The sequence below is a fragment of the Rhodopirellula islandica genome (assembly GCF_001027925.1).
Taxonomy (GTDB): domain Bacteria; phylum Planctomycetota; class Planctomycetia; order Pirellulales; family Pirellulaceae; genus Rhodopirellula; species Rhodopirellula islandica.
The window spans coordinates 1-115,343 of the sequence record NZ_LECT01000030.1; the positions used below are offsets into that span (position 1 = coordinate 1).

Consider the following 115,343-nt stretch of genomic DNA (forward strand, 5'->3'; position numbering starts at 1 on the left):
GGAGGTAACGGGTTCCCCGATCAGGACTTTCACCTGACAATTCAATCGCCTTTGCAGGCGCACTAGAACAGTTGTCCCCAACTGTTCCGTCGGGCAACCCTCAGCCGCCAAGCCCCGTCGCCTCATCAAGTTCACTGCCAGGCGTTCGCGTCACGCTGCTCGACGAATCCACCCTGGCACGCAAACAGTTGAGGACAACTGTTCTACTCTGCCCGAGCTTCGCTCGTGGGATTCAGGCCGCCAGCGATCAACCTCGATTTTTGGGAACCACGCAGGACGCGAAGAGCACGAACGGGTGTTGCCGTCGCGGTGTAGGCCGGACCCAGCGAAGCGCCGTTCCGGCAATCCAAAGTTGTTTCTCGCCGCATCGCTCGCGCGTTGCCGGTCCGGCATTCCATGACATCAGAGTAGAACAGTTGTCCCCAACTGTTCCGTCGGGCAATTCTCAGCCGCCAAGCCCGGTTGCCTCATCAAGTCCACTGCCAGGCGTTCGCGTCACGCTGCTCGACGAATCCACCCTGGCACGCAAACAGTTGAGGACAACTGTTCTACTCTGTCCCGAGCTTCGCTCGTGGGATACAGGCAGCCAGCGGTCGGGCAGGAATTTGTCCAGGCATCCAGCTTGGATGCCTGGCGCTCAAGACCATACAGCTAGCCAATCAGGTTGAGCGCATGCGCAGCACCCGCGTTCACCTGCTGCCAGCTTCTTGGCATGAGACAAAACTGATCCGGCCCAGTGGTCAATCTCGTGAGACTGGCACTGACGTTCAAACAGGTTGCGAAGTTCGGCCAGTCGCCGTTGCATCTCGGACGTGCCCACATCCCTGATGTTGCCGACGCTGAATCGTTTGTCGCCGACTTCCGGTCGCAAGTTGCCTCGGCGGTCTGGATTGGAAAGACGTCCTCGGTTGGTTCGCTTGGTCGTCTGTGCAGGCTCCTCAGAGAGTTTTGAGAGTTGGTTATTGGCCTGCGTAGTGGGTGTCCGTTCGATGGAGCGAAATCCGACACTCCACTCCATCACCACATTTGGGCCGAAAGCGTAAAACGCCGTGAATCGTTGGTGTGAACGAAGATCGGCGCACGAAAAAAGCCGCTTGTGAAATCACAAGCGGCTTTTGAGTGGAGGATAACGGACTTGAACCGATGACCTACGCGCTGCCAGCGCGTCGCTCTCCCAACTGAGCTAATCCCCCGGGTGAAGACGCAGATTATCGACTTGATTCGCGTTGCGTCAAGCCCGTCAGAACCTGGTTTCGACGATTCTTTGCAGTTCTTTGGGAGGCCGACGCCCCCCACTGCTGCCAGGCACGGGGATCTCGCTGAGAAGCGATCCCTCCGCCTGCTCGCCTCACAGCGACGGCCAAATCAACACGCTCGCCAAATTGTGATGCTGGTCCGTCCACAAGGGAGCGGACTCCACCACCGATGAATCGGGCTTCTGAGCCACCGACAGAAAATCGGATTCCCAGAATGATTCGCCGCGGTCCGCGGCGATGACCCAACGCGATGGCCGCGTGTAAACCTGGTCTCGATGATTGTTTTGAATCAACCGGCTTGGCAACCCAATCGCTTGGGTCAATCGATGCGTCAACGGCACCAAGTCCAAGTGATTGTTCGACACGTGGACGGCCAACACGCCGTTCTCCGCCAAGCGTTCGCGGTAGAGCTGCATCGCTTCCAGCGTCAACAGGTGAGCCGGGATCGCGTCGCTGCTGAATGCATCCAGGATCAGCAAATCGAACTGCTTGTCAGTGTGCCTTTCCAACAACAATCGCCCGTCGCCCAAGTGATGCTCAATCGTGGCAGGGCAATCGCTGAGGAATGTGAAGTGTTCTTCGGCGATCGCCAAGACATCGGGATTGATTTCGTACATGTCCATCGAGTCGCCTTCTCGCCCGTAGGCCGCCAGCACGCCGCATCCCAAACCAATCACCCCAATTCGCATCTCGGGCGACTCGGCCTGCATCGCGTGGATCAGTCGCCCCACACCGCTACTGTGACCAAAGTAGGATGTCGGTGTCATCCGCTCGGGACCGTGCAACTGAATGCCGTGAACCGTGTTGCCATGGACCAACTGAATGCGTTCGGCATCATTTTCAACCCGGAGCACGCCAAAGAAGTTGCGACGCTGGTCGATCGTATCCGTGCGGTTGGTCATGGTCGTGACCACTGCGGTGAAACCAATGATCGCCACGATCAACCCGGTGATTCCCTTGGACATCTTCCAGTCGCAGGTCATGGTCAACCAAGAGCGAGAGGCCAAGAACGTGATCGCAACCACACCAATCGACAACGACATGGCGATCGGAAGTTCGCGGTAGTCTTGAAAGACCAGCGGACAAATCAGAGCCACCAAGATCCCGCCCATGGCACCGCCAAGCGAGATCAAAGCGTAATACTGCGTCAATCGCTGGGTGGCAGGTTTCCGAGCAGCGGTCTCACCGTGGCACAGCAGGCAAACGCCGAACAAAACCACCAAGTAAGAAAGTGCTTCCACGGGCATTTGCCATCCGCCGGGGAACCAACCTTTCAGTTGGATCGCGACAAACGCCAGACCGGTGAACGCTGAAATGAGCTTGGGTCGGTACCAGGTCGGAGAATCAAAGCTGATGATGAAACTCAGCAAATACAAGCTCAGTGGCAACACCCACAAAAATGGCATCACCGCGATGTCTTGGCAAACGTGACTCGTCACCACCAACAACATCACCGAAGCAAGAGCAGGCAATCCGACCCAGACACTCCAATCCGCCAAACGCAGTTTGGCAGAGACCGATTCAGTCGCGACCACGGTTTCGTTGGACGCTTCCGAGTGACTTTTCCGTCGGCGAAGCAGACTGATCGCCAACCAACCGTCCACGATGACAAACGCGTAGAACGCCAGCGACCAAAAAACGGATTGCTGTTCGATCGACAACAGCGGCTCAACGACAAAGGGATAGCTCAGCAACGCCACCAACGACCCAGCGTTGGACAGGGCGTAAAGCCGATAGACGGAATTGGATTGATTCTCGTAGCTCAACCACGCTTGAACCAACGGCCCGGTACTGGAAAGGACGAAGTACGGCAACGCAACGTGTGCGGTCAGCAGCCACAGCAAGGCCCACGTGGGGTCTTCCGTTCCGACGGGTTTCCAAGCGTCCGAAGGTGCAATCGGCAACGACCATGCCGCTGCACACAACAGCACCAGGTGCACGACACCTTGCATCGCCGGAGGAAGAAATCGTCTCAAACAGTGAGCGTATAAATATCCGGCGAACAACAAGACTTGGAAGAACAACAAACACGTTGTCCAAACCGCGGGTGTGCCACCGAACCATGGCAACACACATTTGCTGATCACAGGCTGAACCTGGAAGACCAAGAAAGCCCCCAACAACGTCGCTCCCGCAAAGACGAACCACGACGTGGTTTGCTTGGAAACGGTGGCTGAAGAAGAGGTGGAACCCGAAACATCCGAGGTGCACGACGGCATGCGTTCATCTCATCAAAGTACTCGCAATGCGGCCTCGCCCCCGCGACGTGGTTCCGCCCAAAAGGTTACCCCATGTTGCGTGACCAGGCGTCAGAGAGAACGCAATCGGTGCCCCCTTCCGAGTTTCCGTGAGCGGTCCACCAAGGAAATCCGCTACAAACGAAACAGCCGGCACTCGGGTCCCCTCTCAGACACGCAAAACGCCTCCCAGGTCAAAACCCAGGAGGCGTCAGCGAATTCCATTGTGAGCGTTTCCGTCTTGCCAGTGATCAGTTCAAGCCTGGATTGGCATCCCGGACGGCGTGATCCATGACTTCGATCGCTGCGTCGGTGTAGCGTTCGTACTCGTTCCAGAAATGATCCATCGCGGCTTCATCAGCGAAGAAGAACATCCGTTGGTGCACAGGGTCTTTCATTCCGAACTGACGCTTGCCAGGAACAATCACGCGTTCTTCAAAGAAACGAACCACATCGATTTCGTTCAGAACCGGTGTGTAGGGAACCGGGTCCGCCAAAAAGGTCTTCATCTTGGCTTCGCTTGCAAACAAGTACAGCTTGCCCAGGTGAACGACACCAAACTTTGGATTGCCTTCAATCCATTCATCTTCATTGATGACCGTCACGGAGCAGAAACCTTCCATGGCCAGTTTGGGTTGTTCGGTTCCAAACGCAGGCGTCTTTGTCTCGGTTTTGGTCATCGTCTGAGCCGGCATTCCAAGCGACATGCCATCGGTGCGAGCGCCAGCCAATTGAGCGGTCGCGCCGCTGGCAAATTGGCTATTCGGTGATGGCAATTCGCTGCCGGATGCCACATGCGGATTCTGCTGAGTGCGAGGGGGTATGCTCGCGACCGCAGTTTTTGCTTGAGCCGGCGCGGTTGCCGATGGCTGAGCATTGGATGCCAACATCGTTTGCGGTGCATTGGCCGCTGGCGAGACGGGCGCGGCAGGCATTTTGCTGGACGCTTGACCCAGCATTGCAACGTAACGCGTTGGATCTTGCGGGCTGACCGAACTGCCCAAGTGCTTGCCGGTTGGCGTGATCATCACGTCCGTCGGGAACTTGGTGACGCCAAACATCTTGGCCAGTTCCGGTGATTTGCCAGCATGAATTTTGACGGGCACAAACTGTTGCTCGACCGCGGAACCGACCTGAGGGCTCTGAAACGCCCCCGCTTCCAAGCGATCGCACCAGACACAATTGTCGCTGGTGAAGTGCAGTAGCAAAGCTTTGCCGGACTGCTGAGCTTCCGCTTGAGCCGTGGTCAGATCTTTTCGCCAAGCGATCTCTGCCTGAGCCATCCCGGAGAAGATCGTGGTCAACCCGAGCAAGCCCATCGCTGGCAAAACCCGCGTCCATCGCGAGGTCGCAGTCGAAGAACAAATTCGCGGTGGTTTGGAGGACAAACGCATCGGACAAAATCCTTTTTGTCTTTCTCAAAGAGAGCCAGAATCAGCTCAGGTGTGCCGGTATCGGTGGTATCGGTCGCGCCAACCTTGACGCTTGAGCGGAACCTACGAAGTTTTCCGCGGTCGCCGCCACACCAATGGAGGGTGTTTCGCAATCAGCCAGTTGCTCTTCCAGCGAGCAGTTTCACGCTGCGAAGGAAGCCCTGCCTGATCGAGTCCCGGCAATGAACAGGGAAACAGGGTTCCCGCGGAACGCCTTGCATTCCCGGGAGAGAACAGGATGACGATGTCGACAATCGATCCGCCATCCCCGTCAGCAAAGGCTTCACCCTGCCCAGGTCCTGATCCGGCAGGCAGGAGTCATTTTGCCATTTGAAATACGATGGCGAACGCCACTGTTCCCACGTGCGACCGGGGCGAATGCCCAAACGGCTCACATGGCCATTCCCGATCGTTCCTTAGAGCTTTGGCACGGGCCGCTTGGGCGCTCTTTTGATCATCCGCTTTTGATCGTCGCGTGGCGGTGGATTGTTGTTCCCGTTGTTGCCACCATTGCGACGCGGCGGAGCCAAATCAGTGAACGTTTCGGTCCACATCCAGCCAATTGGAACCTCCAGTTCTTTTTCAGCCAGCATGGCCCAGGGCGTGCCTTCGTGCTCCGCAGCCACACGTTCCAAGAACTCCCGCGCGGTTTCCGCCTCGCGTTGCCACTTGCTCCCCACCGAGATCTCATCGGCAGGCTTCAACACCCAGGTGTTGTTCTTGGGATCATCGAAAGGCATCCCGCGTTTCGCCTTGGCGAGAATCGCGTTGTAAGTTTCGGTGCGGACCTTTTGAGCCAACACTCGGCCATAAGCCAAGTCAAAACCAGCCCTCCAACGAAGACTTTCTTCTTTGTCCCGATCCTTGACGCCTTGTTCCAAAGTGGCGGCCAACTGGATCAACACCGGTTCCAACTTCGCAGCGTCTTGCTGCGCAGTCGTCAACGCTTGGGCCAGTCCCGCTTCGTCGCGTTTCACGAACCGGGTTTGTGGGCGTTGGATCCCACTGACATTTTTAATTTGTGCGGCCGCGATCAATGCCTGACGGAGCGGGCTTCGCTTGACCGCTTTGACATAGTCCTGCGGCGACAAGTAATCGGGGCGATAACGAGCCATCGCGGTCGGATCAAAGAACGCACGCAGATCCGCGGTGAACGCGTCGATCTCGCCCCGTCGAACCTCTCGCGAAACATTGCGATTGGGGTGAACGGTGAAGTAAATCCCACCCGTCTCGTAACACAGACGCGTCAAACCATAGGGTCCAAAACCACTGTCAATCACCGGTTCCTGCTCGAAGTCCCCCGTGAAGCTCAACTGAACTCGTTCCGGCAGAAAGGTTTCTGGCCCTTGATCGACTTGCGCCCACTGAGGCGTTTGGTCGTAATCAGGATCCGGGTCAACGTACTTGACCAAGGTGTGTTCGCGACCAAATGGAGCGGGCACACCGACCACGTAGACGGGGATGCCCCACTTTCGACACGACGTGATGGAAGATTCCAGCAAGTGGGCGTCATCTCCACGCTCATCCGTGACCACCACAAACATCACATTGCGTTGTGGACCACGAGTCCCCGCGTTGCGGCGCAGCGAACTGTATTGCTTGGCGGCAGATTCGATGGCCGTGAAGACCCGTTCCGTTCCCGAGTTATCAACCGGAATGTCAGCAACGGTCTGCTTGATCAACTCCAAGTCGGCAGTGGGTTCCTCGGTGAACAGTTGCACCTTTTCACCAAACCCTATGATGGACGTGAGCACACGGGATCCGGATGAATCATTGGGGTCTTCGCCAGCAGTCTTGGAATCCAATTGCTCGCGAAGCATGCCGAGCTCTTCATAAATCCGATCGAACCGGTCGCGAATGTCTTGGCGTTGTCGAGTCAGCGACCCACTTTGGTCGAACAACCAAACGATCAGCGTCGGGCGTTCTTCCGCGGCCTGCATGACCTCGAACGTGATTTGGTCCACGGCTCCGGAGGCCCCCGCGGTCCCTTGTCCGACACGACCTTTCTGGTCGACCAACCGATCTTGGGGCGCCACCGGTTGGCTGAACATTTTGTTGACCATGATTTCGCCCAAATCGGTGGGCTCCAAGTCGACTGGGCTGACCATGTTGGCGATTTGGGCGAAGGTCGCTGCCGACGCCTCTGCCATGTCAAACTCAGCCAGAGCGTCCGAACCGATCTCGACCTGAGGTTGATCGCTGACCACGATTTCCTCGATCAAGTCCACCGTCTCTTCGTATTCAGGCGGCGGTGCGATCATCACCACGGCCTCGTCGTCGACTGGATTTTGCAACTGGACCAACGCCAACGACAAAATCACGATCAGGTGCACCAGCATGGTGCCGACCATCGCAACCGTCTCGTCTGCATCCCAGAACGATTCCTCTTCCCATTGGTCAAGCGAATCCCCCGTCTCGTAGGGGTGAACCGCACTGGCCTCCTCCGTCGCGGCGTGAGACCGCGAGCTCGTGGGCAATGCTTTCTTGATCGATTGAAGAAACGATGAGTCGCTCATGAAATCCGATTTTCAGAGGTTTGCGTTCACAAAGCCGGGCGATGGGGATTGCAAACCAGCGATCATGGGCGAAGATTTGCGATTCCAGATTGCTCCGGATACTCTTTCAAACGTTTTTTGCGACGATTTGAACCCTTTGATTGTAATCGAAAGTCCGATTCACATTCTTCCCTGTGCAATTCGAAACGTCGTTGACTTGAGGATCAGGCCGATTGAATGGAACAAACAAACGAATCATCAGGACGCCTGATCGCCATCGGAGACATCCACGGCTGCAACGCCGCTTTGCAAGCGGTCCTGGCCGCGATCAATCCTCAACCCAATGACATTTTAGTCACCCTTGGTGACGTCGTTGACCGCGGCCCCGACTCCAAAGGGGCGGTCGACACCCTCCTGCAGTGCGGCCAACAAACCCAGCTGGTTGCTCTGCAAGGCAATCACGAGGAAATGATGCTGAATGTGCTTCGCGGCAGCGAATCGCACCACAGTTGGTTGCGGTACGGTGGGGTCGAGACGCTGGACAGCTACGGATTCGACGGGGGGTTGGACTTCCTTCCCGAAGCTCACCGAGCCTTCTTTGAGTCGTTGGGCGATTACTTCGTCTACGAAGATTATTTCTTCACGCATGCGGCGTACGATCCCGCACTGCCGCTCGAAGAGCAGACCGTCGAAATGCTTCGCTGGCACTCGCTGCGACAAGGTGTTCCGGAACCACACCACAGCGGCAAAACAGCCTTTGTGGGTCACACAGCCAACCACGAAGGTCAAATCCTCGATGTCGGCCACTTGGTGTGCCTCGACACTCACTGCTACGGCGGTGGTTGCTTGACCGCGATGGATGTCCGAACGCGACAAACCTGGCAAGCCAATCAGGACGGCGTCCTCCTGTCCTGACGGTCTGCTTGGAAATTTCTCGTCGAGCCTAAAACGCAGAAGGCGCCACGACCGCTGGTGCGGGAGTCGATGGCTGCGGAGCTGGCGCGACGCTAGGGACCGAAGTCGTCAGACTGGCCGCTGGCACGGTCGCCCCTGGGTACATGTACACCTGCAGCGACACCGTTTGGTTGGCGACGTCCATCACCGGTGGTGCCATCCATGCGTCAGGAAACGACGTGGTTCCGAGCTCAGTGTCCAAACTCGCGACCGGCAAAGCTCCGTTGGCGCGCGCCAAGGCGACATTGCGATGGATCAACCCTTCCGCCACCAAGCGACCTTCCACTTGCTGACGAACATTGGCAGAACGCACGTTGGATCGGCGATGCGATCGGACAATGCTGATCGCGGCGAGCGACAGAACCGCCATCGCGAGAAAGCTCAAAACCACCGCCGACCCACTGCGAGGCAGGCCAGGACGAGACTCATGAGCGACGCAAGACTTTCGAATCGCTCCCCGCTTCCGCGGTTGGTTGGAATGCAATGCTGTGTTCATAGTTGCGGCGACAAACAAAGGACAGTGGTCATCTCGGCAGTGCGGTGATCAGGACGCAGTTCCGCAGCACGGTCGTCAGAGGCTTGCAATTGCATCGACAACTGAATCCCAGCCAGTCGACCATCCACAAGGATTTCGTTCATGGCAAAGGAACCAACCGAACTTTCCAAGCAAACAGTCTCGCCTAGCAAAGGGTCGACCATCACCAAGGAACGGTTCTCGCCATCCGGCGCCCGCCGAACTTCAAAACGAATCCGTCGTGTGTTCAGTCCGTCGCTGACGACGACATCACTTGAGCGAACCGACGTGATGGTCTGGCCCGAATTGGACATGTCTCTCAACCGTCCCGACACAAAACGCAACGCTTTGCGCCCCTGAGCTGAGACGCCCTCATGGCCGAGTGAAATGGCGGTGACACGCGCCGAACCACGCATCATGCCAACCATACTGGTCGCCAGGGTACCAACGATCACGACACAGGCGATCGTTTCGATCAGGCTCACGCCCTTTCGACGCGAACGCGTTTTGGATGAAGAAAAACGGCGGTGCCTGTTCATGGTTGACTCCACTGTGTCCGCAATGACTGGCTCAGTTCGCCCGCGTCGAGGGAACTGTTGTTGTTCCCATCTTCCCAGACCACCACATTGAGCGTGACCAAATTCAGCACCAAGGAATCTTGGATCGAAACCTGCGATCGCATCGATCTGGTTTCATTGCCCGTCACGATTGCCTCCAAGGTGCCTCGTGTGCTGGCAAATTGAGTGGGGTCACAAAGATCAACCTTGGTTTGTTCCATCAAACGCTCGGCCTCGAACAACAATTGGTCCTGCCGATCCATACGCTGGAGCAATTGACTGGACTGCCCCATCAAACTCAACGCCGGGATCAAAACCAACGAGAGCAAAGCGGCTCCCACGGCAACATCGATCAACGTCGCTCCACGTCGAAGCGTTCTACAACGGCTTCGAGGCGATGTCGTCAGCGAAGTAGTCAAACCGCTCATGGTGATGCATTTTGATAGATGTTTCCGGACGCCGCCTGGACATAGACGTCGATGGATTCGGAGTCCCGATAAACCTTCAGTTCCAAATCACGATTTGCAATTCCAGTGGGATCAAAGACGATGCTGGATGCATTCGCCCGAACACTGACATCCGGATGCAATTCGATGGGGTCCGTCATCCAAGTGGATGCGCCCGGCAAAGCCGCGGGCCCGAAAGCGTCCGCCCCGTCGCTGTAAATTCCTGGTGTGGCCACCATGTCGACCACGGTTCGCGTCTCACCATCTTCGTTTCGCACGGATTTCCATCGAACCGTCACGGAACATCGACGAGCCAAAGCGGTCTCCCGAGCGAGTCGCAAGGAACGCAACACGACATCGGAGTCCTGACGCACCGTCGTACGCTGCGAAAACAACTGGCCAACACGCGGTGCCGCCAGCATCGAAGCACTCAAAACCATCAGCACCAACAACGCTTCGACCAAAGTCACGGCAGCACGACGTCGAGCGTCCCGCCTGGTGCACGATGGACAGAAGCGAGGTGGAGAATGAATCATGATGGAACTAGTTCGTCACAGTCTTGCTGAACGTTCCAGTTGCGGCGTCATAAGGATACTGACGCAACTTGTTGTAACGAGCCTTCGAGGCAGTGTCGTCGGATTTGATATAGTTTTCGCGAACCAAGTAGTCGATGCTACGTGGGTACGAACCAATTTCGAGGTAATAAGTTTGGGCCATCGCGTTGAGCGATGCGATGTCTTGTTCAGCCAACTTGTCTTCACTCTTCGCACGCATCGGAGCAACGGTGGCAACCGTGGCTGCAGCAACGACGGCGAGAATCACAACAGCAGCGATCACTTCCAACAACGAGAAGCCAGATTTTTTAGTATGTTTCATTTCGAGAGACTTGGTCTGAATGAGGAGAATTGGAAGACGGATGTCCTCACGGACAGAACCCGAGAAATGATCCGAGAGTCGTGATCACCTCCACTCAAACCTAGGTCAGAAATCAGGTAGTGGACGGAAATCGACCGAAAAGATGCCCCGATTCTTTCTACTGCCCTGATTTGCGGCTCGAAATCGAGTCGTGACGTCGCACACGTTGGACGTCGCCGCTGTTGCAAGCCAGCAACCCGTCGTCAGTGCGAAGCAAAAGGCTGCCATCCGCCTGCAGGCCTTCGCAAACACCCTGGACGAATTTCCCGGCAATGCGGCATGCAACGGTTGTGCCGCGCAATACATTGCGGTCTTCGAAACGCTGCAACAGATCCTGCGGCTGACGCTTCGCCTCCTCGATCACTTCCACCAGATGAGGAGCGAGGGTATCCAAGAATTGATCCTTGGAGATCAATCGGCCGGTCGCCTCCGCAATCGAAGTCGGCAAAACCGCACCTTCTTCGACTTGCTCCAACGTGGGGTGCTGCCGCAGATTGCACCCGATCCCGATCGCAAACCAAGACTCTTCATCACCCGCCGGATCGCCATGCCGTTCAATCAGAATCCCGGCGACCTTGCGTTCATTCATCCAAGCGTCGTTGGGCCACTTCAACTGAACCGATGTCGGGCCAGCCACCATCTCGATCGCCTCGGCCAAAGCGACGCCGACCGCGAGAGACAACAACTCCGGTGAGGCTTTTGCAATCAACGTGCATGCCAGCCCATCCTCCGCAGCGAACCAGGACTTCCCATGGCGACCACGTCCGGCCGTCTGCTGCTCCGCAACCACCAACTTGGGCAGCTCTTGCTGAAGTTGCAACGCGTTCGCCTGACGCAGCCAATTCAATGCCCACGAGTTCGTCGAATCAACGGTTGGCAAACGAACAATCGACGAAATCACTGAATCGCTTCGGCCAACAACTGCCTCTTCTTTTCAACTTCGCTGAGTTCGCCGGCCACAGCCGCGTAGGACTGCTCCGCCTGCTCAGCAGAAACTCGGGCGGCCTGAACCATCTTTTCCGTCTCCGCTCGCTTCGCCTGCATCCCAGCCAGTTCGCCTTGCTGAGCTTTCAGAGTTTCGGCCAGCGCCGCTTCGTCCTGCTTGGTTTGCACGACCAATCGACGCTGCTGGGCAATCGCAGTGAGCTGTGCGGCCAGCGACGCTTCCAAATCAGCCGCTTGAACCAATGCGGCGTCGTCGGGTGCGTCGCCTAAACCGACCCGTGATGCAATGACCGAATCGTGTGCATCACGCGACTTGGAAACCAACGCGGGCAACCCCATGATCGCCTGCTCTCGCTGCGTCTTCTTCTGGGCGATGGCCGTTTGGCTCTGGGCGATCGCTTCATTCTGCTGCTTGATCTTGGCATCCATCTCCACCAAGGACTTTTGAGCGGCTTGCAAGCTGGCCGTCATCGCATCCCGTTTCGCTTGCAATGGTGTCAACTTGACTTGAATCGACGCCAGAGTCTGCTCGACGGCACCGATGCGATCTTTCGCCGGGGGTGGATTGGCCGCCAACTCTTCGATCTGCTTCGGGTCTGCGACGGCCGACATCCGGACCATTCCAGTCCAATCACCGTAAATCATCTTGGAGCTGTCATGCGTGATCGCAACCTCCAAAACCGCTTCCGAGGTGGCGGGGGTTTCCGCGATCTGTTTGCCACTGGCATCCCACAGACGCACTTTGCGATCCTTGCTGGCAGTGACGAGTTGCCCCTTGTGGTCAAACTGAACTGCCGTCACCCCGCCGCTTCCCGCATTGATGGAGCGAATGGCTTTTCCTGAGTTCATATCCCACAACTTGACCGTGCCGTCTTCACTCGCACTGGCCAAGACATTGGAATCATCCCGCCACGCGATCGCGCGAATGGCTCCTTTGTGCCCTGCCAAATCGAGATACTGCCGGCCCGTGTCGGCTTCCCAGACAATCAGGCCACCGCTTCGGTCCCCCGACGCGATCAGGACGCCGTCCGGACTGTAGGCGACCGAATAGATCCAATCGGTGTGTTTCTTGATGTCAAACAACTGGGTGCCATCGGTCGCGTCGTAGATCCGCAGCATTCGCTGTGGCCCCCCCAGCGCGATTCGCGTCATGGTGTCGTTCACGTCGGCATCAAACACGGTGTCCAATTCATCGCCCACTTGAGCGACACGTTCGCCCGTTTTGATGCTGTAGACAGCAGCGATTCCTTGGACGCTGTGCTCTCCACCGCCAGCGATCAAATATTGACCATCGCGACTGAACCGAATCGATTGTGGAATGCCTTCCTCAAAAGGCAGCACACCCAACAATTCAGCCGTCTCCGTGTGATACAGCGAAATTTGCTTTTGACCGGCGAGAGCCACCAAGGGTGCCCAAGGACTGGCGCCAATCGCAGTGGTCGCTGCGGCCCGCTGCGTCACCACGGGAACGCGTTGCGGCAAAGCCTCCGGCATGGGCGGAGGACCTTCCGGACGTCCGCTCGTGGAGGCCACAAATGCCAACGCGTTTTTCTTCTTTGCTTTCGCCTTGGACCCAGAATTTTCCAGAATGCCGCCTTCGATCCATGACCGGATCACCTGCAATTGCTCAGCAGGAAGTTTCGGTTGGCTGGGAGGCATCACCGGGGTGTCATCGTGATTGACCAATTGCCAAAGCCGGCTGGTTTCGGCATCGCCATCGTCATAGACAATCTCCCCGCTGCCGCCGCCTTCCATCATTGCACCGTAAGAATCCATCGCCAAACCACCGCGTTTATCGCTTTGGCTGTGACAGTTCAAACAGTGCTGACGAAGGATCGGTTTGACATGGTCTTCGAAGGTCACCTTCGCTGGTTCGTCGGTTGACTTGGCATCTGCCGCGAACACGCCAGCAGACGAACCAACCCATAGAACACTTGCCAGCGACAAGGCCACGTTTCCGAACCGTGTTGAACGCGTTCGCTTCATTGGAAGATGCAACATCATGAGATTGACTGATTGGGAATGAAAGCGGGATCAGTGGTTGAAGACGAATTCGCGGCCGTTCAAGACCGCCCAAAAAACGTCTTCCATGACCGCCTGAGGCTTCGCCCCTTCTTCGGCGAGCAACGTCTTGACCGATTCGCGTTCCTCTGGCGATGGATCGCGACTGAGAGCTCGGCGATAGATGCGATCAAGGACCGCAATCGGTTCCAGCTTCTCATCGTTCATCCAACGTTTGATCAGTCCACCACCCACAATTTTATTGTGCACGGAACTGCCGTTGAGCAGGTGCAATGCCTGCGACAACGATGGATCGGTCGTGGCTTCGCAATCACACACGGTTGCTCGAGCCGAACGGCCAAAGGTCGTCAAGAAGTAGTTCGAGGTGGCACCATCCGAGATTTGCACCGCACGACTTCCGAGCGGCAAACCGCTGAACTTCTCAGGGCTTTCGGTCACCTGACAGATGCAATCCAACAGGCTCTCCGCAGGCACACGGCGAATCGTTGCGTGGGCGTAATTTCGCGAATCGTGACCATTGGACTCGTTCGTTTTCGCACTGCGTCCATAAGCACGGCTGGTGCAAATGTCCCGCACAAGTTTGCGAAAGTCGTAGTTGTACTCGACCAATTTCTCGCCCATCTCGTCGAACAACTCCGGGTTGCTCGGCGGGTTGCTGACCCGAATGTCATCGACCGGATCGACCAAGCCTGACCCCATGAAGTGGGCCCACACTCGGTTGGCGATGCTGGTCGAGAAAAACGGGTTGTCGCCAGCGACCAACCAATCCGCCAAGACTTCACGGCGGTCTTTTCCCTTCGTGTCCGGTGCGTCACCGCCCAGGAACTTGGGAGCGACGTTTTGATTCGTCACCGGATGCTTGGTTTCGCCGCTGAACCGGTTGTAAACGATCCGTTCACGGTAATCCTCGGCTTGCTTGCGTCCGACTTGACTGAAGAAAGCCGTGAACCCGTAGTAGTCGTCCATCGTCCAACGGTCGAATGGATGGTTGTGACACTGGGCACACTGAGTGCGAATCCCCATGAAGACCTGAGCCACGTTTTCGGCTGTCTTCAGTGTGTCGCGTTCGATCTCGTAAAAGTTCGTCGCAGGTTCCCCAAACGTCCCACCGGTGCTGGTGAGCAGATCATGAACCATCTCGTTGACTGGCACATTGCGAGCAAATTGATCCGTCAACCAGCTGGCATACAGCATGGCTGATTTCTTGCTGACTTGGTTGGTGCTCTTGATCATCAGCAACTGAGCAAATTTCATCGCCCAAATTTCGCTGAACTCTTTTCGCTCCAACAAGCGATCAATCAACGCCTCCCGTTTGTCCGGAGCCACATCGTTGACAAACAAGTTCAACTCTTCTTCCGTGGGCAACAATCCGGTGATATCGATCGTTGCACGTCGAATGAATTCCGCGTCCGTGCATTGACCACTCGGCACCAAACGCAATTGCTGCAACTTTTTGTCGACCAACTCATCCACGTAGCTGCTTGGCTGAGGTTCCGGCACGGTGTATTGCAAATCCGTTGGCAGAGTCAGGATCTGCGACCCAACGGTGTGCGTGTCGAAACGAGCCATCACAAAGGCTTCGCCCCTGGCACCTGCGGTCGCCAAACCATTCTGGTCCATCGCAGCAACCGAGGCGTCGTTGGTTGAAAAAGTTGCCAAACGACTCAAATCACGAGTGTTTCCATCGGCGTAAGTGGCAACCGCGACGAAACGCTGAGTCGCCCCCGTTCCTTCCAAAACCGCTTGCGGAGGATAAATCGAAACGGAGGTGACCGCGGGTGGCAACGCATCGGCGGGATCACTGGGTGCGCCAGCTTCCAACCAACGGTGAAGGGTCTCGTAATAGTCCGAGTCAACGTCGAACAACTTCCCGCCGGTGTGCGGGACTGAGCCGACGGACTTCTTCAACAGAAGACTTTCCGACGGCACTGCCAAGTTGATTCGGCGGACGCCAATTTCACGAGTGATTCGTTGGTAGTCACCGTTGGGATCAAAACCAAACAGACTGAGATTGAAACCGTCTTTCCCACGGGCAGCTCCGTGGCACGAGCCGGTGTTGCAACCTGAACGCGTCAATGTCGGCATCACGTCCTTGATGAAACTCACGGGTGACCGGGTGGCCGCCTGAGCAACCTTGACCTTGATGTCAACGCTGGTGCCGCTGAACCGTCCACTCAAGGTGGTTTCGCCATCGGCGAGCGGACGCAGCAGATGCCCGTCGATCTTCGCGAGTTTGTCATCCCCCAACGTCCAACGGACTTTGTCGGTGATGTCTTCCGTCACTCCATCTTCGCGACGCATGACCGCGACGAAGGACTGAAAATCACCAGCCGTGGTCAACGAGATCTCAGGCGGATAGACCGCCAGATCCACCTTGGGCAACTCACCCGGCTTTGTCTTGATCGCTTCGGGGGAAGCGGCAGAGACCGAACTGACCGAGACCACCGCGATCGCAATCGCAGCCAGCCCCAATGAGTGAACAGTCAATCGATGGAAGGACCGGTTCATTTCGACTCCTTTTGCTGGCGTAGTTGCTCCAAGCGACTGAGTGGCTTGGCGGCGGGCTTCGGTTTGGGTTTCGCTTCGGGCTTCTTTTCAGCGGGCGGATCCTGTTTGACCGGCAAAGGTTTGTCGATCCGAATTTCGCCCGTGCCGTCCGTTTGCATCATCGTTTCGCCTTCGCGAGTGATCAGTGTCTGAACGACCATTGTCTTGTGGGTGCCCGGCTTTGCATCCGGTGCAACTTTCAGCAGAAACTGAACCGACTCCGATCCAAGCTCCACCTTCTTCTGTGGTTCGTCGCAAGTGACCCCGTTCGGGATCCCGACCAAGCGAACTTCGATGTCGCCCTCAATGTCCCGGCGCTTGGTCATTCCAATCGCAAGAATCGCTTCCGCTCCTTGCTCAGCCGCAGACTTGGGAAACGCAAAGTCGAACACGGGCTCTTCGACGTCCAGCATAATCGGCGCGGTCGACATCGTTGCCGTTCCGCGATTGGTTCCGTAGCTGACCTGCATCACCATCGGCCAAGATCCGATGGCCGCACTCCCGTTGGCCGTGATTGGAATGATCACTTCACTCTGGCCCTTTTCAATCCGCTTGCTGTTGTTCACACCAATCCCAGGCGGGTTGTAAAGCGTTCGGAACGAAACCGTTCCTTCAAAGCCTTCATCACGTTTGATTCGAACCAACAAATCTTTGCTGCCACGGCGAAGAATGGGAGTCTTCGGTTGCACCACTTCCACACTGAATGGCATCGCTTCGCAAACCGCCAAAGCAGCCTTTTCGGTTTCGTAACCGAGCATCTCACGACGGTTTTGGCCCAACACAACCTTGTGGTGTTGTTGGAAATCGCCCCGAATCTCGCGATCGCCCAGTTTGCCGACTCCTCCGACTTCAAAGAACGCTCCGCCGAGTGCAGCCTCTTTCGAAGCGTGAAACACCACGGGGATCTCAACACGACCGGCTGGCATAGGGAAGGTTTGAGCGGTCACGCCTTCAGGCAATCCTTCGACGATCGCGTCAAACTGTTCATTGAATTGATTTCGCTGTGCGGTCAACACCATCGCACTGTGACCGCCGACCGGCACCGGCACTACCATCGCTTCATCACGCCGCAGCTCCTTCAGCGTCAGCCCCAGCGAGGGCTCGCGACGACTGAGCTCAATGACGTAATTGTGATTCGGGCTGCCACTGCGCAAGTGGTCGTAGACCCGTACAAAGTGATTCCCATCAACCGCCGCATCGAAGTCGACCGAGCCATCCGGGTTGGGACCAATGTCATCGCTGCCTTTGAGCGTTTTTCCGTCGGGACCAAAGACGTGAATGACACCATCAAGCGGTGAGCGAAGCGTCTTGCGAGCGTGCAGTTGAACTTGCACGCGATCGCCCTTCTTGCACTCAAACGAGAACCAATCGTAACCATCGCCCTCTTCGATCACGCCGCAAAGCAAGGCGGGAAACTGTCCCGGCGTGGCTTGCGATTGACCTTCATTGGGTTCCGTCTCGGTCACGATTGGAGCATCACTGACTCGGATCCAGTTGGGTGACGGGGAGATTCCACGATCGTCCTGGTGAGTCACGGGCCATTTCTCAACAGGCTCGCTGGGAAGCTGCACACTGGATTCTGTCACGGTGCCATCGACATCAATCAACTTCGCCTGCAGAACTTCTCCTTTGACTCCGCCCGACGGGATCACCGTCACAGGTCGTGGAAACGACCCCACGTGCAATCGATACCCACAAACGTTGGCAGCTCCTAAGAACGAACTTTCACGCACCACGATCGTGTAGTCGCCCGCTTCTTCGGGCGTGAACGAGCACAGACTGTCTTGCTGAAGCAGCGAGGAATCATCGCTGACAGCAACTTCAAAACGATCCGAATTCAAAATCGCGATCGCGGGATCGAAGATGTTGCGGTTGTTGAGCTGTTGGACCAATCGAATGCCCTCGATTTCAACGGTCAGCTTTTGTCCCGCCTCCAAGTGAACTTTGAAACAATCCACATCCTCACGGTCGATGTTGCCTTCGATCGTGCGATCCATCTCAATCGCCTGAGTTTCCTCAAACGAATTGTTGGGCTCGACCTCGTTGACGATGGGCATCGTTCCGACGCCGATCAAACGCAAGTCAGTGATTCCTGACTTGGTGACCAAGCGGACTGGATAAAGTCCCGGAGCAAGCTTTTCATCCGCCTTCAACTTCACCGTCACCGACTTTTCATCAACCGGTTTGACTTCCAAAATTTCCAACCCCGGCAAATCCGTCAGGACCTCCGTCGCATCACCAAGAGCACTGCCGTGAAGCGTGATCGTTGACTCCTCGCCACGAACGACGCCAAGCGGTCGGATATAAGAAATCTTGGGAAAGGCCGCCGAAACGGAACTGGCCGCGAGCGATGCACTGATGACCGCAACCATGCCCAGCAACAGCCTGTTGGCCGTTGGAAAAGCAGAGTTTGAAACCAGAGAAGCCAGGGACCTTTTGGCTTGGCAAGTCAACCGGAGATGCGGTCGGTCTGCGCAAGCAGGGAGATTGTCGTGTGACATCACAACAAACCTTCGGTGGGAAAGAGGCGGGGCGGGATAGGTGGGATTGGACCGGCCGTGGCGGAAAGCCAGGCTTAGGTCAAAATCTTCTCGACGACGTTTCCGCCATCAACAATTTCAATGGGCCGATCGCCAGGTGCCATCAGCTCTTTGTCAGCCACAATGCCAAGCAAACGATACATGGTCGTTGCCAAGTCAGCGGGAGAGACGGGATCCAACTCAGGTTCTGAGGAGGTCGAATCCGATGCACCGTGAATCATTCCGCCCTGAACGCCACCACCAGCCAGCATCACGCTGAAGACCTTGGGCCAGTGATCTCGCCCGGCGTCCGCATTGATCTTTGGTGTGCGGCCAAATTCAGTGGTCACCATGACCAAGGTTTCGTCCAACAAACCACGTTCGCTGAGATCGTCCAAGAGAACCGCCAAGCCTTGATCAAACGAAGGCATTTGGCTGCGGATACCAGCGGTGATCGATGCGTGCTGATCCCACGAACCGTATGTCATGGTGACCAAACGCGATCCCGCTTCGATCAAGCGACGGCACATCAACATTCGCGAACCGGCTTGATTGCGACCGTAGCGATCACGAGTCTTGTCGTCTTCTTTCGACAGATCAAATGCCGCCTTCGCTTCCGGCGTGTCGAGCAAATCGTAGGCACGCTCGTAGAACGTGTTCATCGCCCCCACATTGTCAGCCGACGTCCCCGTTGCAAAACGCTGGTTGACCATTTCGAGAGCGCGTTTGCGACGCATGAAACGAGCTTCATCCACGCCACCCGCCAAGTTCAAATCACGAACTTGGAAATCACTCCGAGCAGGATCTGCTCCCAGAGCAAACCCGCCATAGGAACTGGGCAGGTAGCCGGTTCCCGCGTACTCGTTGGGGACGTTGGGCACGCAGATGTAGGCTGGCAAATTGTTGCGAGGCCCGTACTCGTGACTGACCACCGCACCAAAACTGGGGTAACTCAGGGCAGGGCTGGGTTTGTAACCCGTGAACATGTTGTGCGTGCCACGCTCGTGAGCCGCTTCGCCGTGCGACATCGACCGAATGACACAGTACTTGTCGGCTCGCTTGGCCAACTGCGGCATCGCGCTGCCAATGACTTCGCCCGTGTTGGTTTTGATCGTGCCCAAGTCACCACGATATTCCATCGGGCTGTAGGGCTTGGGATCAAAGGATTCCTGCTGAGCCAACCCGCCCGGCAGAAAAATGTGAATGACGCTCTTCGCTTTCGGCTTCACGAAGTCGTACTGTTTGATCTCTGCTGATGCTTCTCGCATCAACAATTGAGGCAAACTCAGTCCAAGACCGCTGGCTGCTCCCGCAACCAAAAATCCTCGGCGATCAAACATGCCGGGCTGCGTCAGTGGGTTTCCGTGACAACGCATGTCTCTGATGCTCCTCAATTGAAGCGGGAAGTGGGGCCACCGCAACAATCGCCTGCACGGCGTGCCACGGATAAAACCCAAAAGGGCGGGACCAACCTTGATCAGGGCGACCAAGTTCGGTGAAAGGTGGGATCCAACGTTTGTGGAGGTTTCTGTCGACTCTTCTTGCTTTGAGTTCGAAACTCCTCGCAACTCGAACGTTGGCGAGCTCGATTCGTACCCTCAAAACATTCGCATCGTAACAAAAACACTCCTTGTGTCAATTAATACACAGCCTCCAGGGGGGACGGGGACGACCGCACCCACCCCCTGAACAAGCAAACAGGATCACCCAACAGGGCCGTTTCCACGCACAATTTCCAGCAACTCGATGGCTGGTCGGTGATCACAGCGAATCAAAGCGGTTCGCCCATAAACCACGTCACCAACCTCGAGATCCAGGTATCCAGCCAAGCGTTCGCCCGCGGTGACCTTCCAAAGACGACACAACTGGACTTGGCGAAGCACGTTGTTCTCGATCAACACCCTGCCAAGTGGAATCTCCCCGCTGGCAATCTGATGCCACACCGAACGTGACAGTGCAGAGGGGTCCAGACGAACGATTCCATGCTGAACCACCCGTTGAGTGTCTCGCGTGACCAAGGTGATCTCGCGCGTGTAGGCCACCGTCGCGTCCAACTCGTCCGGATTGGCTGGGTCGACCGCCTGAGCCACGTGACCGTCGCGAAAACGATTGCGACGGCGATGCACCACCACCTCGACCGGCTCCCCGTGATAGTGCTCGACGGTCACCGTCATGTGGGACTGGTGATTCAGCAACGTGTCGAATGGCTCGGGAATGTCGGTCGCTAGTTCAAACTCCGCAAGCTCACCAAATTCGCTGTAGAACTCTTTCACCAACGACTTCAAATCAACTTGTTCGGCGGACTCACTCAACGTTTCGATATCCGAGGACGGTGAACCAGGAGGCATGAGCAACTTTCAAACGGAGTCCACGTGAGGTGATCTTCAGTTCGTTCGACCAAGAACACACGGGAGCGAGGTTCAATCACGGAACAAACTATCGAGCGACAACACCAATCTTCACGACCGCGGGCGAACTCGACGGCTGAGATTCCTCACCAGAGCCCGATGCCTCAGGACGTTCCAACACGGTGTCGACCAAAAAATACAGCAGTCGTCGTAGATTTTCCTTTTCGATCTCGTCGGCAACCTGCTCCGCGCGGGCCTGATGCTTGTCGATCAGCTGCAAGCTCATCTCAAACACGTTGGCCTTCTCGTACAGCTCACGTGCCGTGCTCAATCGTTCACGATCGGACAAATCGCAACCAGGTTCCGCCAGCCCGAGCAAGCGTTCTTTGTCGTCAGCATCAAGGTGCTGGAGCGCCAACGCCCACAACAATGTCGGGCGTCCACCGATCACATCCGCCCCAGCCGTCAACTTGTTCGAATCGTCCCCCGCCCAGTCATTCAGGTCGTTGATGATCTGAAATGCCACACCAAGATTGCGGCTGAACTTGCGAATCGGATCGACCAGCGCCGACGCATCCCCCGCCATCCGCACGCCGCTGTAAAGCGCCGCTTCAAACGCAGGCGAAGTCTTGAGTGCATAAATTTTGAGCGCGTCCAAGGGCGTCAGTCGGCGATCCTTGGCATCACGCCAAAGCAATTCCGCTCCTTGTCCCTCGGACAATCTCACGTGGGCCGCCGCCAATGAATCCAGTAAGTCAACGCGTGTTTCCGCGTCCACTTCGTCGCCCATCACGTTGCGGCTGAGCAAACGGTACCCCAGTCCGATCAAGTAATCGCCCACATTGATCGCGGTGGCGGTTCCAAATCGCTGGTGCACCGCGGGCTGACCGTACCGAAATGCGTCCCCGTCTTCGATGTCGTCGTGAACCAAACTGGCTTTGTGAAACGTCTCGATGCTCAAAGCCGCCCGCCGCACCGCATCCGGCACGCGGTTGAGCACGTCTTCGCCGTCCGCTCCCGTGCCATCCCCACCCTTCATCGCATCGTACGCGGCCAAGGTGATGAACGGACGCGAATGTTTTCCACCGCGGACCAAGAAATCCAGGGCAATGGATTCCGTGGCGGCAATCGGGTCGACACCCTCCAGTTGCTCCGCCGTCACTGCGGGTCGCGATCCGGTCTCGGACGGGGTCGTTTCCAACATGCGAGTGCCGGGCGAATAAGCGTTGGCTCCCTCGCCACCCAAACGGCTTTCGCGTTGCCGCGGTGCCAGTCGTTCAAACAAAGTGTCTTCGAACAGCAATCCTGCCGCTCGCATCAGGTGAACGTAGCTCTTTGTTTTCGCGGCTGCCGGTTTGTAAGGCGTGCGAATCATCTGTTCCACCCAAGGCTCATCGACCTTGGTGTTTCGGCAATCGCTGGACAGCAGGGGCACCGCCATGCAGGGAATTCCCGCCAGCAAAACCTTGTCGATGGCTTTTTCCAGCACATTCAAACAAGCCACGCCGACCACCGCGTCGACGTATCCACCGACGATGATCTTCATCACGACCGGTGAACCTTCGGCCACCAACACTCGGTAGCCCATGTCTTCGGCGACCGAGCGGAAATCGGCGATGCTGCAGGCACCACATTCTTTGCAATTCATGCCGAATTGGTCGTATTCGGCGGGACAACCCTCGGCGTGCTTCAAACAGTGAGGGAGCAAAAACAACCGACGTTCGGGAGGAACCGATGCCAAGGCATCCGCCCAAAACTCGCTGCTGATCATCACCATCACCCAACCCAGATAGCTCTCAGGCAAATCAGCCTCTTCGAGCATTCGGCGGGAGATCTGTTCCATCTCATCCTTGGTCATCGGATGAGAACGATCCAGCTTGGCCGCGACTTGCGCGCAGCGATCTCGCAGACTCTCCCGCATGGCCAAGGTTTCAGGCACCTCCTTCAAATGGCTCGTCTTGCGACGTCGCCCTGAGGAGGCTCCCGGGACAGACACATCACTCGATGCGTTTTCACTTGGCGGGACAGATGCAGGAAGGGAGGAGGATCCGGTCGACAAGCCAATCACCTAAGTAGTTCGTCGCGTTGCATAACCCGGCCCAGTGCCGCAGTCGTGAAGACCAGCGGATAAAGCCGCTCGTAGTACCAAAGTTTGGCAAAATAAAACCCGATCGGCCAAGCCACCTGGTGACGCTCGTGCTGCACGGCGTCGATCAGCCAGCGGGTGCCCGAAAGTATAGCCGCTCTCAGCGAGGAACGCATCGACGGATCCCAAAGGCTTCCACTGAGAATGTCGTTTGGCCCTGCCTGCCCGCCCTCGTCGCCCGGAATCCGGGCCCACCAACTCACCAGAGCCTCCACCGCCAGCGCCGTTTCTTCCACCGTGCTGATGGAACCCTCGGGCAAAGCAAAAGTTTCGCGAACCGAAGGGCCGCCTCCCCACCCCCCATCTCCATTCTGATTCTCGATCAAATACCCCAGCCCGCGAAGTATCGCGTCGTGCCCCAACTCTGGACTGGCGTCCACCAACACTCGCGACGTCCCGTAAACCGGATTGTCCTCCTCCGCCCGGTCCTGATTCCCAAACCACAGCGGCAACCACGATCCATCGGACTGCTGGTTTTTCCGTAAGAATTTGAGCCCACGCCGAATCGCCGGCTCCCGTTTCGCCGAATCGCGTTGGGGCAAACAAGCGATCGCTCGCAACGCATGGGCCGTCAAATCATTGCTGCTCCGGTCGAACGGCAACTTGCCCCAACCGCGGCAAAACGTCGGCCAGCCCCCATCGCGGTTCTGCAATCCCAACAACCAATCGACTCCGCGATCACATGCCTGCGACGCCGGCCACGGTTGTGAATCATCGCCCCCCAGCAAGCTCGGTTTGGTGGTCGCCTGCATTCGCAACGAGATGATTGCACCGGGAGTGTCGTCGGCGTCCGGCACCGAACCTGTCAGATCGGTCCACCCCCAGCCACCCGGGGCAGCTCCCGTGAACGGATGCCGCTCCTGATACTGACAACCTCGCTGCCACTGAACCAATGCCTCCGTCGACCAAGACCGATCGTCCTCCGGATCCATTGCCAGCGCCGTCGTTGCCAGTGACGTCACCCAGTTCGCGAGGTTCGTGTCGATCGGCCAACTCCCATCGGGCAACATCGACTCTCGCAAAAAACGCAGCCCATTTTGAGTCACTTCATGCGACGCACGTCCACTCGCCGAAAGCGACATCACCACAAACGCAGTCAGCGGCGTGGCTTCGAGGTAACCGCCGCTGGAGGGCTGCATCGATTGCAGCACCTTCATCGATGGCTCGATCGCGGCTCGCCGAACCAGCGACCAAGGCGGCAGACAACCGCCGCCTTCGAGGAACTTGACCTGCCCAATCGCAACCAGCGCCGGGATGGCGTAGCTGACCACGGGCATCCCCACGAATCGATACAACGATTGAGGGACAACCGCCGCCTCAAATGGCAACGCGGAAACCCGTTTCCAAGGCACCAACCCCGCAATGGCCATGTTGGTCAGAATCGGCACGACAAACGTCTTGTCTTTGCCATAGCGTTCGCGCAGCCCGTCGAGTTCGCCGGCCGCCTCAATCCAACCCTTCAATCGCGCCACCGCACCGGCGTCCGTCGCTTCACCAATGACTTGGTCCGACAACGCCCAGGCCGCCAACACCAAGTAACTGGTCGCAATGTTGCTGTGACTGCGATCGGTGTCGCCAAAGCCACCATCGTCGTTCTGCTGCGCTGCCAGCCAACTTCGTCCGCATTGAATCTGCTTCAGCAGGGCCGCCTGTTCCGCATCCGGCAACTCGCCCGAGCGAACCGCCGCACTCATCGCGCTGACCGCCGTCGCGGTCGACAATGCCGAAGCCGACAACTCGCCCAACCAATGCCCCTCCTCCGTTCGCTGCGCCAGCAACTCGCCACGCAATCGATCCAACGTCGAGCGTAATTCGCGTCGGCACACCAACTCATCAACAGTATTTTCAGCGACAGACATCTTCGTCCAAACAGGAAGCGTTCAATCCAAACCAACCTCTATTCGAACACACCTCGAGCAGTCGCCGAAACCACCCCTGCCGAAGGTGCCCTGCAACGGACGGATGCGCAACCAACCGACCAGTGGGTTAGATGCCTGCCCGGGATTGCAACGCTTGGCCGACGAAGAAGCGGCATTCCCCCTGGTGCGTGCTCGCCCTGTTTCTTTGTCAGGGTGGAATGATTCGAAAGAGCGATCCGGAGTGTGATTGGAGCAAACCGACTGCCGGCCAACAGCAACGGTTCATCTTTTCCAACGCGTAGCCTCGTCATAACCCGCAAAGCCTTTGCAGAGCGTTCTTTTTTACAGGATCACGTTGCGTTTTCGCAGCATGCGCACCGTTTAGGTCGTAGGGTTGGGTGAGTCATTTCAGGCACTCTGTACGGGTGCCCGACACACCGTCAAGGAAACCAGAATCATGCGACAAGCAGCGCCTCCCCAACGTCCCGAAGCGAATCGCCAGGAACAATTCGAGCAAATCAAACGCCGGATCCACGGCAAGCTCGTCGACAAATTGGATCTTTCGCGTGTTGGTGACCTCCAAGGCGACACGCTCAAACGTGAAATCCGCATGGTGGTGGAACACCTTTGCGATGCCGAAGACACGCTGCTGAATCGACAAGAGCGTGAGCGAATTGTCGACGAAGTGCTGGACGAAACCTTTGGACTGGGTCCCTTGGAATTGATCCTGAAGGACCCCAAGGTCAGCGACATTCTGATCAACGGTCCCAAGAACATTTATGTCGAAAAGAACGGCCAAATGCAGAAGACCGACGTGGAATTCCGCGACGGCAAACACCTTCTGCAAATCATCGACCGAATCGTCAGTAAAGTTGGCCGCCGCGTCGACGAAACCTGCCCGATGGTCGACGCTCGACTGGACGACGGCTCGCGGGTCAACGCCATCATTCCTCCATTGGCACTCGACGGTGCCGCCGTTTCGATTCGTCGTTTCGGTAGCAACCCTCTGCGTCTGGAAGACCTGCTCAACTACCGGGCCTTCACACCTGAGATGGTGATGTTGCTCGAAGGCTGCATCAAAGCACGCCTGAACATGATCATCGCCGGTGGTACGGGTTCTGGTAAAACGACGCTCCTGAACACACTTTCATCGTTCATCGGTCATGAAGACCGAATCGTGACGATCGAAGATGCAGCGGAGCTTCAATTGCAACAAGACCATGTTGTGCGACTGGAAACTCGACCGCCTAACATTGAAGGCAGTGGAGCGGTCACCGCAACGGACTTGGTCAAGAATGCTTTGCGGATGCGTCCCGAACGAATCATCATCGGCGAATGCCGGGGTGGTGAAACGTTGGACATGCTGCAAGCCATGAACACGGGTCACGATGGATCGCTCACCACGATTCACGCCAACACCCCCCGTGACGCAATCGCTCGTCTGGAGACGCTGGTCATGATGTCCGGATTTGATTTGCCGGTCAAAGCCATTCGCCAACAGGTCAGCGGAGCAGTCGACGTTTTGATCCAGGCCAACCGTTTGCAAGGTGGACCTCGTCGAGTCACCGCGATCACCGAAGTGGTCGGAATGGAACAAGACACGATCATCCTGCAAGACATCTACCGATTCAATCAAACAGGCATCAACGCCGAAGGCAAAGCCCACGGGCAATTTGTCTGCAGCGGTGTTCGCCCAAGCTTCATGGACAAACTCGAATCCGCCGGCGTGCGCCTGCCCGCCAGTGCCTTCCGTGAACGAGTCATGATGGACGCCTGATCCCAGGCGAACAGCCAGTCGTGACGCCAATTTGATCGCGTCACGACTGCTGAAGCGACCTTGTAGTTCTCTTCGCAAACTTACGCTCGACTCTCCTCTTCTATCAACACTCCCATGTCATCCATCATCATCATCGTCGCCGCCGGGGTCTTTGTTGCCTCGATCATCGCGTTCGGTGCATCTGTCTTGATGCCTTCGGAAGAAACGACCGCGACGGAAGATCGCTTGACTCAATTGGCCCACGGGAAACGTGGAGCAGAATCTGAGAGCAACTCACAGTCGTTCTTGCTGAACGACCTGGACGACACCACCGGCATCTTGAAGATCATCATGGACCGCATTCCCGCGGTCCATAAGATCCTTGAACAAGCGGACATTGACCTGACCGTCACCAAGTTCACCATGATTTGTGGGGCTTGCTTTGCCTTTGGGCTCGTGCTGTGCATCGTCACTCCCATCCCGATCCTGCTTGGTCCCATTGTCGGTGCCATGTTCGTTGGCGGACCAGTGTTCTACGTGATGTTCAAACGCAAACGACGCTTGAAGCGATTCGGGGAACAAATTCCTGAAGCGCTGGAGCTGCTCGGCCGTTCCCTTCGTGCCGGCCACTCGCTCAACGCGGGATTTGGTCTGGTGGGTGAAGAAATGGAAGCTCCTTTGGCGACCGAATTCCGCCGCTGCTTCGAAGAACAAAAGTTTGGCATCCCACTGGATGAATCGATCGAAGACATGGCGGAGCGAGTCCCCAACATGGACCTTCGATTCTTCGCGACCGCTGTGATTCTGCAGCGACAAACCGGGGGTGACTTGAGCGAAATCCTCCACAAGATCGGACACTTGGTCCGCGAACGCCTGCAAATCCTGGGAACAATCCAGGCCCTCACCGGGGAAGGTCGGATGAGCGGTGCTGTGCTGCTCGCTCTACCACCGGTTTTGTTCCTGGTCATGCTGAAAATCAACGCCGAATACGTGTTGATGCTCTTTTCGGACGAACTCGGACGATACGCCCTGGGAATGGCCTTGGTCACTCAGGTGCTAGGAGCCTTGGCGATCAAGAAGATCATCACGATCAAAGTCTAGATCCCACCGCCGCTCGCTTCGCATTCCCCATTCTTTCGCTCATTGCACTTCGCACAACTCAGTCCCATGTTCACACACTCAATCGCTTCCGAACTCATCGGCTTCGTCAGCCCGTTGACTCTGACCACCATCGCGATTTTTGCTTCGGTGACATCGTTCGCTTGGTTCGTTCTCAGCAAAGTGGGCGGGGACGACCAAGCACCTGCCGAATCACGCCTCGAGCGGATGAAGGATGCCAAACGCGGGATCCGCGACATCGCCGCCGATGACAAACAACGGACCAAGAACGAAGCCCTGACCGAAGCGTTGGAAAAAGCAGCGACGCCCATCGCCAGTTCCGTGTCGGGTAACGAAGCCGAGATGGGAAAACTGCGTGAGAAACTGGTCAACGCTGGCTTCCGTCGCGAAAGCGCGCCGGTCATTTTCAAACTGATTCAACTGGTCTGCACCGGCATTGGACTGATGCTGGGTGGTGTCACCGGAGCGGTTCTCGATGGACTGACTCAGGGAATGATCATCAAGCTGCTGCTCGGGATGATCTTTGGCTTCATGCTTCCCACCTTGGTTTTGGGTTACCTCGCCGGCAAACGCCGCGAAAAGATCTTCCTAGGACTGCCCGATGCGTTGGACCTGATGGTCGTCTGCGTGGAAGCCGGCCTGGGGCTTGACCAAGCCCTTCGGAAAGTGGCCGAGGAAATGCAAAAGAGCCACAAAGCGATCGGTGAAGAATTCTCGATCTCCAACCAACAATTGCAACTCGGTCGCCCACGTAGCGAAGTGCTATCAGGACTGGGCTATCGAAGCGGAGTGGACGACTTGAAGCAATTGGCATCGATTCTGATCCAAGCGGACAAATTCGGTTCGAGCATCGCCCAAGCACTTCGCGTGCAAAGCGATTCCATGCGAACCAAACGACGCCAAATCGCGGAAGAGAAAGCCGCCAAGACAGCCGTGAAGATGATCTTCCCATTGGTGCTGTTCATCTTCCCAGGCATCTTCGTGGTGCTGGTTGGCCCCGCCGCGATCAACATGTATCGCCAAATGCTTCAGTGAGCCCCAAAGGACTCGGCGACACAACCCAACACGCGAACTATTTCAGCAATCGTTCCACCGCTTCCAGCAATTTTTCGATCGCGAATGGTTTGCGAATGTACTCGCTGACGCCCAGCAATTCCGCGTACGCTTGATGCCGACTGCCTTCGTTGCCCGTGATCATGATCACAGGAACCGGCAACTCGTTTTCGCGCCGCATCTTCTCCAGAACCAAGAATCCACTTCGCTTGGGCATCATCATGTCCAAGATCATCAGCTGTGGATTTTCGCATTCCGCCAACGCAAGGGCCTGGTTGCCATCGCGGGCAACCACCACTTGGTAGCCATTGGATTCCAAAGCGTACGAAACCGCCTCGATGATTTCCGCATCGTCATCCACAACAAGGATTTTCGCGGTGGAGGTGGCACTGACTGACTGGGCAGGGGTGTTCATCAAGTGGCGATCAATTGGCGGAGAAATCGATCGGTGACAATCCCTCGCTGGGACGAACCGTCGAATTTTCCGCGGTGGACTCGGAACGTGGTTGGATGATGTTATCAAAACACCACTGATCCATGTCACGCAACGCCACCGCGTTCATGACATCATCGCCTCGGTACTGGCGAATTTCAACACGCGCTCGGATGGATTCCGCAGCCAGGATGCCACGCTTCAATTGTTCGGGGCAATCATCGACGCCATTGATGGCTTGCTGCCACAAAATCGGCAGACGTCGTTCCCGAAGTCGATGGTACTCCCTCATCACTGATTGACTGGTGGGAAATTGCCCTCCCATCATTGCCACCCCGGCAAATCGCTCGGGTTCCATCAACGCGATTCGGCAGGCCATCGTGGCGCCACTGCCATAGCCCGCGATCAAAACTCGCTTGGAATGAATCGACATTTCCGCCTGGGTGTGCTCAATCGCCTCCACCACGGATTCGCGAGCGGAGGCGATGGAGGACTTTCCTTCGGCCCAATCAAACCCCCAACCGCGGACATCGGTGGCCTGATTCCCTCGGACTCCGACACCGACATAGTTCCGGACGCTGACGTGCGGCAGAACCTGTTCGACCTGCAATTCATTGTGGCCGCTGTGGTGAAGCCAAACCACCAACGGGTACTCGTAGGACGGCGTGTAGTGCAGCGGCGAGACGATCGACAGGGGACGACGCCGCTGTTCAGACCTTGCCGCAGCAGGCTCGGGAGAGGGATACGAGCGCATTCGGCTTGCAAACGGGTCGCTCATCTTTTGTCCTGAATCGGTCAGTGGGTAGTCCGCGGAAGACGACGGTGGGAAACTAGTTTCACGCCGCCTTCAATGTCAACGTCGAAAAGTCATCTGGCTTCGGATCTCACTCCGAACGAGGACAAACCAACACCTTCATTTGCTCCGCGTCACCGGCGTGCAAGCGGTCAAACCACTTCGGACCATCCGCCAAAGAAATTTTGGCGGTGATCAGTGGCTCGACGTTGATCACGCCGCGATTCATCAAATCGATGCACTGCGGGTACTCGCCGTTGCAGCCACAGGTGCCCTGCAGACGAATTTCTCGTGTCACCACCGACTGCAAAGGCAATTCGATTGTCGGCGCCACGTTGCCCACCAAGGTCACCGAGCCTCCTTTGCGGACTGATTCGATGGCTGTTTTGATCGTGGGCGTGGCTCCGACGACTTCCAATGCCACATCCGCCCCCCGTCCACCCGTCAATTCGCGAACTTTTTCTGGCACGTCGACTTGGTCGGCTCGTAGCAACACGTCGGCGCCCAACGCCCCGGCTGTTTCCAAGCGTTTGTCATTCAAATCCACGGCGATGACTTGTGTCGCACCGGCTGCTCGCACAGCCTGAACCGCCAACAGACCGATCATTCCGGCCCCGACCACCACGGCGGTGTCCCCCAACCGAATCGGGGTGAGTTCTGCCGCGTGCACCGCGACGCTGACCGCCTCGACCAAGGCGGCGTGTTCAAACGGCAGGGTGTCAGGCAATCGATAGACAATCCGGCGTGGCACTGAAATCCGCTCGGCAAACGCACCGTGACGTCGATAGTCGCCACACGAGACCCCGAGAACCATTCGGTTGTCGCACAGGTTTCCGTGCCCTTCTCGGCAGAAATCACAATTTCCGCACGACACCATCGAATCAAACGTGACGCGTGCCCCCAGTTCCAAATCGGTGACGTTCTCGCCGACCTGAACCACCACACCAGCCGCCTCATGCCCCATCACCAAGGGCGGGATGCGACGCCCAGTGCTGCCGTCGTAGCCATGAATGTCACTGCCGCAAATCCCACACGCTTCGACCTGGACCAAAACATCGTCCGGCCCCACCTCGGGCTCGTCCACGTCCGTCACTTGCATGTTTTTGTACTCGGTCAGCAACAATGCCTTCATGGTGCAACGCTTCTGTGGGTGGGGAGAGGAGGAAGGGACGGCTCGGAATTCTATGCCAAATCAGTGGGCAATGAAACGATGCCCGCGAGAAAGAAACGGACCGATGGCAAGCCCGATTCAAATTCATCGGCACAACGAAGTAAACTGCGTGCCTCGCCATTCGTTTCGCACATCTTCGGAACAGTCGGGAAAGAAGTGTCAGGCACCTTTTGCCGTGACAGCCCCTCAAACGCTGCGCACAAACGGTCCCCAATACTTTTTTCCCGCTTCCTGCGAAGCGACTGTTGAGACGCAATGGAGCATTGGATGCAGGAGCCTTGGCGGAACTTCGATTCTGATCCCAATTGATTTGCGAATCCCCTTTGACCGAGTCCATCCAACCCAATCCAGAACGGTTTGTTCCCAATGAGACCTTCCTGCATCCGCCTGTCTCGCGCCGCCACGCCACTGATGTCGATCTGCATCGCCTTGGCCGTCGCCACCACCCAACCCCAGCCCAACTCTGTCTTTGCCAGCAATTCCGACTCGGCGATCCAGGTCGACAACCACGAATCCAATTCGGAAGTCCGCTACAGCGTGGTTCTGCTGCGAGGCACGTTGCCAGCTGAGCACGACATCCCCCTGACGATCGTCAATGAGCAAGCACCAACCGGGGCCAGCCCCGTTAAAGTCCTGACCGACGGAAAACGCTTCAAAGCGTTGGTCGAACTCTCAGAGGGAAAAAACGTCATCCACTTGGAACACGCTTCCACTCCCACGACGGAATTGATCCTCACGTACAAGCCTTCCACCAACCCGCACTACGTTCGGTTGATCTGGATGACGGATCAATCGGGGGAAACAGATTTCGCGACGCCGGATGATTCGGTCACCCAGGACTACGAGAATCGACTTCGCACCGCGGCTTTGCTGATGCAAACGTTCACCGCTGAACGGATGAAGGACCTGGGTTACGGCCCCCGAACCTTTGCGTTGGAACACGACGAAAACGGCCAAGTGATCGTGCACACCTGGAAAGGCGACGAAGACAAACAGGACTACTACGCTCAAGCCGACAACAACCGGTGGTGGCCACGCGTTCGCCGTTGGATCAACGAAGAACACCCTGACCCGATGGCCAAGAACGTTGTCTTGGCGGCCTACACTCGCAAAGACCCACGAACCGGAAAGATGCTGGGACACACCGCTCTGGGCGGAGCCAACCTGGGATTGTTCGGCAGTGCATCGGTGTTCTGTTGGCCGCGTGACATTCAATCGGCGATGGATGTTTTCCAAGACGACACCGCGGTGGACGCCACCCATGTTCACGACGACAGTGCCTTTCGTGGAACGATCTGGGCCCTGGCGTCCACCACCATCGGCGCCACCTTGCACGAAACCGGCCACGCCATGGGATTGCCTCACTGCACCGACAACATGGGGATCATGACGCGAGGATTTGATCACTTTCATCGCGTGTTCACCTTCACGGATCCGCCGAGCAAGCACAACCAACAGTCCCGCCAGTTTTCTCCCCCGCAAGAAGCCTACTTTTCACCCGTCAGTGCTTCGTTTCTTCGCTGGAGCCCTTGGTTTCAACTGGATGCGACCAGTCATGAAACGTCACGCCCCGATGTCGAAGTCGATGAAGCGGCGAAACTCGTTCGCATCCACAGCGACTCCGGCATCCCTTGGATCGGATTCCATTCCAAAGATCGAATCGAAACCTTTCGCGAATACGGATCCCATGACGCGGAAGCCGCCGACCATCCCAAATCGATTGAACTCACCTTCGATGAAATCCAAAAGATGAAACCGGACACGGCAATTCATCGAATCGTGGTCGTGGACAGCAACGGAGCGTCTCAAAACGTCTCGCTGCCCCAACCTTCGAACTGATTGCACGGACTTAAAAGATGGCGGATTCGGCTACGTTTTCGCCATTTCTAAAGCGAGCGTTGACGCCTGGCAGCACCGCAACTGCGGCGTTTTTCGAGAATTCCCCTCGACCCATCGCCGCTTGGTTGCGTAGAAAGGAACTCATGAAACCGACTGCATGGACCCAAACAGCACTTCGAGCACCAGCATTGCTGGCAATGCTCGCGTTGTGCATTTGGCCAATGCTGCAACCTCCGTGTTGCTGCGCCGCGTCGGTCTCAAAGGGTGCCTCGGTGGCAGCGGGATGCTGTGCATCCGCCGAAACTGCCACCGCTTCGTGCTGCCAATCGACCGCATCGGGCTGTGCAGAAGCCAAGCCTTCGGAATCAGGTTCCGACTGCCTTTGCCAATGGACTTCCCAGTGCGACTGCGATGTTCGGTCGGCCCTGACTGACTCGTGGGTGAGTTCACGCGTGCTCACCGTCGATGACCAGCCCGTCGCTTTCAGCATGCCAATCGGTTTGCTGGAAGATTTCCTGGCTCCGCTGCCGTCCCCCACTCTGGATCGGCAACCGGAGACGTCATGGCAATCGGCTGTGACGTCGCGAGACCGCTGCGTGCTCCTGTGCCGCTGGCTGAATTGAAATCCAAGACTGATCTGACTGACAGTTTTGTTTGAATTTTCAATTGAGTTTTGGTTCGATAGGAGCCCTAAGATGTTACGTACTTCCATGATGTTTGCTGCCACCGTGTTGGTGGGAGTTGCGATTCTGTTTGCCGCTCGAAGCGCCGTTTCGAGTGACAACGCACCCGCCGTTCTCGGTGAGACGTGCCCGTGCGGTCAATGCGAAGCCGGTTGCGATTGCTGCCTCGATGGCGATGTCTCGTGCGACAACTGCTCGTGCGAGGCCTGCGAGTGCGACGCCTGTGATACCGCCGGCAACGCAACCGCAGCACCGAAGATGAGCTGCTGTGCAGGTTCGTCCTGTGGAGACGCTGCCAGTGACCGAGTCGCGTCAAACGACTCGCTGACTTCAGCGATCGCGGAAGCTTGCATTTGTGGTCAGTGTGATGCTGACTGCAACTGCTGCTTGGACGAATCAGTCGACTGCGACAACTGCAGTTGCGAAAGCTGCCAATGCGAGGGTTGCGTGGACGCACCCGCAACAGGTGCCTGATCGCTGCATTTGCGATGACCTCCGCACGGGATTCACCGTGTAGGCATCGCCTTGGCTAAAAAAGAAACACCTCGCCGAGCGGACTCGGCGAGGTGTTTTTCGTTGAATTTCGTTGCTCAACCCCGATCGGAACCACGCCGACGATCCTGCCCGTCCGGCGGAACCGAAGTGACTTGCGCGGCCACTTCCGGCGGCATGTGATCCGTCGCCCGACGCCCCGTCAGTCGGTCGCTCCAGCGACGTCCCGCACTGGCACCTTCCGGCCCAGGTGCAATCAAGAACACGGTTCCCAGTCCAAACACCAATCCGGCAAACAACGATCCAAAGGTGACGGAGATTCCCGACATACCTTCGGGTGAATCACCGACTTGTGGTGGTCCGAGTTCCGCCAACAAATTGGTCGAGAGAGCAGCGGACCGGCTGGCCTGAGCTTCCCCTAACGCGGCCTCCGCTTCCGCCAACTGGTGAGTCAACGCTTCCGCATCGCTATCCAGCTTGGAGTAACTGGTCCGCACACCGGCCAATCGGCTCAGCTTGTCGTGCAGTTGATCCTGTTTATCACGAAGTCGTTGAACTCGGTCGCTGGCCAACGCCAACGTCGGCTTCATGGCTCGAACCGCTGCTCGTGCTTCTTCCAACATCCGCGAAGTGATTTCGCGTTCAGTCGTGATCGCGGAGCGACGACGTGGATGCAATTCGGTGTAAACGCTCGCCAATCGACTGGATTCGATTTGGGCGTCGATCAATCCGTCCTTCAATCGTTGCAGGGAAGGCTGACTGGACAGCAACTCATCGCCACTGACCAACAACTGACGTGGGTCTTGCGACCCCGCAATCAACAGTTGCTGCAACGCGTTCAAACGTTCGAGTTCCAATTCTGCCAACTGCAACTCTTTCGCGTTCTCTTCCATCGTTCGTCGGTTGGCACCATCACCCGAGATCGCATCGTTCAGATTTCGCAACTCACTGAGGTCCGATCCAAAGCGAACTTCGACCTCGTTCATCTTGTTCAAGACCGTGTCCAATTTCTGCCGCGTCAAATCACGTGCATTGGTCAACTCGATGATGACACTATCCGCCCGAATTCGGCGGACCGTCCGCAGGTGACTGCTCAGGTTATCCAGGAGTGCCCGGCAGAAGTCGGTCGCACGCTCGGGCGTCTCCGCTTCGACTTTCAGGTAAACCAGTTCACTGTTGCCAAACTCGCTTCCTTGAGGCGCGACCACGTTGACGCGTCGGTTGGCGACCGTGTCGACCAAGGTCGTCGATGGATAGGTCTCGTCTTCTTCGCCACCCACCGGTCCAACGTCTCGCAGCGCCGCGGCAACCACTTCTGGGTTGCGAGCCATTTCGAGCAATGTTTCTTGGGCTGCCTTCAGATCCGTTTGACTCGAGAAACGTCCCAAACGATCGACGGCACCGGTCGCTTCGTCACGAAGAACGAGCGGTTGTCGAGCCGCCCAACGGTCGCTTGAAAACAACGCCGTCCCCAGCCCTAGCACGCCAAACAAGACGGCCGCTCCGCACCAAACCGGTGCGAACAAAACCAAAATATTGCGAATGTGTTTCCACGGAATAGGAGCAGCTGACATGTTGGAACACGGGCTCGAGAGGAGATTCAAAGAATATTCCCCCAACACTAGGACGCCCCCAACGCACAGCCCCAAGAAACTCCATGGGTTCGAAAAACCGAACGACCAAACTGGCGGTTCTCAATCGACCTTGCGGGAGGTGACGTTTGTGCCGGTCATCTCCTCGCGATAGAGCCGGCCCAACCTGACATAGTGCTGAGCCCCTTCCCGGGAACGTTCCAGAAGCGATTCGCTCACTTCTTTGATCGGTTTCGCGGGGGTGCCCACGGCCAACATCCCCGGCGGGATGACCGTGCCCTCGGTCACCAGTGCGCCTGCGGCGACAATGGCCCCTTTGCCAATCGTGGCGCCATTGAGAACAATCGCACCAATCCCTATCAAGGCATCGTCTTCGACGGTGGCACCGTGCACGACAGCCGAATGCCCCACCGTAACGCGTTCGCCAATCACACACGGCATCCCAGGATCGCAATGCAGCACGCATTGGTCTTGGACATTGCTCTGTCGACCAATCACAATTTTTTCCGTATCGCCACGCATCACAGCGCCAAACCAAATGCTGACGTCCTCGGCGATGTACACTTCCCCCAAAACAGTCGCGTTGGGGGCGATGAATGCCGACGGATCGATCAAACTCCGATCCGCTTCACTGGTGACGATCGCTTGTCGCCGCGTTCGATCCGCTGGGCCCGCGGCGGACTGTTGGGGAGAGGATTGAGAATCCGAATCATTCGTTGACATGGTAAATCGGTTGCAGGAAGAGCAAGAAAACCTCGAACGAGTAGAACCTGACCCGGCGGAGGCTGCGCCGGAGTCACCACCGCCAATCCCGCGAGGCGTGTTGTCACGATTGGCGATCTCAACATTCGTGCTGAGCATCCGATGGTACCAAGTCGTGATCAGTCCGATGATGGGCCCCAGTTGCCGGTTCACTCCGACCTGCAGTGCCTACGCCATCGAATCCATTCAAAAACACGGGCCGATTCGTGGCACCTGGCGAGCGATCCGGCGCATCGGCCGCTGCCACCCTTGGAACCCAGGTGGCTACGACCCGCCGTGAACCGCCCTCCCGCAACTTCGAACGCTGAACGCTTCGCGATTCCCTGAACGAAAGGGCGTGTTATCATCGCCACATGCCGAACTCCGCCTCGCAAACGACCGACGCTTTTGTGCCCCACTGGATCATTTCCGGCGGACAAACCGGAGTCGACCGTGGTGCCTTGGACGCGGCCATTGCACTTGATTTGCCACACGGCGGATGGTGCCCGGCAGGTCGCATCGCGGAAGACGGACGTATCCCGGATCGTTATTTGTTGCAGGAACACGCCTCGCGACATTACCCCGATCGGACGGAACAGAATGTCATCGACACGGACGCGACCCTGATTTTATATCGCGACAAAATCTCCGGTGGGACGGCGCTGACGAAACGAATTTGCAAACGGGAATCGCGTCCCTGTTTGGCCGCTGATTTGGCGTCGCCCAAAACGGCCGCCCAGCGAATTCGAACCTGGCTCGACAAGACGCGTCCGACCAACCTCAACGTGGCTGGTCCACGCGAAAGCAACTCCCCGGGAATTGGCGAACAAACCCGGCAGATGCTCACTCATATTTTTCGCGGCGGAGGCGGCGACATTCAGTCGTCGCTGTTCTGAACCATCTCGGCCATCAGATAACTCTTCAGACTGCCAAGCACTTCCCGAACACATGGCTGCAGATCTCGACTCCGTCGATCCCGGTTTCGGATCGGCTGAATGGTGACTCGCATCGATGTTTGCGTCACCGTGTTGTCGTTGCGATTTCGTCTGCCGCGTCCTTCGCTCAACTGAATCAACACATGAAGCGTCATCTGGTGATCGGCCGCTCGCCGGCCTTTGCCGCCTTGCGAAACAATCCGAAGTGAGACCACACTGCCGGTGACCTGAATGATCTCCGCCCGGTGATCCGAAATGAATCCGCGGAGTTTCTCCACCGCCAAATCGATTGGCACCGGTGTGACCAAGTGGTAATCGTTGTTCTCGTCCTTCTTGCTGGACGTCAACCAACTGAACCATCCCACCCTGGAACTGGCGTCCTGGTCTTGGTGAATGCCGGTTCCGAGTTGAACCACCCGGTTGCGACCGTTTTCCTTGGCTTTCAACAGAGCCCGGTCCGACCTTGCCAAAATGGTTTCCGCGGCGTCGCCCGTTTGATATTCAGTGACCCCAAAACTGACCGTGACCGATTCCCCGTTGAGTCCGTCCAGCGGAGTGACCTCAATGGCTTGACGAATCTGTTCGGCTCGGCGGGCGGCGGTGGCATTGTCGCTGTTGATGGCCAAGAAAACGAATTCTTCGCCACCATAACGAGCCACCAAGTCTTCGTTGCGAGCGTGACTTTCGAGGATGCGAGCAAACTGCATCAATGCTTCATCGCCGGCCGGGTGACCATGCACATCGTTGACTTGCTTGAAGTGATCAATGTCGCAGATGATCAGACTAAACTTGGTGTTGTTCTTCTTGGCATCGGCAGTGGCCCGCAGCAGACGACTATCGAATTCGGCTCGATTGGCAATGCCAGTCAAAGGATCGCTGGTTGCCTTTTTGTGCAACGACTGAATCTGACTTTGCAACTTGTTCTGGTCCGACATGTCGCGAACGAGGACCAATGCTCCTCCACCATACGAATCGCGAACAGGACTGACCTGCAACAGCACATCTTGCGAGACACCGCCACGAACCAATTTCATGGTTCGCGTGACAGTGGTTTGCAATCGCAAACTATCCGCGACCGGGCAAGAGGTCGTTTCGTCCCCCGATTCATCGACGATTCCCAGTGTGTTGACATCCCAGTGGCGGCCAACCATCGCTTCACTGGCAACGCCGGTCAGGCGTGACAAAGTCTCGTTCCAATACGTGACTTGTCCTTCGCAATCCGTGAAGGCCACCCCGTCCCGAACTTGGTCGCCCAAGGCTTGGTAGAAGGGCATCGCACCGGAAGTCTCACCCTGCAACTTCGCTTCCGTTTGGACAGAAGTTTTTTCCTGAACGACCGTCTGTTCGCTCGCAGCCGTCAGACCAAGGAAATGAGGTGAATTCGCATTGAGCTTCTGCAACCATCGATCCACGACGCTGCTGTGCAACAGTTCCGGACGCCGCTCCAACATCGTTGCGAAATCACGCGTCAGCTCGGGATCGAACTGCGTGCCGCTGCCTCGAAACAATTCTTGCAGAGCTCGTTCGCGACTGAGAGCGGAACGGTAGACTTGGTCCGTTGTCATCGCATCAAAGGCGCCCGCAATGGACATCATCCGGGCTCCCAACGGCAACGCGTCTCCGCGCACATGGTCTTCCTGTCGACGTGAGTCGTACCAGACGCCGCAATACTTCACGATATTCAGCAGGCTCTGATCGGTCGTGCATCCACGCAAGATTTCACATCCCAGCTCGGCACAACAATCCATTGTCAATTGTTCTTCAATGCTGAGCTTGCCAGGCTTGCGCAAAATTCGATCGGGGATGCCGATCTTGCCGATGTCGTGCAGCAAAGCTGCCACTTCGATGCGATCACGAGCTTCATCCGCCAACCCCAAACGCTCGCACCATGCGGAACACGCCAGGGCCACACGCAAGCTGTGAGCTGCAGTGGGTGCATGCTTGGTTCGCAAGGCATAAAACAGCGATGTCGCCATGCCCAAACGAACCATGGCCAAATGATTCTCAAAAGGCCGTGTGTCCTCCACCGAATCGCCAATGTCCCCTTGAGCGATCGCGTCGGCCGCGGAAACAGGTGCCACCACACCGGGAAGCTGTCCGGTCGCTGCCTCGCCCAATCCCATCAACAGCTCGCTCAAACGCGAAGCGGAATGGGCCGCGTCGGGTGGGGCTGTTTCAGGTTGAGCGGGATCGTTGGGAGAAACATCGGAATGTGGCACATCCGCGACAGGCCGTCCTGCGGGGACGGGCACCATCGGTGGCATACTGTGGTTGGCGAGATCGCTGGGCACCATTTGGTCGTTCATAGCCGGCTATTCTGCGAGACATCTGTGTCGTGACGCAAAACCATACGTTCCATTTTGGGCTTGGTTGAAAGTCACCTCCCGAGCTGGAGCAATCGTGCGGGTTTCCGACCGCCACGATGCCGCAAACCCCGCGCAATCCGAACAACCCCATCAAAAAGCCGAAATGGGACTTCCAATCCGCCCCGTTCATGGAACTTGGCCCCCCTTTTTGGCTCCAATGGATCACAGCGAATCGGCGCCTGTTGTGCGCCTCCTATTCGCAATATTCCGCGAAAAACTTGCCACCGAACCCCCGTCCATCTAACATGGTTACGCGGCTTGTGACGGACCCTTAGCCTTCAGTCCTGAGCCCACCGGCTCCATTCATCTCATCTTCCGGACCATCACTGTGAGCCTATCCGACGTCGATCGTCAGCTTCTGCAACGTTGTCTCGACCGGGAACCCCGGGCGTGGCAGGACTTCGTCGATCGATTTGTTGGCCTGGTCGTTCATGTCGTCAATCGGACCGCGATGGGCCGTGGGTTGTCGATGGACGAATCGACTCGCGATGACATGGTGGCGGAAGTGTTCCTGGTCATCATTCGGCACGATTTTGCCGTGCTTCGCCGCTTTCGACGGCAGTGCTCGCTGGCGACGTACCTGACGATTGTTGCCCGCCGCGTTGTCGTTCGACGCCTGACTGCCAAAGCGGCGGTCACCGGCAACCGTGATCCTGCGTCGCTTTCCAACGGGCACACCAACAACGGATCCGCCAACGGTCACGCCGCCCCAACGCAGGTCAACGGCGAATTGCAGCGAATCGAAAATGCAGAAGAAGTCGAGCACCTGCTGCTCCGTCTGGACCCGCGAGAAGCCAGCGTCGTTCGGATGTATCACCTGGAAGGCAAGTCGTACCAAGAGATCAGCCAGGCAGTTGGCGTGAGCGAAAACACGATCGGCCCCATGTTGCACCGGGCGCGCGCCAAAATGGGTCGCGGCTGAGCACCCTCGATCGAGTGAACGACACTCCCGGTTGAAACTGCTAACCTGTTCGATTGTTTTCTTCGAACGATCGCAGTGAGTTCCCGGATGTCGTCGCCCTCTAAATCGACCTCAACCCTCTCCCAGTCCACCGCCCCCGACACCGAAATGGACCAAGCCCATTCGGTCCTTCGATCGGTCTGGGGGTACGATTCATTCCGGCCTCTGCAAGCCGATGCGGTTCAGGATGTCGTCCGAGGACGCGACAGCCTGGTCGTCCTGCCGACCGGCGGCGGGAAATCACTGTGCTATCAAGTCCCCGCGCTCGTGCGAGATGGCATGTCCGTGGTGGTCTCGCCGCTGATCTCTTTGATGAAGGACCAGGTCGACGCGTTGACCGCCAACGGTGTCGCAGCGGCCCTCGTCAACAGCACGCAGTCGATGGATCAAAAACGCGAAACGGCGGACCGGATCCGTCGCGGCGAAATCAAGATCCTGTACTTGGCCCCGGAGCGTTTGCTCACGCCCAAAACGCTCGCCTTTCTTCGCAGCTTACCGATCTCTTTTTTCGCCATCGATGAAGCTCACTGCGTCAGCAACTGGGGGCATGACTTTCGCCCCGAGTATCGCGGGTTGCGAATCCTCAAAGAACAGTTCCCTGCCGCATCGGTGCACGCCTTCACCGCCACCGCCTCCCAACAAGTTCGTGATGATATCACCGAACAATTGCAACTCCACGAACCGCGGGTCTTGGTTGGTAACTTCGACCGCCCCAACCTGACGTACCGGATGCTGCGCAGCGACGGCAAACTGAACCAGATTCAACAGTGCATCCAGCAACATCGCGGTGAATCAGGCGTCGTCTACTGCATCACTCGCAAAGAAGTCGAACAAACCGCCGCCGCATTGGAATCCATGGGCGTCCGGACACTGCCGTACCATGCGGGGCTGGCAGCCGAGATCCGGCAGGCAAACCAAGAAGCGTTCATCCAAGAAAAGGTCGATGTGATCGTCGCGACCGTGGCCTTTGGAATGGGAATTGACAAATCCAACGTGCGGTTTGTCATCCACGCCGGGATGCCCAAATCGATTGAACACTACCAGCAAGAAAGCGGTCGCGCCGGCCGCGATGGGCTCGCCGCTGAATGTGTTCTGATTCACAGTGGTGGCGATTTGATGTCCTGGAAACGCATCCTCGAAAATGGCGACCGCAACAACTTTCAATCCGCCATGGGTTCGGTCGAGGCGATGGCGTCGCTGTGCAACGGAGTGCAATGCAGGCACGCCTCGCTGGTGGAGTACTTTGGCCAAGAATACGATGCCGACAATTGCGATGCCTGCGACGTTTGTCTCGGGGAACTCGACGTCGTGGAGGATCCAATCACACTGGCACAAAAGATCCTGTCGTGTGTGGTCCGTTTGAAAGAACGCTATGGCGTCGCGCACACCGTGAAGGTCCTCACCGGATCAAAAGACCAAAAGGTCATCCAAGCGGGGCACGATCAGCTGAGCACCTACAACCTGCTTTCCAACGAAGGTGCCAACGCGGTTCGCACCTGGATCGAACAACTCATTTCGCAAAACCATTTGATCCGAACCGGCGAGTACCAATCCCTTCGATTGACCGAATCTGGTCGTGCGTTGCTCAAACGTGAAGGCGACGTGACGCTCACCAAGGTGAGCGCAAAAAGCTCGTCTCGCCGCCCTGCCGCCAATGCATCCTGGGAAGGCGTCGACCGTCAATTGTTCGATCACTTGCGTTCTCTCCGCAGCGAAATGGCGTCCGAACGAGGTGTCCCGGCTTACGTCATCTTCGGCGACGCGGTGCTGCGAGAATTGGCTCGCGTGCGTCCCACGTCGATCGACAAACTCACCCACATTCGAGGCATCGGCGATCGCAAACGGGAAGAATTTGGTCAACTGTTCCTGGACTCGATCGATCAATACTGCGAGAAAAACCCACTCGTCAGGGACCAATCCGACAACACGGCCCCAGCGCCGATCAACAAACCGCGAGCGAACACCGCCCCAAACGCGGCGATGGTCCAAGCCTTCCAACTTTTTCGGGACGGGCGATCCGCCTCCGAAGTTGCAGAAAAGATGGGTCGCGCCGAATCGACCGTGAGCAAGTATCTCAGCGATTTCATTCAATCCGAAAACATCACCGATCCAACGCAGTGGGTCCCCAAAGAAGAAGCCGAAGCAATCCGGGCGGCCCTTCTGGCAGCAGAGGACGAACGGCTTCGACCGGTGTTCGAAGCCTTGAATGAAGAGATGTCTTACGAAAAGATCCGCATCGTCGCCACGTGCATGAAGAACGAAATGGCTGACGATGCGGACGATTGACAATCAACTCGTTCAGCTAACTGCCTGGCAAGCAATCAACTGCCAACCGATCCGCTTTTGTCCCAGCGAGTTCGCAGTGCGTCCAACAACACCGCGACCACGATCACCACGCCGGTGATGATTTGCTTGCTGGCATCGGACACACCGACCTGAGCCAGACCGGTCTGCAAGACCTGGATGATCAAAACACCAATGAACGATCGCACCACGTTCCCGCGCCCGCCCATCAGACTGGTGCCGCCAATCACACAGGCCGCGATCGCAGCCAGCTCGATGCCGATCGCCGCATTCGGATCGGCAGTCGACAAACGGGACGTCTGAGCCAACCCGGCCAAGCCGCACATCATGCCGCTGATCGCGAAAATCCCAATGCACAGAGGAGCGGACCGAATCCCCGACATCCGGACCGCTTCCGCGTTGGTACCGATCGCGATGCAGTACCGGCCCCACACCGTTCGCGTCAAAAACAGTTGCCCCAGGATCACGGTTCCAATCGCCGCCATGAAAGCGGGCGAAACGAAGGCGCCGGGCAACGGCTGACCGAACCATTCAATTCGACTGCCGATGTAAATCGATTGGGAATCCGTGACCACCTTGGTTGCTCCTCGAGCAATCTCAAGCATCCCCAGCGTGACGATGAAGGAGGGAATCCCAAAGCCGATCGAGATTGCTCCGTTCACCCCGCCGCCAATGGATGCGACCAACACAGCCACCGGGAGAGCCGCCCAAATCGACCAGTCGTGATTCGCCATCAACACGCCCAACACCGCGGACGAAACCGCCAGCAAAGAACCGACCGACAAATCAATGCCGCCGATGATGAGCACCAGCGTCATCCCAACGACCAGAAACGTCAGGTCGGGAACTTGATTGGCAATCGACACCAACGTCGACCACTGGAAAAAATTCTTGCTGAGCAGCGAAAAGATCGCCACCAGCACCAGCAAAACCGCGACCAAACCAAGGTGCGGTGCCATCTTCCGGAAAGAATCTTGCAAACGACTCATGAGGTGGCCCCGTTGTTTTGTGGGCCAACGGGCGTGGTCACTGCGCCGAGTCGACTTGGCGTGGGACTGGATTCGTGCCCAGCAAACGACGCCTCCAGAATCGCGTCCTCGCTGAAGTCGTCTCGCTCAAACGTCGCCATGATCTTCCCGGCGGACATGACCGCGATCGCATCGCAAGTCTCAAATAGCTCTTCCAAATCACTGCTCACAATCACAATCGTTTTGCCTTGCTTGGCCAATTCCTCAAACAGCTCATAAAGTTTGCCTCGCGCCGCCACATCGATCCCGCGTGACGGTTCATCGAACAGGTACACTTCGGCCCCCCGAGTCAACCACTTGGCCACAGCCACCTTCTGCTGGTTGCCGCCGCTGAGCGTCCCAACCGCCTGTTCCAACGATTGATGCCGCGTTTCCAAAGACCGGTGAATCGACGTCGCCGCATCGACCTCTGCCTTTTCGCGAATCCATCCCTTGTCCGAAAACTTGGTGGCCAGTGCCGCGAGGGACGTGTTGGCTCGAATCGACTGCGACAACAGCAAACCGTTTTGCTTGCGGTCCTCGGTGACCATCGCGAAACCGGCTTGGACGGCTTGGCTGGGGTGGGTGAATCGCACACGTTTTCCTTCGCCCAGCGAAACGTTGCCGGACGTTGCGACCTCCGCGCCGAAGATCGCTCGCAGCAACTCGGTTCGCCCGGAACCCACCAAACCCGCGATCCCAAACCGTTCTCCGCGGCGGACCGAGAACGAAACATCGTCGACCATTCCACACGTCATTCGCTCCACCGACAATCCGATCTGGTCGGTCCGATGACTCACAAACTCGGGTCCCGATTGACTGGAAGACCTGGATTCGTTTTCCTCCGCACTCATCCATGCCACCATCTTCTCACGATTGATTCGCGAAATCGGTTCCGTGGTGACAAGACGCCCGTCGCGGAGCACGCTCACCTGATCTGACAGCTGCTGGACTTCTTCGAGTCGGTGGGAGATGTAAATGATCGCAACGCCTTGTTCACGCATCTGTTTCAGGTGCGTGAACAACTCTTCGGATTCGCTGCCCGAGAGCGCAGCGGTCGGCTCATCGAGAATCAACACGCGAGCATCGCGGGCCAGTGCCGCCGCAATCTCAATCATCTGCTGTTTCCCAACCCCCAGCTTTCCGACAATCGCGTGCGTGTCGACATCGGGCAGACCAAACTGATCCAGAATCTTGCGAGCCGATCGATGCAGTTCGCTCATGCGCAACACGCCCCATCGATTCGGCAACGACGCCAACCGGAGGTTTTCAGCAACCGACAACGTTTCAATCAAATTCAGTTCTTGCTGGACGATCTGAACCCCGCGAGCTTCGGCGTCTTGCTTGGTGCCGGGGCAATAGTCGTCGCCCAAAAGACTCATTTGCCCAGCGGACGCCGGGATCAAACCACTGATGATTTTGCAAAGGGTGCTTTTTCCAGCACCGTTGGCACCGAGCAAGGCGTGCAGATGCCCAGCTTGAAAATCGATCGAGACATCATCCAGCACGGTGACCGTGCCATAGCGTTTGGTCAGTCCGCGAACGGAGAGAGCAACGGTCATGGTTGGCTCAAGATCTCGGCGGTGATCAGATCCACCGGCGTTTCGACATCTTCGATCGACACATCCGATCCGGAGGCTTGACTTTGGATTTGTTCCAGTGCGGCTTCGATCCCAAAAACGGCCAACTGATCACCGTGTTGATCCGCCGTCGCCAGCACTTTGCCGTCTTCAATGGCTTGCCGAATCGCCGAGATATTGTCGAAGCCAACAATCTGCACTTCGCCGGCCCGGCCGGCACCTTTGACCGCAGCGATGGCTCCGAGCGCCATCGAGTCATTCGCCGCCAAAATGCCGCTGATCTCGGGATGCTCACTCAACATGGACGAGGCCACAGTGTTCGCCCGAGACATTTCCCAATCCGCGGATTGGCTGCTGACAATCTCCATGCCCGCTTCCTGCATTGCGGCTTCAAATCCCTTCAATCGCTGTTGAGCGTTGTAGGACGTGCGGATCCCTTCCAGAATCGCGACTTTGTCACCTTTGCGATTCGCGGCCAAGTGATCACCGACTTTCTTCGCCCCGGCCATGTTGTCGGGACCAACAAATGGGATGCTAACGCCTTCTTGTTTCAGCACTTCCACGTCCAAGCGGTTGTCGATGTTGACAACGATGACTCCCGCTTCGATGGCTCGTCGGAGGGCCGGCACCAAAACCTTGGAATCCGCCGGGGCGATCACAATCGCGTCCACGCCGCTGGCAACCATCTCTTCGACCAAAGCGACTTGGCGACTGACATCTCGCTCATCTTTGATCCCGTTAACGACCAAGTCGTATTGATCCGAGTTTTCGGACTGATGCGATTCGGCTCCCTTCGCCATCGTCGAGAAAAACTCATTTGCCAATGACTTCATGATCAAGGCAACTCGAGGTTTGCCGTCTCCATCCGCCTCGCTTTGTGAAGTGGAACTGGAGGAACTGCATCCCGACACAAATAGGACCAGAAGTGCGGCAAGACAGCCAACTCGATTTGCGATTTTGAACATGGTTCAAGTGGTGGTGGGTTTGAAAGAGCGGGGATGATTTCCGATGCAAATGTTGCCGAAAACGTTTGTCCAGGATCTGGCAACGCGGAGTGTCGACGGAGCCAATCGAAACGGATCGCCTCGACAACGAGCGTTCGTGCTCGGTGAAAGAGACACGGAGGGCAGGGAAGCATCAGGCGGGACGGCGGGAACTCGAATCGAACGACGCCGGTGCGATAGCATAGCGACTGCATCGAGGACGGTGGCGGTGACATCCCTCTGGTTTCGTCAGTGGCTGGGAATCTCAGTCCGAGGGAATCTCGACGTCCGGGGGGGGGCGCCAGTGGGGTTGCCCAGTTGCCGGCCGACCATGAAATTGGTCGCTCACTCATTCCATCCTGGAATCCTGTTTCGGATTCTTCCCTTCGCACGCGACCGGCCCGCACATGTTTGCTCTGGATGTCCTATCACGAATCATCCACGTTGGCACCGCGATCACCTTGGTCGGTGGTTCTGCGTTCATGCTGATGGTTTTGCTCCCGTCCGCCAAACTGATCTCCGAGGAAGCCCATCAAACGTTGGCTCAAGCCGTGACGGGGCGATGGAAACGGTTCATTCATGGCGGCATCCTGCTGTTTTTGCTCAGCGGTTTTTACAACTACATGCGAGCGATCCCGAATCACAAAGGGGACGGGCTGTACCACGGTTTGCTGGGCGCGAAGATGCTGCTCGCGTTCGCGATTTTCTTCCTCGCCTCGGCATTGGTGGGTCGCAGCGCCGCCTTCGCCGGCATTCGCGAAAACCGCTCCAAGTGGTTGAAAGTCATCGTTCTGTTCGCCGCCATCATCGTGGGCATCTCCGGTTTTGTGAAAGTTCGCGGGGTCCCCGCAACCTCGAATGAGGTTGCCACCTCTGTCCCCGTCCAAGTTGATCCGGCCGACACCCCGGAACCGCAACCGGCGACCGCTGAGTGAATCGTCTGCGAACGTGGAGGGAACAATTCTTTCGCCCGGGAGAGATCCAGCTTTTGGTTTGGTCCACGGCGTGGTTCTTCTGTTTGCTGGGCGGCTACTACCAACTGCGTCCCCTTCGCGAAGCGGAAGCGTTTGCTCGCGGCAGCGATGAGATTCCGTGGCTGTTCTTGGCGAGCTTCCTGGCAATGCTGGTCGCCTCCCCCATCTACGCCTCCGTCGCCAACCGCGGCCGCGGAATGCGGTTGGTCAGCCGTGTGTATCGATTCTTTGAACTGAACTTGCTCGTCTTTTTTTTCGCGATGCAAGCCAGTGACCCACACGTGGCCGCCTGGGTCGGGCGTTTCTATTTCGTCTGGTTGAGCGTCTTCAATCTGTTTGTGGTTTCGCTGATGTGGAGCGTTTTCACGGACTCGTATCAAAGCGATCAAGCCAAGCGTTTGTTCGGCTTCATCTCGGCGGGAGGAACCATCGGCGGAATCGCGGGGTCGGCCTTTGCATCCTGGCTCTCGCAGCAGGTGGACGTTTCCTATGTCTTGATCGCTGGCATCGTCGCCTTGGAACTGTGCCAACAATGCGGCCACTTTTATGCGAAAACGAAATCCAAGCAGGCCCGAGTGAGTGCGGACACGGACAACGGGATCCCCCAAGAAACCGCCGCCGAAACTCCAGGACTGGCCTCGATGGAAAATGCTGACTCGCCCAACGCGGGTCCAGCCCAAGCCAAGACCTCGATGTGGGTCGGCGTTCGAGCGGTTGGCAAATCACCGTATCTGTTGGGGCTGTGCGTGTTTTTATTGACGCTGCAAGCATGCGCGACCACCGTCTACTGCGAACAAGCGGATTTCATTCGCGAAGCGGGGCTGAACAAGGCTGACCGATTCGCTCTGATGTCCCAGATCAATCTCTGGGTGCTCAGCCTCACGCTCGCGATTCAATTGCTCGGCACCGCTGCCTTGCTGCGTCGTCTCGGCATGGCAATCGTCCTCGGCGTGTTCCCGATGATCTACGTGATCGGGTTCGCCGGATTGGCGTTTTGGCCCAGTCTCCACTGGATCGTCGCGTTGGTTGTCGTCCACCGAGCGGCCAGCTACTCCGTGTTCGCACCCGGAATCCAGGTCCTGTACACGGTGGTGGATCGCCGCACGCTGTATCAAGCCAAAGGTTTTCTGGACACGGCCGTGGTCCGAGGAGGCGACGTCATGTCGGCACAATTGTTCGGGCTCCTGCGTTTCAGTGGCCTGAGTTTGACGGCAATCGCCGCCGGATTCCTGCCTCTCGCGGTCCTGACCGGGTGGTTAGGGATGCGAACCGGCCGCCAGCAGGCAGAAATGCAGCGGCGCGGTCGACCGGCCGGCCATGATTGACCCGCTCGTTGGCCATTCGTAGACTTGTTCGGTTTCCACCCAGCAATTCTCGACGAAATTCGCCCACGCCGGCCAGCATTCGCTTGCCGGCATCTTTTTTTCGTCGATCTTTCTCATCATTCAGTTCTGATGTCATCTGATTCTCACGGCCACCTGGGACCCCCGCCGCTCATGGACCAAGCGATTGCGAAAGCCGACACTCTCATCGAAGCCATGGGGTGGATCCGTCGTTTTCGTGGCAAAACGATGGTCATCAAACTCGGTGGCAGTCTGCTAGAGGACCAAGAAGCACTCCATCATTTATTACTGGATGTGATCTTCATGGAAACCGTCGGACTGCGTCCGGTGGTGGTGCATGGTGGTGGCAAGGCAATCACAGCGGCAATGGCCAAAGCGGGGATCCAAGCCCAATTCATTCGCGGCCGTCGCGTCACCGACGAGGAATCGCTGAAGGTCGTCGAGCAAGTTCTCGCGGGAGAATTGAACGTCGAACTGACCGAGATGATGGAACATCTGGGTGGCCGCGCAGTCAACTTGTCGCCACGCACCACGTGCGTTTTGAAAGGCAAAAAACTGATCGATCCCGAGGGTGATGACCTGGGATACGTTGGGGAAGTGACTGAGGTCGACCGCGACGTGATCGAAAGCCTGGCTTACACCGATCAAGTCGCCGTGATCCCCTCGTTGTGCGAGGATGAGCAGGGCCAAATGTACAACGTCAACGCTGACACCGCCGCGATGGCTGTCGCTCAATCACTCGGTGCGGACAAACTGGTTTTCCTTTCCGACGTCAACGGTGTTCGTCGCGACCCCGAAGATCCCTCCACCATCATCCCCGCGTTGTCCGCCGATGAGGCTCGCCAGTTGATCACCGATGGCGTGATCAAATCCGGCATGATCCCAAAGGTCGAGGCCTGCTTGGAAACCTTGGGACGCGGCGTGCAAAAGGTTCACATCATTGACGGTCGCTTGCGCCATTCCTTGTTGCTAGAAATCTTCACCACGGACGGCGTGGGCACGGAGATTCACCAGTGAAGGCAACTGGCAGCGACGATTGCCCGCTTGGCGAAGGCTGGATCAATGCGATCGCGGGCCGCCTCTCACCCACCGGTGGAAACTCGTGTCGTGACGCGCTGCATCAATTCGCGGACCAACCGGAATGGCGCGGCGATGTTGCGTTGCGAACCAAGATCGCAGAGCAACTTCGAACGCTGACCCAACACGATGCCTCCACGATCGCGGACTGCATCAGCGCATCGACGAAAGACCAGGCCCTGGAGCATGCTCTCGCAACGGGGCGCCGTCACCATCAGTCGCTGCAAGCCTCCGACACCAATTCTGGTGACGTCGCCTTGCCACCCAAGTGCCTGTGCTTGGTCGGCAGCGATCATGGACGCAGCATCGTGGCCAGAATGGCAAGTGGCAAATCATCCCTGCGAGGTAGCGAGTGGCCCTTGTTGCCCGGATTCGTTCACGCTTCCACCGATCGCTTCGTTGACCGCATCGATTCGTCCACAGCCGTGGCCTTGGTGTCCCCGTGGGATTTCAACGGTGTCGGACAACCCTTGACTGCGGAATGGTGGGCGCAGTGCCGACAACGATGCGACGAGACCGGCACCTGCTTGATCATCGACCATGGCAACCTCCCCGCAGTCGGAAACGGACACCTCTTCGCACATGAGATGGTCGCAGGAATCTCGGCTGACGCTGTGATCCTTTCAGCCGGACTGACATTTGATCTGCCCGGTGGGTTGCTGGTGCTTGGCCAATCTCTCGCATCGCATGCACAGGGTTTGGTTCCCTCCAATGATCTGGTCGGACATTTGATCTCCTCCACCCTCGCGACGCTCATTCAAACCGACGCACTCACGACAGACACGGACGCTTTCGCAATCGCATTGGCAGAACGAATTGCGACCCGTGGTTGTGTTCGCGATCTGCACGTCAGTGGTCACACCGTGGTCCTGGAACTGGACGTTGACACGCAAGCTTGGCTCGAAAAAGCCAACGCGAAGAAACTGCACGCATCGATCTGCAGCGAACACTCCGTGCTGTTCCAGCCTCCTTTGTTGATGACAAACGAAGAACACACCAACCTGATCGACCGAATCGATGCCGTGCTGGCGGGGTTGGAACAAAATCAGCAACCGCCCCCCTCCTCCGATCAAGTGATTCCGGAGGAAGACGCTGGCCCGGAGGCAATGCCAAGCGACTCCCTTGCCGGTGCAGTCGCGACGGGGGCACTGGCAGACAGTGCACTCACAGATCCTGTGATCACCGACGAAACCCGGGAAGCAGCCCTCCCAAACGAAACAAAAGCGGATTCAGACAACGCGAACGAGGCGTTTGAAGAGGATGAATCCGAGGAAATGGTCGAGGAAGATCCTGTCGAGGAGGACGAAGAAGACGAGGACGAATTCGACGAGGAGTACGACGAAGAAGAACAGGTAGAGGAAGAGGAAGTCGACCAAGAAGAAGACGACGAACCAACCGAACAAGATGAAACTGAACTGGAAAGCAACGAACTGGACGAGTTCGAATCCAACGAGGAAACGGAGAAACATTGATGCGACACTTGCTCACCCTCTTTGATCTGACCCCGCAAGAGTTGCGTCAGATTTTAGCAACCGCTCAAACCCTCAAAGCCAAATTGAAGCAGGGCGAACGGCCCGCGATCTTGGAACGCTACACACTGGCGTTGCTGTTTGAAAAACCAAGTTTGCGGACCCGCGTCAGCTTTGAGACGGGCATGAATCACCTTGGGGGCAGCAGTCTGTTCCTAGGCGATGACGTCGGCTGGGGCAAACGCGAATCGCCATCCGACTTCACTCGAGTGCTCGGTCAATTCGTTGACGCAGTCGCGTGTCGCGCGAAGTCTCATGAACGTGTCGAGCAACTGGCGAAATACAACGCCGTTCCGGTCATCAACAGCCTCACTGATCTCTGCCATCCCTGCCAAGCGATTGCGGATGTGTTGACGCTGCAGGAAAGCTTCGGTGATGTCAAAGATCGCCACATGGTGTTTGTCGGTGACGGCAACAACGTCTCCCGTTCATTGGCCCTCGCCTGTGCGATGCTGGACATTCAGTTCACGCTTGCCCGCCCAGACGGCTACGAACTCGACCAACCTTGGCTCGATCGCATCACGGCCAAATACCCGCACGCGAAACTGAACCAGATCACGGACCCAATCGCTGCGGTCCAAAACGCCGACGCGATCTACACCGACGTTTGGACCAGCATGGGACAGGAGGCGGAGTCGATTGAACGACGTGCCGCCTTCAAAGAATTCCAAGTCAACGAGGCGTTGCTCGAAGCGGCTCCGAAAACCGCCCGCGTGCTGCATTGCTTGCCCGCCGTGCGAGGCGAGGAGATCACCGACGCGGTGATGGATGGTCCGCAGAGCGACGTGATCGAACAGGCGGGCAATCGGATGCACGCCCAAAAGGCGTTGATGATTCAACTTCTGCGTCCCGAGTGGATCGCAGAAAACATTCGCGTTTGATGCCGAACCCACTCGCTCAACACGAGCGAGCGTGGTCCATCCAACGTCAACGAATCAGCGCTGTGCGAATTGCAATTCGGCCGACACGAAGGGGTTGGTTTGAACCTTCCCGGGAGTGAAGTCGGCCGAATTCGAAACCAACGTGGTGGCGGACTCGGAATCGGTTTCCACGTCGCTCGACTTGCTGCTTTTCACTTTGGACTTCGTGACCAAGTGCGAGGTCGACTCACCGGCCTTGCAGACATAAGGATTCGAAACCGGTCCGACGTAGCCGCGACGTTGATTCATGGGTGCCACTTGGCTGCGATAGTCCGCTCCGGGACTCACAACGGGTGGCGACGCAAAGGGGCTGACACCGTAGGGACGGTAGTGACGCGTGCCGTAGTAAACCGGTGGGTTGGTCGCGAAATACGGCGGGTTTGGGATGCTGGATCGATACGTCGATCCGTAGGGCTGATAAAAACCGTATGGTTGGAACCCAAATGCATAGGGCGACTGAGCGGACGCTTCTTCGCAGCCTGCAACAACCGCCAAACCCAAGAAAAGGCGTTGGATCGATCGCTTCAAGCGACTCGAACCCCGCGAAAAGGCAGATTTCTGAGACAACATAGCTGGCCCGCTTTCTCTCATAGAATGAGGTGTGATTGGATCATTTGGCAAACTTCGATCGTGAACACCCCCGTGTCCATTCCACCGTAGTCACCCGTCCAATCGTTGCAATCCAAACAACCACCCCGAAGCCAAATAATTTCGCAAATCGAACATAGAATTTCCCCGCACGCTGCCATTCCGTTCCACTGCGTGATAAACGTTCACCTGAGTTCGCTGTTCACGATTCCCCATTCCGCCCATCCGGTCCATGAAAATGAAACTTGCCTGCGTCATCCACTCGCTCGACGGCGGCGGAGCCGAACGAGTGATGGCGGGCTTGGCATCGCGACTGGCAGGTCGCTCGCACTCTGTCACGCTGATCACCCTGGACGATGGAAGCCACGACCGACACAAAGTCGACTCACGAGTCTCGCGTCAGTCCATTCACGTCTTGTCGACGCCCGAATCCCCTGTCTCTCTCTGGGCGCGGACCCGCCGTCTGCGAGCAACGATCGCCGCTGGCAACTTTGACGTGGTGCTCTCCTTCTGCGACGCCACCAATTGGCTGACGCTGCTGGCGACCCGCGGGCTCGGCGTCCCCGTCGTGGTCAGCGAACGCAGCGACCCCAAGCATCAATCGCTCGGCCGAACGCGCGAGTTCTTGCGGCGGCAGTTGTACCCCAAGGCTTACCAAGTCGTGTGCTTGAGCGAAGACGTGGCAACCACGCTGCAGTCGAGCACACGCTGCCACACGCTTGTGATCCCATCCGCCGTGGAGGCTCCCACCAACGCCCCCACCACCATGCGTCCAACCAGCCCGAACGAGGAAAGTGATCCCGACGGGAAGACACAACAGATCGTTGCGGTCGGACGTCTGGAACACGAAAAAGGATTTGACCGATTGATTCGCTGCCTCGCGGCATTGCCAGGCGATGCACCGGAATGGCAACTCACGATTCACGGCGAGGGCAGCCAGCGAGGTTCTCTGAAATCACTGGCTCGGGAACTCAACGTGGATTCGCAAGTCGAGTTCCCTGGTTGGACGCGGCCGATCTGGCCGGCTTATTCCAACGCCGACTGGTTCGTTTTGCCCAGCCGATACGAAGGGTTCCCGTCTGCGTTGTTGGAAGCCATGGCTTGCTCCACCGCTGTGCTCGCAGTCGACGCTGCAGGAGCGGTCCGAGACGTGATCGATCATGGCCGCAACGGTTGGCTGGTCGAAAACAATGACACCGCTTTACGCGACGGACTCCAGCACTGCTTGGCTTCTTCCGAACTGCGAACGCATCTGGCTCTGCATGCGGGGGAAGTGGTGGACCGCTTTGGGTGGAAGGCGATGGTGGACGCTTACGAGACCTGCCTGCAAGAAGCCTGCGAGGGGCGTCCTCGCCCCTGACCCGCTGAGCAGGTTGGCAGGAATGATCGGGCATAATCATGTAAGCCGTTTGGGCGTTGGGCTGGGCTGCGAAATGTTTGATGTTGGCGTTCGGATAGCGAATGCAATTCTTCTTCCGGCTCGCTGTCCTTCTTCATCCCGGTAGGGATGTCAGATGGTAGCCGGGGGTTGCTGCGTAGCAGCGTACCCCCGGAAACCGTGCGTCCCCAAAAACACTCTCCATCCCGCCGTGGCCATCGGCCACGGCGGGATGGAGAGTGGCGGCGTGGGCTACAGGTCCGTCGGTGGCGCGATCGCTTGCCGACGGCTACCATCTGAAATCCCTACCGGGATGAAAACTTGCGCAAACGAATGCGTTCCATCACACCACATATTTCGCAGCCCAGCGTTCGCCCCGGTTTTGCGTGGGAACCGTGGCGAACGCCAAACGGCTCACATACCCGATGACACCTGCGTACCTGCTTCGCTCTCGTCTGATGGATTCCAAGCCGGTCGGACTGACTTGAAAACGACGAAAAGCCCGACGGGCCTGCAAGCAGACCGGTCGAGCTAGTCGTGGGGGTGGGTCGTGGATCCAACGCGCGTGTGTCGGACGACAACCACCCAAGCCTCCGCCCCTACGAAGGTGATGAGAACCGATCTGGCCCGGTCAGTGACTCGGGTTCAGACCTGGTTCGTGTTCAGGTGTTTCAGCGAGGGATGGGTTTCCGTCGCACAGGTTGTGGTGAGTACTCGGCAGGTTCCGCGACCGATGTGGTCACGGGTGCCGTGTAGGCCGCGGGTTGGACTCGGCGAGCCGTTCCCCACGACGCACCATCGCTGGACGATGCGGCGGGCGACCGAAGTGGCTGAGCCGATTCGATCGAAGGAGCCGGTGTCGGAACGGTCACGGGAGCCGACAGCCGATCAATGGGCTGAGGAGCCTGCAACATTTCATGAGTGCTGGTGCCGTACTCGCTGAGTGGTTGATCTTCAATTCGCATTGGGTCGCGAACAATTCCCATGTCCATTGGCAACGAATCGCCGTTGGCATCGCCGAAGAAGACTTGGCCGTCAGCCGCGTTCATCTCGAACTCACCCGGTGGCAACATTTGCCCGTGGGTGCTGGTTCCACTGCCAACGATTTGCGAAACGGAATCCGCATCCCGAACAGGCCCTTGGCGAACCACGCCTGGACGAGTCACACCGTACTGCAATTTCTTGCCAGCACTTCGTTCACGAGCTCGTTCGAGTGCGTCCCAGTAGGCTTTCTTGTTCCATGGTCCTTCTCGCAGGGTGATGCCGCTGTTGGCGAGCAAGGTTCCCTTCAAGTAGTCCACGTAGCTCAGCGACTTGCTGTATTCGGCCAATGCACGGTAGTAGCTGATCTCGGCTTGAGCCTTGCGTTGCTGACTTTGCAGGACCACGTTGATGTCTCGTGTGCCAGCTTCGTATTCCGCCAATCGAGTTTCCACTTCGGTTTCAAACGCTTGCCATTGCTGGGCGTTGGTGTGAGTCAGTTGGTAATGCGAGCGAGCCTTGCGAACGGCACCCGACAACTTGCTGACAAGCAATCGTTCGTCCTCTTGCAACTTGGATCGTTCGCGAACAATGCGGAGCTTTGCGTTCTGGATGCGTGCCAATTCACGACGTGCACCAAAGGCGGGCGGAGTCACTTCGAGGCGTACCGCACCTTCTTGGAAATCACCACCGGTCAGGCTGCCGAGTGCGGAACTGCCTGGTTCAGGAAATTCACCGGTGCCGCCATTGGGAGGACCGAGCGTGTCACCGACACCGACCCAGCGGTACAGCAACGACAGGTTGACCTCGGGAAGGATCTGGTTCTTGGCCGAGATCACTTCCAGTTCTTGTTGCTTGATCCGAGTCTTGGTCTGACGAAGCTCAGGCGACAAGTACAACATCTGAGCAACTGACTCGAACCAATCGAATTCAACTCGAGCGAGCGTTGGTTCGTCGATCGGACGAATCAAAAGCCCATCCGTTGCAGCCAATCCCATCAGCTCCCGCAATCGGTTTTCGGCACCATAGACACCAGCACCATCCGGCCCGGGCAAATTCGATCCAGCCAGTGCCGTTTCGAGCTGAGCTTGGAACTGGAAGTACTGTCCTTTGGCTTGCGAAAATTCTTGCAATGTTCCCGTGCCGTTTTCCAACGCGAGTTGTGCAAACTGCTGAGTCGCCATCGCACTGTTGCGAGCGACCACGGCCGTGGCCACATTGCGATAGGAAACGTACAGGTCCCAGTAAGCGTTCTCAACGTCACGGACCAAGTTGCGAACTTGAATTTCATATTCGGCGATCGACACGTCTTCGTTCAGGCTGGCCAAGACAACCGGGATTCGGTTGACCAAGGTGCCGCGGTTCCGCATCAAAGGTTGTTGAACTTGTGCTTCCATCGTCACGGTGTAATCACTTGGAACCACTCGCGATGCGGAGTTCAGAGCCAACGGTGCCGTGGGCAAGTTACTGTAACCGTAAACCAATTGGTGACGCAGCGTGGCGACCCCACCGGTTGCGAAGCGTTTGCTGATCGCGGCTTGAGCGGTCACATCATCGGATTGAAACAACGACGTTGAAACAGCACTGTTGCCCGAGTTTCGTGGACGGTCGGTGTTGCTGTAGCTCAGGAAACCGCTGGCTTGAGCATCGAATTCGGCCAAGGCATCTTCGACACCGCCGACTTGGTTGGCTCGCAACACACCACGAGGCAGCGTGCGGTTGCCATTGCTATCCACCGTCAAAGGAACCGACTGAGTGGTCGTTTGCTGGATGGCGACATCATAGATGCTGCCAAACTGATCTGCGGTTCCGCTGATGAACTGATCGGACACGTTTTGACGGGTTTCTGCGATCCCGCTGGTGGTGACGTAGAACTTCGCATTTTGCAACGCGATGTTGGTCGCTTCTTCCAGCGTCAGATCCCAGAACTGGTAGTCGTGATTGCCAATCGCAAGCGGTGGCAACGACTCCGTCGCTTCGGGCAGACTCTCCACGTCCACATCCGGATATTCAATCTGGGTGGCTGAGTTGAGATAGTAGTTCAGGTCCGGAGACTCGTTCAAGAAGAACGGCTGAGTTGGTGCGCACCCACTGGCGATCAGGAGTGTGATTCCCAATTGCAGTTGTGCAGTCAAACGGATCAGTGAGCGATTCATGCCCTGGACTTCCCTGGCGCGGTGCCGCCGCAGAACATGCCCCACGAGTGCCGCGAGTGCGGCATGGCATGTCCCCGAACGGGCCGAGTGTGGAAAGCCCCCCTATGAAAAGTCCCGCCCAACAACGTTCCACCGAATGGAACGAGACCTTCATCCGAAAGTAGTTATCGGATGGCGGTCGGGTAAACTTTGACGGCAATCGGAAAAAACGTGAAGTTTCTCTCCCTTTGTCTGCGCAGCTCGTTTTCGAGCCAAATCGGCACCGTTTCAGCGTCTCTCATCATGAAGATTGGATTGAGAAAGAATGCGTCCTGCCGCAATGTCCAGTACAAAGGGCACTCAGCATGAAACGTTTTTGTGAAACGCGACCAAAGTCGAGCGCCCCCCTGTTCCGTCAAGCAGCGCTCCGCTCCATGCCATCGGCCACGACGAACCAGCGTTCACCGCGATCACTTCACATTTTCCAAAGACAATGAGCACCTCACGTGAACAGTTGGGGCAACTGTTCTTCTCGGTGACTGGTTCTACTTTGTGACTGACACTCGATCTCCCGCCAACTCTCTCGCCTGAATTCCACCATGAAACTCTCCCAGCGTTTGCATCCTCGCCTGCTTCCTGTTTTCCTCCTGTCGCTCTGTTTCACGTCGCTCTGTTGCTCACAACCGTGCCGCGCTGAGGAACCTGCACTGAAATGGTGGAAGGGCAATATCCACGCGCACTCGCTCTGGAGTGACGGCGATCAATTCCCAGAGATGATCGGGGACTGGTACCAATCCGAGGGCTACAACTTCCTGGCCCTGACCGACCACAACGTGCTCAGTGAAGGCTCGCGATGGATGGACTATTCGAAAATCCTGCAGCGCAGCGACGCCGGAATCCTAGATCGCTACCGAGCCCGATTCGGCGACGCGTGGGTCGAAACTCGCGGCACAGAGGATCAAGCGGACTACCAAGTGCGGCTCAAACCGCTCGATGAGTTCCGCTATCTGCTCGAACAACACCACCAATTCATCCTGATTCCCGCGGAAGAAATCAGCGACCGCGGCGATGGCAAACCGGTTCACATCAACGCGACAAACTTGGCCGAAGCCCTCGAACCCGCCGGCGGCGACACGGTTCGCCAAGTGATCGAAAACAACCTGCGAGCGATTCTGGAACACGAAAAGGCTCACGGACGCGAAGTCCTGCCGCACGTGAACCATCCCAACTTTCACTACGCCGTGACCGCCGAGGACCTCGCATCAGTCGTCTCCGAACGGTTCTTCGAAGTCTACAACGGGCACCCCGGTGTCAATCATCTCGGCGACGACGATCACCCCAGCATCGAACGCATGTGGGACATCATCAACGCCCTGCGTCAAACTTCGCTGAACGTCCCACCGATGATGGGCATCGCAACCGATGACAGTCACGAATACCATGGCAAGCCCGGATCGCGCCCCGGCCGCGGATGGGTGATGGTCCGCAGCCAATACCTGACGCCTGAGCACCTGATCCGCGCGATGAAACGCGGCGACTTCTACGCATCCAGCGGGGTCAGCCTGGACGACATGAACTACGACCCCGAGTCACAAACCCTGTCACTGAAAATCCAATCGGATCCCGACACGACGTATCAAACCAAGTTCATCGCCACCCTGGCCAAGGAAGACGGCCTGATCGACGAGCACCGAATCGGCGTGACCGTCGGAGCTTCCGACAGCCTTCAGCCTCAGTACACCCTGACCGGAAAAGAACTGTATGTCCGCGCGGTCGTGACCAGCAGCCAACCTCCCCGAGACCCGTCCTTCCAGGACCAAAAACAGCAGGCTTGGACCCAGCCTGTCGGTTGGGAATCCCCCTGATTCGCTGTTTTCCAGCGGCTTGATCCTGCGAGATCCCGGGACCGTGCGTGAACTCTATGTTGATCGCCGGTCAGAGGCAGATTATCGTAGATCGCATGAGCAAGAACAAAAACCTAAACATCTCCCGGGGTCTCGAAGGCTGGACCGTTCGGATCGTCCGCCAAGGCGAGCAACATTCCAAGTACTTTCGGTTCTCCGATGGCGGGATCCGAAAGTCGCTGGCCAAGGCCCAGAAATGGCGTGACGCCAAGATCAAAGAGCTCGGCGAGCGACAGTGGCGCAAGGGACCTCGCAAAAAACCCACCAACAACACCTCGGGTGTGACCGGCGTCAGCAGAAACTTTTACGGCCGCTGGGTGGCGACTTGGCAGGAAGAGGGGGTCCAACGTTTCTTGACGTTCAAAACCAAGCGGGAAGCCGTCGCACACCGAAAAGCAATGATCGAAGACATGGGCTAGCCGTACGACGGACTTCCGAGTCCGTCGGTGCCAAGAACGATGGATTTCGTAAGGCCATCGCTCTGCGTCCCGACCCAAGCGTTCCGGCAATCCTTTGCACGTCCGCCACACGATGCCTGCGACATGGACTTCGCCGTCGAATCGATCACTCCCCCGTCAGCTTGCCCATGCTAATTCGTTCTTCCACTTGAAATCCGAGTGATCGATAGAATGCAACAACCTCGCTGTTGTCGGCGATCACTTGCAGGTTCACCTTCGGGCAACCACGACGGGCCAGTTCCGATTCAGCATGCCGGATCAATCGAGTCCCCACGCCACGTCGCCGGAAGGCAGGCGACACCGCGACGGAATACAGCCATCCGCGATGCCCGTCGTATCCGGCCATCACCGTGCCCGCCACATTCTCTTCGTCCGTTGCCACGAAGAACAATCCATCGTCCGCAGCCATTTTGCGATCGATCGACGTGCCAGGATCATTATGCCCAGTGGAGCGAGGAAATACCGTCAACCAAAGATCCACAACCGCATCACGATCTTCGGCGACGAACTTGCTTATCAACATGAATCCTCGCCAATCAAGAAACCAATTTTCAGCGATCAATCCGATCGCCGGGTTGCCCAGTAGTTTGGGTCTTGCGAACCGTGTGCGACAGCGACGACAACAACATCCTCGCCATCAACACGGTAGATCACACGAAACGGAAATCGACGCAACAGATAAAAACGATGCCGAGCATCGCATTTCGGAAAGCGCATCGCGTCGGTCGAAATCAACGCGATTGCGTGATCAAACTCTTTTGAATTCCTCGGCGACACCGATGCTCTTCTTTGAATACCAACTCAAGGATTCGGAATAGTCGCGTTCGGCATCCTTTAAAACGATCACATTAACCATCGAGGCCTGCCTGGCGACGAGCACGCTCGCGGACTTCTCCCCAAGGCGCACCGGACGTTTCTCCGGAATCATAAGCATCGCTTCGTCGATTCGCCTCAGCAATCCACTGCGAATCCGGTGGAACCCAGTCAGCTGGTGAGATGCCGTCCCAAAGCGCTTCAATCAACCTTGCTCTCTCTTCGGAAGGAAGAGCCTTCGCAGCCGTCAGAATTTCATTCATCGTGGTCATTTTGCTGTCGCTCAACTGATTCGAGACAAGGGAAAACAAAGACCGCATTCACTCGACGTGGCTTTCCCATTCTATCAGCCGTCTTCAATCTCTGTTGAAGAATCAAGGCAGCAGAAAAACCTGGAGCTTGCGGCATCCGTGGGCGCCCAGAACCAACGACTGCTCGATATCGGCCGTCTTGCTGGGGCCGGACACAAAGACACCAAAACCAGGGTCGGGAGTGCCGATTCGGGCGTACGCTTCGTGCATGTTGTTCAGCAAATCCGATCGCGAAATCACGATCGCTAAGTACTGGGCGATGAAGATCATGACACGGTGAGGCAGCGTCTTGCCGTCGATCCAAATCGCTCCGTTCTCGGCCACACCAAACTCGCCGCGAACGATCGTCCAGTCCAACGTTGACAAGGCATGCGGGTCGTCGATGGTCGCTAAATCCACGGTCGGCGTGACCGCGTCGGGAACCGTTGACGCGATCCGGCGAGCGGACTGGAAGACTTCGATGGTTTGCAATTTCTCGCGAATTTCGCTGGGCGTGTTGACCAGATGGGCTTCGCCGCCCACCGATGCCAACGTGTCTTGAAACTGCTGCAAACGATCCTCAAACTGAATCACGCGAGCGGGATCGATCGTGGGCAACTCCGGCGCATCGACGATGCAACCTTTCAATCGATCCAAAATGATCTGCCGACTGTTGGATTGTGCTTCGCTCATGATCGCTCCTCCTTCGAAGCCGTTGCCGCCCCCGATGGCCGGTTCTTCGCATACCACTCGTGGAACGATTCTTTGGGAGGTTCAGGAAGGTCTCGGTCTTTGGCCCACGTGTTGAAACGATTGTGCGTTAGCGATTTCGGCAGCACCTTCAGACTGACTCGCCCGAAGTACCCCGCCGCAGCAAACAGCGTTGGGTTGCGGAACAAGAACGAAGCCGCTTTCATCGCCATGCGTTTGTTCCAGGCAACCAAGCGTTTTCCCACCAAGACCTTTCGCCACGCCAGCAACTGGTGATGCAGTGGAATCTTGACGGGGCAAACGTCGGTGCATGATCCGCACAAGCTGCAGGCAAAGGGCAAACTTTTGTGAGCCTTGGCATTTTTCGCGGGGCCCAGCACGCTACCGATCGGACCGGGAACGGTGGCCCGATAGCTGTGCCCGCCACTGCGGCGATACACCGGGCAAGTGTTCATGCAAGCGCCGCAGCGGATGCAGTTCAAAGACTCACGAAAGGTTTTGCTGTCGCGAATTTTCGAGCGACCGTTGTCGACCAACACGATGTGCAGTTCGCTGTTCTCGTCGCGGGGCCCGTGAAAGTGCGACGTGTAGCTGGTGATCGGCTGGCCGGTTGCACTGCGAGCAAGCAACCGAGTGAACACCGACAGGTCCTGGAACCGTGGCACCAACTTTTCGATGCCCATGCAAGCGATGTGAATTCGCGGCAAGGAAACGCCCAGGTCGGCGTTGCCTTCATTGGTGCAAACGACCAAACCGCCGGTGTCCGCGATCGCGAAATTGACGCCGGTGATTCCGACTTCACCGCTCAAAAACTTGCCCCGCAAGTGCCCCCGTGCGGCTTCGGTCAACACCTGTGGGTCCGACTCGCCAGCGCGTGTGCCGAGATGCTGATGAAAGGTGTCGCCGACTTCTTCTTTTTTGATGTGAATCGCCGGCAGCACAATGTGACTGGGAGTTTCGCCACGCAATTGCACGATGCGTTCGCCCAAATCCGTGTCGACGACCTCGATGCCGTTGTCGATCAAGTATTCGTTCAGACCGCACTCCTCGGTCAACATCGATTTGCTCTTCACGATCCGAAGTGTGTCGTTGCGGCGAAGCAATTCCAACACAATGCGGTTGTGCTCTTCCGCGTCAGCCGCCCAGTGCACCACCGCTCCCAATCGAGTTGCATTGGCCTCGAACTGTTGCAGGTACTCGGGCAACTTTGCGATCGTATGATTCTTGATCGTCGACGCTTGCTCGCGGAGGTACTCCCACTCGGGAATCGATTGCGCTTGCTTGTCACGTTTGCTGCGAACGAACCACAACGAATCATCATGCCAATGCGACCGAGGTTCATTGGTCACAAACTCACGAGCGGCACTCGGGTGATCGACGATGGGAAGAGTAGAGGTCAAGAGAAGTCACTTCGCTTTGGAATTCATTCAAACAAACAAGAACGCCGAAACCGTCAAACGGTCAGGGATTCGTCAACGCTGAGGAAGCTCGGTCGGCGTCGGGGGAACCTTCCTGCATCGCCTCCACCAACACCTCGGCAATGTGTTTGACCGACATCGGCATGTTGCGCCGGCGGATCAACCCACCCATGTGCATCAGACAGCTCATGTCACCGGCAATCATCACTTCACTGCCGGACGAGATGTGATCCGTCACGCGATCGATTCCCATCGCCACACTGGTCTCTCGTTCAGCAACCGCAAACGTCCCTCCAAAACCACAGCATTCGTCCACGCGGGTGAGTGACTTCAGCTCGATTCCATCCAGCGATTCCAGTAACAGCCGCATTTTGTCTTCCCGCGGCGTCATGTTTTCACTGCACGCGCCCAGCCGCAATTCTCGCAGGCCGTGGCAACTGGAGTGAATGCTCGCCGGCCGTGGATACCGTCCGGGAATCGATCGGACTCCCAGGCGATCCACAATGAACTCGCACAGCTCATACGTGTTTTCACGCAAATGCTGGAATTCGGTGTCATCGGGACCAAAGTAATCGGCGTAATGGTTCCGAATCATCGACGCACAGCTGCCGGAGGGGCACACCACAGCGTCATACCCAGCAAACCGCTCCACCCACTGCTTGGCCACCGGAGCCGTTTCGGCATCGCATCCAGTGTTCGCCATTGGTTGCCCGCAACAGGTTTGCCCGGCGGGATACTCCACTTGGACCCCCAAGCGTTCCAGCAACGTCAATGTCGCGATCGCGACATCGGGAAAGAACTGGTCGATGTAGCAGGGAATGAACAGAGCAACAGACATGCGAGGCTGGGCAAAAAGGCAGAAAAGAGGAAAATCGCGTGCGTGAGCAAACAGATTGCGCTAACGCAGAGAGTATAGACTAACGGTCCAGGGCCGGAGAGAACGCCCTCCGCGGAAATGGTTCCGGTTGATTTGTCGCGTCTCAAGAGTCAGGATGAAGTCGCGCCCCATTCGCCTCCTTCGGATGAAACATGATCTCCGCCGTCAAACCCACCACGTGCACGCTGGTTGTTTCCAAGGGACAATCTCGCAATCCGGCCAAACGAGGGCTGGAATCGGCGATCGCACAGGCCGCGGGCCAGCTCGACGGCGTCGAGGTCATCATGGTGCCTCACTTGTACGATTTGCCCAAGGGTGGTGAATCCCTGGAACTGCTGCAAAAGATCGAGGGCGACCTGATCGTCTGCAGCTGGATCTTCTCGCGAGCCGCTCACTGGGTCCTGGACCGCAACGGGATCGGCGGGGCCACCGGCGAAGTCGAACTGGGGGCAGACGAAGACGACGAGGAAGAATTGTCGCTCCCAGACTCGGAATCCTCCGATTCAGCCGGCGACGAGCCAGAAGCCGTCGACCGGGTGACCGACCTGTACCCTCGCCCCGACCGAACCATTCACTGCCTGGACCTGAAGGTCTCCGAGTCCGTGGACGATTTCATCGGCGAAATCAAACGCATCCTGAACATCGCCGCCGAGCCCGATCAATCGCTGCCGATTGTCGGCGGAAAGATTGTCGAAGTCGATGAAACGACCAGCCGACGTTGGTACCCGGTCATCGATTTCAGTCGCTGCACGAACTGCATGGAGTGCATCGACTTCTGCTTGTTCGGCGTCTACGGCGTGGATGGAGTCGAAAACATCTTGGTGGAGCAACCTGACAACTGCCGCAAAGGTTGCCCTGCCTGCAGTCGCGTGTGTCCCGAAAACGCGATCATTTTCCCACAGCACAAAGCCCCCGCGATCGCTGGTGCCGAGACCGAAGGCGACGAAGGTTTCAAGATCGACCTGTCGCAGTTGTTTGGTGCTCCCACCGACAAGGGCGACCCGATCGCCACCGCCGCCCGAGAACGCGATGAACAGTTGCTGCTCACCGGACGTGAGGCAGTTGGAATCGATGACAACCTGAAAAAGCGACAAGCTGCCTTGAGTGAGAAGCCCAAGGACAACCTGGATCGCTTGATCGATTCGCTGGACGAACTGGATCTGTAGGCCGCAGCGGCGCCCCGCCCAAAGCAGGTGATGCACCGCACTTCGAAACTGCACGACGTCTGCAAATGGGCGTGGCAGCGAGCCCGCCTCTCTTGCTTGGTCGAAAATATCCGATGAAAACCGGAGCTACGCTTGCGGTTCCGTCATCTTCCAAGGATCCAAGGCCTCGGTCAGAACGTCGTCGGCCAAGATTCCTTTTTCTTGGCACAGCTCGCGAATCGTTTGGCCAGACTTGAACGCTTCCTTGGCTAGCGCCGCGGCTTGTTCGTAGCCGATCAACGGGTTCAAGCTCGTGCACATCGAAAGGCTCTGCTCCACCGCGGCTTCGCAGGCTTCCTCGTTGGGTTCCATGCCATCCAAGCAGAAATCGATGAAGGCGGTCACGCCACCGGCCAACAACTCAATGGATTCCAAGATGGTGTGAGCCATCACGGGCATCATGATGTTGAGCTGGAAGTTGCCGCCGCATCCGCCGCTGACCGTCATGCAGGTGTCGTTGCCGATCACACGCGCGGCGACCTGCATCAACGACTCGCACATCACCGGGTTGACCTTGCCGGGCATGATTGAACTCCCTGGTTGGCGAGTCGGCAATTTGACTTCATAGAAACCACAACGAGGGCCACTGCCCAACCAGCGAATGTTGTTCGCCAACCCGAGCATGGTTTGAGCGATGCATTTCAGCCCGCCGTGCGAATCGACCAACCCATCGCGATTGGCATTGCCTTCGAAGTGGTTGACCGCTTCGATGAACGCGATCCCGGTTTGCTCGGACAAACTGGCTGCGACGCGGGCACCAAACTCAGGGTGCGTGTTGATCCCGCTGCCAACCGCCGTGCCACCAACCGGCAATTCCAAGACCGCGTCTCGGGCCGCTTCAGCGCGGGCGATCGACAATTCGACCTGTCTCGCAAAACCGCCAAACTCTTGCCCCAACCGCAACGGCGTTGCGTCCATCAGGTGAGTGCGTCCAATCTTGATGATCTTGTCCCAGGCCTGGGCTTTTTCCGTCAGCGACTCGTGCATGCGTCGTAACGCGGGCAGCAACCGATTTTCAATTTCATAGCCCGCGGCAACGTGAATCGCAGTCGGGAAAGTGTCGTTGGTCGATTGCCCCATGTTGATGTGATCATTGGGGTGAATCGACTTTGCCTCGGCCATCCGGTCGCCACCATCGATTTCGATCGCTCGATTGGACAGCACTTCATTGACATTCATGTTGCTGCTGGTGCCGCTGCCCGTTTGGAACACGTCCACGGGGAACTGGTCAGCAAGCTGCCCAGCAGCGACTTCTTTGGCCGCCGACAACATCGATTCGACTTGTCCATCGCTGAGCGGGTTCTTGCCAGAACCGGTCAGTTTTCCGAGATCACGGTTCGCGATCCCACACGCCAATTTGACGCGTCCCATCGCGGCGATCATCGACGGGGGGAGCTGCCATCCGCTGACGGGAAAGTTCTCGACCGCACGTTGAGTCTGGGCACCGTAGTAAGCGTTTTGCGGCACGCGGACTTCGCCCATCGAGTCGCGTTCGGTTCGAAAATCGGTCATGGCGTGGTTGGATCAACTGAGAGTGAAACGGGTCATCAAAAGCAAAAAACCGTCGGGACAACCATCCTAGCAATCCACCCAAACGGCGCGAACGACGCCCGAAACCCAAACTCAGCGATGGTTTCTGCTACGATCTGACGCTCGGTCGAAACGTAGGGAATGAATCGCACCACACAGCGACCGAAACTGGGTGGCAAACTGCCTTCCCTGAAACTTTGGTCCTTCAAATCGACATTGGATACGAACCGGATGATGCCTTGGGATAATGGGTCGGCGATGAAACGCTTGGCCGCTTGTTTAGGTCTGTTCTCACTCGCGATTTTTGCTGGCGATGCTTTTGCCGCGGATGCCGCCTTGGACGCGGGCCAGCAAGCGACGGAATCGATCTCGATGACGCCCATTTGGATGGTTTTGGCCGGCATCGTCAGCGTGCTGGCGATGATCATCGGGTTGAAACTCAATGCCTTCCTGGCGTTGATCATCTCGGCACTGTTCGTCAGCCTGTTGGTGGGCTTTCAAACCGATGCCGACGCGGGCACTCGGATGAATGCCGTGGTGTCCGCCTTCGGAAGTTCCGCAGGCGGGGTGGGCATCGTCATCGCGATGGCCGCGATCATCGGCAAATGCATGCTGGACAGCGGGTCCGCGGACCGAATCGTTCGCACCGCGGTCGGAATCACCGGAGAAAAAAAAGCCTCCCTGGGCCTGATGATCAGCGGTTTCATCCTGGCCGTGCCGGTGTTCTTTGACACCGTCTTTTACCTCCTCGTTCCGCTCGCTCGCAGCCTTCACAAACGAACTCAATCCCATTACCTGCGGTACTTGATGGCAATCGCCACGGGCGGGGCGATCACGCACACCTTGGTACCGCCGACCCCCGGCCCCTTGCTGGTCTCCGCGATCTTGGGCGTGGACATTGGAATGATGATGGCAGTCGGGGCCGCGGTCGCGATTCCCTCCGCAATCCTGGGCCTCCTTTTCTCGGTCATCGTCGATAAAAAGATGCCGGTGCCGATGCGTCCGCTGGGCGCCAACGAAGACAAACACGAACCCTTGGCCGAAGCACAACTGCCGTCGCTGTGGTCGTCCATGCTGCCGGTGGTTCTGCCTGTCGCTTTGATCGGTGCCGGGACCCTGGCGACGACCTTGGCCGACAAAGAAGATCGCGCGGCCATCGCCGCGGCCGACATTGAAAGCTTTGAACTGCTGAGCGAAAAATTTGTGAACGCCAGCGAAATGTCACCCGCCGGACGATTGGTCGGCAGCTCCAAACTGACCGACGAACAACGTCAAACGCTCAAGACACCGCCCACCAGCCCCGAACAAGAATCCCTGTTTTTGGCTGCCATGAACGAGGCGTTGCTCGACCCCGATTTCTACGACGCGGATGCGTTTGACGACGTCGAGATCCCCGAGGTCAGCAGCAAACTCATGGCCGCCGATCAACTTCGCATGAAGCCGGTCGATCGCCGCCGCATGAACCGTGCCCTGTTGGACTCGGCCTACCCTGAACTGCTGGCCCCGCATCGCTGGGACACTTCGATGCGAAAGACCGCCAATTCACTGGGGCTGTGGAGCAACCCCAACTTTGCGTTGTTGCTGGCCGCTTTGTCAGCCATCCTGACCTTCAAGATTGTCCGCCAATTGTCCTGGCGAGAAGTCGGCGTGGACGTGGAAGAATCGTTGATGAGCGGCGGCGTCATTATCCTGATCACCGCCGCCGGCGGTGCTTTTGGAGCGATGCTCAGTGCGACCAACATCGCGGACACGATCCAACAGTTCTTCGAAGGCCGTGAAGCCGCGGGACTCGCAATTCTCTTGCTGGCCTGGTCGATTTCCGCGGTCTTGAAAGTGGCCCAAGGCAGCAGCACCGTCGCCATGATCATCGGCGCCGGAATGATGGCTGCCATCCTTGGTGAACAACAGCCTCCGTTCCACTTGGTTTACGTTGCGACCGCCGTGGGCAGCGGATCACTGATGGGCAGCTGGATGAACGACAGCGGTTTCTGGGTGTTCACCAAAATGGGTGGCCTGACCGAAGGTGAATCGCTGCGAAGCTGGACGCCGCTGCTGGCCACACTCTCGATCGGTGGCTTGGTCACCACGATCATCCTCAGCCAAGTCATCCCAATGGCTGGCTGAGGTGCGATGGCCAGCTGGATGTATGATGGCCTTCCCAGGCCGTCGAAGCAGGTCTAGGTGAGCCGTTTAGGCGTCAGCCTGGGCTGCAAAATGTTTGGGCTTGTGGCGGCCATGCGTTTGCACAAGTTTCCATCCCGCTAGGGATATCAGAGGGTAGCCGTCGGCAAGCGATCGCGCCACCGATGGACACGCCCCCCACGGCGGGATGGAGAGTTGATGGAAGCTCGTTTTCCGGGGGTACGCTGCTACGCAGCAACCCCCGGCTACCATCTGAAATCCCTACCGGGATGAAGAAAGACAGAAGCCGGAAGAAAAATTGCATTCGCTATCGGAACGCCAATTCTTACTTCGCGGTGTTGGTGAAGCGAGCTTCGCGGACCACGGTGACTTTGATTTCACCGGGGTAGGTCAGTTCCTTTTCGAACGTCGAGGCGATGTCGCGGCAGATCGCAGCGGCTCGTTCGTCGCTGACCTGTTGGCTGCCGACCATCACTCGCAATTCGCGCCCCGCCGAGATGGCGTAGGCCTGCTGCACGCCATCAAAACGTTGAGCGATCGATTCCAGCTCTTCCATGCGCTTGACGTAACGTTCCAGCGATTCACGACGGGCACCGGGCCGAGACGCACTGCAGGCATCGGCGGTGGCGACCAACATCGTGTAAGGAAACTCCGTCACGATTTCGTCGTGGTGGCCCTTGGCGGCATGCACCACTTCATCGTTCTCTTTGCTGCGACGCAGCAGGTCAGCACCGATCTTGGGGTGACCACCTTCCAGTTCGTGATCGGCGGCTTTTCCGATGTCGTGCAGCAACCCACAACGACGCGCCAAATCCCCATCCAGACCAATCATTTCAGCCATCATGCCGGCCAGAAACGCCACTTCCACGCTGTGCCGCAACACGTTCTGGCTGTAAGAGGTTCGGAAGTGCAGCCGCCCAAGCATTTCAATTACGCGATCATGCAACCCCGACACGTTGACTTCGCTGGCAGCCTCCTGCCCCTTTTGCAAGATGAACGACTGGATCTCTTTGCCAGCCTGCTCGACCGTTTCCTCAATCTTCGATGGATGAATCCGGCCGTCGGCGATCAGTTTTTCGAGTGACATCCGCGCCACCTCACGGCGGACCGGATCAAAGCCACTGACCACGACCACACCAGGGGTGTCATCGATGATCAGATCCACACCGGTGGCTTTTTCAAACGCTCGAATGTTGCGACCTTCGCGGCCGATGATCCGGCCCTTCATGTCATCGGTCGGCACCCCCACGGTGCTGGTGGTCGTGTCGGCGGTGTGCACCGACGCGTAACGCTGCATCGCCGTCAACAACATTTCGCGAGCCTGGGCGTCGACGCGTCGGGCCAACTCACGCTGATGCTTCAACACCGTCGAACCGATTTCGTGTTCGAGGTCTTGCCGCAACGACTGCATCAATTTCTCAGCGGCTTGCTCTTCTGTCATGCCACTGACCTTCTCGAGTGCCCGCTGGCTTTCTTGAACCAAACGATCCAGTTCGGCACGTTGCTCGGTCAGATTTCGCATTTGCGCGGCGAGACGCGTTTGGCTGCTTTCCAAACCACGCTGGGCTTTGCGCAAGGACTCTTGACCGGAGGCCAACTGGTCTTCGCGAGCATCCAGTTTGCGATCGCGAATTTGTTCCGTTTCGCGCATCGCTGCCACTTCGCGATCTGCATTGGCCTTGATAGCCAATGCGTTTTCGCGAGCGTCGACGATGATTTGATTGCCTCGTGTTTCAGCTTCTCGGCGTGCGGTTTCGAGAACCGCTTCGGCTTCGGCCTCAAGCCGTTCGCGGCGTTTGACGGCCTGACGCTGGATGAAGGCCAGGACGGCAGCAATACCGAGGAAAAAGAAGAAGAGGCAATAAAGGATGGTGGAGGCGAGTTGCGGATTCATTAGATTCTCGAAGCCGCTTGTTCATCCCAGGCGTGCACCGAAGGTCGAGGTGGTGCAAAACGCCTTGCTTCACACATGATCGCAGCGACACCGGGTTGGCAAACAGAACGCCAACGGTCGCAAAGCGAGGGAACAGCAGATAAATTATCAGCCACATGAGCAAAACGTCCAATGCAAAGCACGGGATTGAAAGCGGTGGTGTTAAGACGGAATCGCGAGTGTAACCGACCCAACTGACGCAGGAAACGGACACGAGCCCCTTGGACGCCCCCATACCACCAAATGATCGGCCACGTGCATCCACCCCATCCCGACGAGCCCTCCCATTTCAACGCGACCGCCCACTGGCGGTCCTTGCAGGATGCGATTCGCACTTCGTGGCCCAACCGGCACGGCCGATCCTCCGACGTCGCAACCCTGGTCGGGTGCAGCGGCGGTGCGGACAGCGTCGCGCTGATTCGACTGCTCGCGGAACTGTGGGCGGAGGACTCCGCTGCGATCAATACCACGGAGCCAAACCGGACTCGCGTCACCGCCCCGTTGATCGTTGCCCATTGCAACCATGGCCTTCGCGGCAAAGAATCCGATGCCGACGAAGCATTCGTCCGTGAACTCTGCCAGCAACTGCAATTGCCCTGCGTGACACATTCCGTTCGCCAGCCGAACGAAACCGCCGCTTCACGCCCAGCCAGCGACGAACGCACCTTGCGTCAAATCCGTCGTGAATTTTTCCAACAAACAGCGCAGCAACATGGCTGCCGGTACGTGGCGTTGGCTCATTCTGCCGACGACCAAGCGGAAACAATGCTGCACCATTTCATTCGCGGCACAGGCCCCCTGGGGTTGGCCGGCATCGCCGAAACATCGGACCTGGACACGGACCTGGTTGTGCGGCGTCCGCTTCTCCAAGTCCGTCGCGAAACGCTGCGAGCAGGGCTTCGTGAAATCGGACAACCCTGGCGGGAAGACGCCAGCAACCAACTCACTCACTACACCCGCAACTGGCTTCGGCACGATGTGCTGCCACTGATTGAGGACCGGTACCCAACCGCGGTTGAGGCAATTCACCGCGCCGCTCAACTGCAACGCGAAACGAATGAGATGATGCGTCGACTGGCTCACCGCTGGCTGGAAATGCACACTGAGTTGGGTGAAAATCAATGGATCGTTCACACGCGGCGATTGGCAACCCCCACCCAAGCCCACTCACACAACCGTGAGGTGGCAACCATTCAGGACTGGATGACCGAGCGTCCGATCATCGTCACGGCGAGCCAATTGGCATGGGACCAACTGGGTTGGCCGCGAGGCTCCATGACGATGGAACATTGGCAGCGACTGGCGATGCTTGCGTGTGCAGCGACCATGACACCCCCACCCTCCGATTCCATCAACCATACCGGCCCTTTTCCTGGAGGGATCTTCCTGGATCAGCAAATGGATTGCCTGGTCTTGCGGTGCCCAAGCCCCGCCAACTGACGGTGCCCTCGACACAATCCATTCGACCGGACCAAGCCCAACAAACGGTCCATCACGTCGTCGGTTTGACTCCTGCGGCCCGCATTCAGGGAATGGAATCACGCCTGACACGCCGCTGAGAGTTACGGTTCCCAAAGGAACCCACGTGCAAGCGCCGGGAACCGCTGACTGACCGTTTGCATTCGAGCCTGGCTGATACCTCATGATTCATGTCCAACACCTGTCGAAGGCCTACGAGGACCTTCGTCGGGGACGTTTCTTGGCCGTTGACCACATTTCATTTTGTGTCCAACCGGGAGAAATCTTTGGACTGCTCGGCCCCAACGGCGCCGGAAAAACCACGGTCCTGCGGATCCTCTCGACCGTGCTGCGTCCCAGTTCCGGGATCGCCACGATCAATGGCTACGACGTGTCCCATGAGCCGACCGAAGTCCGTCGCCGCATCGGTTTCGTCAGCAACAACACCGCGATCTATGACCGCATGACAGCCTGGGAGATGGTCGGTTACTTCGGCCGCCTTCATGGCATGCAACGCGACGAACTGAACGATCGACTCGAAAAGTTGTTCAGCCAACTTCGGATGAATGAGTTTCGCGATGTTCCGGGCAGCAAGATGTCCACCGGCATGCAGCAAAAAGTTTCGATTGCTCGAGCCTTGGTGCACGACCCGCCGGTGCTCGTGTTTGACGAAGCAACGCTCGGACTGGACGTGCTGGTCGCTCGCAACCTGCTGGAAGTCATTCGCGAATTACGAGACGCGGGCAAGTGCCTGATCTTTTCGACTCACATCATGAGCGAGGTGGAACGGTTGTGCGACCGAATCGCGATCATGCATCGCGGACGCATTTTGGACTCGGGCACCTTGGGTGAACTGGTCGACCGGCACGAAGAAGAAAACTTCGAAGAACTGTTCTTCTCGCTGCTCAGCGAACACGAAACCGCCGAAGCCAACGAACAACACGAAGCATCCCAAAACGACCAAGACAGTGGCCAAGTGCTCGCTACCACGGAGGCAGTGCAATGAGCGAATCATCCCAACAAAAACGCGAGCGGGCCGCCAAAGCCAATCGACCGCGACTGGAAACCATCGGCTTGATCTACGCACGCGAAATGCGAGATCAATTGCGAGACCGTCGCACCCTGTTCACGATCATTGTTCTGCCGATCTTGCTGTATCCCATCGTCGGAATGCTGCTGCTGCAGATCGCGCAGTTCACCCAACAACATCCGATCTCGGTGTGCGTGATCGGAATGGAACATGTCCAAGCCGCCGCGACTGGTGACATCCCTCCGCTGCTGGTGGAGAAAGAAGCGGAAGACACCGACACGCCAGAGAAAGCACTGCCACAGTACCGATTTGCCGATGCGGTCTCCGAAGATGTTCGCAACGTCAACGTGACGACTTTTCGAACCAGCGAACTGGCACGCACCGGTGATTTGAGCGAACGAAGTGAAAGCTGGGTTCGCGACGGCATCTATGACTGCGTGATCTGTTTTGAAACACCTCTCTCAGAAACCAGCTCAACCCAGCCCAACCAACAAGGCACCATCGGGCTGTTTTACAACGTTGCCTCAGATCAGTCTCTGGTCGCGAGAGAACGCATGGCCTCGATCTTGAATCACTGGCGTGGAACCTGGGTTCGCAATCGATTGTCCTCGGCCGGGATGGAGCTTTCGGTCTTGGATCCGTTCCAAGTCCGTGACGTCGACATCGCTCCCGAGCGAACTCGCGAAGCAGCGTTTTGGAGCAAGCTTCTGCCTTTCATCATGCTGATCTGGGCGATGACCGGCGCGTTCTACCCTGCGATCGACTTGGTCGCTGGTGAGAAAGAACGTGGAACGCTGGAAACGTTGCTCTGCAGCCCCACGCTTCGAAGTGAAATCGTTTGGGGCAAGCTCGGCGCGGTGATGTCATTCAGCATGATGACCGCGATCCTCAACGCCTGCTCGATGCTGGTCACCAGCACGTTTGTGTTCAACCAAATCGCGATTGGTCCCGCGGGCGGCTCCATGGGAACGCCGCCCTTGATCCCGATGCTGTGGTTGTTCGTGGCCCTGATTCCGCTGTCAGCCTTGTTCAGCGCATTGGCTCTCGCGGTCGCCGCCATGGCACGCAGCAGCAAGGAGGGCCAGTACTACCTGATGCCGCTGATGATGCTGACACTGCCACTGGTCTTGCTACCGATGTTGCCAGGCACGACGCTGAGCTTGGGCACCAGCTTGATTCCCGTCACCGGGATGTTCTTGCTCGTCAGAACTCTGGTCGAGGGACACATGGTCGAAGCCTTGACGTACGTTCCGACCGTTGCACTTGTCACGGGCATTTGCCTGTGGTTGGCCGTTCAGTGGGCCCGCCGCCAGTTCGAATCCGAATCCGTTTTGTTTGGTGATGGCGACCAGTGGGAACTCGGGGCTTGGTTCCGACACCTATGGCGTGACCGCCAATTGGCAGCCACTCCCACCGTCGCCTTTGGATGCGGAGCCGTGGTGCTCGTCGGACTCTTCTTTGGCAAACTAGCCGTGACCGAGATGCCAACCACCTTTGCGGGCATCGCGACGCTGGTCCTGATCCCCCAACTCGGATTGATCTTGGCTCCGACGTTGTTGATGTCGGTCATGCTGACCACCTCTCTGCGCACCAGCCTGCGACTCAATCTTCCAAACTGGCGAATTTGGCCGGTCATCGGCGTGCTCTGTGTCATGCTTCATCCGCTCTACATCCAATTGGCTGGATGGATCAGCGCGATGTACCCACTCAGTGACCAAGCGGTCGAGGCCATGCTGCCGTTCACTCAGCAAATCGCATCGGCCCCGTGGACATCGGTGATCCTGTTGATGGCGTTTGTGCCTGCGATCTGTGAAGAGCTCACGTACCGCGGATTCATCTTTGGCGGACTGGTCCGCGGCGGCCACCCGTTGCGAGCCGTCTTGGTCACCGCGTTGATGTTTGGCATCTCGCATGGCGTGCTTCAACAATCCATTTCAGCCACGTTCATGGGATTGCTGCTCGGCTGGATCGCACTGCGAACTGGAAGCGTGTTGCCAGGCATCGCGATTCACTTCTGCAACAATGCCCTCTCGGTGTCGCTGCAACGGGTCACTGAATTGGATCTGCCGATCTTGAATGAGCTGATTCAAAACTCGGCCAATGGACCGGCGTACCATCCTTACTGGACGGCATGTTGCTTCATCGTTTCCGCCGCTTGCTTGGCTGGAGTTTACCGAATCACGCAAGAAGCGGATTCCATCAACAGCCATGATGCGCTGGCTGATCGCGTGAGCTTGGGCAGCAACGTCACCGACCCAGCCTTGAAGCGACTTTCACCGGCCACGCAATGAACCGCTGCCCACGGACCGACGACTGGTCTTGTTTCGTCTTGCTTACCAATAGCCACGTGGTTGGGATGGCACATCGTTCGGAGCAGGAGCCGATTGAAACCCGCTGATGCGTCCCGAAACCCGGGGTGCATCTTGACCAACAGGCAGCCCTGATTCATCGACTCGTGGCGTTCCCGGCACACTCCCAATGGAATCATTCAACGTGAGCGGACCGCGAGGCGGTTGAAGCAACCAAAGCATCTCCAGCGTTTGGCCGGAGACTGGCACCGACACGCTGTGCGGAGCCGCGAACAGACGCATCAATTGAGTCGCTGCAATCTGTTGAGGACCGGTCCTCACAATCGGCTGGCCCCCAGCGCACAACATCGTTCCAGGCGGCATCTTTTCAAACCCGCGCTGACTGTTGCACAAGCCCTCCATCGCGAGCTTGCCGTCGTACAAATCAAAGTCGATCGCAATCAAATCAAATGGAAAGTCATCCGGAACCGCGGTGGACAACTGGCACCCCAAGTCTTCTGCCAAACGCGGCAACAGCGACGCAGAGATCCAGCCACGTGTGATCTGAACCACCCCGTCGACATCCACCACGCCACCAGGAACAATCTGGCAACGGTTCAACTGCAACGATCCCTTGCCGACCAAACGATGCGGCAAGAACTCCGTCATCCTCGCCATGTCGATGTTCTCGATTCGAGCGCTGCTGAGATCCAACATCCAAACCAAACCAGCCGCCCCTGCTCCAGCTTGACTGGGCACCTGAGACAGCTTGGCTGCACCATGGAACGTTGCCTCGTCGCCCAGTTTTTCAAACGCGGGATGATAGCCCGCCAACCAGGCAAGTGGTGCGTTCAGTTCGCCGGTTCGCAACGCAACGCTGGTTCGTGGCTGCCCCTCATCACGGCGACGTTTGATTTCAATTTCCATCGGTTCAATGTCGGGTCGTTCCCCCGCCAGCATGCAATACAAAACGGCGGAGACTTCTTTCTCGCCCGGTAAGATTCTGCCGTCCAAATCACGAACCGTGATTTGAGAATGCGCGGACTGGATCGTCAGGTCATCAGCGGCCAACCGAATCGGATGCAGCGTGTGCTCGGGCCGACAAAGAAATCGGTCATGAACCAACTGCCACACGTCGTCGAGATACTCCGCGCGAATCTCAGGTTGGCTCAACCGAACGATCGTGCGGTCGTCCTCTTGCACCCAGGAAACAATCCGAATCCGGCCGATCGATTGCTTGGTTTCATTGTCCCGCAATTGAACGTCGCCCAGCTGCCATGTCGTTGGGCTGACGCGTTCCAGCGAACCGATGCGAACATCCAAACCAGTTTGCAGCGCAAGCGTGGCTTCCGTCGCCCGGATGCATCGGCGGTGATACCACGGCGACCACATCACGAGGATGATCAGCATCGTCACGCAGGTCGGAACCGCGCAGCAGGCAACGAACAAACCTCGAGCCACGGCTCGCATCGTCCGTTCGTGCATTTGGCGAATCCTTCGCACCGCATGGGGTGGGCTGACGAAAACGGATTTCCAACAAGACAACGACCTGCGCTCAATCGCTGGTCAGCGTCCGCGAAAGCCCATCAGTGAACTGGCTTTCGAGACCTCGTCGAGTCTCCGTTTCACGATTGCGACCATACCCAACTCGGCCTGGAAAAGAACAGATCGAAACGGGGTCGAATTCCCCCGTCTGGAAGACGATTCCGCGACCGCCCAGGGCCGTGAAACAGACGGCCACAAGCGTTTCTTTTTCACGAAACAACCACTGCGTGAAACACCTGCGACGTGAAACCCAATCGCTTCATCCTGTCGTTCTGTTCAGCCGCCCAATTTGAAGCCTCTGTGCGGGATAACCCTGCATCGCGATCCGTTCGCCTGCGCTACTCCGCGTTGCAGCCCCGCTCGCAGATCATCGACGGAGCAATCCGTAACGAAAGATGCACCCCAGAGCAGCGACCCCGTCCCGCCAAGTGATCTTCTTGCCTTCGTCGTACCAGCGGTGGTGGTAACGAATGGGACGCTCTGTGAAACGCAACCCTTTCCGCGCCCAGCGAGCCGTCAACTCGATTTCAATTCCGAAGCGGTTTTCCTTCAACTGCGGCAGAATGCCCAAGAAACTCTCACGGCGAGCCATCTTGTAACAGGTTTCGACGTCGCTCAAACGCGGCCCGATTGCCACGCTGGCTAACCAAGAAATGAACCCGTTGACGGCCTGATGCCACCACGGCGAGACCTGGCGATCGCAATGACCGTAGCGCGTGCCGTAGACCACATCGGCTTCCCCAGCCAACAACGGTTGCAACATGACCCGAAAATCGCCGGGGTCGTACTCACTGTCCGCGTCTTGAATCACAACCACGTCGCCCTGAGTGGCTTCAATCGCTGTGCGGATCGCCGCACCTTTGCCTCGGTTTTCCGCGTGTCGTATCAGTGTGACATTGTGGTCACTTTGATATTGCTGCAATGACTCCCCGGATCCATCGTTGGAACCATCATCCACCACGATGATCTGCATCGGCAGGCCGGTGTTGCGCAACGAGTTCAGCACCGACTCCACGGTCGAGCACTCGTTGTAAACCGGCACAATCACCGACAAGCAAAACGAGTCGGGCAGGGGATAGATCGACAACGCGCGGCAAGCGTCCGGCCCCATTGTTTGGCGCATCCGAGCAACGTACTCATCGCTGAACCAGTAACTTGGTTCAACGGCAGAATCGGATCCCGTTGAAGCAGGGTCCAAATGCGTTTGCGATTCGTTCGAAACGAGTTCGGAAGACGCGTTCAGTTCGTTCACGTTGAGTTCACCGGGTGCCACGGCGGCGATGACGCAACGTCATCGAATCATCCCATCGGACAACATGCCGCAACCAAGAAAAGGAAACCTGTTTGCGTGACATCATACGCGACTTCGCATGTGCGATGTTGCGACTTCGCATCCGTGCCTGATCGTGCCACGGTTCCCCCTTGGTTGACAAAAAAAACTTCACCCGAACGAGTCGCAATTTTCAAGGTCAAATCAATTGACCGGTCAACGCGAATGTTTTTTTGATCACTTTGTTGTTGACATCGATGGTTCACCACGCCAAATTTTCGCTCGCTTGACCCACACATCTTCGATCCCTTCACAAGCTTGTGAAGCGGTTGCACTGAACGTTCTGTTCAACCGATTGTGGTCGATGATTTGTCTCTTCCAACGGAGTGTGTTCGATGCGGTTTGCCAGAATTTCTTTTCAGTCTGTCAAGCACCGATCGCCTCACACTTTCTTCGACGTTCCCCTTGGACAAGCGGGGTCACCGTCCGGCGTCATTTGATTGACACGGCAACTTTCCATTGACTGAATCATGGCGAAGGGCTTCGCCATGTTTTTGTTCGTCACAACGAGTGTGATCGATACACGGGAGACGGTTTGGACTCCACATCGCAGTTTGAATACTTCGATTGACACGGACGTCACTCCCTTCATTTTAATGTTGCCCAACGATGCTTCTTGATTTCTCTCACGCAATCAAGGTGCATTGGTGAACTTGAATTCCGATCGCCGACAAGGACTGTTCGCATCGGGTAACAATTTGAATTGGTAACAGAGCGACGCCAGTTTTGCAGGAAGCAAAACTGGCTCGTTTTTTTCTCTCAGGCAACTCGCCTCTCGCCTGGCTCACCTGACTGCCGGGGCATAGAACATTCCCGCTCGGAACACCTTGTTTCCCCCGGGCAATGAGATCGTGCAGTTTTTAAATGCCGTGCTCGCGAGGTTGAATTCACCCTCCTGAACGCAGTTGGGGAGGGTCGGAATGCGAGCGTTCAGCGAGAATCCCGGGGAGGGCATCACCCGCCGCGTCCCATGCCCGGCCCCGCTGAAAAACGATCTCAAAATCCGCATGACCTCCATTCGTTGCGACGGCGTTTCAAATCGTCGAATTTCTCGGCGAGGCGGCCTCCTTCTGCGATCGCCGTCAGCCCCACCGGCGTTTCTCAATGGCTGCCCAGCTCCCTCGCGTGCCCTCTTGACGCTCAAATCACGGATGCCACCATAAGTGCAGAATTCACCCAATCAGTCCCCGCACACCTTCACCCCAAAGAGTTCTCATGCGTCGCGCTAAAATCACCATCGTCGGAGCCGGAAATGTTGGTGCCACCTGTGCTCATTGGTGCGCCGCAGCGGAACTCGGCGATGTCGTTCTCTTGGACATCCCACGCACCGAAGACATGCCTCGCGGCAAGGCCCTCGACCTGATGCAAGCCTCGCCAATCATGGGGTTTGATTCGAACATCGTCGGCACCACGGACTACGCCGACACCGCCGACAGCGATGTGATCGTCGTCACCGCCGGACTGCCTCGCAAACCAGGCATGAGCCGCGACGATTTGTTGGCCACCAATGCGAAAATCGTGACCAGCGTTGCCGAAGAAATCAAAGCCACCAGCCCCAACGCGGTGATCATCGTCGTCAGCAACCCGCTCGACGCGATGGTGCAGCAGATGTTCAAAGTCACCGGCTTTGAACCCGCCAAAGTCATCGGCCAAGCTGGCGTCTTGGACACCGCTCGCTACCGCACGTTCCTGGCAATGGAACTGGGCGTCAGCGTGGAAGACATCAGCGCCTTGTTGATGGGTGGCCACGGCGACACGATGGTTCCGATCCCAAGCTGCACCAGCGTGGGCGGCATCCCCGTCACCCAACTGATCTCCAAAGAACGCTTGGACGAAATCGTTGACCGGACCCGCAAGGGCGGCGCCGAAATCGTTTCCTTGCTGAAAACCGGCAGCGCTTACTACGCTCCCGCCGCGGCTTGTGCCCAAATGGTCGAAGCGATCGTCAAAGACAAGAAACGCGTCGTCCCTGTCGCTGCTTACTGCGATTCCGAGTACGGCGTCGGCGGCTACTACGTTGGCGTTCCAGTGGTGCTGGGCAGCGGTGGCGTCGAACGCATCATCGAATTGTCGCTCACCGACGAAGAAACCAAGGCCTTCCAAAACAGCGTCGACGCGGTCAAATCGCTGGTTTCGACCATGGACGGATTGCTCGCTGAATAGAAGCGACACGCTGAATCGCCCCGCCTCATTCAGGCGGGTCACACCAGATGGGCTGATTTGACGATCGCCAAGAGAGCATTCCACCCTTTTGAGTGGCAGGCTCTCTTCTTTCATCCTGCGGATCGATTACGCTAGTGGTCCGTGACAGCGAATGGTTCGGGTAGCGAAACTCGTCAAGAGTTTCGACTGGCCTCATTGCCCGGGTAGCGAAACTCATCAAGAGTTTCGGCTTGCTTGACAAATTCCCGAAAGTCTTGATGACTTTCGCTACGGTAGTCCCCCCTACATTTAGCCGCACAGTCCCTTCGCTTATCTCCTCGGAGTCTTCCCGATGAAACGCCGTTGCTTCCACCTTTTGATGGCTGCCGCCCTGGCAGTGGTTTCCGTCTCGGCCCACGCCCAAGACGAAGAACTCCCCAAGGCATCGCCTGCGAAAGCCGAACCGACCAAGGCGGTCCCGGTCCAAGCAGCCGAGATGTCTGCCAAAGCCCGTCCACTCAGCGTGACCGTCGGCCTGGTCAACGATTCCAAAATCGAAGGCACGCTGACCGACACGACTCAGCTGCAAATGCAGACGTCATTCGGCACCGCCAGCATCCCCTTGTCGGAAGTTGCCGGCATTCGCTTTGCCTCCGCCAACGACGCGACCACCACCGTGGTCATGCTCAACGGTGACTCGATCACGGGAGCGACCGATGTCAAACTCATCACGGTCGAAACCGAATGGGGAACCGCATCGATCAATGGCCCCAGCATCGCCTCGCTGATGTTCGTTCCTGGTTTGAACTGGAACCCTTCCGACGGCCTGAACGGAAAACGCTGGAACCTCAGTGACATTCAAAAGCAGGACACCCCTTCACGCCCCACAGTGAATTCACCGACCGGCCAGTCCAGCAATCGGGCGCCAAGTCCCCAACGTCCTGGCACAAGCGTTCCCTCGATCAACCAACAGTTCTTCCCGAACCGGTGAACCTGACTGGCCGCTTGGCGGTCACTCCAATTCCACGATGTCCAACCCAGCATCCCATTTCGGCTTCGCCCGGAATGGGATGTTGTCATGAAATGACTACAATGCCTGTTCCCCGCCGGCCCTTCCGACATTCTCCTTCGAGCTGATTCGTTGCAATACCGTCCCGCGCTATCCAAGATGAAACCGTACATCCCGGGGGAACAACCGCCACCGGGCAAATTCATCAAGCTCAACACAAACGAGAACCCCTACCCACCTCCGGCCCCGGTGGTCTCCGCGATCCAGTCCGCCGCAACCGGACCGCTGAACCGTTACCCCGACCCCATGGCGACCTCGTTCCGACGAGCCGCCGCGGATGCGTTGGGATTGCCTGGTCCGGAATGGGTGCTCGCCGGCAACGGCAGCGACGAAATCCTGACCTTGCTCGTTCGCGGTTTTGTTGGCGAAGGCGAGTCGCTGCGACTGCCTTACCCCAGCTACATCCTGTACCGGACGCTGGCTGACATCCAAGGTGCGAACTGGGAACAAGTCCCATTCAACGATCCGTGGGAACTCCCGCAGTCATTTGGCGAAAATCGCGACGACCTGAAACTGGTGCTGCTGCCCAATCCAAACAGCCCCAGCGGAACGATCGTTTCCAAGAGCCAGATCGCCGAACTTTCCAATTCGCTCGACTGCCCGCTGGTCATCGATGAAGCCTACGCGGACTTCGCGGAAGAGAACTGCCTGGACCTGGTGCAGTCCAACGACAACATTTTCGTCACCCGAACACTCAGCAAGTCGTATGGCCTGGCAGGCATCCGGTTCGGGTTCCTGGTGGCTCAACCACATGTGATCGCGGAACTGACCAAGATCAAAGACAGCTACAACTGCGACGCGATCTCAATCGCCGCCGCGACCGCCGCGATGGGGTGCCAAGACTGGCTGGCCGATGTCGTTGCCAAAATGAACGTCACCCGAGAACGATTGACCGTCGGCTTGCGAGCACTTGGATTCGACGTGACACCATCGCACGCGAATTTCGTGTGGTGCCGCCACCCCGAAGGAAAACACGCCGAAATTCACCAGTACCTCAAACAAAGCCAGATTCTGATCCGATACATGGACTTCCCCGACTGGGGCGATGGATTGCGAATCAGTGTCGGGACCGACGAACAAATCGATGCGTGCTTGTTGATGATCGAGCGTGCGATGCAATCTCTCAACCTTACTCTTCCCGCCCGAGCGGACTCGACATGACCCCCTCCCACTCCAACTCGTCACGCGAAGTCAGCCTGGAACGCAAAACGGGCGAAACCGACATCCAGTTGTCGGTCAACCTCGACGGCAGCGGTGCTGGCAAACGCAAGTCCGGGATCGGCTTTCTCGATCACATGCTGGACCTGCTGGCCAAGCACGCCTTGATTGACTTGACCGTGGAAGCCAAGGGCGACCTGCACGTCGATGATCACCACACGGCCGAAGACATCGGGATCGCGCTGGGCACCGCGGTTGACCAGGCTCTCGGCAATCGCGCCGGTGTACGTCGCTACGGACACTTCACGTTGCCGATGGATGAGTGCTTGGTCACGTCAGCGGTCGACATGGGTGGACGCTACGCGTTTGAGTACCACGCTCCCATCGCGGCCCCCAAAATTGGAACCTTTGACAGCGAATTGGTCGAACACTTTTGGCAATCGTTCGCCGTCAATGCGAAGTGCAACCTGCACGTCTTGTTGCACCACGGCAGCAACGCTCACCACATCAGTGAATGCGTTTTCAAAGCCACCGCGAGAGCGATCCGGATGGCCGTTGAAAGCGACCCTCGCAGCGATGCAATCCCGAGCACGAAGGGCGTGCTGTAGGAATCTGTGCTGATCCGTTCAACGGGGCGGGGCCCATCGCGCCGCCCGGACGGTCAACTTCTTGGTTGAAGATGATCGAGGACACGCTCGACCCATTGCCAACGCTCAGGGTCGGCGCAACGAAGCTGAATTTCGCGAGTTCCGGACTCAGGTGAATCCGCTTGGATCTCGATCTGCATCCAGATCGCTTCGGGTGGCATCGCTTCTGCAAACCGATCAGCCCATTCGATCACGGTCCAGGCGTTGGGTTCTTGGTAGCACTCCTCCAACCCCAATTCCCACCATTCGTCTTCATCACCGACCCGGTACGCGTCAACGTGGTGCAGAGTGTGCTGTTTCGCCCGATAAGTTCGGAGCAAGGTGAACGTGGGGCTGGTCACTTCAGACGAGTCCAATCCCATCGCGCGGGCGAGTTCCTGCGTCCAACGTGTCTTGCCAGCACCCAGTGTTCCGGTGACGGCAAAGCAGACCGGGAACGCAATCGGCTCGCGAACAAAAGCGTCCGCGAGCCGAGCGAGTGTGTTCAAATCAACTTGGTCGAGTGTGACCAAATTCAATCCTCTGACTTCAATTCCAGTGGGGCGGAAACTCAGGGAGTTTCTGCGGTGCCGGTCACGTTGTCCGAAGGCATTTCAGCAGCGCCAGTGGCGTTGTCGCTGACAACAGGAGCTGCGGTGTCGGTGTCGACGTCCACGTCAGCTGGTGGTGCTGGCGGTGGGCAACCAACGGTCGTGGCCAGCAATGCAAGTGCGAATACGCAGCGAAGAGTTTGTTGAATCATGGTGACTCGGGAAGGAGAAAGGTGGGACAACTTGTGATCGATTCGGCAACCCGAATTCGGTTTCCAACCTCTAGATTAGCAAAACGTTCATAAATTGCACCCTGTCGTTGCCAGAATCCATCGCAAGAGCCGTTTCACGGCAATCTGCCAACCCTTGCAACCCGCGTAAACCTTTTTTCCTCCCCAAAGTTGCCGATAAAAACAGCTGTCACGACTGCTTTCAATGTGCAAACCAACGCGTTCGTTTGCGCCGCCAAAATCGATCTGAGCCGCCCGCACCCCGCTTTTATCCTGGGAGAATTGATCAATCCAAAGCAGCCCACTCGGCAGGCCGGACGATACCACCAACGAAATCAGTCCATTCGCTGAGGTTTACCTATGAAATCGACCGTCCCGTATCTATTTGCTTTGTTGATTGGCGCAATCATGGCCCCAGCCGCTTCGGCACAGGGGCTGGACGATCTGTTTTCAGCGTCGCCGCAGCGTGACACGCCTCAACGGAACGCCGAACGCTTGGCACTTCCGCCAATGGCACCCGCCGTCGCCGAAGCCGCTCCCGAAGCAGAACCAGTGAACAGCCCCTCGGATCGCAAACTCGTCCATTCGCCGGGCTCCGCCGCAGAAGCAATCCCCTCCTTGGCGATGCAACTGCGACAAGCACGTGCTCTCGAAGCGTCTCGTCAACGACAAGCTCGACTGGAAGCGTCTTACTGGGCGAGCAATCCCAACTTGCGTCCTGCCTGGGACAGCAACTTCGGCCAGTACCAACACCGCAACCGAATCATCTACTACGTGCCTTCGTACGTTCACACGCGATGATCGCGAAGTTGCCAGCGGCCGACCGCTGCCTTTGAATTGAGGTCGCCGCTCGCTGACGGAATGCCGGCTCAACGAGGACTGGACGGGTGATTAAAATGGATCCCTCCCTTCCAGTCCAACGAGGCTCCGTGCCGTTTTGACTCAGCCTCGCCAAACCCTGATCACCCTGTGTGGGTTTACCTTTTTGACCTCCGCAACCTATTCGGTTGCCAGGGCATTGGGAGTCAGCCTGTTCATCGCACGGATGGGCTCCGAGGCACTGCCAGTCGCTCTTGTCGCGTCGGCGGTCACCGTGATCGCCGTGTCTGCGGTCACCCACCTGATCAACCAAAGATTCCCTGCACGCTTCAGCGTCATCGGCAGCTGGATCGGTTTGGCATCGGTCACCGCTTGGCTGACCGCGATGATCTCGGTCGAGCATCATTCGCTTGTCTTGCTGGGTGTTCTCTACGTGATCGCGGAGGTGCGAGGCTGCGTCAACACGATCTATGCGACGACGTTGGTCAACAATGCGTTTGCATCGTCGACCTCCAAACGCCCCTTTGTCCTGGTTGCCGCCGGCGCTCCGATCGCCGGAATTGCGATGGGAGCGGCCATGGGATTCGGCGCCTCCGTGCTAGAAGACACCACCTGGCTGAAGATCATCATCGGCTTGGACGCAGCCACGATCGTGTTGCTGCGATGGATCCCCAATGTCCCCGCGATGTCAGAGAGACCGACGCCCGTTCCCAACTCGGGAATCGAACCCTCCCAGCGTCGGATTTCCAAGAACACTGGTTCGATGAAGCGGCCTCCCGCCAGCCAAACAATCTATCGTTACCGCTATGGGTTGATCAGCCTGATCGCCTTCAACGTTTTTGCCGTCACGATGGTCGACTACCAATGGAAGGTGATTGCAGGGGAACACCTGCTCGTGGAACACAAACTGCTGACCTACTTTGCTGGCTTCTATGCCATCAATGACATTCTGATCGTCCTGGTCCAGTTCACCGTCGCGACCAAAGTGCTCGATCGCTACGGCATCGGAATGCCGCTCGGCGCCTACCCCTTGCTGCTCAGCATTCTCGGGCTGATCGCGTTGATCAACCAATCCCCTGCGGTGTTGATCCTGCTGTTCACGCTTGGCCAAGGCCTGACCGTGCTCAAGCGATCACTTTACGAACCCAGCATGACTTCTGCTTATGCGATCCTGCCGCCCAACGTTCGCAACGAAACCATCCTTCTGATCAAGGGCGTGGTCAAACCTTTGATTGAAGCCGTGGTCGCCGTGGGTTTGCTGTTCCTGGCGTCCCGCATGAATCCCAACCAAATCACATCGACTTGGTTGGCCGCATTGATCCCCTGGTTCCTACTATCCAGCTGGGTCGCGAGCACCTACGAGAAATGGATGCCGTCCCCTCCCGACAACGACACTTCCGGCGAGCTCAAACTTTCCGAACGGTGACACGAGCCCCCTGCTTCCCGACCACACGAACTTCCGTTCCGGGGTCGATGTAGTCCCCCTCGGTCACAACGTCCACCGCGTCATCGCCAAACTGAACCTTGCCACTCGGACGCAGAGGCGACATTGCCGCTCCCGTGTCACCGACCTCCACGCGCTGCCAAGCCGGGCCACTGACCAAGGTGGCGCTGGCGCCGCCATCGGCAGCCACCATGACCTGTGGACGAAGCGTCAATCGACTCAGCCCCGGGATCTCGCCGAGATACTTCGCCATCACGGCCAAGCAAACCAGGAAACCTAAGAATGCCCCCATCACCGTCATCATGTCCGCAGCCAACGAAGTCCACTGAATCTCGTTCTCGGGCAACGTGAATCGACGCGAAGCCATCACCAATGCCCCCAGTGACAACGCCAACCCACTGATCCCTGCGACACCAAATCCGGGAATGACAAAGATTTCTGCGGCGATGAACAGGATCCCCGCAAGAAACAAAACCACTTCCAACCAACCCGACGTCCCACCCAAAAAACGCGCCCAGAAAAACAACCCAAAACACAGCACGCTGGTCAAACCGCCGATGCCGATCCCGGGTGCCGACAACTCAATTGCAAGTGCGACCAACCCGATCAACAACAACAGAAACGTGACAAACTGAGTGTTCAACAGGAACACCAACGTGTCCGTCCAACTGCGTTCCATCTCGACAATGGGTTCTTGCAAGTTCAAGACCTTTGCCAATTCGTCTCGACCCTCGACGGTCTGATCCACCATCCCAAGCTCCACCCCACGACGACCGTTGACGGTGAAGAACATTTCCGTGCCCGCTTCCCGAATCGGTGGGCTGAGCTCCCATTGATCGGCGTCGTCTTTGGATGCCAAATCCTTGTCGGACAAATAGAGTTGCTCTCCTGTGTTCTTGTTGGTCGCTTGATAGACGACCATGTCTTTGTCCGTCATCTTTTCCGCCAACGCGAGTGGTCGCCCCGTGGCCTCGGCAGTGTCGCGAACTTTCTGGGCCAGCACACTGCGACTCTTGGCCGGCGTGTAACGAAACGCACCGTCTTCGCCCATCACGATCTCGCCAGCATCTCCCATCCGAGCGTCGGGACGCATCAAAATCGTGTCCGTCGACAAAGCCAGCAACGCGGCACCACTGATCGCATCCTTTTCGATGTAAGCCACCGTCTCGACGTCCTTGGCTTCCAAGACCATGTCCATCAACTCAAACGTCACCGAGGTGAAACCACCGGGCGATTGAATGTCCAGGATGATCACATCGGCGCCAGATTCGACCGCGGCTTTGAACTTGCGTTTGAGCAATGCACCACTGAGTGGATTGATGTCCTCTTTGAACTCAATCAGCACCCCACGACGCTTTCCTGATGAGGCGTCACCCATCGCTGACTGCGCCAAGGCAGGCGTGCACGAAACAAATGCAATCGCCATCACAACCACCGCGAACAACGCACTCACGTTTGTCAGCGGAGCAAGATTGGAGGCACGAAGCGTTGCGTGTGATTGGGTTGCAGTCATCATCTCATACCCTTCGCCAAAACGACGGAACAAATAGCAGCAGCACACTGAAGATCTCGACTCGCCCCAGCATCATCAGCCACACGAACAACAACTTGGCGCCCTGGCTGAACCCGGCGTAGTTCCGGGTGGCTCCCACAACGCCCAATCCCGGACCGATGTTGTTCAAAGTCGCCGCGACCGCACTCGCGGAATCGAGCAACTTCTCGTCCAGCGTCCCACGCAACAACTCTTTGCCAGCCTGGGATTGGTCGACGATCACCACTTCTTCACCGGATTCTCTCGCACGGATGGATTCATCCACCACGTCTTCGAGAGGCGTGTTGGTCATCACAACTCCCCACGTGGAATTGGGCTCAAAAGTGACCAAAGCCAACCAGGACATCACGAAAATCGCCAACACCATGCAGAAGTACAACAAAATATTGTGTGCCAACTGAGGGTCATCGACCGCGACACCACTCACTCTCAAAGGCCGGACCACACGAGGGCGGTGGGCGCGCTCAATTTCCAATCGGAGAATTTTGTAGAACAAAACATGCCGGATCACCTTCATCCCACCGCCCGTGCTCCCGGCACATCCCCCGACGAACATCAACAGCAGCAAAATCCCCCGACCAAAGTTATTCCACTCGTCAAAGTCTGCTGTCCCGTACCCGGTCGTCGTGATGACGGAAACGACTTGGAACAATCCGTTTTGAACCCCTTTGGCCAGCGTTCCAAATCCCTCGTCCTCCGCACGCAATCCAAACACGACCACCCCTACAGTGACCACGCCAATGACCATCGCAAACGTTCGAAATTCCACGTCCTGAAAGAGTCGTCGCGCGGCCGTCAGCGGCCGCCGCGGGATATCCAACAGCATCAAATACAGCAACGTGAAATTGGTCCCTGCCAAAATCATGAACAACACCGTCGTGTATTCAATCAACGGACTGTCAAATCCGCCCAACGAGCGGTTGTAGGTGCTGAAACCGCCGGTTGCCATGGTTCCGAAAGCGTGACACAGAGCATCAAACGAACTCATGCCCTCGAACATGTAAATGAGAGTCAGCAAGATGTTCAGCCCCACATAGATCGCCGCAAACACCAATGCGGTGTGCTGCATCCGTGGCATGCTGCCTTCCTTGGTTGGCCCCGGCATCTCGGCTCGCATCATCGCTTTGCCCGCCGACCCTTGCCCTAGGATTGCGACAAACAAAACCACGATCCCCAATCCGCCCAAAAAGTGCGTCCATGATCGCCAGAACAAGATGCAATGCGGGACCAGTTCAGGCGTTTCTAAATCCGTCAGAACCGTCGCACCGGTCGTGCTGAAACCGGACTGAGATTCAAACATCGCTTCGATGAACGTGATCGGCGAATCCTCCGCGATCATCGTGCCACTCAGAAAATAGGGCAGAGCCCCCAGCACAGTGGCACTGACCCACGACAGACCCACGATCGCCATCGCCTCTTTCTGGTAGAGCTCTCCCCCACCGCGATAGCCACGGCCCAGAAATCGGAAGAACGCCCCCACAAAGAAACAGATCGCCATGCTCGCCAGCAAACCACTCGCCGCCGCCGATTCAAACTCCGTCGCCGGAGGCAAATGCGTTCGGTTCGCAACGCTCGGAAATGCAAATGGCAGACTGAACGCCATCGACCCGCCAATCAACAGGCAGATCGTTCCCAAAAAACGAAACAACAACGGGAAATTCAACGACGACGCCTTTTCGACGGGTGGTGAAACGGTGGCAAAGGGTGCAATCGACGAATGCCCTTGTTCATTGCCGACCGTGGCAATTCGGACCTTGTTACCCAACCACCCCTTTTTTAGCAACTCTCAGTTTCTAGCAACTCGCTTGAGTGACTCACTCAGTTCGATCGCTGGCGTTCAACCGTCGGCGGGGGTCTGTCCCAGGATCACATCGAACTGGCAAGCCAATTCACCGATCTTGGACTCGTTCATTGGCTTGAAATCAGCCACCAACAACTCGCGTCTGGCTGGATCCGTCACTCGGCGGAAAACACCATCTCGTTGATTGCCTTCATGCCCCCGAATCAACAACTGGGTCGTCAGCAAATCCTTGTCGCCCTGCTTGACCTTGATGTGAATGTGGGGGGCAGGGCGTCCGGGGTAGGGCACTGGCTTGATCGTGCGAAAACGATACCCGCCATCGCTGGCCGTTTCGAAACGCCCAAACCCTTGAAAGTTCTTGTCCTGCTGGTCTTTCTTGCCGTTGCTGTCACGCGTGTGCAGATAAACCGCGTTGGCATCGCATTGCCAAATTTCAATCGTTGCATTGCGAACCGGCGTCCCCGCCGCAGTCAGCACCCGGCCAGTCAGATGAGTCACCTCACCAACCGCCGGGGTCGTGTGATCACCCATCACGATCAAATCGTTGTCCTGATCCAATGGCAATCGATCGGGGTAAAACGGACCTTCGGTCAGTGGGGGCGTTGGCTGAAGCAACTCTTCAGCAAACAACCCGGGCGTCGTCCACATTGCAGCACCGCCGATCGCCATCGCAGATCGACTCGCGAACCAACGTCGTGACATCATCTTCGTGTTCATCGCGATCACCTGTAGGAATTTCGAACTGCACTGGATGAGCCAATCCCGCATCATTGGTCAATCCCACATTGTAACGAGTCTCAGACAGACACCGCAGCACCTCTCTGCGGCCACCCGCAAGCGGCGTCAGAACGGCTCTCTCGGTTTGTAGCGATTGCGACGGCCCCAAACGCGTCACCCGTGCCCGCGTTTGCCCGACCACAAAAAAGAGCTTGGAGGTCCCCGAATCGTCACCTAGATGTTGTTGTGATTTAGGGCCATTTTTCCAATCGGGCAAACAACATGAACAACGAACGTCCTTCGACCGAACGCAAAGCACTTCAAATCAACCTGGATCCGCGGCGGTATGGTTCGTTTGCCGAGATCGGAGCAGGGCAAGAGGTCGTGCGTTGGTTCTTTCGCGTCGGTGCCGCCGCAGGCACAATCGCCAAGAGCATGTCGGCCTATGACATGGCCGTCAGCGACGCGATTTACGGCGAGTGCCAACGCTATGTCTGCCGCCAGCGTCTGGATGACATGCTGACCCGAGAACACACGCTGAACATCGAACGATTGAAGGAACAACGCGGCGACTCGACCGCCTTCTTCGCGTTTGCTGACACCGTTTCCGCCCGCAACTACCACGGCACCAACGAGTGTCACGGATGGATGGGCATCCGATTCCAAGCTCACCCGCGGGATGAAGACAGCCAAATCATTCTTCACGTCCGAATGCTGGACAACAACAACGCGGCCCAGCAAGAAGCACTCGGAATCGTCGGAGTCAACCTGCTCTACGGTGCCTTCTTTCTCAATCATGAACCCGACCAGTTGATCGAATCGTTGCTGGACAACCTCAGCACCCAGCGCATCGAAATCGACATGATCGAATTTTCGGGCATCGCATTTCGACATGTCGACAACCGTGTGATGAGCCTCCGCCTGGTGCAACTGGGACTCAGCAAGGCAGCGATGTTCTCCGCCGATGGCGAAGTCCTCCAGCCCGCCGAAGTGCTCTACAAAAAACCCATTTTGGTGGAACGCGGCAGCTTCCGGCCAGTCACCCACGTGAACTTGGACATGATCCAAGCGGCCCAAAAGAGCTTTCGCAAAGAAGCAGACGTGGATCCCAATCAAGTCGTGACACTGGCGGAGATCACGATGCGGAACCTCCGCGCCAACGGCGAAATCGACCTGCAAGACTTCCTTGCCCGAGTCGACACGCTGGCGGCCTGTGGCATGACCGTGCTGATCTCGGACTACTTCGAGTACTACCGATTGGCCGCCTACCTGTCGCAATACACCAAGAAGAAAATCGCGATCACGATGGGCGCCGGCAGCCTGCACGAACTCTTCGAAGAAAAGTACTACACGGAACTCGATGGCGGCATCCTGGAATCATTCGGCAGGATGTTCAAAAACGACCTGAAGCTCTACGTCTACCCGTTGATGGACCGCGAAACCAGCGAACTGACCACCGTCGAGAACCTTGAGATCGCGCCGGAACTACGGAAGCTTTACGACTACCTGGTGGACAAAGGCTGCATCGAGCAATTGCACGCTTACAACCCCGAACACCTTTCAACATTCTCCCGTGAAGTGTTGAAGATGATCGAATCCGGCGATGACGAGTGGAAAAAACACGTTCCCCAAGAGGTCGCGACCGTGATTCAGAAACGTGGCATCTTCGGCTGCAAATCCCACGCTCCGGAATCCCGACTCGCCGCCATGGTGGCGCCCATGGGAGCTGCCTTCAGCAATGTCCCGGCCCCCGGGGCATTCGCCACCTGATCCCGTCGAGGCACCCCACCTGCTTCGAACCTCACCTCAACGAAACCACTCCACGCCACGGCGGATCTCCGGATCTTCCGTGGCGTTGCTCATTCCGGCAGCTGCCTCTCGTCACTTCCCGACCCAGAAATCGCCCTCCCCCCTGACAAACCTCAAAAACCACTGACCGACACGGCTCCCAGAAGCCCCTCAAGAACACTTCTAACGACAACTAACCAACCGTTAACAGCCGCCCGCTCAAAGCTAGCACTTCTCTCACACTTCCTTCATCCAACGTTAACAACCGAGCCATCTTCATCTGCTTTAATCCCCGCGCTCGATTGCGGGGAGTGAAAGAACCTGATCCCCGGAGCCTCCATCCCGATTCATTTCAGCAACTCATTTCTCTTCTCCTGAGAGCTCTCAAAAGTCATGAAATTCCAACATCCCCGCACCTGTGATCAGCGGACTTCCACGCGATCCGGTTTCACCTTGGTCGAACTCTTGGTCGTGATCGCGATCATCGGCGTCTTGGTTGGACTGCTTCTGCCGGCTGTTCAAGCCGCTCGCGAAGCCGCCCGCCGCATGCAGTGCCAGAACAACTTCAAGCAGTTCGGCATCGCACTTCACAACCACATGGCCGCCTTCGGATCGTTTCCACCCGGCAATGTCAATTACGACGAAAGCGGCAACCGCTTCAAAACCGGCGGCTGGCAGCACGGTCAGAACGAACTGGGATGGCACTGGTTGCCAATGTTGTTCCCCTACATGGAACAACCCGGTGTCTGGGAACTGATCACCCGCTGCGAAGATTCCGTCACGGGTCACACCATGAACCCCTGCGATCACTGCGAGTACTTCGCGGAATTCGAACACATCGGTCGCGAACAACTCGGTTCATTCGTTGCCTGCCCATCAGCACCCGGCGTGACCAATCAATTTTCCGACGGCAGCTACGGCCTGGAAGCCTTGGCAAAGGGTTCCAACTACGCCGCCAACTGGGGTTCAGGGGACATGCTGTCCTGGGAAAGCGACCAGACCTCCGGAGCGTTCGGCACCTACTACGTTCACCAAGATGTGATCGTCAAAGACGGCATCGCAGGTGACCGCTTTCAGAACCGCAATGGAATGGGCAGCGAAGACTTCCTGGACGGCATGAGCAACACGATGGCGATGAGCGAAATCCTCAACCATGACTCGAAAACGGACATCCGTGGTACTTGGATGTCGCCTGCCATGGGAGCCACAATCTTCTCCGCTTTCACCGGCCCCAACAGTCGCGAAAAAGACGTGTTGGCTGCCTGCGATGAAACCATCCCGGAAGACAAACTGAATCCATACTTGGCTTGCTTGGAACAACGCGACACCGCCGAAATCTGGGCCGCTGCTCGCAGTCACCACACCGGTGGCGTCAATATCCTGATGGCAGACAGCTCCGTTCGATTCATCACTGACTCAGTCGACAAAGAAAACGTTTGGCATCCATTGGCAACTGCGAAGAACAGCGAAGTCTTCGAAATGCCCTGATCGATCGGACGCCATCAAACCAGCCCTCCTGGCGTAAGCGGGTCGGCAAGAATGATCGGGCATAACCATGTGAGCCGTTTGGGCGTTAGCCCCGGTTGTACGTGGAAACAACCACGCTTGCCACGATATTTCAAATGCCGAACGCCCCCTGCCGACCTGCTTAGTCGCACTCCCTCGAAGGAATCTCGCACAGCTTTCAAGAAAGCTGTGCAACCTCGCCTCTCCCGCTGGGAGGGGCGAGTGAAGCGAGGGACGGGCTGAGCTCAAAATCTCTCATGCACTCTTTCACCTCCTTTATAAACCAGATGAACTTTCAAACCTCCATTCTACTGATCCCCGTTTTCGCGTTGCTCACCGTCATCGGTTGTGGATCGTCAGCCCCTCCAGCCATCACTCTCGAACAAGACGCCTACGCTTGCGTGGAAGGTCTCGGAGATGCCGCTGGCGACCCCAAGATGTTTGCCACCGTCTTCGTCGATGGAGCAGTTCCTGAGAACCACGAAGACTACGCTCAGCGAGGCTACGAAATCGCAGGCGACGGCGAAGTGAACGGCGACCAAATGACCGTCCCCGTCAAAATCTTTGGCGGCGTCTTTGCTACCTCCGGCGGCGATCGCTCGAAAAAGGCATCGGATTCCGGAAACACCACTCAAAACTGGGTGCTGCAACGCGTCGGCGAAGACTGGAAAATCAAAGAAGCTCCTTTGGGTTGATCCCATCTGAAGGACATCCCTTGTTCTCCAAGATTCTCTCTGCCAAGAGCCTCCAGTTTCTGGGGCTCTTGATGCTTTTGGTCATCGGAGTCTGTGCGGCCAGTGTCGCACGGGACCTGATGTCGATCGCACCCACGCCATCCTCGGCCAGTCGTCGAACGCTGGCCCCCAAAGACTCCGGCGGATCGGTCGCAAATGCCGTGAACCAGTGGAGCCAATTTGTCTCCTCGCAGTTCGCTGGTGACCAAGCCTGCCAGGCCTGCCATCCGGTCGAGTACGAAGCCCACCTTCGATCCGGTCATTCGCGAACCGCCACACCGATGGTCGAGTCGGAGTTGGCTCAGCAACTTCTGTCACAAGGCGAATACGAAGATTCGCTCCGCAATCAAACGTTCCGCTTCACCAAGCAAGCGGATCAGTTTTTGGTCAGCACCTCAACAGGGCAGGGCAGGGCGTCCGCGAACGCGTCTTCACCACCGAACACGCAATCAAAGAACCTTTCGGTCACAGTCAATTGGCTGTTGGGATCCGGCACCCACGCACAAACTCCCCTCGCCATCCAGAAAGATGGCTCTCGCGGCATCGAGATGCGTTGGTCGTCATTCCATGGCGACGACCAACTGAATGTGACTCCCGACCACGATCAATACACGACCTTCCGTGAAGGCACGGCCGAGTGCTTTGGGCGTCCCATGGATGCCATGGACGTGCGTTCTTGCATCGGATGCCACTCCACCGTCGTCCCGCCTCCACCCTTGCCGCTGACCCCCGACACGATGATCGCCAACGTTGGTTGCGAACGCTGCCACGGGCCACGGAAGCAACATGTGATTCTCGCAGGCCGCGGCTTGCCCGAGCAGAGCAAACCAATGATTGACCAACATGATGCCAGTGCTCACATGGAAACGTGCAGTGCATGCCATCGCGACGAACGCTCCGTTTCGGCTGATTCCACGGCGGCTGAACGTGCTCGTTTCCAGCCGTATGGACTGAAGAAAAGCGAATGCTACCTGCAATCTTCGGGTCAGCTCACCTGCTCGACTTGCCACGACCCGCACGACACCACCTCGCACGATCGCCAACAATACATCCAGCAATGCCAAAGCTGCCATCAACCGCAGGCTTCCACGATTTGCCCTGAAGCACCAGCGGGAGACTGCATCGAATGTCACATGCCACTCACACCCTGGACCCAAGGAATCGCTTTTCGCGATCACTGGATTCGAATCGTGGATGACACCGCTTCCCACGCTGCCGAGACCACGCGGGAGGCATCCCCATGAGCGTCATCTCCCCGTCACCCAGCACTCGCCCGGCGGTCAATCCATCAACCTCTCGTTCGAGAGAAACGTCGCCGACCGTCGCCTCAGCGAATCCCCAAAGTGGATTCCTCTTCTCGCCGCTCATCGACCTGATCTTCATTGCGAACTTGTTTTGGCCGCTGTTGGTCTTCGTCGATGTCTTCGGTGGAACGACAACCCATGAGGGCCTGCTGTTCTGGCAAATCTACTTCATCACCGCCCCACACCGCTGGATCACCATCGTTCTGGTGTCCGTCGACCACCACAAGTCCCAGGATCGACGGTGGCTCTTTGCCGCTTTGGCACTCGCGATTTTGACGGTCTGCGTCGGGTTGCAGGTCGGCACCGGGTCGCTGCTGTGCCTCGGTATGATCGACTACATCTGGAACGCCTGGCATTTCTCGTCCCAGCATCACGGCATCTTTCGAATTTACCAACGCCAATCGTCGGCCCCATCCAAAACCAAGGCATCCGATCCGTTTGACCGAACCGCAAGCAGCGGCGCAGGCTCCGACCATTCAAATCCGCTTTCGCAATTCATGCAAAGCAAAGGGGCACTGCTTCAGAAACTCTTCTTTCGTGGCTTTTTGCTGTACACCATCGCTCGAGTGGCAGGATTTGGCTGGCCCGAAGGACCGTTCCCTTCGTTCTCTGGAGTGGAGTTCCTGGACTGGGGGATGCTGCTGATTCCTGCTGCGTTTGCCATTTCCGCGATGCACCGATTTGCAAAACTCGGCAACCAAACGTTGGCCAGCATGCTGTACCTGTTGAGCGTGATGTCTCTCTTCGCAGCGTTGCTGTTGGCCGCTCACTACCAGAACAGCCGACTCGTCATCCAGCTCGCACTGGCGTCCGCGATTTTCCATTCGATGGAATACATGTCCATTGTGACTTGGTCAATGAAGAAGTCGGGGGCAAAAAACGCCAACCATCCACTGGCACGCCTCTCCAAGATTTGGATGCTGTTTCTGGTCATGTTTGTGCTGGTCATCGGCCTCGGGAACTACCTGCTTTCACGCGGCTTCTTTGAAGTCTGGGTGACAATCAACTTGGTCGTCGCCTTTTGGCACTACTGCTTTGACGGCCTGCTGTGGAAGTCGCCCAAACGCCGCGTCCCCTCCCCCTCAGCGGGTGCAGCATGACGTCATCCCGTGAGACACCGAAGCAGAACGTCCCGGCAAGTTGGTTGCTTTGGCCGCCCACGGTGATTGCCGTCTTGGTGGCCGTTCGCCATCTGTTGCTGGACCCCAACGGGCACATCGAGTGGTTTGGGCGAGACGACGTCTACGCCGTTTCCATGTTCGCCGCATTGCCCATGGGATTTGCCGGAGCAATTCGGGTTGCCAAGAAATCGCGTTCATCCGCCATCGTGCTGGGCGCGTGTTTGCTGGCGGGATGCCTTTGCCTGGCCGCCATGAGTCATGGAATCTCAATTCCTGAAAACCTGCTCGCAATCACAATCGCTCGCGCACTGCAGTCTTGCCTCACCGCGTTCGCCGTCGCCAACCTTTGCGTTGGCATCGCGTCGCTCCAATCACCTGACCACCCCCCATCAAACGTCGTCGGGGCAGGGCAGGGTGGCCAGCATTTCTTGCCGACTTGGGCATGGCTCTTGTTCGGAACGGCAACCATTGCCATTCCCGCCACCTACACGCATTCAGCAGCGGAATCACTCGAGAAGAAGCTGCAAGAATCACTCAGCAGCCATCGCGTTGCCTTGGCTTGGGAACAGTGCTCGCAGCTTCGCCGACTCGATCCCGGTGCAACGACCGCGGATTCGGACCTGGCCGCGTTAGAAGGCAATCTCCACGAACAGAAAGTCCAACTGGAATCAGAAGTCCAACAGCCGATGCCTCGAAACATCTCCATCGCCTTGATCGGGAGAAGAATCACCAGTTTGGTTCAGCTCGATCGAAATCACGAGGCCCTCGGTTGGATTCGACCGATGATGTCCGGTCGCAATTTTCATCCGATTAGTCTCGATTTCTACGGGCTCTGCCAACAACGCTTGGAACAACCTGCCGAGAGCATGCGAGGTTACGAGCGTTCGTTGAAGCACTGGGAACGACAACCGGACAGCCCCGGCAAACGCAACGCGATGATCAGTGCTTACAAAGGCATCGCTTTCGCAGCGCGCCAATTGGGCAACCGGCGTTTAGAAGAAGAGGCCTATCAAACATTGGTGCAATTGGCCCCCACCGCCGAGAATCATTTCCTTCTGGCGACCAGTTACAAAGAACACCAAAAGACCTCGCTAGCCGCCGAGAACGCTCAGCTAGCCGCACAGCTGGACCCTCTGTATGCCGAGCAAGCCCAATCCATGCTGTCACAACTTTCGCGTGACCACTTCAGCTGTTTCTTAGTGCCTCGCTAAGCAGCAGGGCAGGAGCGACCGGGCAAAACCATGTGAGCCGTTTGGGCGTTGGCCCAGGCCACTCCATGTTCAACCTTCGAAGGAGGGTAGGCTCGCGCGAGTTTTATCCCGAAGGGATCGCAGATGGTAGCCGGTGGTTTGAACGCAGTGAACACCACCGGATGCAAGACCCCAGCAATCCCCAACCCTGAAAGGGTCGAAGATTCCGCGCCCCTTTCAGGGTCGGTATGAGTTTTTTGGTTTCCGGGGGTTGCGCTGCGACGCAGCACCCCCCGGCTACCATTCAAAATCCCTACCGGGATAAAAAAACCTGGAGTCGGAAGAAAGCTTGCATCTGCTATCGCGTCATAACACCAAGCATTTAACAACCCACCATTCAGCGCGATGCGAGCGACACCGCATGCCTGAGAATCGGCAGCACGCACTGGTTCATGCCCGTCGTGACCGCCCCCGTGGACCCTGGCAACGCGAACACCACCTTGGACTTCATCCGCCCCGCGGTGGCGCGACTGAGCATCGCCTTGGGGCCGATCTCGGCGATCGAGATGGCTCGAAAATGCTCCCCAAAACCGGGCAACGTCACATCCAACAGGGACTCAATCACGTCGACCGCCATGTCTCGCGGCGCGATGCCAGTCCCACCCGTCGTGATGATCGCATCCAGCGAACCGTCTTCAGCAAGCTCCCCCAACAGCTTCGCGAGCGGTTTGGAATCATCCTTCAAAATCTTCCGTTTCGCGACGGAGTGACCGGCTTCCTCGAGCAAGCTGACAATCCGGTCGCCACTGCGATCTTCTGTTTTGCCACGCGTGTCACTGAGCGTGATCACGGCGACGCGAACCGCTTGAGCGGGATCCACGTCTGGACAACCACACTGGGAATCTGGAGGGGGTTGATTCACGACGCTGGTTCCTCACTTTGTTCCAACAAACCCGCTCGTTGTTGAGCGTCTTCGAGAAAGTAATTCACATCATTGAGATCATCGGCGTGAAGCACTTCGTAGGCGTGAGCCGCACTGCGAGACCGATACAACTGCTCGCGAATGTTGATGTCTCGCGTGATCGCGGTCGCAAAGGCAGAAAGGATCTCCAAGTGACGCTTGCGGCTCGACTCAGGCGTGGCCAACAACAACACCGCGTGAACCAAGCGTCCGTCCGGTGTATTGAGCTTGATACCCTTCTTGCTGATTCCCAGCACGCCTTTGACATCATTGGCACCGGGTTCATCGATGATCGCGTGAGGGATCATCAAACCGATCCCCAAGCACGTCGTCTGAGATGCTTCCCGAGAACGAACGGTCTCCAGAAACTTGTCCTGTGGTGTGCTCATTGGCGTGGTGGCATACAGCAGGTTGGTGAGTTTCTGAAAGATCTCTTCCTTGTTGCCGTCCAGATCCACCATGATCCGATTCTCCTGCAAGAAGTCCAGCAATCGAGGACGGTCCTGGCGAGCTTCGCCAGTTTGGGTCAGGGCAAACCGCGTTGCACTTGGCCCTAGCAACTGGTTGATCGCCAGAGCCGACAGGCCGACCGTCGTCACCATCGACTTGATTTCTTCGGAGAACCCTGACTGCTCGCTGCCAACCAAGATGATCAAACCAACCGCCACGCCGCCGTGGGGCAACAGCGACATTCCAAGGTACCTGCGAACGTTGTCGGTCGCTCCGGACAAACTCATCGCCGTGTAGGCACTGATGGTCTTGGCCACCAACCGCGACAGGAAATACAGGGCAACCAAACCAATGACCGGCGGGATCTGAGTGAAGTCTAACTTCATCCCTGCAAACGTGTAGAAGAGCGCAAACAGGGCTCCTCCAATCCCATTCAAGTAGGCTTCTCCCGACCGAACCAAATCATGCCGGAAATTGGTCAGCGTGATCCCGGCGAACGTGCATGCCAAGATTCCACCCGAGGTGCCAAAGCTCGCCGCCGCTCCCCAGGCCCCCAACACAACCGCGACCATCAACGGGCCCAAAAACGCAGCACTGACCACCGTCTGAACCAAAACAATTGCCAACAACGCGCAAGCAGCACCGATCGCAAGCGTCACTGCAAACTGCACGCCGACACTTTCCAACGCATGAACCCACCCCGATTGATCCGCCAGAAACGTGGAGATGAACACAAAGGCGGCGACCGCGACCATGTCGATGAGACCAATCGCCGCCAACAAGGTGCGAGTCAAAATGCCTCGAGCGCGGGCCTCTTGAATCACCAACACCGTCGTTCCCGGCGCCCCCGCAATGGCAATGGCCGCGAACAAAGCCGCCGGTGGCAGCGACATCGACGGGTCCAGCCACCTCCCGCCAAAGTACATCACCGAGCCAACCAACGTTGGCGTGATCAAGGCTTCGCCCAGCAGCAACAACCCGATCCGCTTGCCCGTGTTTCGCAGGCTTCCAAAGTACAGCGAGGCACCGACCGTGAAGGCAATGAAGCCCAACACGAAGTTCATGTAGGGACCAAACCGGTCCAATGCCTGGGGATCCAAAACGGTGTCCAACCCAGGAAACCGAAGTTGACGAAGCAGAATGCCGGTGGCAATCCATCCGGTCACCTTGGGCAGCCGGATCAGAGCAAATAACTCGCCCCCCAGCACACCGGCAGTCAGCACCACCGCCATGTTGAAAAGCGGGTCGTCGAAGTGAAGGTTCGGAAAAAAATCCATGTCCTGGCCATCATTTGCCGAACAGAAATCGTCAAAGCAGCCAGGATCCTAGGTAAAAACGCTCCATTTGGGAACGCGGCGCAACTTGGAGGGACCGCTTCACGCGGGGGTATCCCTCGTTTCAGGCATCAGCCCAACACGCAAAGTGCAGTCTGGCACTCGGATTTCCAAGGCAAGGAACTGCAGAAACCCGACCGACCGTCCGAGCGCCACGCTTCCCCGGGCCGCAAGAACACACGCAAGAACTTCGCACCGCAGGGCTGCACGACCAAGTGGATCGCGAGGCTTGGTTGAAAGACTTCGTCGTCGACACCCAGCCTTCCCCAGCGTCGGAAAGGACTCATTCCGCCATCTTCGACCCGTCAATGCTTGCCCCAGCCATGGTCGACAGAATCCGTGCCAGGCAATGCCCGCACGGCGGTGTTGTGCTTCAGCGATCCACTCCGGCGCAGAACTTGGTTAGCATCACCGGACACCTCCTTCAGCCCACATGACTGTTTGAGGAAGGTATACTAAGCAGGTCGGCAGGAATGATCAGGCATAACCATGTGAGCCGTTTGGGCGTTAGCCCCGGTTGCACGTGGGATCAGTGGCGTTTGCCATAACAGTTCCAATGACGAAAGACTCCTGCCGACCTGCTCAATGCCCCCACCGAAGGTCGCTCGATGAGCGGTTTCCGTTGAGTCGCAGTCCCGCCAAATCCCTCCCGATCCAAAAATGCATCCAGCAACCATGAGAAAGTGTTCGCTCTCTCGCGTTCAGCGTTTTACGCAACTTTGCATCTTTTGCTTGACGGCTTGGGGATCGACAACAGGTGGCTGGTCCATCGCCGCTCCCATTGATTTCGAGACCGAGATCGCGCCGATCTTTCAACAGCACTGCCTGCATTGTCATAACGAAACGCAGAAAGGTGGTGAACTCTCGTTGTCATTCGCCGATGGACTGATGGAGTTGGGACATGTGGTCCCCGGCGACCCTCAAAGCAGCTATCTGGTGGAGACGATCCACGCGGCTGACGGTGAGACGCCTTCGATGCCAGAGGAAGGCACTCCTCTGAATGACACTCAGGTTGATCTGGTCAGGCGATGGATCGCCGAGGGCGCCGTTTGGCCCGACGGGTTTGAAATACAGCACAAGGCCAAGGCGGATGCTTCGTGGTGGTCGCTCCAGGAACTTGCAGACATCTCACCGCCGGAACCTTCCGCAGGACAGTCGTCGCACCCGATCGATCGGTTCATTCAACACCGATTGGCCCAAGCAAAGATTGCTCCTTCGCCACCGGCCGACCGTCGCACACTGATTCGTCGGTTGTCGATGGATTTGATCGGTCTGCCACCGACTCCTGAATCCGTCACGGCGTTTGTCGCGGATCCGAATCCGGCCGCCTACGAAGAATTAATCGATCGTCTATTGCGGTCGAAGCATTTTGGTGAGCGTTGGGCTCGACATTGGCTCGACATCGCTCACTACGGCGACACCCATGGCTTTGAGCGAGACAAGCTTCGCGAGAACGCTTGGCACTATCGCGATTATGTCATCCGGGCATTCAACGACGACATGCCCTACGATCAATTCCTGCGACAACAAATTGCCGGTGACGTGATCGATCCAGAGAATGAAAATTCGGTGATCGCCACTGGCTTTCTCGCGGCAGGACCTTGGGATTTCGTGGGCCAGGTCGAAGCCAAGAGCCTTGTCCTCCGACGCGCTGCCCGCGCACTCGACTTGGATGACATGGTCACTCAAGTATTGACCTCCACGATGGCCATGACGGTCAATTGCGCTCGCTGCCACGATCACAAACTCGATCCGATCAAGCAGAAGGAATACTATCAATTGGTCGCCGTGTTCGCTGGCGTCCAAAGACAGGATCGGGTTGTCAGCCAAACTGCCCAAGAGGCCTACAATGCAAGCAAGACGCGACTTGAATCAGCACTGGCCGAGATCGAGTCGAAGCTTCAGCATTTGACAGGACGCGGCATTGATCTGGCCGATGTCGTTGGTGGCGGCAACGGTTTTGGATCAGGAAAAAAAGGGCAAGGGATCGACCCCCGTACTGGTAAGTCGGAAGAACGGTCTTTAAACGCACTGGACGATCGAAAACCGGGACAATTCGCGACATGTGATGCGTCAATGATCGACGGCGTCTTTATCCCAGCCTTTGAACAAACACAGATCAGCTCCACCGAACTGGTCGCGGCGGGGTTGCCGAAACACAGCAATCGAGCCTGGGATTTGATTCGCAATGGTCCTGTCGCCAGTCAATTTTCAACGACCTTTGGTTCAATCGACTTCGCCGCCGCCGGACATTCGATGATTGGATTGCACGCCAACGCGGGGATCACCTTCGATCTATCGAACATTCGCGCTGCTCTTGCTGCCGTGGATCCAACGCAAGACTCCGCCTCGCCAGTTCGGTTTACCTCGACCGTCGGATATGGCGGGAGAACCGCCCAACCAAGTGCTGAGTTTCATGTGTACATCGATGGCGAACAAGTTGCCAGGGATCGAATCGGCCGCCACGACTCGGTTTCCGTTGAAGTGCTACTCGAACGGGACAAACGTTTCCTGACCCTGATCTCGACCGACGGTGGCAACGGCTACGGACACGATCAAGTCAGCTTTGGCGATCCGCGAGTTGTATTGACTTCGGCGAGTGAACTGACCGACGAGATGAAGGAACGGCAATCCGCACTGCTCGCCGACAAGACGCGTTTGCAAGCGGAACTGGAGTCCCTTCAGCCGCCACCTCAGTTCTTTGGGGTTCAATCAAAGGCACCAGCCCCTGTCCATGTATTGCTGCGTGGTGATCCCGAATCACCTGGACCGGAGGTCGCCCCCGGAGGCCTGACTTGGTCGCAGTCGCCGCTTCTGTTTGGCGATCAGAGTATGCCGGAGGGACAGCGGCGTTTGGCCTTGGCCAACTGGATCGTTGCCCCCGAGAACACGCTCACCGCGCGAGTGATCGTCAATCGACTTTGGCATTGGCATTTTGGCAAGGGAATTGTTGACACGCCTAGCGATTTTGGTTTCGGCGGATCCCAGCCATCGCACCCCGAGTTGTTGGACTGGTTGGCCGCCGAACTGATCCGTCAGAAGTGGTCGCTCAAGGCGATTCACCGCTTGATTGTCACTTCGCAAACGTATCGCCAAACAAGTCGATTGGAACCCGATGTTGCAGCAGGGATGCAGGATCCCCGCGAAATCGATGTGGACAACAACCTGCTGTGGCGAATGAATTCGCGTCGCTTGGAGGCCGAAGCGGTCCGAGATTCAGTGCTAGCGATCACAGGTAAATTGAACCTTGCGATGCACGGTCCTGGCTACCGTGACTTTGACTACCAGGAGGCTTACGCACCGATCTACACTTACAAGACCGCTGATTCGGCTGAACTATGGCGGCGTAGCGTGTACCGGTTTATCGTCCGCACATCGCCCTCACCCTTCATGACGGCATTGGATTGCCCTGATTCCGCCAACCTGACGCCCAAGCGGAATGTAACCACGACGGCATTGCAATCGCTAGCGATGTTCAATAACGCTTTCATGTTGCAACAGTCATCTTACCTGGCTGAAAACCTCGCTTCGGAAACAACCCAAACCGACGAACAGATTCAACTTGCCTTCGAACGCGTTTTGGTTCGCAAGCCCGTCGGGCAAGAATGGAAAGCAGCCCGGCAACTGGTGGCTGAACATGGCTTGTTGCATCTCTGTCGTGCTCTTTTCAACGCAAATGAATTCATCTGGCTGGACTAACAGGACGCTCAAAGAACATGGATCTATTCAATCGTCGGCAAATGCTGCAGTCCGCGTGCGGGGGCTTCGGATGGCTCGCAATGCAAACGATGCTCCGGCAACAGACGGCACAGGGTGCAGGGGTTCAAACGACCGATCATCCCGCCCGCGCCAAAGCGGTGATCCAGATCTTCTGCCCTGGCGGGATGAGCCAAGTCGATACGTTCGACTACAAGCCGGAGTTAGAAAAACGATCAGGCAAACCGTTTGATCCCGATGGCAAACTGCAGTTCTTCGCATCCAAGCCGGGAAATATCCAAGGCAGTTTCTGGCCATTCCAACAGCACGGTGAATCGGGACGATGGATATCCGATCTTTTCCCCCAACTCGCCAAGCATGTCGACGATTTGGCCTTCATCTATTCCATGCAAAGCAAGACTGCGTTGCACGGACCGGCGTGCTTCATGATGAACACTGGGTTCACGCTGCCGGGATTCCCAAGCATGGGATCGTGGGTGACCTACGGATTGGGAAGTGAGAGCGAAGACTTGCCCGCGTTTGTTGTGCTGCCCGACCCCAAGGGCTTGCCGCCAGGAGGCATCATCAATTGGGGTGCCGGATTTTTACCGGCCGTCCACCAAGCCACCACATTGGACTCGCGTGCTGGTCATCAACCGATCAACGACCTGTTTCCACCTCAGAATTTCGATGCGGTCAATCGCGACTCAGATCAAGCGGGACTCGACTTCTTACGTTCATTGAATCAACAGCATCTGTCGGACCGTCAAGCCAACACCGATCTCGAAGCACGAATGTCCGCTTATGAACTTGCCGCTCGACTTCAACTCAGTGCACCGGAGCTATCGGACTTGTCGTCCGAATCAGCAGCGACCCAACAAATGTACGGAATGCACGATGAAACGACCACCGATTTTGGACGTCAGTGTTTACTAGCGCGTCGTTTGGTCGAGCGGGGCGTCCGCTTCGTTCAACTGTATTGCGGCGCCGAAAACACAACCGCGAAAAAAACCCGACCGAACTGGGATTCGCACGAAGATGTGGTCCGCGACCACGGGCATTGGGGCCGCGTGCTTGACACAGGTGCGGCGGCGTTGCTAGCCGATTTGAAGCGAAGCGGGATGCTGGACGACACGCTGGTGATCTGCACGACCGAATTTGGTCGTCAACCTGCCGCGCAAGGCGCCCAAGCAACAGGCCGCGATCACAACGCGGGAGCGTTCACGGCGTGGATGGCCGGTGGTGGGATTCAAGGCGGGGTTGGCTATGGAACGACCGACGAACTGGGATTCAAGGCAATCGAACATCCCACCTACTGCTACGACCTGCACGCGACCGCGCTGCATCTACTCGGCATCGATCACACCAAGCTTACTTTTTATCACAACGGGATCGAGCGGCGGTTGACCGATGTGCACGGACACGTGATCCCAGAACTCATCAAGAGCTAACCCGCTCAAGCTTCACCGGAGCCGTTCGTTCGCCATTCCATTGGCAAACGTAAACGCTTTCATCCTCGTCGATGCAGACATCGTGGCCGTGGTAGAAAGTTCTTGCCTGGTCCTGCTTCACCGTTTGCAAAACCCCGTCCTCATAAACGGGTTGCTCGCCACCGGGGCACGAGACAACTCGGTCGTGCTTGTCCATCACCATGATGAAACCAGACTGGTACAGCCACGGCTTCGGAAGATTGACGTCGGCGTTGTTGTGGCTCCAACAAACCCCGGCGTAGACATGGTCGCCATGGATCACCGGTCGACAGATCTGCAGATTCGCGAGCTTCACCGTCTTGATCCACTTGCCATCGAGCGTGAAGTATTTGAACGCTCGCTGAGCACGACTGGTCACGATCAGCTTCGGATTGGCTGGATCACGGTTGTCCAGGGCAATGCCGTGCGCGTTGGCCAAGTTGTAGTTCTTGTCTTCGTTCTCGTGACCGCCGAACTTCTGAATGAATTGCCCATGTTGGTCGTACCGCAGGATGTAATCCGATCCATATCCGTCGGCAACATAAATGTCACCGTTGGGCGCAACCGCCGTTTCAGTGGGCTGAAACACCATCTCAGGCGAGTAGGCGCCGACGGTCATCGGGTGACTGATGGTGAATAGCATCTTTCCATCGATTGTCATCTTGGCGATGTATCCGTTTTGGCGGACCATCGTCACACCGTCTTGCAGACTCCGAGCCCAACCACTTTCGCTGACGTACAGCATGTCTTCGCCGCCTTCGTTGACCAGAGTCAAACCATGACCGCCGGGCCAGTAAGTCCCCCAGCTGTCGAGGACTTTCCCGGACTTGTCGAAGACGATGATGTTGTTGCGTGGATCGTCGCCAATCATCACCAACCGTCCCCGAGAGTCCTGCACCATCTCGTGACAATTGTCGATCGGAGTCCGAACCGGATTGACCTGTGCCCAGTCCTTCTGAACGCGATAACGAAAGTCACCCTGCCCGATCAAGTTTGGCTCGGCGGCAACGTCTTTTTCGGCTGCGCTCACAAGTGTCGCGGACTGAGCCAACGCAGCGGCCCCCGCCGAAGCAACGACACCGGTTTTCAGAAAAGTTCGACGATCGGACATTGTGGTACCAGTGAAGAAAGGAAGAGAGAACGACAAGGAAAGCATCGCGATGCGTGGCGAATGGCCGGCCGGAAACCCAACTTCCTCACGCAAGTCCTCGGAACACCAACGAGTGAAGTAGGTCGACAGGAATGATTGGGCACAACCATGTGAGCCGTTGGGGCGTTCGCCCCGGTTGCACGTGGGAGCAACGACGCTTCCCAAACAGATCCAATGCCGAAAAACTCCTGCCAACCTGCTAGTCCTTTCCTCGCGTCGCTAACCGATGAAAACGATGGCATCGAAGTATAGCGACAATCGCTGCTGCCGCGCCAATTGACGAGAACAACTGCATTGAGATCACTGGTGAAAATCGAGTCGGCAACCAGTTGTCAATGTTCGCAGCATCAGCTTGAATCAAACTGGAAGGGAAGGCCAAAACGTAGACGAAACACATTGGCGCCGTCCACGGAAATCTCCGGAACGAACGCCTTTGCATCTTCAATCGACCGTTGTCAAGGTCACCAAGCAGACAGGATGGTGAGTGGATCCGTTTTGCCTGTTTCCGAGCTGGCCGACAGAGACAGGGTCCTGGGCCGGGCACCAGCAAGTGCGAACCCTTGGAGAGCTGTCCTCGTCCGTCGATCACCCACGGCAGGCTGACGGATCCAGTCCCGAAGGGGCGACACAATCTTAGCCGGTGGCGTCAGCCACCGGTTTCAGCGTCCGTCCAAAGCCAAGGCCTGAAGGGCCGACACAGTCAGTCTGCCGACAGCCATCCCAGTCTCAATCCATCGAACTTGCCAACGCCCCAGCGTGACGGGACACTGGAACCGCCTCTGTCACCCCTTCGGGGTTTTTGCTGTTCTTAAAGGTTGCTTTTTCCGGGGCCTGACGCCCCCGGCAATGGCTGTGTCGGCCCTCCCGGGCCTAATTGGAATGAGTTCGACGCAGACCTTTGGTGGATGGCACCATACGGCTATGATGCTCGACATCCTGGTCCAAACCCGCCAAAATCAACAAGCCCGTTTTTGGCGAGGCAAACAAGTGCTCCGGAAGCTTGACGGAACGGTTCGAACCCAAGTCATCCTGCCATTGCTTTGACAAAATTTTTGCGTATTAGGATTGAGAGTATGTGGCAAGCAGCAATCATCGTTGAGTGCGACACTCGTCGCCCCCTGGATCGTTTCGTCAACATGATCACGAACCTCGATTGTGCGGCATGGCGGGCCATCCTTTCAGGATTCGCTTTGTTCATTGGCGGCACCTTCACCGCAACGCCCCTGTTTGGAATCGACAACCAAGTCCTGTTCGAAGCAGCAAGCAAGGCGAGTGAGGCCCAGGTATTTGATATCCGCAGCTTTGACGCGGTCGGCGATGGTGTTGCGATGGATACCGAAGCCGTTCAAAACGCCATCAATGCCTGCCACGATGTTGGTGGCGGTGTTGTTTGGGTGCCTGCTGGTGATTTTCAAATCGGAACAATCATTTTGAAAAGCAATGTCACCCTCTCGCTCGATCACGGGGCCAGCTTGCTAGGAAGCACCCATGTCGCTGACTACCCCACAGACAAGCTCAGCAAGCCTCGAGAGGGCGCCGCACATTGCCTGATCTACGCTGAAAATTCGAAAAATATCACTATCGAAGGACTTGGTGTGATCGATGGCAGGGGAACTCACAAGAATTTCCCCCGGAAAAGAAGGGGTGGTCGAAACTCTGGCATCCGTCCTCGTCTGTTACGCATGGAGAGCTGTGAAAACGTCACCTTTTCTGGCGTCACCTACAAGCGTCCAGCCTTCTGGGGCTTGCACTTGATCGACTGCAAGAACATTCACTTCGATGCGGTTACCTTGCGATTCCGCAACAACAACTTCAACAATGATGGGTTTGATCTGGACGGCTGTGAGAACGTGCTCATCGAGAACTGCGATCTCAGCGCCGGGGACGACGCGATCTGCCTGAAGAGTTCCCAGAACCCTTGCCGAAACATTGTGGTGCGAGGATGTCGGCTAGACAGCAACACGGCTGCACTGAAGTTTGGCACTTCATCTCGCGGCGGGTTCCTCCATGTGACGGTGACCAATTGCTATTTTCACGACTGCCCCATGGGCGCGATCAAGCTGCAGTCGGTGGACGGCGGCCGCCTGGAGAATATCGATATCTCCCGAGTGACAATGAAAGATGTGGGATGTCCCCTGTTCATACGCTTGGGCAACCGGGGCAGCACCTTTGACGAAGGACGAGAAAGCCCTCCCGTGGGCACATTGAAAAACATCCGAGTCAGCAATGTGGTTGCCGAGGTCACCGTCGAGGACCGAGCCAAGGCGGCTGAAGCGGTGTACAAGAATCTCAAAGTGGACACGACCCGCGGCGTGACCGACAACGAGAAGTCGAAAGCTGGGCCGATCATGATCACAGGCATCCCCGGTCACTTGATCGAAAACGTCGTCCTAGAAAATATCACGATCTCCTTCCCGGGTGATGGCACCGAAGAAGATGCACGACGAACCGTTCCAGAGGACATCGATCGCTACCCGGAGCAGTTTTTCTTTGGCGTGCTGCCAGCATGGGGTGCCTACATCCGCCATGCAAAGAACGTTGAGTTCAAGAATGTCCAGTTGACGACTCGCGACGCGGACGAACGTCCGAAGTTGGTGCTGGATGATGTGGACGGTTTCGTCGAACAGTAATCGCTGCTTCGAGTTCAGGACGAACACGCCGCTGCATCAATGCAACCGTCTCCGCTTGAGCTAAGCAGGTTGGCAGGAGTCTTTCGGCATTTGAAATGTCTTGGCAAACGTGGTTGCTTCCACGTCCAACCGGGGCTAACGCCCAAACGCCTCACATGGTGATGCCCGATCATTCCTGCCGACCTGCTTAACCCGACATTTCCTCGGGGTCCTTCAACACCCGATCGGCTTGATGAATGGCATCGACCAAGGCCTGAAGTGCCGAAGACACTCGATTGAGCGTCGGAGCCAGATCGGCCAAGCACTGCTCCTCGAACTGACGTGCCGGCTCGTCACGCCATACCGACTTGGTCCGTTGCCACTGCTCCGCGAATTCACTGAATTCATGTCGGAGTTGGTTTTGTGTTTCCTGGATCGCTCCGGTACCAAACGGTTTCATCGCTGACTCACTCCGAAATGCCGTTGGGATTGAACGTTCGCAGCATCTTGCGGCCTTTGTAAAGGTGAAACAAATCTTCGGGCTGAGGCGGACGCGCGCGGCCGCCGGTGGGCAAATCAATTGTTTCCAAACCATCGGTCACAACAACGCATTCTTTCTCGTTCCGCACCGCGGTGAACACGGCCGCCGTTTCATCCAAGAAGAATCCCAATCGGTCGACTTTCACCTCTTCATACCCAACCCGTTCCAAGTAGATCTGCAACGGTTCAACGATCCGGCGCTGAGCCTCGTTGAATTCCTTCGACGGCACGGTGAAGATGTCTGGGTGATCCGCATGCCAGCCCGCATAGATCGCATAGATGTCTTCGGGAGGAAAGTCCGCCACATCGCACGACATGGCAAAGATCGTCGGCCCCGTCACGCCGATGTTGCTGTACTGTTTTTCGCCAAAGTTGTATTCAAAGCGAACCAAGAACACGTCGACTGGATCTTCAAAGCTGGGCCACAGCATCCGCCGAGAATCCACCACTTCAACGCCGGTCGGCGGCACTCCCATCTGCTGTGGTTGAGTCAACCACAACGCCATCTCGGCCTCGGCGATCGCACGTGGCTCACGGTATTCCTCCTCGATCAAATCCTCCAGTCCCAACTCGTCCGCGTAAGCGATCGCTCGCAAACGAGCGGCGGGTTCGCCCGCCAATTCTGCCAAGCGTTCTTTGCCGGTTTCTTCTCCTAGCTTGGCCAGCGCACCGGCGGCCTCGCACTGCACGCGGCGGTGTTTCAGATCCAACGTCTTGTTCAATTCACCAATGGAACTTTCGTCGCCAATCAAAGCGATTGCATCGCACAGCGACACCGCCAACGCAACCGCTTCGCCCAGCACCGCTTGAACCTGCTCGACTTCGGTTCCAAAACTTCGCGGGTCCTCTTCAAACCTTGCCAAACGCCCGGCGACATTTCCTAGCAATGCATTGAGGGAACCGATCCGATCCTTGGCAGGGTGCTGACTGACCAGCCCCGTTCGCGTGAGGTGACCGGCCAAATCCAAGATAGGCGCGGCCAGCGAAGGTTCTGAAATCAAGTCCAACAGGGCAGGGAACACCGCTCGAATGGACCAATCGTTGTGCTGCATCAACGGGCTGAGAATCTGCGCCGCGGCCATCCAGCCTTTCGGTGGCGACTGAGCCAATTGCGTGACCAACACCGCCAACGATTCCGGCGTGCGCTTCATCGCCAGCAATTGAAGCATCAGATGGCGGTTGGAAACCTCCGGCGACAGCGATTCGATGATCGTCGCCAACGTGGCGGGTTCGATTTTCGAAAGCGAATCCCCTTCGCCTCCCAACGTTTTCAAGTGAATCAGACGAAGCAATCCACCCGTGATCGCTGGGTCCGCGTCCATCAGTCGAGCGGATGCACCGGCGAGCGCAGCGACCAATGTCTCGCCATCCAAGTTGGGATCGTCTGCCAATTGCTTCAGGGCCACGCCGGCCTGAACCGGGTCGGCGCCGGCGGCAAGAATCGGGTCAAAGGAGATTTCCGACAAGGTCAAGGTTCCAAAAGTGAAAGATGTAAATTGGGGCAGGGGAGGGCAGGGCAGAGCAGGGCGGTAGAGAGCAAAACCGCTGTTCATCCGGTCGCAACCACAGGGGACTGCGAGAATAAAGTTTGCAACGTCGGCTTAGGATTCATCCGAATCCGGTTGATACGTCAGATCAGGCTTCACCGCATCGGACCATCCCAATTGTTCGATGTCATCCAGAGTCGCCCAACGGTTGTTGCCGTGGTACAGCGGTGATTGATCGATCGGGCACTTGGGAGTCTCGGCATCCGCGTAGATGTGAACGCCCTGGAGGTTGGGTTGCAACCAGATGGCTTCGCATTCATCGCAGACCACCAAACCATGGGTTGGTTTGTCGTCGACCAATCCACCCGCGCGAATGGAACACAAACCTTGTTCGCAAATCGGGCACGAACCGACGCTGTATCGAACATCGGAATTGGAATCGGGGTGAGTCACAGAATTGACTTCCAAACAAGAACGGAATGATTCGGGTGGTGCCATTGAAGATTGATTTCAAAGTGGCATTTTCGCATGTCGATTCAACGATGCGGAATGGGACCTACAGCGGAAACGCAGTGATCAATCGATTGCCTTCCAACACCAAACGCACTCGCCGGGCCATCGGGTTGCGACTCCTCTGCCCATCACGTCCACCGACAAAGCCAACACGTTTCCCCATGTCAACGGTGTAAATCGTTCGCTTGCCGTCGACTTCTTTGGTGGTCCGCTGATTCGCTTGGGCTTTCTCGTACGCGTTGTCGATCGTGGCCAAGGCCCCCTCCATGTCGCCATCAAAGACACCGTGTTTTCCCGATCGGTTGGGTTGGTCTTTGGTGTGACGGCGCAGATGTTCGAGGCGGTGACCTTCCGCACTTCCAGGCGTGTACAGCACACCCGCCGGCGACAAGAACCGGTCCGTGCTGATCTCTCGCAGCAACCCGTACTTCAGATCGGATGTCTCGGCCGCGGATTTCGCATCCGAATCCGGCGACCCACGTGTCATCTTGGACGCCAGCGGTCCCGGTGAGGGAGCGGTTTCGTTGCCTTGCGATTGAGTCTGGTTCTCCGCCCGAGGAGTCGATGCCTTCGACGAATCAGCCGGTTTTGGCACCGCTCGCGGATTGGACGCTTGGTCCGAAATCGGTGGGTTTGAGTTTTCCGCAACCGAGTCTTTGGCAACCTGCTTGGCGGGCAAGGCGGGCAAATTCCAGCCGGTGGCCTCGTTGATCGACGGGCGAAGCAGCGTGTAGCCGCCCAACATCACGGCGATGACGATTCCCGCCACGGTCGTCTGTTTGGCTTTTTTGCCACTTGGCCGGCGGGTCCCGGAGCGAGTTTCAGCAGCGTTCATTTCGGTTCAATCGAGCCAGCAAGTTTGAATTCGGTCTTCAATGACCGCCAACTTACCAGCCGATCCCAAAACTGGCCAACCACGACCGCTCAGGACTGCAAAATCTCATGGACCACGCGCCCGTGCACGTCCGTCAGACGAAAATCACGCCCCGCATAGGGAAAAGTCAGACGTTCGTGGTCGATTCCCAACTGATGCAGCATCGTGGCGTGCAAATCGTGCATGTGAACGCGATCGCGAACGGCGTAGTAGCCGTAATCATCGGTCTCTCCATACGTGATGCCTCCTCGAATCCCGCCACCGCCCAGCACCATCGAGAAACCCTGTGGGTTGTGGTCTCGGCCGTTGCTCCCCTGCACAACGGGAGTCCGCCCAAATTCGCCGCCCCACACCACCAATGTGTCTTCCCAGAGCCCACGTTGCTTCAGATCCGCGAACAATCCTGCAATCGGACGATCCGTCTTGGCGGCGTTCTTCTCGTGACCGTTCTTCAGATTGCCGTGCTGGTCCCACACTTGGCCGCTGCTGACGGTGATGAAACGCACACCGGATTCCGCCAACCGACGCGCCATCAAACAACTGCGTCCAAACGAATCGGTCGTCTTCTCACCGATCCCGTACAGTTTCTTGGTTGCGTCGGTTTCCTTCGACAAGTCCATCACCTCCGGCGCGGTGCTTCGCATCCGATTGGCCAAGTCCACCGCCTCGATGGCACCGTCGATTGCGCGATCGCGTCCAGCCGACTCGGCGTGGCCGCGATTGATTTGATTGACCAATTCAAACTGATGCGTCTGGGCGGCATCCAAGTGAGCGATCTTTCCATCGCCAATCTGACCGTTCTTACCGATCACAGTGGCTTGGTGTTTGGCGGGCAAGAACGCCGCCCCGTAGTTTCGTGGTCCGCCATGCGCTGTTGCCGGCGCGATCGCAACGTGAGCTGGCAAATCCGGATGCCCGGCCCCCAAGGCATAACTGATCCATGCACCCACACTGGGGCGGACAAAGTTGTCGCTGCCCGTGTTCACCATCCCAACCGCCTGACCGTGTGATTGACCTCGGGTGTGCATGGACCGGACAACGCACAACGAATCCAAATGTTGGTTCATCTCCGGCAATAAATCCGTCCCCCACAAACCAGCCTCACCGTGCTGGGCCCACTTCCAAGGGCTCGCCAACAACGTTGGTTTGGCATTGAGTTGTGGTGGCAGATCAAACGGCAGATCTTTGCCGTCATCGCGAATCAACCGCGGTTTGTAGTCAAACGTGTCGACGTGCGAGGGCCCGCCATGCATGAACAAGAAGATCACCCGCTTGGCTTTCGCCGGATGATGCTGTACAGGCGTCTGCACACCCGAGTCATTGGCCCACACACTCGAAGCGGGCATCGCTGACGCGGTGACAGCCAACGCACCGGTCGTCCAAGTCGATTGAACCAAACATTCGCGACGGTTCCGTTTCATCAGTTTCGCCTCAATCCAAGAATCGAAATTCGGTGCTGGCAAACATCGCCGCGATCCATTCGCGATAGCGTTCTTCGTCGCTCGACATGGCCTTCGCCACATCGCTTTCCAACCAAGCGTGCAAGATTTGTTCGTCGACCGGTCGAGGGTCGCGAGAGAACAACACCGCGCAAGCCCAACGAACACGCTGCGTGTCGTTGGTCGTCTGATTCAGCATTCGCTTCGTCGT

General features: G+C 57.2%; 92 protein-coding genes and 1 tRNA gene (1 of these 93 running past the window's edge). 39 read left to right on the top strand and 54 right to left on the bottom strand.

What is annotated here, in order from left to right; all coding sequences use genetic code 11:
* Positions 1–1,120 precede the first annotated feature (1,120 nt).
* The 4 genes from RISK_RS15735 to RISK_RS15750 all read right to left on the bottom strand — a co-directional run bounded on the left by RISK_RS15735 (position 1,121) and on the right by RISK_RS15750 (position 7,442).
* Positions 1,121–1,193: transfer RNA gene (locus RISK_RS15735), tRNA-Ala, on the bottom strand.
* 155 nt (positions 1,194–1,348) lie between these two features.
* Entirely contained in the window at positions 1,349–3,475 is a 2,127-nt protein-coding gene (locus tag RISK_RS15740) for a fused MFS/spermidine synthase (RefSeq protein WP_047815282.1), read from the bottom strand.
* Between the two features lie 269 nt (positions 3,476–3,744).
* Positions 3,745–4,887 (bottom strand): DUF255 domain-containing protein, encoded by a 1,143-nt coding sequence (locus RISK_RS15745; RefSeq protein ID WP_047815283.1) that lies wholly within the window; start codon positions 4,885–4,887, stop codon positions 3,745–3,747.
* 455 nt (positions 4,888–5,342) lie between these two features.
* Entirely contained in the window at positions 5,343–7,442 is a 2,100-nt protein-coding gene (locus tag RISK_RS15750; protein ID WP_047815284.1) for a vWA domain-containing protein, read from the bottom strand.
* Between the two features lie 216 nt (positions 7,443–7,658).
* On the opposite strand from RISK_RS15750, the gene RISK_RS15760 reads away from it, so the two are divergent.
* A complete protein-coding gene (locus RISK_RS15760) occupies positions 7,659–8,336 on the top strand; it encodes a metallophosphoesterase family protein (protein ID WP_047815286.1) in 678 nt (225 codons plus the stop codon).
* Between the two features lie 28 nt (positions 8,337–8,364).
* On the opposite strand, the gene RISK_RS15765 is transcribed toward RISK_RS15760, so the two are convergent.
* The 13 genes from RISK_RS15765 to RISK_RS15825 form a co-directional block, all read right to left on the bottom strand.
* The gene (locus RISK_RS15765; protein ID WP_047815367.1) at positions 8,365–8,859 is read right to left on the bottom strand and encodes a hypothetical protein; all 495 of its coding nucleotides are present in this window, start codon (positions 8,857–8,859) and stop codon (positions 8,365–8,367) included.
* Between the two features lie 8 nt (positions 8,860–8,867).
* Positions 8,868–9,374 carry a hypothetical protein gene (locus RISK_RS15770; RefSeq protein WP_083435007.1) on the bottom strand — a complete coding sequence of 169 codons (507 nt, stop codon included), beginning with the start codon at positions 9,372–9,374 and terminating at the stop codon, positions 8,868–8,870.
* Between the two features lie 50 nt (positions 9,375–9,424).
* The gene (locus tag RISK_RS15775; RefSeq protein ID WP_047815288.1) at positions 9,425–9,874 is read right to left on the bottom strand and encodes a type IV pilus modification PilV family protein; all 450 of its coding nucleotides are present in this window, start codon (positions 9,872–9,874) and stop codon (positions 9,425–9,427) included.
* Positions 9,871–10,428 (bottom strand): GspH/FimT family pseudopilin, encoded by a 558-nt coding sequence (locus RISK_RS15780; protein ID WP_236696358.1) that lies wholly within the window; start codon positions 10,426–10,428, stop codon positions 9,871–9,873. The genes RISK_RS15775 and RISK_RS15780 overlap by 4 nt, the downstream gene beginning before the upstream one ends.
* Positions 10,429–10,435: 7 nt before the next feature.
* Entirely contained in the window at positions 10,436–10,768 is a 333-nt protein-coding gene (locus RISK_RS15785) for a prepilin-type N-terminal cleavage/methylation domain-containing protein (RefSeq protein WP_047815290.1), read from the bottom strand.
* Positions 10,769–10,925: 157 nt separating this feature from the next.
* Positions 10,926–11,708 carry a biotin--[acetyl-CoA-carboxylase] ligase gene (locus RISK_RS15790; protein ID WP_047815291.1) on the bottom strand — a complete coding sequence of 261 codons (783 nt, stop codon included), beginning with the start codon at positions 11,706–11,708 and terminating at the stop codon, positions 10,926–10,928.
* Positions 11,705–13,738 (bottom strand): c-type cytochrome domain-containing protein, encoded by a 2,034-nt coding sequence (locus tag RISK_RS15795; protein ID WP_236696359.1) that lies wholly within the window; start codon positions 13,736–13,738, stop codon positions 11,705–11,707. Before RISK_RS15795 ends, RISK_RS15790 begins: the two co-directional genes overlap by 4 nt.
* A 48-nt stretch (positions 13,739–13,786) precedes the next feature.
* On the bottom strand, positions 13,787–16,282 hold the full coding sequence (locus tag RISK_RS15800; protein WP_047815293.1) for a DUF1549 domain-containing protein: 2,496 nt from the start codon (positions 16,280–16,282) through the stop codon (positions 13,787–13,789).
* Positions 16,279–18,702, bottom strand: a complete 2,424-nt coding sequence (locus RISK_RS15805) for a pre-peptidase C-terminal domain-containing protein (RefSeq protein ID WP_047815368.1) — start codon at positions 18,700–18,702, stop codon at positions 16,279–16,281. Before RISK_RS15805 ends, RISK_RS15800 begins: the two co-directional genes overlap by 4 nt.
* A gap of 194 nt (positions 18,703–18,896) precedes the next feature.
* Positions 18,897–20,216 (bottom strand): DUF1501 domain-containing protein, encoded by a 1,320-nt coding sequence (locus tag RISK_RS15810; protein ID WP_047815294.1) that lies wholly within the window; start codon positions 20,214–20,216, stop codon positions 18,897–18,899.
* A gap of 327 nt (positions 20,217–20,543) precedes the next feature.
* On the bottom strand, positions 20,544–21,188 hold the full coding sequence (locus RISK_RS15815) for a hypothetical protein (RefSeq protein WP_047815295.1): 645 nt from the start codon (positions 21,186–21,188) through the stop codon (positions 20,544–20,546).
* A gap of 88 nt (positions 21,189–21,276) precedes the next feature.
* Positions 21,277–23,256 (bottom strand): polyprenyl synthetase family protein, encoded by a 1,980-nt coding sequence (locus tag RISK_RS15820; RefSeq protein WP_047815296.1) that lies wholly within the window; start codon positions 23,254–23,256, stop codon positions 21,277–21,279.
* On the bottom strand, positions 23,253–25,193 hold the full coding sequence (locus tag RISK_RS15825; RefSeq protein ID WP_047815297.1) for a prenyltransferase/squalene oxidase repeat-containing protein: 1,941 nt from the start codon (positions 25,191–25,193) through the stop codon (positions 23,253–23,255). Before RISK_RS15825 ends, RISK_RS15820 begins: the two co-directional genes overlap by 4 nt.
* 457 nt (positions 25,194–25,650) lie before the next feature.
* Here RISK_RS15825 and RISK_RS15830 point away from each other — a divergent pair, with 457 nt between their 5' ends.
* The 3 genes from RISK_RS15830 to RISK_RS15840 all read left to right on the top strand — a co-directional run bounded on the left by RISK_RS15830 (position 25,651) and on the right by RISK_RS15840 (position 29,103).
* On the top strand, positions 25,651–26,970 hold the full coding sequence (locus tag RISK_RS15830) for a CpaF family protein (RefSeq protein ID WP_047815369.1): 1,320 nt from the start codon (positions 25,651–25,653) through the stop codon (positions 26,968–26,970).
* Positions 26,971–27,084: 114 nt separating this feature from the next.
* A complete protein-coding gene (locus tag RISK_RS15835; RefSeq protein ID WP_047815298.1) occupies positions 27,085–28,050 on the top strand; it encodes a type II secretion system F family protein in 966 nt (321 codons plus the stop codon).
* A 66-nt stretch (positions 28,051–28,116) separates the two neighbouring features.
* The gene (locus RISK_RS15840; protein ID WP_047815299.1) at positions 28,117–29,103 is read left to right on the top strand and encodes a type II secretion system F family protein; all 987 of its coding nucleotides are present in this window, start codon (positions 28,117–28,119) and stop codon (positions 29,101–29,103) included.
* 37 nt (positions 29,104–29,140) lie between these two features.
* Here RISK_RS15840 and RISK_RS15845 read toward each other — a convergent pair whose 3' ends face one another.
* From RISK_RS15845 to RISK_RS15855, 3 genes are all read right to left on the bottom strand, one after another.
* A complete protein-coding gene (locus tag RISK_RS15845) occupies positions 29,141–29,536 on the bottom strand; it encodes a response regulator transcription factor (protein WP_047815300.1) in 396 nt (131 codons plus the stop codon).
* Positions 29,537–29,546: 10 nt separating this feature from the next.
* Positions 29,547–30,308, bottom strand: a complete 762-nt coding sequence (locus RISK_RS15850; protein WP_236696360.1) for an alpha/beta hydrolase — start codon at positions 30,306–30,308, stop codon at positions 29,547–29,549.
* A gap of 130 nt (positions 30,309–30,438) precedes the next feature.
* On the bottom strand, positions 30,439–31,479 hold the full coding sequence (locus RISK_RS15855; RefSeq protein WP_047815302.1) for a galactitol-1-phosphate 5-dehydrogenase: 1,041 nt from the start codon (positions 31,477–31,479) through the stop codon (positions 30,439–30,441).
* A gap of 405 nt (positions 31,480–31,884) precedes the next feature.
* Here RISK_RS15855 and RISK_RS15865 point away from each other — a divergent pair, with 405 nt between their 5' ends.
* The gene (locus RISK_RS15865) at positions 31,885–33,357 is read left to right on the top strand and encodes a metallopeptidase (RefSeq protein ID WP_236696361.1); all 1,473 of its coding nucleotides are present in this window, start codon (positions 31,885–31,887) and stop codon (positions 33,355–33,357) included.
* Positions 33,358–33,367: 10 nt separating this feature from the next.
* Here RISK_RS15865 and RISK_RS15870 read toward each other — a convergent pair whose 3' ends face one another.
* On the bottom strand, positions 33,368–33,712 hold the full coding sequence (locus tag RISK_RS15870; RefSeq protein WP_150122597.1) for a hypothetical protein: 345 nt from the start codon (positions 33,710–33,712) through the stop codon (positions 33,368–33,370).
* An 85-nt stretch (positions 33,713–33,797) separates the two neighbouring features.
* Between RISK_RS15870 and RISK_RS31650 the strand changes: the two genes are divergently transcribed.
* Together RISK_RS31650 and RISK_RS32245 are read left to right on the top strand one after the other, a co-directional pair.
* The gene (locus tag RISK_RS31650; protein WP_150122598.1) at positions 33,798–33,980 is read left to right on the top strand and encodes a hypothetical protein; all 183 of its coding nucleotides are present in this window, start codon (positions 33,798–33,800) and stop codon (positions 33,978–33,980) included.
* Between the two features lie 72 nt (positions 33,981–34,052).
* Positions 34,053–34,514 carry a hypothetical protein gene (locus RISK_RS32245; RefSeq protein ID WP_160311453.1) on the top strand — a complete coding sequence of 154 codons (462 nt, stop codon included), beginning with the start codon at positions 34,053–34,055 and terminating at the stop codon, positions 34,512–34,514.
* Between the two features lie 116 nt (positions 34,515–34,630).
* Here the strand turns inward: RISK_RS32245 and RISK_RS15880 are convergent, their stop codons facing one another.
* Both RISK_RS15880 and RISK_RS15885 read right to left on the bottom strand, forming a co-directional pair.
* Complete coding sequence (locus RISK_RS15880) at positions 34,631–36,106, bottom strand: GumC domain-containing protein (RefSeq protein WP_047815307.1); 1,476 nt, start codon at positions 36,104–36,106, stop codon at positions 34,631–34,633.
* Between the two features lie 120 nt (positions 36,107–36,226).
* The gene (locus RISK_RS15885; protein ID WP_047815308.1) at positions 36,227–36,847 is read right to left on the bottom strand and encodes a gamma carbonic anhydrase family protein; all 621 of its coding nucleotides are present in this window, start codon (positions 36,845–36,847) and stop codon (positions 36,227–36,229) included.
* Between RISK_RS15885 and yidD the strand changes: the two genes are divergently transcribed.
* The gene (gene yidD / locus RISK_RS33600; protein ID WP_047815309.1) at positions 36,846–37,166 is read left to right on the top strand and encodes a membrane protein insertion efficiency factor YidD; all 321 of its coding nucleotides are present in this window, start codon (positions 36,846–36,848) and stop codon (positions 37,164–37,166) included. The genes RISK_RS15885 and yidD overlap by 2 nt on opposite strands.
* Before the next feature lie 73 nt (positions 37,167–37,239).
* Complete coding sequence (locus RISK_RS15895) at positions 37,240–37,761, top strand: putative molybdenum carrier protein (protein WP_047815310.1); 522 nt, start codon at positions 37,240–37,242, stop codon at positions 37,759–37,761.
* On the opposite strand, the gene RISK_RS15900 is transcribed toward RISK_RS15895, so the two are convergent.
* Positions 37,743–40,106, bottom strand: coding sequence for a sensor domain-containing diguanylate cyclase/phosphohydrolase (locus tag RISK_RS15900; RefSeq protein ID WP_047815311.1), 2,364 nt, complete (start codon positions 40,104–40,106; stop codon positions 37,743–37,745). The genes RISK_RS15895 and RISK_RS15900 overlap by 19 nt on opposite strands.
* Before the next feature lie 388 nt (positions 40,107–40,494).
* On the opposite strand from RISK_RS15900, the gene RISK_RS15910 reads away from it, so the two are divergent.
* The gene (locus RISK_RS15910; RefSeq protein ID WP_047815313.1) at positions 40,495–41,088 is read left to right on the top strand and encodes an RNA polymerase sigma factor; all 594 of its coding nucleotides are present in this window, start codon (positions 40,495–40,497) and stop codon (positions 41,086–41,088) included.
* An 87-nt stretch (positions 41,089–41,175) separates the two neighbouring features.
* Positions 41,176–43,413: a DNA helicase RecQ gene (recQ, locus tag RISK_RS15915; RefSeq protein ID WP_047815314.1), complete on the top strand. Its 2,238-nt coding sequence runs from the start codon at positions 41,176–41,178 to the stop codon at positions 43,411–43,413.
* Between the two features lie 35 nt (positions 43,414–43,448).
* Here the strand turns inward: recQ and RISK_RS15920 are convergent, their stop codons facing one another.
* Genes RISK_RS15920 through RISK_RS15930 form a run of 3 tightly spaced genes read right to left on the bottom strand, consistent with a single transcriptional unit; the run spans position 43,449 to position 46,983 of the window.
* Positions 43,449–44,420 carry an ABC transporter permease gene (locus tag RISK_RS15920; protein WP_047815315.1) on the bottom strand — a complete coding sequence of 324 codons (972 nt, stop codon included), beginning with the start codon at positions 44,418–44,420 and terminating at the stop codon, positions 43,449–43,451.
* A complete protein-coding gene (locus RISK_RS15925) occupies positions 44,417–46,000 on the bottom strand; it encodes a sugar ABC transporter ATP-binding protein (RefSeq protein WP_047815316.1) in 1,584 nt (527 codons plus the stop codon). The genes RISK_RS15920 and RISK_RS15925 overlap by 4 nt, the downstream gene beginning before the upstream one ends.
* Positions 45,997–46,983, bottom strand: coding sequence for a sugar ABC transporter substrate-binding protein (locus tag RISK_RS15930; RefSeq protein ID WP_083435003.1), 987 nt, complete (start codon positions 46,981–46,983; stop codon positions 45,997–45,999). Before RISK_RS15930 ends, RISK_RS15925 begins: the two co-directional genes overlap by 4 nt.
* Positions 46,984–47,408: 425 nt before the next feature.
* Between RISK_RS15930 and RISK_RS15935 the strand changes: the two genes are divergently transcribed.
* From RISK_RS15935 to argF, 5 genes are all read left to right on the top strand, one after another.
* The gene (locus RISK_RS15935) at positions 47,409–47,936 is read left to right on the top strand and encodes a hypothetical protein (protein WP_236696362.1); all 528 of its coding nucleotides are present in this window, start codon (positions 47,409–47,411) and stop codon (positions 47,934–47,936) included.
* The gene (locus RISK_RS15940; protein WP_047815318.1) at positions 47,933–49,300 is read left to right on the top strand and encodes an NTP/NDP exchange transporter; all 1,368 of its coding nucleotides are present in this window, start codon (positions 47,933–47,935) and stop codon (positions 49,298–49,300) included. Before RISK_RS15935 ends, RISK_RS15940 begins: the two co-directional genes overlap by 4 nt.
* Before the next feature lie 171 nt (positions 49,301–49,471).
* Positions 49,472–50,335: an acetylglutamate kinase gene (argB, locus tag RISK_RS15945; RefSeq protein WP_047815319.1), complete on the top strand. Its 864-nt coding sequence runs from the start codon at positions 49,472–49,474 to the stop codon at positions 50,333–50,335.
* On the top strand, positions 50,332–51,867 hold the full coding sequence (locus tag RISK_RS15950; protein ID WP_047815320.1) for an aminotransferase class III-fold pyridoxal phosphate-dependent enzyme: 1,536 nt from the start codon (positions 50,332–50,334) through the stop codon (positions 51,865–51,867). Before argB ends, RISK_RS15950 begins: the two co-directional genes overlap by 4 nt.
* The gene (argF, locus tag RISK_RS15955; RefSeq protein WP_047815321.1) at positions 51,867–52,805 is read left to right on the top strand and encodes an ornithine carbamoyltransferase; all 939 of its coding nucleotides are present in this window, start codon (positions 51,867–51,869) and stop codon (positions 52,803–52,805) included. Before RISK_RS15950 ends, argF begins: the two co-directional genes overlap by 1 nt.
* A gap of 54 nt (positions 52,806–52,859) precedes the next feature.
* On the opposite strand, the gene RISK_RS15960 is transcribed toward argF, so the two are convergent.
* Positions 52,860–53,372: a hypothetical protein gene (locus tag RISK_RS15960; protein WP_236696363.1), complete on the bottom strand. Its 513-nt coding sequence runs from the start codon at positions 53,370–53,372 to the stop codon at positions 52,860–52,862.
* A 292-nt stretch (positions 53,373–53,664) separates the two neighbouring features.
* On the opposite strand from RISK_RS15960, the gene RISK_RS15965 reads away from it, so the two are divergent.
* Positions 53,665–54,792 (top strand): glycosyltransferase, encoded by a 1,128-nt coding sequence (locus RISK_RS15965; RefSeq protein WP_047815323.1) that lies wholly within the window; start codon positions 53,665–53,667, stop codon positions 54,790–54,792.
* Between the two features lie 689 nt (positions 54,793–55,481).
* Here RISK_RS15965 and RISK_RS15970 read toward each other — a convergent pair.
* Positions 55,482–57,947 (bottom strand): TolC family protein, encoded by a 2,466-nt coding sequence (locus tag RISK_RS15970; protein ID WP_047815324.1) that lies wholly within the window; start codon positions 57,945–57,947, stop codon positions 55,482–55,484.
* Between the two features lie 578 nt (positions 57,948–58,525).
* On the opposite strand from RISK_RS15970, the gene RISK_RS15975 reads away from it, so the two are divergent.
* Together RISK_RS15975 and RISK_RS15980 are read left to right on the top strand one after the other, a co-directional pair.
* On the top strand, positions 58,526–59,791 hold the full coding sequence (locus RISK_RS15975) for a CehA/McbA family metallohydrolase domain-containing protein (RefSeq protein WP_047815325.1): 1,266 nt from the start codon (positions 58,526–58,528) through the stop codon (positions 59,789–59,791).
* A gap of 95 nt (positions 59,792–59,886) precedes the next feature.
* Positions 59,887–60,249, top strand: coding sequence for a hypothetical protein (locus RISK_RS15980; protein WP_236696364.1), 363 nt, complete (start codon positions 59,887–59,889; stop codon positions 60,247–60,249).
* Between the two features lie 145 nt (positions 60,250–60,394).
* Here the strand turns inward: RISK_RS15980 and RISK_RS15985 are convergent, their stop codons facing one another.
* The 7 genes from RISK_RS15985 to RISK_RS16010 all read right to left on the bottom strand — a co-directional run bounded on the left by RISK_RS15985 (position 60,395) and on the right by RISK_RS16010 (position 64,358).
* Positions 60,395–60,811, bottom strand: a complete 417-nt coding sequence (locus tag RISK_RS15985; protein WP_047815371.1) for a GNAT family acetyltransferase — start codon at positions 60,809–60,811, stop codon at positions 60,395–60,397.
* A 35-nt stretch (positions 60,812–60,846) separates the two neighbouring features.
* The gene (locus RISK_RS33605) at positions 60,847–61,005 is read right to left on the bottom strand and encodes a type II toxin-antitoxin system RelE/ParE family toxin (RefSeq protein ID WP_102017610.1); all 159 of its coding nucleotides are present in this window, start codon (positions 61,003–61,005) and stop codon (positions 60,847–60,849) included.
* 31 nt (positions 61,006–61,036) lie between these two features.
* Positions 61,037–61,222: a hypothetical protein gene (locus RISK_RS32650; protein WP_173442687.1), complete on the bottom strand. Its 186-nt coding sequence runs from the start codon at positions 61,220–61,222 to the stop codon at positions 61,037–61,039.
* Complete coding sequence (locus tag RISK_RS33610; protein ID WP_083435004.1) at positions 61,137–61,421, bottom strand: addiction module protein; 285 nt, start codon at positions 61,419–61,421, stop codon at positions 61,137–61,139. Before RISK_RS33610 ends, RISK_RS32650 begins: the two co-directional genes overlap by 86 nt.
* Positions 61,422–61,475: 54 nt before the next feature.
* Positions 61,476–62,084 carry a LutC/YkgG family protein gene (locus RISK_RS16000; protein WP_047815329.1) on the bottom strand — a complete coding sequence of 203 codons (609 nt, stop codon included), beginning with the start codon at positions 62,082–62,084 and terminating at the stop codon, positions 61,476–61,478.
* Complete coding sequence (locus RISK_RS16005; RefSeq protein ID WP_047815330.1) at positions 62,081–63,502, bottom strand: lactate utilization protein B; 1,422 nt, start codon at positions 63,500–63,502, stop codon at positions 62,081–62,083. The genes RISK_RS16000 and RISK_RS16005 overlap by 4 nt, the downstream gene beginning before the upstream one ends.
* A 61-nt stretch (positions 63,503–63,563) precedes the next feature.
* Positions 63,564–64,358, bottom strand: coding sequence for a (Fe-S)-binding protein (locus RISK_RS16010; RefSeq protein WP_047815331.1), 795 nt, complete (start codon positions 64,356–64,358; stop codon positions 63,564–63,566).
* A 191-nt stretch (positions 64,359–64,549) separates the two neighbouring features.
* Here RISK_RS16010 and RISK_RS16015 point away from each other — a divergent pair, with 191 nt between their 5' ends.
* The gene (locus tag RISK_RS16015; protein ID WP_047815332.1) at positions 64,550–65,563 is read left to right on the top strand and encodes a 4Fe-4S dicluster domain-containing protein; all 1,014 of its coding nucleotides are present in this window, start codon (positions 64,550–64,552) and stop codon (positions 65,561–65,563) included.
* A gap of 126 nt (positions 65,564–65,689) precedes the next feature.
* On the opposite strand, the gene RISK_RS16020 is transcribed toward RISK_RS16015, so the two are convergent.
* Positions 65,690–67,114, bottom strand: a complete 1,425-nt coding sequence (locus RISK_RS16020; protein WP_047815333.1) for a class II fumarate hydratase — start codon at positions 67,112–67,114, stop codon at positions 65,690–65,692.
* Positions 67,115–67,390: 276 nt separating this feature from the next.
* On the opposite strand from RISK_RS16020, the gene RISK_RS16025 reads away from it, so the two are divergent.
* A complete protein-coding gene (locus RISK_RS16025; protein WP_047815372.1) occupies positions 67,391–69,256 on the top strand; it encodes a GntP family permease in 1,866 nt (621 codons plus the stop codon).
* 343 nt (positions 69,257–69,599) lie between these two features.
* Here the strand turns inward: RISK_RS16025 and rny are convergent, their stop codons facing one another.
* Positions 69,600–71,168, bottom strand: coding sequence for a ribonuclease Y (gene rny / locus RISK_RS16030; RefSeq protein WP_047815334.1), 1,569 nt, complete (start codon positions 71,166–71,168; stop codon positions 69,600–69,602).
* Between the two features lie 294 nt (positions 71,169–71,462).
* On the opposite strand from rny, the gene tilS reads away from it, so the two are divergent.
* The 3 genes from tilS to RISK_RS16045 all read left to right on the top strand — a co-directional run bounded on the left by tilS (position 71,463) and on the right by RISK_RS16045 (position 75,986).
* Positions 71,463–72,647 carry a tRNA lysidine(34) synthetase TilS gene (gene tilS, locus RISK_RS16035; protein ID WP_236696365.1) on the top strand — a complete coding sequence of 395 codons (1,185 nt, stop codon included), beginning with the start codon at positions 71,463–71,465 and terminating at the stop codon, positions 72,645–72,647.
* Between the two features lie 202 nt (positions 72,648–72,849).
* The gene (locus RISK_RS16040) at positions 72,850–73,671 is read left to right on the top strand and encodes an ATP-binding cassette domain-containing protein (protein WP_047815336.1); all 822 of its coding nucleotides are present in this window, start codon (positions 72,850–72,852) and stop codon (positions 73,669–73,671) included.
* Positions 73,668–75,986: an ABC transporter permease subunit/CPBP intramembrane protease gene (locus tag RISK_RS16045; RefSeq protein WP_047815337.1), complete on the top strand. Its 2,319-nt coding sequence runs from the start codon at positions 73,668–73,670 to the stop codon at positions 75,984–75,986. The genes RISK_RS16040 and RISK_RS16045 overlap by 4 nt, the downstream gene beginning before the upstream one ends.
* Positions 75,987–76,028: 42 nt before the next feature.
* Here RISK_RS16045 and RISK_RS16050 read toward each other — a convergent pair whose 3' ends face one another.
* Positions 76,029–77,468 (bottom strand): hypothetical protein, encoded by a 1,440-nt coding sequence (locus RISK_RS16050; protein WP_236696366.1) that lies wholly within the window; start codon positions 77,466–77,468, stop codon positions 76,029–76,031.
* A 427-nt stretch (positions 77,469–77,895) separates the two neighbouring features.
* Positions 77,896–78,780, bottom strand: coding sequence for a glycosyltransferase family 2 protein (locus RISK_RS16060; RefSeq protein WP_047815373.1), 885 nt, complete (start codon positions 78,778–78,780; stop codon positions 77,896–77,898).
* Positions 78,781–80,073: 1,293 nt separating this feature from the next.
* Between RISK_RS16060 and mdh the strand changes: the two genes are divergently transcribed.
* From mdh to hisB, 4 genes are all read left to right on the top strand, one after another.
* On the top strand, positions 80,074–81,021 hold the full coding sequence (gene mdh, locus RISK_RS16080; RefSeq protein ID WP_047815342.1) for a malate dehydrogenase: 948 nt from the start codon (positions 80,074–80,076) through the stop codon (positions 81,019–81,021).
* Positions 81,022–81,352: 331 nt separating this feature from the next.
* Positions 81,353–81,991 carry a hypothetical protein gene (locus tag RISK_RS16085; RefSeq protein ID WP_047815343.1) on the top strand — a complete coding sequence of 213 codons (639 nt, stop codon included), beginning with the start codon at positions 81,353–81,355 and terminating at the stop codon, positions 81,989–81,991.
* A 150-nt stretch (positions 81,992–82,141) separates the two neighbouring features.
* Positions 82,142–83,230 carry a histidinol-phosphate transaminase gene (hisC, locus tag RISK_RS16090; protein WP_083435005.1) on the top strand — a complete coding sequence of 363 codons (1,089 nt, stop codon included), beginning with the start codon at positions 82,142–82,144 and terminating at the stop codon, positions 83,228–83,230.
* Positions 83,227–83,835 carry an imidazoleglycerol-phosphate dehydratase HisB gene (hisB, locus tag RISK_RS16095; protein ID WP_047815345.1) on the top strand — a complete coding sequence of 203 codons (609 nt, stop codon included), beginning with the start codon at positions 83,227–83,229 and terminating at the stop codon, positions 83,833–83,835. The genes hisC and hisB overlap by 4 nt, the downstream gene beginning before the upstream one ends.
* Before the next feature lie 53 nt (positions 83,836–83,888).
* Here hisB and tsaE read toward each other — a convergent pair whose 3' ends face one another.
* Together tsaE and RISK_RS16105 are read right to left on the bottom strand one after the other, a co-directional pair.
* Positions 83,889–84,392, bottom strand: coding sequence for a tRNA (adenosine(37)-N6)-threonylcarbamoyltransferase complex ATPase subunit type 1 TsaE (gene tsaE / locus RISK_RS16100; RefSeq protein WP_047815346.1), 504 nt, complete (start codon positions 84,390–84,392; stop codon positions 83,889–83,891).
* 32 nt (positions 84,393–84,424) lie between these two features.
* Entirely contained in the window at positions 84,425–84,616 is a 192-nt protein-coding gene (locus RISK_RS16105; RefSeq protein WP_047815347.1) for a hypothetical protein, read from the bottom strand.
* A 378-nt stretch (positions 84,617–84,994) separates the two neighbouring features.
* Between RISK_RS16105 and RISK_RS16115 the strand changes: the two genes are divergently transcribed.
* A complete protein-coding gene (locus RISK_RS16115; protein ID WP_047815349.1) occupies positions 84,995–85,435 on the top strand; it encodes a hypothetical protein in 441 nt (146 codons plus the stop codon).
* 136 nt (positions 85,436–85,571) lie between these two features.
* The gene (locus tag RISK_RS16120; protein WP_047815350.1) at positions 85,572–86,879 is read left to right on the top strand and encodes a hypothetical protein; all 1,308 of its coding nucleotides are present in this window, start codon (positions 85,572–85,574) and stop codon (positions 86,877–86,879) included.
* Here RISK_RS16120 and RISK_RS16125 read toward each other — a convergent pair.
* The 3 genes from RISK_RS16125 to RISK_RS16135 all read right to left on the bottom strand — a co-directional run bounded on the left by RISK_RS16125 (position 86,860) and on the right by RISK_RS16135 (position 90,976).
* Positions 86,860–88,410, bottom strand: coding sequence for an NfeD family protein (locus RISK_RS16125; protein WP_047815374.1), 1,551 nt, complete (start codon positions 88,408–88,410; stop codon positions 86,860–86,862). The genes RISK_RS16120 and RISK_RS16125 overlap by 20 nt on opposite strands.
* A gap of 4 nt (positions 88,411–88,414) precedes the next feature.
* A complete protein-coding gene (locus RISK_RS16130) occupies positions 88,415–90,214 on the bottom strand; it encodes a TrkH family potassium uptake protein (RefSeq protein WP_173442688.1) in 1,800 nt (599 codons plus the stop codon).
* A 72-nt stretch (positions 90,215–90,286) separates the two neighbouring features.
* The gene (locus tag RISK_RS16135) at positions 90,287–90,976 is read right to left on the bottom strand and encodes a dioxygenase family protein (protein WP_449314168.1); all 690 of its coding nucleotides are present in this window, start codon (positions 90,974–90,976) and stop codon (positions 90,287–90,289) included.
* A gap of 273 nt (positions 90,977–91,249) precedes the next feature.
* Between RISK_RS16135 and RISK_RS16140 the strand changes: the two genes are divergently transcribed.
* From RISK_RS16140 to RISK_RS16165, 6 genes are all read left to right on the top strand, one after another.
* A complete protein-coding gene (locus tag RISK_RS16140) occupies positions 91,250–92,737 on the top strand; it encodes a hypothetical protein (RefSeq protein ID WP_047815351.1) in 1,488 nt (495 codons plus the stop codon).
* Between the two features lie 411 nt (positions 92,738–93,148).
* Complete coding sequence (locus RISK_RS16145; RefSeq protein WP_047815352.1) at positions 93,149–94,243, top strand: DUF1559 family PulG-like putative transporter; 1,095 nt, start codon at positions 93,149–93,151, stop codon at positions 94,241–94,243.
* Between the two features lie 305 nt (positions 94,244–94,548).
* Positions 94,549–94,956 (top strand): hypothetical protein, encoded by a 408-nt coding sequence (locus RISK_RS16150; protein WP_047815353.1) that lies wholly within the window; start codon positions 94,549–94,551, stop codon positions 94,954–94,956.
* A gap of 20 nt (positions 94,957–94,976) precedes the next feature.
* Positions 94,977–96,239: a multiheme c-type cytochrome gene (locus RISK_RS16155; RefSeq protein WP_236696369.1), complete on the top strand. Its 1,263-nt coding sequence runs from the start codon at positions 94,977–94,979 to the stop codon at positions 96,237–96,239.
* Positions 96,236–97,399, top strand: coding sequence for a hypothetical protein (locus RISK_RS16160; protein ID WP_047815354.1), 1,164 nt, complete (start codon positions 96,236–96,238; stop codon positions 97,397–97,399). Before RISK_RS16155 ends, RISK_RS16160 begins: the two co-directional genes overlap by 4 nt.
* Entirely contained in the window at positions 97,396–98,631 is a 1,236-nt protein-coding gene (locus RISK_RS16165; protein ID WP_047815355.1) for a membrane protein, read from the top strand. Before RISK_RS16160 ends, RISK_RS16165 begins: the two co-directional genes overlap by 4 nt.
* Before the next feature lie 376 nt (positions 98,632–99,007).
* On the opposite strand, the gene RISK_RS16170 is transcribed toward RISK_RS16165, so the two are convergent.
* Together RISK_RS16170 and RISK_RS16175 are read right to left on the bottom strand one after the other, a co-directional pair.
* Positions 99,008–99,532, bottom strand: a complete 525-nt coding sequence (locus RISK_RS16170) for a MogA/MoaB family molybdenum cofactor biosynthesis protein (protein WP_173442689.1) — start codon at positions 99,530–99,532, stop codon at positions 99,008–99,010.
* Complete coding sequence (locus RISK_RS16175) at positions 99,529–101,298, bottom strand: cation:proton antiporter domain-containing protein (protein ID WP_047815357.1); 1,770 nt, start codon at positions 101,296–101,298, stop codon at positions 99,529–99,531. Before RISK_RS16175 ends, RISK_RS16170 begins: the two co-directional genes overlap by 4 nt.
* Positions 101,299–102,030: 732 nt before the next feature.
* Here RISK_RS16175 and RISK_RS28205 point away from each other — a divergent pair.
* Both RISK_RS28205 and RISK_RS16195 read left to right on the top strand, forming a co-directional pair.
* Positions 102,031–105,054 carry a DUF1553 domain-containing protein gene (locus RISK_RS28205; RefSeq protein ID WP_160311455.1) on the top strand — a complete coding sequence of 1,008 codons (3,024 nt, stop codon included), beginning with the start codon at positions 102,031–102,033 and terminating at the stop codon, positions 105,052–105,054.
* An 80-nt stretch (positions 105,055–105,134) separates the two neighbouring features.
* Positions 105,135–106,502, top strand: coding sequence for a DUF1501 domain-containing protein (locus RISK_RS16195; protein WP_236696370.1), 1,368 nt, complete (start codon positions 105,135–105,137; stop codon positions 106,500–106,502).
* On the opposite strand, the gene RISK_RS16200 is transcribed toward RISK_RS16195, so the two are convergent.
* Positions 106,492–107,631: an NHL repeat-containing protein gene (locus RISK_RS16200; protein ID WP_047815380.1), complete on the bottom strand. Its 1,140-nt coding sequence runs from the start codon at positions 107,629–107,631 to the stop codon at positions 106,492–106,494. The genes RISK_RS16195 and RISK_RS16200 overlap by 11 nt on opposite strands.
* Before the next feature lie 1,112 nt (positions 107,632–108,743).
* On the opposite strand from RISK_RS16200, the gene RISK_RS16210 reads away from it, so the two are divergent.
* Entirely contained in the window at positions 108,744–110,300 is a 1,557-nt protein-coding gene (locus RISK_RS16210; protein ID WP_236696371.1) for a glycoside hydrolase family 28 protein, read from the top strand.
* A 187-nt stretch (positions 110,301–110,487) separates the two neighbouring features.
* Here the strand turns inward: RISK_RS16210 and RISK_RS16215 are convergent, their stop codons facing one another.
* The 6 genes from RISK_RS16215 to RISK_RS16240 all read right to left on the bottom strand — a co-directional run.
* Complete coding sequence (locus RISK_RS16215) at positions 110,488–110,739, bottom strand: hypothetical protein (RefSeq protein ID WP_047815361.1); 252 nt, start codon at positions 110,737–110,739, stop codon at positions 110,488–110,490.
* Positions 110,740–110,746: 7 nt separating this feature from the next.
* Positions 110,747–112,291, bottom strand: coding sequence for a HEAT repeat domain-containing protein (locus RISK_RS16220; protein WP_047815362.1), 1,545 nt, complete (start codon positions 112,289–112,291; stop codon positions 110,747–110,749).
* 129 nt (positions 112,292–112,420) lie between these two features.
* A complete protein-coding gene (locus RISK_RS16225; protein WP_236696373.1) occupies positions 112,421–112,759 on the bottom strand; it encodes a hypothetical protein in 339 nt (112 codons plus the stop codon).
* A gap of 103 nt (positions 112,760–112,862) precedes the next feature.
* Positions 112,863–113,654, bottom strand: coding sequence for a hypothetical protein (locus RISK_RS16230; RefSeq protein WP_047815364.1), 792 nt, complete (start codon positions 113,652–113,654; stop codon positions 112,863–112,865).
* An 89-nt stretch (positions 113,655–113,743) separates the two neighbouring features.
* The gene (locus RISK_RS16235; RefSeq protein ID WP_047815365.1) at positions 113,744–115,114 is read right to left on the bottom strand and encodes a DUF1501 domain-containing protein; all 1,371 of its coding nucleotides are present in this window, start codon (positions 115,112–115,114) and stop codon (positions 113,744–113,746) included.
* Positions 115,115–115,124: 10 nt separating this feature from the next.
* Positions 115,125–115,343, bottom strand: the 3' end of a protein-coding gene (locus RISK_RS16240; protein ID WP_047815366.1) for a DUF1549 domain-containing protein. The gene runs 2,724 nt beyond the window's last position; only the last 219 of its 2,943 coding nucleotides appear in the window; the start codon falls outside the window, past its right edge; its stop codon occupies positions 115,125–115,127.

Excerpts from the sequence above, each read along its gene's own strand:
- RISK_RS15740 (WP_047815282.1), bottom strand. The coding sequence starts at position 3,475 with ATGCCGTCGTGCACCTCGGATGTTTCGGGTTCCACCTCTTCTTCAGCC.
- RISK_RS15745 (WP_047815283.1), bottom strand. The coding sequence starts at position 4,887 with ATGCGTTTGTCCTCCAAACCACCGCGAATTTGTTCTTCGACTGCGACC.
- RISK_RS15750 (WP_047815284.1), bottom strand. The coding sequence starts at position 7,442 with ATGAGCGACTCATCGTTTCTTCAATCGATCAAGAAAGCATTGCCCACG.
- RISK_RS15760 (WP_047815286.1), top strand. The coding sequence starts at position 7,659 with ATGGAACAAACAAACGAATCATCAGGACGCCTGATCGCCATCGGAGAC.
- RISK_RS15775 (WP_047815288.1), bottom strand. The coding sequence starts at position 9,874 with ATGAGCGGTTTGACTACTTCGCTGACGACATCGCCTCGAAGCCGTTGT.
- RISK_RS15780 (WP_236696358.1), bottom strand. The coding sequence starts at position 10,428 with ATGATTCATTCTCCACCTCGCTTCTGTCCATCGTGCACCAGGCGGGAC.
- RISK_RS15785 (WP_047815290.1), bottom strand. The coding sequence starts at position 10,768 with ATGAAACATACTAAAAAATCTGGCTTCTCGTTGTTGGAAGTGATCGCT.
- RISK_RS15795 (WP_236696359.1), bottom strand. The coding sequence starts at position 13,738 with ATGAAGCGAACGCGTTCAACACGGTTCGGAAACGTGGCCTTGTCGCTG.
- RISK_RS15800 (WP_047815293.1), bottom strand. The coding sequence starts at position 16,282 with ATGAACCGGTCCTTCCATCGATTGACTGTTCACTCATTGGGGCTGGCT.
- RISK_RS15810 (WP_047815294.1), bottom strand. The coding sequence starts at position 20,216 with ATGCGTTGTCACGGAAACCCACTGACGCAGCCCGGCATGTTTGATCGC.
- RISK_RS15815 (WP_047815295.1), bottom strand. The coding sequence starts at position 21,188 with ATGCCTCCTGGTTCACCGTCCTCGGATATCGAAACGTTGAGTGAGTCC.
- RISK_RS15825 (WP_047815297.1), bottom strand. The coding sequence starts at position 25,193 with ATGTCTGTCGCTGAAAATACTGTTGATGAGTTGGTGTGCCGACGCGAA.
- RISK_RS15830 (WP_047815369.1), top strand. The coding sequence starts at position 25,651 with ATGCGACAAGCAGCGCCTCCCCAACGTCCCGAAGCGAATCGCCAGGAA.
- RISK_RS15835 (WP_047815298.1), top strand. The coding sequence starts at position 27,085 with ATGTCATCCATCATCATCATCGTCGCCGCCGGGGTCTTTGTTGCCTCG.
- RISK_RS15840 (WP_047815299.1), top strand. The coding sequence starts at position 28,117 with ATGTTCACACACTCAATCGCTTCCGAACTCATCGGCTTCGTCAGCCCG.
- RISK_RS15845 (WP_047815300.1), bottom strand. The coding sequence starts at position 29,536 with ATGAACACCCCTGCCCAGTCAGTCAGTGCCACCTCCACCGCGAAAATC.
- RISK_RS15850 (WP_236696360.1), bottom strand. The coding sequence starts at position 30,308 with ATGCGCTCGTATCCCTCTCCCGAGCCTGCTGCGGCAAGGTCTGAACAG.
- RISK_RS15855 (WP_047815302.1), bottom strand. The coding sequence starts at position 31,479 with ATGAAGGCATTGTTGCTGACCGAGTACAAAAACATGCAAGTGACGGAC.
- RISK_RS15865 (WP_236696361.1), top strand. The coding sequence starts at position 31,885 with ATGAGACCTTCCTGCATCCGCCTGTCTCGCGCCGCCACGCCACTGATG.
- RISK_RS32245 (WP_160311453.1), top strand. The coding sequence starts at position 34,053 with ATGTTACGTACTTCCATGATGTTTGCTGCCACCGTGTTGGTGGGAGTT.
- RISK_RS15880 (WP_047815307.1), bottom strand. The coding sequence starts at position 36,106 with ATGTCAGCTGCTCCTATTCCGTGGAAACACATTCGCAATATTTTGGTT.
- yidD (WP_047815309.1), top strand. The coding sequence starts at position 36,846 with ATGGTAAATCGGTTGCAGGAAGAGCAAGAAAACCTCGAACGAGTAGAA.
- RISK_RS15885 (WP_047815308.1), bottom strand. The coding sequence starts at position 36,847 with ATGTCAACGAATGATTCGGATTCTCAATCCTCTCCCCAACAGTCCGCC.
- RISK_RS15895 (WP_047815310.1), top strand. The coding sequence starts at position 37,240 with ATGCCGAACTCCGCCTCGCAAACGACCGACGCTTTTGTGCCCCACTGG.
- RISK_RS15900 (WP_047815311.1), bottom strand. The coding sequence starts at position 40,106 with ATGAACGACCAAATGGTGCCCAGCGATCTCGCCAACCACAGTATGCCA.
- recQ (WP_047815314.1), top strand. The coding sequence starts at position 41,176 with ATGTCGTCGCCCTCTAAATCGACCTCAACCCTCTCCCAGTCCACCGCC.
- RISK_RS15920 (WP_047815315.1), bottom strand. The coding sequence starts at position 44,420 with ATGAGTCGTTTGCAAGATTCTTTCCGGAAGATGGCACCGCACCTTGGT.
- RISK_RS15925 (WP_047815316.1), bottom strand. The coding sequence starts at position 46,000 with ATGACCGTTGCTCTCTCCGTTCGCGGACTGACCAAACGCTATGGCACG.
- RISK_RS15930 (WP_083435003.1), bottom strand. The coding sequence starts at position 46,983 with ATGTTCAAAATCGCAAATCGAGTTGGCTGTCTTGCCGCACTTCTGGTC.
- RISK_RS15935 (WP_236696362.1), top strand. The coding sequence starts at position 47,409 with ATGTTTGCTCTGGATGTCCTATCACGAATCATCCACGTTGGCACCGCG.
- argB (WP_047815319.1), top strand. The coding sequence starts at position 49,472 with ATGGACCAAGCGATTGCGAAAGCCGACACTCTCATCGAAGCCATGGGG.
- argF (WP_047815321.1), top strand. The coding sequence starts at position 51,867 with ATGCGACACTTGCTCACCCTCTTTGATCTGACCCCGCAAGAGTTGCGT.
- RISK_RS15965 (WP_047815323.1), top strand. The coding sequence starts at position 53,665 with ATGAAAATGAAACTTGCCTGCGTCATCCACTCGCTCGACGGCGGCGGA.
- RISK_RS15970 (WP_047815324.1), bottom strand. The coding sequence starts at position 57,947 with ATGAATCGCTCACTGATCCGTTTGACTGCACAACTGCAATTGGGAATC.
- RISK_RS15975 (WP_047815325.1), top strand. The coding sequence starts at position 58,526 with ATGAAACTCTCCCAGCGTTTGCATCCTCGCCTGCTTCCTGTTTTCCTC.
- RISK_RS15980 (WP_236696364.1), top strand. The coding sequence starts at position 59,887 with ATGAGCAAGAACAAAAACCTAAACATCTCCCGGGGTCTCGAAGGCTGG.
- RISK_RS15985 (WP_047815371.1), bottom strand. The coding sequence starts at position 60,811 with ATGTTGATAAGCAAGTTCGTCGCCGAAGATCGTGATGCGGTTGTGGAT.
- RISK_RS33605 (WP_102017610.1), bottom strand. The coding sequence starts at position 61,005 with ATGCGCTTTCCGAAATGCGATGCTCGGCATCGTTTTTATCTGTTGCGT.
- RISK_RS32650 (WP_173442687.1), bottom strand. The coding sequence starts at position 61,222 with ATGCTTATGATTCCGGAGAAACGTCCGGTGCGCCTTGGGGAGAAGTCC.
- RISK_RS33610 (WP_083435004.1), bottom strand. The coding sequence starts at position 61,421 with ATGCGGTCTTTGTTTTCCCTTGTCTCGAATCAGTTGAGCGACAGCAAA.
- RISK_RS16000 (WP_047815329.1), bottom strand. The coding sequence starts at position 62,084 with ATGAGCGAAGCACAATCCAACAGTCGGCAGATCATTTTGGATCGATTG.
- RISK_RS16010 (WP_047815331.1), bottom strand. The coding sequence starts at position 64,358 with ATGTCTGTTGCTCTGTTCATTCCCTGCTACATCGACCAGTTCTTTCCC.
- RISK_RS16015 (WP_047815332.1), top strand. The coding sequence starts at position 64,550 with ATGATCTCCGCCGTCAAACCCACCACGTGCACGCTGGTTGTTTCCAAG.
- RISK_RS16020 (WP_047815333.1), bottom strand. The coding sequence starts at position 67,114 with ATGACCGATTTTCGAACCGAACGCGACTCGATGGGCGAAGTCCGCGTG.
- RISK_RS16025 (WP_047815372.1), top strand. The coding sequence starts at position 67,391 with ATGAAACGCTTGGCCGCTTGTTTAGGTCTGTTCTCACTCGCGATTTTT.
- rny (WP_047815334.1), bottom strand. The coding sequence starts at position 71,168 with ATGAATCCGCAACTCGCCTCCACCATCCTTTATTGCCTCTTCTTCTTT.
- RISK_RS16040 (WP_047815336.1), top strand. The coding sequence starts at position 72,850 with ATGATTCATGTCCAACACCTGTCGAAGGCCTACGAGGACCTTCGTCGG.
- RISK_RS16045 (WP_047815337.1), top strand. The coding sequence starts at position 73,668 with ATGAGCGAATCATCCCAACAAAAACGCGAGCGGGCCGCCAAAGCCAAT.
- RISK_RS16050 (WP_236696366.1), bottom strand. The coding sequence starts at position 77,468 with ATGCACGAACGGACGATGCGAGCCGTGGCTCGAGGTTTGTTCGTTGCC.
- mdh (WP_047815342.1), top strand. The coding sequence starts at position 80,074 with ATGCGTCGCGCTAAAATCACCATCGTCGGAGCCGGAAATGTTGGTGCC.
- RISK_RS16085 (WP_047815343.1), top strand. The coding sequence starts at position 81,353 with ATGAAACGCCGTTGCTTCCACCTTTTGATGGCTGCCGCCCTGGCAGTG.
- hisB (WP_047815345.1), top strand. The coding sequence starts at position 83,227 with ATGACCCCCTCCCACTCCAACTCGTCACGCGAAGTCAGCCTGGAACGC.
- RISK_RS16105 (WP_047815347.1), bottom strand. The coding sequence starts at position 84,616 with ATGATTCAACAAACTCTTCGCTGCGTATTCGCACTTGCATTGCTGGCC.
- RISK_RS16115 (WP_047815349.1), top strand. The coding sequence starts at position 84,995 with ATGAAATCGACCGTCCCGTATCTATTTGCTTTGTTGATTGGCGCAATC.
- RISK_RS16125 (WP_047815374.1), bottom strand. The coding sequence starts at position 88,410 with ATGACTGCAACCCAATCACACGCAACGCTTCGTGCCTCCAATCTTGCT.
- RISK_RS16140 (WP_047815351.1), top strand. The coding sequence starts at position 91,250 with ATGAACAACGAACGTCCTTCGACCGAACGCAAAGCACTTCAAATCAAC.
- RISK_RS16145 (WP_047815352.1), top strand. The coding sequence starts at position 93,149 with ATGAAATTCCAACATCCCCGCACCTGTGATCAGCGGACTTCCACGCGA.
- RISK_RS16150 (WP_047815353.1), top strand. The coding sequence starts at position 94,549 with ATGAACTTTCAAACCTCCATTCTACTGATCCCCGTTTTCGCGTTGCTC.
- RISK_RS16160 (WP_047815354.1), top strand. The coding sequence starts at position 96,236 with ATGAGCGTCATCTCCCCGTCACCCAGCACTCGCCCGGCGGTCAATCCA.
- RISK_RS16165 (WP_047815355.1), top strand. The coding sequence starts at position 97,396 with ATGACGTCATCCCGTGAGACACCGAAGCAGAACGTCCCGGCAAGTTGG.
- RISK_RS16175 (WP_047815357.1), bottom strand. The coding sequence starts at position 101,298 with ATGGATTTTTTTCCGAACCTTCACTTCGACGACCCGCTTTTCAACATG.
- RISK_RS28205 (WP_160311455.1), top strand. The coding sequence starts at position 102,031 with ATGAGAAAGTGTTCGCTCTCTCGCGTTCAGCGTTTTACGCAACTTTGC.
- RISK_RS16195 (WP_236696370.1), top strand. The coding sequence starts at position 105,135 with ATGCAAACGATGCTCCGGCAACAGACGGCACAGGGTGCAGGGGTTCAA.
- RISK_RS16200 (WP_047815380.1), bottom strand. The coding sequence starts at position 107,631 with ATGTCCGATCGTCGAACTTTTCTGAAAACCGGTGTCGTTGCTTCGGCG.
- RISK_RS16210 (WP_236696371.1), top strand. The coding sequence starts at position 108,744 with ATGTGGCAAGCAGCAATCATCGTTGAGTGCGACACTCGTCGCCCCCTG.
- RISK_RS16215 (WP_047815361.1), bottom strand. The coding sequence starts at position 110,739 with ATGAAACCGTTTGGTACCGGAGCGATCCAGGAAACACAAAACCAACTC.
- RISK_RS16230 (WP_047815364.1), bottom strand. The coding sequence starts at position 113,654 with ATGAACGCTGCTGAAACTCGCTCCGGGACCCGCCGGCCAAGTGGCAAA.
- RISK_RS16235 (WP_047815365.1), bottom strand. The coding sequence starts at position 115,114 with ATGAAACGGAACCGTCGCGAATGTTTGGTTCAATCGACTTGGACGACC.